The organism is Mesorhizobium sp. L103C119B0 (assembly GCF_000502235.1).
Taxonomy (GTDB): Bacteria; Pseudomonadota; Alphaproteobacteria; order Rhizobiales; family Rhizobiaceae; genus Mesorhizobium.
Genome location: NZ_AYXE01000009.1, coordinates 56,532 through 171,874 on the forward strand (window position 1 = coordinate 56,532; position 115,343 = coordinate 171,874).

Annotated in this window: 101 protein-coding genes, 1 tRNA gene, 2 pseudogenes and 1 riboswitch (2 of these 105 cut by a window edge); of the genes and pseudogenes, 58 read left to right on the plus strand and 46 right to left on the minus strand. The window is 63.1% G+C overall.

Features of this window, described 5'->3' with window-relative positions; all coding sequences use genetic code 11:
• The 4 genes from lnt to X728_RS149590 form a co-directional block, all read left to right on the plus strand.
• Positions 1 to 952, plus strand: the 3' portion of a protein-coding gene (lnt, locus tag X728_RS149605) for an apolipoprotein N-acyltransferase (protein WP_023831940.1). 641 nt of this gene lie to the left of the window's left edge; only the last 952 of its 1,593 coding nucleotides appear in the window; its start codon lies beyond the left edge, outside the window; the stop codon is at positions 950 to 952.
• Positions 953 to 1,089: 137 nt separating this feature from the next.
• Positions 1,090 to 1,509: a helix-turn-helix domain-containing protein gene (locus X728_RS149600; RefSeq protein WP_023669550.1), complete on the plus strand. Its 420-nt coding sequence runs from the start codon at positions 1,090 to 1,092 to the stop codon at positions 1,507 to 1,509.
• 222 nt (positions 1,510 to 1,731) lie between these two features.
• Positions 1,732 to 2,997 (plus strand): methionine adenosyltransferase, encoded by a 1,266-nt coding sequence (gene metK / locus X728_RS149595; RefSeq protein ID WP_023669551.1) that lies wholly within the window; start codon positions 1,732 to 1,734, stop codon positions 2,995 to 2,997.
• Positions 2,998 to 3,154: 157 nt separating this feature from the next.
• Positions 3,155 to 3,856, plus strand: a complete 702-nt coding sequence (locus tag X728_RS149590) for a tRNA (guanosine(46)-N(7))-methyltransferase TrmB (RefSeq protein WP_023831941.1) — start codon at positions 3,155 to 3,157, stop codon at positions 3,854 to 3,856.
• A gap of 42 nt (positions 3,857 to 3,898) precedes the next feature.
• On the opposite strand, the gene X728_RS1000000171040 is transcribed toward X728_RS149590, so the two are convergent.
• Positions 3,899 to 4,063: a hypothetical protein gene (locus X728_RS1000000171040; RefSeq protein ID WP_023831942.1), complete on the minus strand. Its 165-nt coding sequence runs from the start codon at positions 4,061 to 4,063 to the stop codon at positions 3,899 to 3,901.
• A 335-nt stretch (positions 4,064 to 4,398) separates the two neighbouring features.
• On the opposite strand from X728_RS1000000171040, the gene rimP reads away from it, so the two are divergent.
• From rimP to X728_RS149540, 10 genes are all read left to right on the plus strand, one after another.
• Complete coding sequence (rimP, locus tag X728_RS149585; protein WP_023669554.1) at positions 4,399 to 5,043, plus strand: ribosome maturation factor RimP; 645 nt, start codon at positions 4,399 to 4,401, stop codon at positions 5,041 to 5,043.
• A gap of 47 nt (positions 5,044 to 5,090) precedes the next feature.
• Positions 5,091 to 6,686, plus strand: coding sequence for a transcription termination factor NusA (nusA, locus tag X728_RS149580; RefSeq protein WP_023669555.1), 1,596 nt, complete (start codon positions 5,091 to 5,093; stop codon positions 6,684 to 6,686).
• Between the two features lie 38 nt (positions 6,687 to 6,724).
• Entirely contained in the window at positions 6,725 to 7,375 is a 651-nt protein-coding gene (locus X728_RS149575) for an RNA-binding protein (protein ID WP_023669556.1), read from the plus strand.
• Positions 7,372 to 9,936 (plus strand): translation initiation factor IF-2, encoded by a 2,565-nt coding sequence (infB, locus tag X728_RS149570; protein ID WP_023831943.1) that lies wholly within the window; start codon positions 7,372 to 7,374, stop codon positions 9,934 to 9,936. Before X728_RS149575 ends, infB begins: the two co-directional genes overlap by 4 nt.
• A 161-nt stretch (positions 9,937 to 10,097) precedes the next feature.
• On the plus strand, positions 10,098 to 10,517 hold the full coding sequence (gene rbfA, locus X728_RS149565) for a 30S ribosome-binding factor RbfA (protein ID WP_023692585.1): 420 nt from the start codon (positions 10,098 to 10,100) through the stop codon (positions 10,515 to 10,517).
• Complete coding sequence (gene truB / locus X728_RS149560) at positions 10,517 to 11,488, plus strand: tRNA pseudouridine(55) synthase TruB (RefSeq protein ID WP_023692584.1); 972 nt, start codon at positions 10,517 to 10,519, stop codon at positions 11,486 to 11,488. Before rbfA ends, truB begins: the two co-directional genes overlap by 1 nt.
• Before the next feature lie 44 nt (positions 11,489 to 11,532).
• Positions 11,533 to 12,627 carry a magnesium/cobalt transporter CorA gene (gene corA, locus X728_RS149555; protein WP_023692583.1) on the plus strand — a complete coding sequence of 365 codons (1,095 nt, stop codon included), beginning with the start codon at positions 11,533 to 11,535 and terminating at the stop codon, positions 12,625 to 12,627.
• A 198-nt stretch (positions 12,628 to 12,825) separates the two neighbouring features.
• The gene (gene rpsO, locus X728_RS149550) at positions 12,826 to 13,095 is read left to right on the plus strand and encodes a 30S ribosomal protein S15 (RefSeq protein ID WP_023831944.1); all 270 of its coding nucleotides are present in this window, start codon (positions 12,826 to 12,828) and stop codon (positions 13,093 to 13,095) included.
• A gap of 278 nt (positions 13,096 to 13,373) precedes the next feature.
• Entirely contained in the window at positions 13,374 to 15,521 is a 2,148-nt protein-coding gene (pnp, locus tag X728_RS149545; protein ID WP_023669561.1) for a polyribonucleotide nucleotidyltransferase, read from the plus strand.
• A gap of 85 nt (positions 15,522 to 15,606) precedes the next feature.
• A complete protein-coding gene (locus X728_RS149540; RefSeq protein WP_023715304.1) occupies positions 15,607 to 16,620 on the plus strand; it encodes a class I SAM-dependent methyltransferase in 1,014 nt (337 codons plus the stop codon).
• Positions 16,621 to 16,636: 16 nt separating this feature from the next.
• Here the strand turns inward: X728_RS149540 and X728_RS149535 are convergent, their stop codons facing one another.
• The 4 genes from X728_RS149535 to fabA form a co-directional block, all read right to left on the minus strand.
• Entirely contained in the window at positions 16,637 to 18,190 is a 1,554-nt protein-coding gene (locus tag X728_RS149535; RefSeq protein WP_023831945.1) for a bifunctional diguanylate cyclase/phosphodiesterase, read from the minus strand.
• Between the two features lie 184 nt (positions 18,191 to 18,374).
• Positions 18,375 to 19,187, minus strand: a complete 813-nt coding sequence (gene fabI / locus X728_RS149530; RefSeq protein ID WP_023669564.1) for an enoyl-ACP reductase FabI — start codon at positions 19,185 to 19,187, stop codon at positions 18,375 to 18,377.
• Between the two features lie 33 nt (positions 19,188 to 19,220).
• On the minus strand, positions 19,221 to 20,441 hold the full coding sequence (fabB, locus tag X728_RS149525) for a beta-ketoacyl-ACP synthase I (RefSeq protein ID WP_023738184.1): 1,221 nt from the start codon (positions 20,439 to 20,441) through the stop codon (positions 19,221 to 19,223).
• Between the two features lie 122 nt (positions 20,442 to 20,563).
• Entirely contained in the window at positions 20,564 to 21,076 is a 513-nt protein-coding gene (gene fabA, locus X728_RS149520) for a 3-hydroxyacyl-[acyl-carrier-protein] dehydratase FabA (protein WP_023696727.1), read from the minus strand.
• A 345-nt stretch (positions 21,077 to 21,421) separates the two neighbouring features.
• On the opposite strand from fabA, the gene irrA reads away from it, so the two are divergent.
• A complete protein-coding gene (gene irrA / locus X728_RS149515; RefSeq protein ID WP_031193300.1) occupies positions 21,422 to 21,853 on the plus strand; it encodes an iron response transcriptional regulator IrrA in 432 nt (143 codons plus the stop codon).
• Positions 21,854 to 21,863: 10 nt separating this feature from the next.
• A complete protein-coding gene (locus X728_RS149510) occupies positions 21,864 to 22,223 on the plus strand; it encodes a DUF4260 domain-containing protein (protein WP_023669568.1) in 360 nt (119 codons plus the stop codon).
• Between the two features lie 13 nt (positions 22,224 to 22,236).
• On the opposite strand, the gene X728_RS149505 is transcribed toward X728_RS149510, so the two are convergent.
• Positions 22,237 to 22,794 (minus strand): SH3 domain-containing protein, encoded by a 558-nt coding sequence (locus X728_RS149505; RefSeq protein ID WP_023703477.1) that lies wholly within the window; start codon positions 22,792 to 22,794, stop codon positions 22,237 to 22,239.
• 157 nt (positions 22,795 to 22,951) lie between these two features.
• Here X728_RS149505 and X728_RS149500 point away from each other — a divergent pair, with 157 nt between their 5' ends.
• Positions 22,952 to 23,953, plus strand: a complete 1,002-nt coding sequence (locus tag X728_RS149500) for a D-glycerate dehydrogenase (RefSeq protein ID WP_023738187.1) — start codon at positions 22,952 to 22,954, stop codon at positions 23,951 to 23,953.
• Between the two features lie 12 nt (positions 23,954 to 23,965).
• On the opposite strand, the gene X728_RS149495 is transcribed toward X728_RS149500, so the two are convergent.
• From X728_RS149495 to X728_RS149445, 11 genes are all read right to left on the minus strand, one after another.
• Complete coding sequence (locus tag X728_RS149495) at positions 23,966 to 24,379, minus strand: DUF126 domain-containing protein (protein ID WP_023732436.1); 414 nt, start codon at positions 24,377 to 24,379, stop codon at positions 23,966 to 23,968.
• A complete protein-coding gene (locus tag X728_RS149490; RefSeq protein WP_023818819.1) occupies positions 24,376 to 25,629 on the minus strand; it encodes an aconitase X catalytic domain-containing protein in 1,254 nt (417 codons plus the stop codon). The genes X728_RS149495 and X728_RS149490 overlap by 4 nt, the downstream gene beginning before the upstream one ends.
• On the minus strand, positions 25,626 to 26,114 hold the full coding sequence (locus X728_RS149485) for a GNAT family N-acetyltransferase (RefSeq protein WP_023696724.1): 489 nt from the start codon (positions 26,112 to 26,114) through the stop codon (positions 25,626 to 25,628). The genes X728_RS149490 and X728_RS149485 overlap by 4 nt, the downstream gene beginning before the upstream one ends.
• Positions 26,115 to 26,118: 4 nt before the next feature.
• Positions 26,119 to 26,883, minus strand: coding sequence for a molybdopterin-synthase adenylyltransferase MoeB (locus tag X728_RS149480; RefSeq protein ID WP_023831946.1), 765 nt, complete (start codon positions 26,881 to 26,883; stop codon positions 26,119 to 26,121).
• Between the two features lie 31 nt (positions 26,884 to 26,914).
• Entirely contained in the window at positions 26,915 to 28,060 is a 1,146-nt protein-coding gene (recF, locus tag X728_RS149475) for a DNA replication/repair protein RecF (protein WP_023726852.1), read from the minus strand.
• Positions 28,061 to 28,122: 62 nt separating this feature from the next.
• Positions 28,123 to 29,241 (minus strand): DNA polymerase III subunit beta, encoded by a 1,119-nt coding sequence (dnaN, locus tag X728_RS149470; RefSeq protein WP_023669575.1) that lies wholly within the window; start codon positions 29,239 to 29,241, stop codon positions 28,123 to 28,125.
• Between the two features lie 277 nt (positions 29,242 to 29,518).
• Positions 29,519 to 31,063 carry a chromosomal replication initiator protein DnaA gene (dnaA, locus tag X728_RS149465; RefSeq protein ID WP_031195619.1) on the minus strand — a complete coding sequence of 515 codons (1,545 nt, stop codon included), beginning with the start codon at positions 31,061 to 31,063 and terminating at the stop codon, positions 29,519 to 29,521.
• Between the two features lie 847 nt (positions 31,064 to 31,910).
• The gene (gene rpsT / locus X728_RS149460) at positions 31,911 to 32,177 is read right to left on the minus strand and encodes a 30S ribosomal protein S20 (RefSeq protein ID WP_023681995.1); all 267 of its coding nucleotides are present in this window, start codon (positions 32,175 to 32,177) and stop codon (positions 31,911 to 31,913) included.
• A 159-nt stretch (positions 32,178 to 32,336) separates the two neighbouring features.
• Positions 32,337 to 33,110, minus strand: coding sequence for an enoyl-CoA hydratase (locus tag X728_RS149455; RefSeq protein ID WP_023831947.1), 774 nt, complete (start codon positions 33,108 to 33,110; stop codon positions 32,337 to 32,339).
• A 40-nt stretch (positions 33,111 to 33,150) separates the two neighbouring features.
• Positions 33,151 to 34,041, minus strand: a complete 891-nt coding sequence (mutM, locus tag X728_RS149450; RefSeq protein WP_023831948.1) for a bifunctional DNA-formamidopyrimidine glycosylase/DNA-(apurinic or apyrimidinic site) lyase — start codon at positions 34,039 to 34,041, stop codon at positions 33,151 to 33,153.
• Positions 34,034 to 35,272 carry a phosphopentomutase gene (locus X728_RS149445; protein ID WP_023831949.1) on the minus strand — a complete coding sequence of 413 codons (1,239 nt, stop codon included), beginning with the start codon at positions 35,270 to 35,272 and terminating at the stop codon, positions 34,034 to 34,036. The genes mutM and X728_RS149445 overlap by 8 nt, the downstream gene beginning before the upstream one ends.
• 175 nt (positions 35,273 to 35,447) lie before the next feature.
• Between X728_RS149445 and X728_RS149440 the strand changes: the two genes are divergently transcribed.
• Positions 35,448 to 36,398, plus strand: coding sequence for a PhnD/SsuA/transferrin family substrate-binding protein (locus X728_RS149440; protein WP_023831950.1), 951 nt, complete (start codon positions 35,448 to 35,450; stop codon positions 36,396 to 36,398).
• Positions 36,399 to 36,428: 30 nt separating this feature from the next.
• Here the strand turns inward: X728_RS149440 and X728_RS149435 are convergent, their stop codons facing one another.
• From X728_RS149435 to X728_RS149425, 3 genes are all read right to left on the minus strand, one after another.
• Entirely contained in the window at positions 36,429 to 36,977 is a 549-nt protein-coding gene (locus X728_RS149435; protein WP_245266154.1) for a TadE/TadG family type IV pilus assembly protein, read from the minus strand.
• 89 nt (positions 36,978 to 37,066) lie between these two features.
• Positions 37,067 to 37,669, minus strand: a complete 603-nt coding sequence (locus tag X728_RS149430; protein ID WP_050589920.1) for a TadE/TadG family type IV pilus assembly protein — start codon at positions 37,667 to 37,669, stop codon at positions 37,067 to 37,069.
• Positions 37,670 to 37,824: 155 nt separating this feature from the next.
• Complete coding sequence (locus tag X728_RS149425; RefSeq protein ID WP_023681988.1) at positions 37,825 to 38,247, minus strand: pilus assembly protein N-terminal domain-containing protein; 423 nt, start codon at positions 38,245 to 38,247, stop codon at positions 37,825 to 37,827.
• Between the two features lie 347 nt (positions 38,248 to 38,594).
• On the opposite strand from X728_RS149425, the gene X728_RS149420 reads away from it, so the two are divergent.
• The 9 genes from X728_RS149420 (at position 38,595) to X728_RS149380 (ending at position 47,943) form a co-directional block, all read left to right on the plus strand.
• Positions 38,595 to 38,774, plus strand: a complete 180-nt coding sequence (locus X728_RS149420; RefSeq protein WP_023831953.1) for a Flp family type IVb pilin — start codon at positions 38,595 to 38,597, stop codon at positions 38,772 to 38,774.
• A gap of 191 nt (positions 38,775 to 38,965) precedes the next feature.
• The gene (locus tag X728_RS149415) at positions 38,966 to 39,484 is read left to right on the plus strand and encodes a prepilin peptidase (RefSeq protein ID WP_023831954.1); all 519 of its coding nucleotides are present in this window, start codon (positions 38,966 to 38,968) and stop codon (positions 39,482 to 39,484) included.
• 205 nt (positions 39,485 to 39,689) lie between these two features.
• The gene (gene cpaB, locus X728_RS149410) at positions 39,690 to 40,502 is read left to right on the plus strand and encodes a Flp pilus assembly protein CpaB (RefSeq protein ID WP_023681985.1); all 813 of its coding nucleotides are present in this window, start codon (positions 39,690 to 39,692) and stop codon (positions 40,500 to 40,502) included.
• Positions 40,499 to 42,031 (plus strand): type II and III secretion system protein family protein, encoded by a 1,533-nt coding sequence (locus X728_RS149405; protein ID WP_023831955.1) that lies wholly within the window; start codon positions 40,499 to 40,501, stop codon positions 42,029 to 42,031. The genes cpaB and X728_RS149405 overlap by 4 nt, the downstream gene beginning before the upstream one ends.
• Before the next feature lie 14 nt (positions 42,032 to 42,045).
• Positions 42,046 to 42,783, plus strand: coding sequence for a CpaD family pilus assembly protein (locus X728_RS149400; protein WP_023831956.1), 738 nt, complete (start codon positions 42,046 to 42,048; stop codon positions 42,781 to 42,783).
• Between the two features lie 55 nt (positions 42,784 to 42,838).
• A complete protein-coding gene (locus X728_RS149395) occupies positions 42,839 to 44,122 on the plus strand; it encodes a CpaE family protein (RefSeq protein WP_023726846.1) in 1,284 nt (427 codons plus the stop codon).
• An 86-nt stretch (positions 44,123 to 44,208) separates the two neighbouring features.
• Positions 44,209 to 45,717, plus strand: coding sequence for a CpaF family protein (locus X728_RS149390; RefSeq protein WP_023688717.1), 1,509 nt, complete (start codon positions 44,209 to 44,211; stop codon positions 45,715 to 45,717).
• 155 nt (positions 45,718 to 45,872) lie between these two features.
• Positions 45,873 to 46,886: a type II secretion system F family protein gene (locus tag X728_RS149385; protein WP_023831957.1), complete on the plus strand. Its 1,014-nt coding sequence runs from the start codon at positions 45,873 to 45,875 to the stop codon at positions 46,884 to 46,886.
• 40 nt (positions 46,887 to 46,926) lie between these two features.
• Complete coding sequence (locus X728_RS149380) at positions 46,927 to 47,943, plus strand: type II secretion system F family protein (RefSeq protein WP_023696714.1); 1,017 nt, start codon at positions 46,927 to 46,929, stop codon at positions 47,941 to 47,943.
• 113 nt (positions 47,944 to 48,056) lie between these two features.
• On the opposite strand, the gene X728_RS149375 is transcribed toward X728_RS149380, so the two are convergent.
• Positions 48,057 to 48,878, minus strand: coding sequence for a tetratricopeptide repeat protein (locus X728_RS149375; protein WP_023669594.1), 822 nt, complete (start codon positions 48,876 to 48,878; stop codon positions 48,057 to 48,059).
• A 237-nt stretch (positions 48,879 to 49,115) separates the two neighbouring features.
• Between X728_RS149375 and X728_RS01000000166845 the strand changes: the two are divergent.
• The 3 genes and pseudogenes from X728_RS01000000166845 to X728_RS149365 all read left to right on the plus strand — a co-directional run bounded on the left by X728_RS01000000166845 (position 49,116) and on the right by X728_RS149365 (position 51,786).
• Positions 49,116 to 50,476 (plus strand): annotated as a pseudogene (locus X728_RS01000000166845) (leucyl aminopeptidase family protein).
• A 69-nt stretch (positions 50,477 to 50,545) separates the two neighbouring features.
• Positions 50,546 to 50,896 (plus strand): MarR family winged helix-turn-helix transcriptional regulator, encoded by a 351-nt coding sequence (locus tag X728_RS149370; RefSeq protein ID WP_023669596.1) that lies wholly within the window; start codon positions 50,546 to 50,548, stop codon positions 50,894 to 50,896.
• A gap of 29 nt (positions 50,897 to 50,925) precedes the next feature.
• Positions 50,926 to 51,786, plus strand: a complete 861-nt coding sequence (locus X728_RS149365) for an NlpC/P60 family protein (protein WP_023831958.1) — start codon at positions 50,926 to 50,928, stop codon at positions 51,784 to 51,786.
• A gap of 141 nt (positions 51,787 to 51,927) precedes the next feature.
• On the opposite strand, the gene X728_RS1000000171620 is transcribed toward X728_RS149365, so the two are convergent.
• Positions 51,928 to 52,122 (minus strand): hypothetical protein, encoded by a 195-nt coding sequence (locus tag X728_RS1000000171620; RefSeq protein ID WP_245260071.1) that lies wholly within the window; start codon positions 52,120 to 52,122, stop codon positions 51,928 to 51,930.
• On the opposite strand from X728_RS1000000171620, the gene X728_RS149360 reads away from it, so the two are divergent.
• Entirely contained in the window at positions 52,030 to 54,534 is a 2,505-nt protein-coding gene (locus X728_RS149360) for a ligase-associated DNA damage response DEXH box helicase (protein WP_245263045.1), read from the plus strand. The genes X728_RS1000000171620 and X728_RS149360 overlap by 93 nt on opposite strands.
• On the plus strand, positions 54,531 to 55,247 hold the full coding sequence (gene pdeM, locus X728_RS149355) for a ligase-associated DNA damage response endonuclease PdeM (RefSeq protein ID WP_023692555.1): 717 nt from the start codon (positions 54,531 to 54,533) through the stop codon (positions 55,245 to 55,247). Before X728_RS149360 ends, pdeM begins: the two co-directional genes overlap by 4 nt.
• Positions 55,248 to 55,251: 4 nt before the next feature.
• Here the strand turns inward: pdeM and X728_RS149350 are convergent, their stop codons facing one another.
• Entirely contained in the window at positions 55,252 to 56,223 is a 972-nt protein-coding gene (locus X728_RS149350) for a quinone oxidoreductase (protein ID WP_023831959.1), read from the minus strand.
• Between the two features lie 95 nt (positions 56,224 to 56,318).
• On the opposite strand from X728_RS149350, the gene X728_RS149345 reads away from it, so the two are divergent.
• Complete coding sequence (locus X728_RS149345) at positions 56,319 to 57,197, plus strand: LysR substrate-binding domain-containing protein (protein WP_023831960.1); 879 nt, start codon at positions 56,319 to 56,321, stop codon at positions 57,195 to 57,197.
• 12 nt (positions 57,198 to 57,209) lie between these two features.
• On the opposite strand, the gene X728_RS149340 is transcribed toward X728_RS149345, so the two are convergent.
• From X728_RS149340 to X728_RS01000000166850, 3 genes and pseudogenes are all read right to left on the minus strand, one after another.
• Positions 57,210 to 58,148 (minus strand): DmsC/YnfH family molybdoenzyme membrane anchor subunit, encoded by a 939-nt coding sequence (locus tag X728_RS149340; RefSeq protein ID WP_023755145.1) that lies wholly within the window; start codon positions 58,146 to 58,148, stop codon positions 57,210 to 57,212.
• A 3-nt stretch (positions 58,149 to 58,151) separates the two neighbouring features.
• A complete protein-coding gene (locus X728_RS149335; RefSeq protein WP_023831961.1) occupies positions 58,152 to 58,880 on the minus strand; it encodes a 4Fe-4S dicluster domain-containing protein in 729 nt (242 codons plus the stop codon).
• A pseudogene (locus X728_RS01000000166850) lies at positions 58,877 to 61,880 on the minus strand (molybdopterin oxidoreductase family protein). Before X728_RS01000000166850 ends, X728_RS149335 begins: the two are co-directional and overlap by 4 nt.
• A 278-nt stretch (positions 61,881 to 62,158) precedes the next feature.
• On the opposite strand from X728_RS01000000166850, the gene X728_RS149330 reads away from it, so the two are divergent.
• Positions 62,159 to 63,067: a LysR family transcriptional regulator gene (locus X728_RS149330; protein ID WP_023831962.1), complete on the plus strand. Its 909-nt coding sequence runs from the start codon at positions 62,159 to 62,161 to the stop codon at positions 63,065 to 63,067.
• On the opposite strand, the gene X728_RS149325 is transcribed toward X728_RS149330, so the two are convergent.
• The 4 genes from X728_RS149325 to X728_RS149310 form a co-directional block, all read right to left on the minus strand.
• A complete protein-coding gene (locus X728_RS149325; RefSeq protein WP_023696706.1) occupies positions 63,060 to 64,316 on the minus strand; it encodes an Hsp70 family protein in 1,257 nt (418 codons plus the stop codon). The genes X728_RS149330 and X728_RS149325 overlap by 8 nt on opposite strands.
• 176 nt (positions 64,317 to 64,492) lie before the next feature.
• A complete protein-coding gene (locus X728_RS149320; RefSeq protein ID WP_023736135.1) occupies positions 64,493 to 65,284 on the minus strand; it encodes a TIGR02186 family protein in 792 nt (263 codons plus the stop codon).
• Positions 65,284 to 66,207: a sulfite exporter TauE/SafE family protein gene (locus X728_RS149315; protein WP_023669608.1), complete on the minus strand. Its 924-nt coding sequence runs from the start codon at positions 66,205 to 66,207 to the stop codon at positions 65,284 to 65,286. Before X728_RS149315 ends, X728_RS149320 begins: the two co-directional genes overlap by 1 nt.
• A gap of 193 nt (positions 66,208 to 66,400) precedes the next feature.
• Entirely contained in the window at positions 66,401 to 70,390 is a 3,990-nt protein-coding gene (locus tag X728_RS149310; RefSeq protein WP_023831963.1) for an SEL1-like repeat protein, read from the minus strand.
• Positions 70,391 to 70,869: 479 nt separating this feature from the next.
• Between X728_RS149310 and X728_RS149305 the strand changes: the two genes are divergently transcribed.
• The 7 genes from X728_RS149305 to X728_RS149275 all read left to right on the plus strand — a co-directional run bounded on the left by X728_RS149305 (position 70,870) and on the right by X728_RS149275 (position 80,305).
• Positions 70,870 to 71,328 carry a MerR family DNA-binding transcriptional regulator gene (locus X728_RS149305; protein ID WP_023831964.1) on the plus strand — a complete coding sequence of 153 codons (459 nt, stop codon included), beginning with the start codon at positions 70,870 to 70,872 and terminating at the stop codon, positions 71,326 to 71,328.
• Between the two features lie 275 nt (positions 71,329 to 71,603).
• Positions 71,604 to 73,412 carry an acyl-CoA dehydrogenase gene (locus X728_RS149300; protein WP_023726837.1) on the plus strand — a complete coding sequence of 603 codons (1,809 nt, stop codon included), beginning with the start codon at positions 71,604 to 71,606 and terminating at the stop codon, positions 73,410 to 73,412.
• Between the two features lie 232 nt (positions 73,413 to 73,644).
• On the plus strand, positions 73,645 to 74,814 hold the full coding sequence (locus X728_RS149295; protein WP_023831965.1) for an acyl-CoA dehydrogenase family protein: 1,170 nt from the start codon (positions 73,645 to 73,647) through the stop codon (positions 74,812 to 74,814).
• Positions 74,815 to 74,845: 31 nt separating this feature from the next.
• Complete coding sequence (locus tag X728_RS149290; protein WP_023831966.1) at positions 74,846 to 76,054, plus strand: acetyl-CoA C-acetyltransferase; 1,209 nt, start codon at positions 74,846 to 74,848, stop codon at positions 76,052 to 76,054.
• A 23-nt stretch (positions 76,055 to 76,077) separates the two neighbouring features.
• The gene (locus X728_RS149285; RefSeq protein ID WP_023681960.1) at positions 76,078 to 78,297 is read left to right on the plus strand and encodes a 3-hydroxyacyl-CoA dehydrogenase NAD-binding domain-containing protein; all 2,220 of its coding nucleotides are present in this window, start codon (positions 76,078 to 76,080) and stop codon (positions 78,295 to 78,297) included.
• Between the two features lie 476 nt (positions 78,298 to 78,773).
• Positions 78,774 to 79,424: a helix-turn-helix transcriptional regulator gene (locus X728_RS149280; RefSeq protein WP_023681959.1), complete on the plus strand. Its 651-nt coding sequence runs from the start codon at positions 78,774 to 78,776 to the stop codon at positions 79,422 to 79,424.
• A gap of 8 nt (positions 79,425 to 79,432) precedes the next feature.
• Positions 79,433 to 80,305, plus strand: a complete 873-nt coding sequence (locus X728_RS149275; RefSeq protein WP_023831967.1) for a thermonuclease family protein — start codon at positions 79,433 to 79,435, stop codon at positions 80,303 to 80,305.
• Here X728_RS149275 and X728_RS149270 read toward each other — a convergent pair.
• On the minus strand, positions 80,268 to 81,923 hold the full coding sequence (locus X728_RS149270; RefSeq protein WP_023831968.1) for a lysine--tRNA ligase: 1,656 nt from the start codon (positions 81,921 to 81,923) through the stop codon (positions 80,268 to 80,270). The two genes, X728_RS149275 and X728_RS149270, sit on opposite strands and share 38 nt — an antisense overlap.
• Before the next feature lie 156 nt (positions 81,924 to 82,079).
• Between X728_RS149270 and X728_RS149265 the strand changes: the two genes are divergently transcribed.
• Entirely contained in the window at positions 82,080 to 82,493 is a 414-nt protein-coding gene (locus X728_RS149265; RefSeq protein WP_023688697.1) for a tellurite resistance TerB family protein, read from the plus strand.
• 84 nt (positions 82,494 to 82,577) lie between these two features.
• Here the strand turns inward: X728_RS149265 and X728_RS149260 are convergent, their stop codons facing one another.
• Positions 82,578 to 83,429: a transporter substrate-binding domain-containing protein gene (locus X728_RS149260; protein WP_031195622.1), complete on the minus strand. Its 852-nt coding sequence runs from the start codon at positions 83,427 to 83,429 to the stop codon at positions 82,578 to 82,580.
• Positions 83,430 to 83,690: 261 nt separating this feature from the next.
• Between X728_RS149260 and X728_RS149255 the strand changes: the two genes are divergently transcribed.
• On the plus strand, positions 83,691 to 84,422 hold the full coding sequence (locus tag X728_RS149255) for a LuxR family transcriptional regulator (RefSeq protein WP_023669621.1): 732 nt from the start codon (positions 83,691 to 83,693) through the stop codon (positions 84,420 to 84,422).
• A gap of 275 nt (positions 84,423 to 84,697) precedes the next feature.
• A complete protein-coding gene (locus X728_RS149250; RefSeq protein ID WP_023692538.1) occupies positions 84,698 to 85,336 on the plus strand; it encodes a GNAT family N-acetyltransferase in 639 nt (212 codons plus the stop codon).
• A 199-nt stretch (positions 85,337 to 85,535) separates the two neighbouring features.
• Here the strand turns inward: X728_RS149250 and ppk2 are convergent, their stop codons facing one another.
• Positions 85,536 to 86,441 carry a polyphosphate kinase 2 gene (ppk2, locus tag X728_RS149245; RefSeq protein WP_023831970.1) on the minus strand — a complete coding sequence of 302 codons (906 nt, stop codon included), beginning with the start codon at positions 86,439 to 86,441 and terminating at the stop codon, positions 85,536 to 85,538.
• 101 nt (positions 86,442 to 86,542) lie between these two features.
• Between ppk2 and X728_RS149240 the strand changes: the two genes are divergently transcribed.
• The 3 genes from X728_RS149240 (at position 86,543) to X728_RS149230 (ending at position 89,747) form a co-directional block, all read left to right on the plus strand.
• Entirely contained in the window at positions 86,543 to 87,808 is a 1,266-nt protein-coding gene (locus X728_RS149240) for an ATP-binding protein (protein ID WP_023831971.1), read from the plus strand.
• Between the two features lie 115 nt (positions 87,809 to 87,923).
• Positions 87,924 to 88,646, plus strand: a complete 723-nt coding sequence (phoU, locus tag X728_RS149235; protein ID WP_023696693.1) for a phosphate signaling complex protein PhoU — start codon at positions 87,924 to 87,926, stop codon at positions 88,644 to 88,646.
• 93 nt (positions 88,647 to 88,739) lie between these two features.
• On the plus strand, positions 88,740 to 89,747 hold the full coding sequence (locus X728_RS149230; RefSeq protein ID WP_023692534.1) for a magnesium and cobalt transport protein CorA: 1,008 nt from the start codon (positions 88,740 to 88,742) through the stop codon (positions 89,745 to 89,747).
• Positions 89,748 to 89,851: 104 nt separating this feature from the next.
• Here X728_RS149230 and X728_RS149225 read toward each other — a convergent pair whose 3' ends face one another.
• Complete coding sequence (locus tag X728_RS149225; protein ID WP_023669627.1) at positions 89,852 to 90,370, minus strand: GcrA family cell cycle regulator; 519 nt, start codon at positions 90,368 to 90,370, stop codon at positions 89,852 to 89,854.
• 358 nt (positions 90,371 to 90,728) lie between these two features.
• Here X728_RS149225 and X728_RS149220 point away from each other — a divergent pair, with 358 nt between their 5' ends.
• The 3 genes from X728_RS149220 to X728_RS149210 all read left to right on the plus strand — a co-directional run bounded on the left by X728_RS149220 (position 90,729) and on the right by X728_RS149210 (position 93,998).
• Positions 90,729 to 91,928: an aspartate aminotransferase family protein gene (locus X728_RS149220; protein ID WP_023745297.1), complete on the plus strand. Its 1,200-nt coding sequence runs from the start codon at positions 90,729 to 90,731 to the stop codon at positions 91,926 to 91,928.
• Positions 91,929 to 91,946: 18 nt separating this feature from the next.
• Complete coding sequence (gene argF, locus X728_RS149215; protein ID WP_023831972.1) at positions 91,947 to 92,858, plus strand: ornithine carbamoyltransferase; 912 nt, start codon at positions 91,947 to 91,949, stop codon at positions 92,856 to 92,858.
• 108 nt (positions 92,859 to 92,966) lie between these two features.
• Positions 92,967 to 93,998, plus strand: a complete 1,032-nt coding sequence (locus X728_RS149210; protein WP_031195623.1) for an Hsp33 family molecular chaperone — start codon at positions 92,967 to 92,969, stop codon at positions 93,996 to 93,998.
• A gap of 186 nt (positions 93,999 to 94,184) precedes the next feature.
• Here the strand turns inward: X728_RS149210 and apaG are convergent, their stop codons facing one another.
• Positions 94,185 to 94,577 carry a Co2+/Mg2+ efflux protein ApaG gene (gene apaG, locus X728_RS149205; RefSeq protein ID WP_023681948.1) on the minus strand — a complete coding sequence of 131 codons (393 nt, stop codon included), beginning with the start codon at positions 94,575 to 94,577 and terminating at the stop codon, positions 94,185 to 94,187.
• 222 nt (positions 94,578 to 94,799) lie between these two features.
• Here apaG and X728_RS149200 point away from each other — a divergent pair, with 222 nt between their 5' ends.
• A complete protein-coding gene (locus X728_RS149200) occupies positions 94,800 to 95,951 on the plus strand; it encodes a ceramide glucosyltransferase (RefSeq protein ID WP_023831973.1) in 1,152 nt (383 codons plus the stop codon).
• Positions 95,952 to 95,962: 11 nt separating this feature from the next.
• On the opposite strand, the gene X728_RS149195 is transcribed toward X728_RS149200, so the two are convergent.
• Entirely contained in the window at positions 95,963 to 97,153 is a 1,191-nt protein-coding gene (locus X728_RS149195; RefSeq protein WP_023669633.1) for an O-succinylhomoserine sulfhydrylase, read from the minus strand.
• A 57-nt stretch (positions 97,154 to 97,210) separates the two neighbouring features.
• A riboswitch (SAM riboswitch) is annotated at positions 97,211 to 97,288 on the minus strand.
• Positions 97,289 to 97,428: 140 nt separating this feature from the next.
• Here X728_RS149195 and X728_RS149190 point away from each other — a divergent pair.
• Both X728_RS149190 and X728_RS149185 read left to right on the plus strand, forming a co-directional pair.
• A complete protein-coding gene (locus X728_RS149190; protein WP_023669634.1) occupies positions 97,429 to 98,523 on the plus strand; it encodes a 2'-deoxycytidine 5'-triphosphate deaminase in 1,095 nt (364 codons plus the stop codon).
• Positions 98,524 to 98,624: 101 nt separating this feature from the next.
• Entirely contained in the window at positions 98,625 to 99,395 is a 771-nt protein-coding gene (locus X728_RS149185; RefSeq protein WP_023669635.1) for an ABC transporter substrate-binding protein, read from the plus strand.
• A gap of 17 nt (positions 99,396 to 99,412) precedes the next feature.
• Here the strand turns inward: X728_RS149185 and X728_RS149180 are convergent, their stop codons facing one another.
• The 5 genes from X728_RS149180 to chvE all read right to left on the minus strand — a co-directional run bounded on the left by X728_RS149180 (position 99,413) and on the right by chvE (position 105,124).
• Positions 99,413 to 99,862 (minus strand): hypothetical protein, encoded by a 450-nt coding sequence (locus tag X728_RS149180; RefSeq protein WP_031195624.1) that lies wholly within the window; start codon positions 99,860 to 99,862, stop codon positions 99,413 to 99,415.
• 25 nt (positions 99,863 to 99,887) lie between these two features.
• On the minus strand, positions 99,888 to 100,883 hold the full coding sequence (araD1, locus tag X728_RS149175) for an AraD1 family protein (RefSeq protein ID WP_023669636.1): 996 nt from the start codon (positions 100,881 to 100,883) through the stop codon (positions 99,888 to 99,890).
• A gap of 202 nt (positions 100,884 to 101,085) precedes the next feature.
• A complete protein-coding gene (gene mmsB, locus X728_RS149170) occupies positions 101,086 to 102,372 on the minus strand; it encodes a multiple monosaccharide ABC transporter permease (RefSeq protein WP_023669637.1) in 1,287 nt (428 codons plus the stop codon).
• Positions 102,369 to 103,901, minus strand: a complete 1,533-nt coding sequence (gene mmsA / locus X728_RS149165) for a multiple monosaccharide ABC transporter ATP-binding protein (protein WP_031195625.1) — start codon at positions 103,899 to 103,901, stop codon at positions 102,369 to 102,371. Before mmsA ends, mmsB begins: the two co-directional genes overlap by 4 nt.
• A 152-nt stretch (positions 103,902 to 104,053) precedes the next feature.
• Complete coding sequence (gene chvE, locus X728_RS149160; RefSeq protein WP_023681943.1) at positions 104,054 to 105,124, minus strand: multiple monosaccharide ABC transporter substrate-binding protein; 1,071 nt, start codon at positions 105,122 to 105,124, stop codon at positions 104,054 to 104,056.
• 294 nt (positions 105,125 to 105,418) lie between these two features.
• On the opposite strand from chvE, the gene X728_RS149155 reads away from it, so the two are divergent.
• Positions 105,419 to 106,426 carry a LysR family transcriptional regulator gene (locus X728_RS149155; RefSeq protein ID WP_023681942.1) on the plus strand — a complete coding sequence of 336 codons (1,008 nt, stop codon included), beginning with the start codon at positions 105,419 to 105,421 and terminating at the stop codon, positions 106,424 to 106,426.
• Positions 106,427 to 106,430: 4 nt separating this feature from the next.
• On the opposite strand, the gene X728_RS149150 is transcribed toward X728_RS149155, so the two are convergent.
• A tRNA-Gly gene (locus tag X728_RS149150) sits at positions 106,431 to 106,504 on the minus strand.
• Between the two features lie 181 nt (positions 106,505 to 106,685).
• Between X728_RS149150 and X728_RS149145 the strand changes: the two genes are divergently transcribed.
• Positions 106,686 to 106,949: a DUF6460 domain-containing protein gene (locus X728_RS149145; RefSeq protein ID WP_023681941.1), complete on the plus strand. Its 264-nt coding sequence runs from the start codon at positions 106,686 to 106,688 to the stop codon at positions 106,947 to 106,949.
• Between the two features lie 68 nt (positions 106,950 to 107,017).
• Here X728_RS149145 and X728_RS149140 read toward each other — a convergent pair whose 3' ends face one another.
• On the minus strand, positions 107,018 to 107,920 hold the full coding sequence (locus X728_RS149140) for a histone deacetylase (protein WP_023831974.1): 903 nt from the start codon (positions 107,918 to 107,920) through the stop codon (positions 107,018 to 107,020).
• Positions 107,921 to 108,137: 217 nt separating this feature from the next.
• On the opposite strand from X728_RS149140, the gene X728_RS149135 reads away from it, so the two are divergent.
• Entirely contained in the window at positions 108,138 to 109,475 is a 1,338-nt protein-coding gene (locus X728_RS149135) for an MATE family efflux transporter (protein ID WP_023831975.1), read from the plus strand.
• Here the strand turns inward: X728_RS149135 and X728_RS149130 are convergent.
• Together X728_RS149130 and X728_RS149125 are read right to left on the minus strand one after the other, a co-directional pair.
• Entirely contained in the window at positions 109,472 to 110,548 is a 1,077-nt protein-coding gene (locus tag X728_RS149130; protein ID WP_023831976.1) for a quinone-dependent dihydroorotate dehydrogenase, read from the minus strand. The genes X728_RS149135 and X728_RS149130 overlap by 4 nt on opposite strands.
• The gene (locus tag X728_RS149125) at positions 110,545 to 110,895 is read right to left on the minus strand and encodes a DUF952 domain-containing protein (protein ID WP_023831977.1); all 351 of its coding nucleotides are present in this window, start codon (positions 110,893 to 110,895) and stop codon (positions 110,545 to 110,547) included. The genes X728_RS149130 and X728_RS149125 overlap by 4 nt, the downstream gene beginning before the upstream one ends.
• 200 nt (positions 110,896 to 111,095) lie before the next feature.
• On the opposite strand from X728_RS149125, the gene X728_RS149120 reads away from it, so the two are divergent.
• Positions 111,096 to 111,530 (plus strand): hypothetical protein, encoded by a 435-nt coding sequence (locus X728_RS149120; protein WP_023831978.1) that lies wholly within the window; start codon positions 111,096 to 111,098, stop codon positions 111,528 to 111,530.
• Positions 111,531 to 111,663: 133 nt separating this feature from the next.
• Complete coding sequence (locus X728_RS149115) at positions 111,664 to 112,323, plus strand: response regulator transcription factor (RefSeq protein ID WP_023831979.1); 660 nt, start codon at positions 111,664 to 111,666, stop codon at positions 112,321 to 112,323.
• A 106-nt stretch (positions 112,324 to 112,429) separates the two neighbouring features.
• Here the strand turns inward: X728_RS149115 and X728_RS149110 are convergent, their stop codons facing one another.
• Positions 112,430 to 115,343 carry the 3' portion of a PAS domain-containing hybrid sensor histidine kinase/response regulator gene (locus X728_RS149110; protein ID WP_023831980.1) on the minus strand. Its footprint extends 569 nt past the window's final position, so the window shows 2,914 of its 3,483 coding nt (coding positions 570-3,483); the start codon falls outside the window, past its right edge; the stop codon is at positions 112,430 to 112,432.

Genomic DNA, 115,343 nt, shown 5'->3' on the forward strand with positions numbered 1-115,343 from the left:
CGTCGCCGCTCATGCCGGCTTCGGCTATGTCAGGCTCGCGACCCCCGACAAGCCGGCAACCCGCACTCTCGATGTCCGCATCGTGCAACCGGATGTCGACCTCAGCGAAAAATGGGACGCCTCGGTGCGCGACCGCATCTTCGCCACCATGATGGGCCTGTCGGTCGCAGCGCCCGATCCCGGTCATGACAAACCGCAGTTGATCCTGTGGCCGGAGACCTCGGTACCCTTCCTGTTCACCGAGCGTCCGGACGCGCTGACCGCGCTCGGCGACATGCTGCAGCCTGGTCAGATGCTGATTGCCGGCGTCGTGCGCGAGGAGCGCGGATCGGGGGCGGATTCCGACAGCCGCTACTACAATTCGGTGGTGGCGATCGACGACAAGGGCGAAATCGCTGATGCCGTCGACAAGGTCCATCTGGTGCCGTTCGGCGAGTATCTGCCGTTTTCCGGTCTGCTCAGCCGCTTCGGCATCGGACAACTCGTCGCCGGGCCGATGAACTTCGCCGCCGGCAACGAGCGCCATCCGATCGCTCTGCCCGGCGGCATCAGCGCCTTGCCGTTTATTTGCTACGAGGTGATCTTTCCTGATCTGGTGGCTGTTGACGCCACGTCATCCCAGCTTATTGTGAACGTCACCAACGACGCATGGTTCGGCGACACGCCCGGGCCGTACCAGCATTTCAGGCAGGCTCAGATTCGCGCGGTGGAAAACGGATTGCCGTTGTTGCGCGCCGCCAACAACGGCATTTCCGCCGTTGTCGATACGCGGGGACGCATCGTCGACGCATTGGCGGTCGATGCACGTGGCGCCATCGACGTGCGGGTGCCGATCTCCGGCCAAGCCTTCATCTCCGCCGCGGGGCGGCGCATTAACGGAATGCTGATCATGTTGGTGTTTGCCGCAATCGCCCTCAGCTTGAACGTAAGGCAACGGCTACGGGTGAATTGACAGTCGACACATTAGAAACTCATACTGTTACCGCCTAATTTTCTCGAAGTCGGTTGGTGTTTCTGTTGGGGCAGTTGGCTCCGGCTTCGTTTGGGCGAGAAAAATAGAAAAGGCCGGAAAAATTCGGCGAGGAAAAAATGACAGAAGAAAACAAGAAGAAACCGAATCCGATCGACATCCATGTCGGAAGTCGCGTCCGCCTTCGGCGCAATATGCTTGGAATGAGCCAGGAAAAGCTTGGTGAAAATCTCGGTATTACGTTTCAGCAGATCCAAAAATATGAAAAAGGAACGAACCGCGTCGGCGCCAGCCGTCTGCAGGCAATAGCCTCGATACTCAGCGTGCCTGTCGCCTTCTTTTTCGAGGATGCGCCAGGGCAGGAGCCGGTGGGTAATAGAGGATTTGCCGAGGACACTTCGATGGCTTTCGCCGTCGAATTCTGCGGCAGTCCGGAAGGGCTTCAGCTCAACCGCGCGTTCGTCAAGATCGCGGATGTAAAGGTGCGCCGCCGGATTATCGACCTTGTGAAGTCCCTTTCTGCCGAAGATGCCGAGTGATTCGGTGGGTCGATTGACCCATTGGCCCCAGTAATCCCCTGGGCCCGAGTAGCCCAGAGGCTCGACTGCCGGCGGCGCCAAGCCGCCGGTGGTACAAGATATATTGCTGCGACACTCATGCCAGAACCGCGGCACCGCTTGACGAGCGGCGCCCGGCACCGTTAACACGTGGCGCGCCAAAATCGGCAGCCCTGCCGATCGTTTTTTCAAGAGGGGACACCCGTGACGCGGCAGAACTACTTCTTCACCTCGGAATCCGTGGCCGAGGGTCATCCCGATAAAGTCTGTGACCGCATCTCGGACGAGATCGTAGATCTGGTCTATCGCGAGGCCAAGAAGACCGGCATGGACCCATGGAAAGTCCGCGTCGCCTGCGAGACGCTCGCAACCACCAACCGCGTCGTCATCGCCGGCGAAGTAAGGGTTCCCGATACTCTGCTGAAGCGGGACAAAGCCGGCAACATCCTCAAGGACGCCGCCGGGCATTCGGTCGTCAACCCGGCCAAGTTCAAGTCGGTCGCCCGCAAGGCGATCCGCGAAATCGGCTACGAGCAGGCCGGCTTCCACTGGAAGACGGCAAAGATCGAGGTTCTGCTGCACGGCCAGTCGCCCGACATCGGCCAGGGCGTCGACAACGCCGCCGACCGCCAGGGCGAAGAGGGTGCCGGCGACCAGGGCATCATGTTCGGCTATGCCTGCCGCGAGACCCCGGACCTGATGCCGGCGCCGATCTATTACAGCCACAAGATTCTCGAACTGCTCGCCGCTGCCCGTCACGAAAACAACGGCGAAGCCGGCAAGCTCGGACCCGACGCCAAGAGCCAGGTCACCGTTCGCTATGTCGATGGCAAAGCCGCCGAAGCGACGCAGATCGTGCTGTCGACGCAGCATCTCGACGCGACCTGGGATTCCAAGAAGGTCCGCAAGGTCGTTGAGCCTTACATCCGTGAGGCGCTCGGCGACCTCAAGATCGCCGACGATTGCATGTGGTACATCAACCCGACGGGCAAGTTCGTCATCGGTGGACCGGACGGCGACGCCGGCCTGACCGGCCGCAAGATCATCGTCGACACCTACGGTGGTGCTGCCCCGCACGGCGGCGGCGCCTTCTCCGGCAAGGACACCACCAAGGTCGACCGCTCCGCCGCCTATGCGGCGCGCTATCTCGCCAAAAATGTAGTGGCGGCCAAGCTCGCCGACCGCTGCACCATCCAGCTGTCCTACGCCATCGGCGTTGCCCAGCCGCTGTCGGTCTATGTCGACCTGCACGGCACCGGCAAGGTCGACGAGGCCAAGCTCGAGGAAGCGCTGCGCACGGTGATGGATTTGTCGCCATCCGGCATCCGCAGGCATCTCGACCTCAACAAGCCGATCTACGCAAAGACCTCGTCCTACGGCCATTTCGGCCGCAAGGCCGGCCGAGACGGGTCCTTCTCCTGGGAAAAGACCGATCTGGCCAAGGCGCTCAAGGACGCGATCGCTGCTTAGGCATGATTCCAAAAAGTGGGTACCGGTTTTTTGGAAAAGATCATGCTCCAACAAAGGATTAGATTGAGATGAGATTTCAGCCAAATCTCATCTCAATCCCAAATCTCATCTCAATCCCAAATCTCATCTCAATCTAAGCGCGGCGCGCGACCAGGCCATGGATCCACAGGACAGGCGGAGCCGCGCGACCGAAGGGTTCTTCGGCCGCCGGCACGGCAAGACCATTCGCCCGCAGCAGGCCGCGGCGCTGGAAAGCGGTCTTGGGGCGTATGGCCTCGACCTCTCCGTCCAGGCACCGGCAGAATTGCGCGCGCTATTCTCAGCGGATGTTTCAACGGTTCGGCTGGAAATCGGCTTCGGCGGCGGTGAGCATCTGCTGTACCGTGCCACGGAGGCACCGGCGACCGGCTTCATCGGTGCCGAGCCGTTCGTCAACGGCATGGCCAAGCTGATGATGGCGGTGCGGGAAAAGCCGCTTGCCAATCTTCGCGTTTATGACGACGACGCCACGCGCCTGCTCGATTGGTTGCCGCAGGCGTCGCTCGACGGCATCGATCTGCTCTACCCCGATCCCTGGCCGAAGAAAAAGCACTGGAAGCGGCGTTTTGTCAGCCCGCTCAACCTCGATCGGTTCGCGCGCGTGCTGAAGCCGGGCGGAAGCTTCCGCTTCGCATCCGACATCGACACCTATGTGAACTGGACCTTGTTGCACTGCCGGGCGCATGGTGCGCTCCTATGGCAAGCGGAGGACGCGGCCGACTGGCACCGGCCCTATGAGAGCTGGCCGGGCACACGCTACGAGGCAAAAGCCTTTCGCGAGGGCCGACGGCCGGCCTATCTCACCTTCATCAGAAAATAGTTCGATGCGGGAAAGTGTCCCGCATCGACAGCCGGTCTGGCTTCAGAAACGGCCGATCTTGCCGAAAGCGGTCGGGTCCATGCCGAGCCGGCGCAGATCGTTGGCGCGCGGCTTGCGGCCGGCTTCGACGGCCCGCGAGGCGGCAACGGCGCTGCCGAACAGGGCAAAGGCCTCGCCTATGGCGGAAAACACGGTACGGTTGCTCATTGTCTTGACCTTTCGCGCGCCAACGCGCGCTCATCTTTGATTTGTGCAGTGCACCATAGATAGCGATGTGACATCCGGGATCACAGGGCCGTTACCGCATAGCCCGCATGCGCCCCGCGCAATCCTGCCAGCCGTCGCCGGCTGCACTCTGCCCGGCCCGTCAACAGACTTGAAACACTGGCCGGGATCGTTTATATCAGCCTCAAATTCTTGGTCGGTATGACGAAGAGTGGGTCCACCCGGTCCCGCTCTTTTTTATTACCTGCCGGTCAGCCATCAGCAAAGAGATGGTTCGGGACGACGATCATCCTGATCCAGAGAACGACAGGAACCGCATGACTGCAACGGCAAGCGAAGCCGACGACCGCATCATCCGCGAAAGCGGTATCGATGCGCGCATCGCGCTGATCGTTCAGCCGGTGTTGCGAGGCATTGGCTTCCGCCTCGTGCGGGTGCATCTGTCGGGCCAGAACGGCCTGACGCTGCAGATCATGGCCGAACGCGAAGACGGCACCATGACCGTCGAGGATTGCGAAGAGGTCAGCCGCGCTGTGTCGCCGGCGCTCGACGTCGATGACCCGATCGAGAAGGCCTATCATCTCGAAGTGTCGTCGCCGGGCATCGACCGGCCGCTGGTACGCAAGTCGGATTTCGTCACCTGGACCGGCCATCTGGTGAAGATGGAAACCTCGGTGCCGGTCGCCGACCGCAAGCGCTTCAAGGGCAAGATCGCCGAAGCCGGCGAAGACGACATGCTGCTCGAGCGCGACAAGGCCGCCTACGGCGAAGAGCCGACGGTTCGCATTCCTTATGACGCGATCGCCGATGTGCGGCTGATCCTCACCGACGACCTTATTCGCGATGCCCTTTCGAAGGACAACCGGGAACGCAAGGAAGCCAAGAAACGCCGCGGCGAAGCTGATGATGCACCCGAAGGTGCTGAAGGCGGCGCGGAAGACGAAATCGAACAGGAACTATGATGAGCGGCCGGGCCTAAAAGCTCGGCAACAAGCTCGGGAGAAATAAGATGGTTGTAAGCGCCAACAGACTTGAACTGCTGCAGATCGCCGACGCGGTGGCGCGTGAAAAGTCGATCGACAAGTCGATCGTCATTGCCGCCATGGCTGATGCGATCCAGAAGGCCGCGCGCTCGCGCTACGGCCAGGAAACCAACATCCGCGCCGACATCAACGCCAACACCGGCGAGATGAAGCTGCAGCGGCTGATGGAAGTGGTCGAGAAGGTCGACGACTACGCCACCCAGATCGCCATTTCCTCGGCCCGCGAGCGCAATCCGGACGCCCAGCTTGGCGACTTTATCGCCGAACAGCTGCCGCCAATGGATTTCGGCCGCATCGCCGCCCAGTCAGCCAAGCAGGTCATCGTGCAGAAAGTGCGCGAGGCCGAGCGCGACCGCCAGTATGACGAATACAAGGACCGCATCGGCGAGATCGTCAACGGCACCGTCAAGCGCGTCGAATATGGCAACGTCATCGTCGATCTCGGCCGTGGCGAGGCGATTATCCGCCGCGACGAGCTGATCCCGCGTGAAAACTACAAGTACGGCGACCGCGTCCGCGCCTATGTCTACGACGTGCGCCGCGAACAGCGCGGCCCGCAGATATTCCTGTCGCGCACCCATCCGCAGTTCATGGCCAAGCTCTTCACCATGGAAGTGCCGGAAATCTATGACGGCATCATCGAGATCAAGTCGGTCGCCCGCGACCCAGGCTCGCGCGCCAAGATCGCCGTCATTTCGCGTGACTCGTCGATCGATCCGGTCGGCGCCTGCGTCGGTATGCGCGGCAGCCGCGTCCAGGCCGTGGTCGGCGAATTGCAGGGCGAAAAGATCGACATCATTCCGTGGTCGCCTTCGGCCGCCTCCTTCATCGTCAACGCGCTGCAGCCGGCGGAAGTCGCCAAGGTCGTGCTCGACGAGGATGCCGAGCGCATCGAAGTGGTGGTTCCCGACGACCAGCTGTCGCTGGCCATCGGCCGTCGCGGCCAGAACGTGCGTCTTGCCTCGCAGCTCACCGGCTGGGACATCGACATCCTGACCGAGGCCGAGGAGTCCGAGCGCCGCCAGAAGGAATTCGTCGAACGCTCGTCGCTGTTCATGGAAGCCCTTGATGTCGACGAGATGGTCGGCCAGGTGTTGGCCTCCGAAGGCTTCACCAGCGTCGAGGAAGTTGCCTACGTCGATTCGGGCGAGATCGCCTCGATCGACGGTTTCGACGAAGACACCGCTTCGGAGATCCAGACCCGCGCCCGCGAATATCTGGAGAAGATCGAAGCCGAGCATGACGACAAGCGCAAGGCGCTGGGCGTCACCGACGAACTGCGCGAGATCCCTGGCGTCACCACCGCCATGATGGTGACGCTCGGCGAGGATGGCGTGAAGACGATCGAGGATTTCGCCGGCTATGCCGCCGACGACCTGACCGGCTGGAAGGAACGCAAGGACGGCGAGACCAAGGTATTCCCGGGTGTGCTCGCCAATCACGGCGTGTCGCGCGCCGACGCCGAGCAGATGGTTCTGGCAGCCCGCCTCAAGGCCGGCTGGATCACCGAAGACGAGCTTGCAGCCGAACAGGTCCCGGCTGACGAAGCCGTTGGTGCGTGAGGTGAAACCGCATCGCACACAACCCGCCCCAGGACGAGATGAACGATCGCACCTGCATCGTCACGCGCAAGCAAGCCGAGCCGGATGAGCTGATCCGTTTCGTCGTCGGCCCGGATTCGGCCGTCGTTCCTGACCTGAAGAGAAATCTGCCCGGCCGTGGTTGTTGGGTGAGCGCCGACCGCCTACATATCGACAAGGCGGCGGCGAAGAACCTGTTTGCCCGCGCCTTCAAGGCGCAGGTCGTCGTGCCGCCCGATCTCGGCGGCATGGTCGACGGACTGCTTGCACGATCCGCTTTGGGTATGCTTGGCCTTGCCCGCAAGGCTGGCTCGATCGCACTCGGCGCAACCAAGGTCGAGAGCGCGGTGCGCTCGGGGTTGGCGCTTTTCGTGCTCCACGCGACCGAGGCATCCGACGATGGCGTGCGCAAGATCAGTCAGGCGCGGCGGGCAACTGTCCACCTCGGCGGGCCGGCAGTCCTTGCCTACAAACTTTTCTCCGAGGCCGAGTTGAGCTTGGCATTGGGGGGTACAAATGTGATACATGCTGCCGTTCTCGCGGGAGACGCGGGCAAGGCGGTTGAGAGGCGCATGGTTGCGCTCGACCGATATCGGGGCGGAACCCCCGACGATCTGGCAATGCTTGCGGCCGTTGCTGACGAAGATGATGCTGCAGAGGATATGGAATGAGCGATACGAAATCGGGCGACGACAAGACGTTGAGTGTTACACCGAAGAAGACCTTGACGCTGAAGCGCCCCGGTACCGAGCAGAGCGTCGTGCGACAGAATTTCTCGCATGGCCGCACCAAGCAGGTCCAGGTCGAGATCAAGAAGCGCAAATTCTCCATGCCCGGCGACAAGCCGGAGCCGGTGGCTGCACCCGTATTTACGCCCAAGCCCGCGGTAGTGGCAGCCCCCGTCGTGCAGGAAGCGCCCAAGGCGCCGCCTCCGCCGCCGCCGGCCGAACGCGGCGGCATGGTGCTGAACGAACTGTCGCGCAATGAAATGGAAGCGCGCCGCAGGGCGCTCGAAGGCTCCAAGGTTCGCGACGTCGAGGACCGCCAACGCGCCATCGAAGAGGCCAAGCGCCGCAACGAGGATGAGGAACGCCGCAAGCGCGAGCGCGAGGAATCCGCGCGCCGTCAGGCCGAGGAAGAAGCCCGCCTGCAGACCGAGGCCGAGTCCCGCCGCCGCGCCGAGGAAGAAGCGCGCCGCCGCGCGCCGCAGGCTGCCGAGCTTGTGGCATCGGATGACGAGGAAGAGGTCAAGCCGAAGCGCACCGCCGCCGGCGCCCCGGTACGCCGTCCGGTTACGCCCGAAGTGGCGCGCCCGGCCAAGCCGACCAAGGCCGAGGAAGACCGTCGTCGCGGCAAGCTGACCCTCAACACGGCTCTTTCCGACGAGGACGCGCGCGCCCGCTCGCTGTCGTCGATGCGTCGCCGCCAGGAAAAATTCAAGCGCGCGATGCACAATGAGCCGCGCGAGAAGGTTATGCGCGAAGTGATCCTGCCTGAAACCATCACCATCCAGGAACTGGCGCAGCGCATGTCCGAGCGCGCTGTCGATGTGGTCAAGTACTTCATGAAGCAGGGCCAGATCCTGAAGCCGGGCGACATCATCGACGCCGACACGGCCGAGCTGGTCGCCACCGAATTCGGCCACACGGTCCGCCGCGTCGCCGAGTCCGACATCGAGGAAGGCCTGTTCAACATTGCCGACAATGCCGAGGACCTGGTGTCGCGGCCGCCTGTCGTGACCATCATGGGCCATGTCGACCACGGCAAGACCTCGCTGCTCGACGCCATCCGCAATGCCAATGTCGTCTCCGGCGAAGCCGGCGGCATCACCCAGCATATCGGCGCCTACCAGGTCGAGAAGAACGGTCAGAAGATCACCTTCATCGACACGCCCGGTCACGCCGCCTTCACGGCGATGCGCGCCCGCGGCGCTCAGGCGACCGACATCGCCATCCTGGTGGTGGCGGCCGACGACAGCGTCATGCCGCAGACCATCGAATCGATCAGCCATGCCAAGGCGGCCGGCGTTCCGATCATCGTGGCGATCAACAAGATCGACAAGCATGATGCCGATCCGCAGAAGGTGCGGTCGGAACTGCTGCGCCATGAGGTGTTCGTCGAATCGATGGGCGGTGAAGTGCTGGACGTCGAAGTGTCGGCGACCAAGGGCACCAACCTCGACAAGCTGCTCGAGGCGATCCTGCTGCAGGCCGAAATCCTCGACCTCAAGGCCAATCCGGACCGTACCGCCGAGGGCGTGGTCATCGAAGCCCAGCTCGACAAGGGCCGTGGCCCCGTCGCCACCGTACTGGTGCAGACCGGCACTTTGATGCCGGGCGACATCCTCGTCGCCGGCAATGAGTGGGGCCGGGTGCGCGCTCTGGTCAACGACCGTGGCGAGCAGATCAAGGAGGCGCCGCCGGCTATGCCGGTCGAGGTGCTCGGCCTGCAGGGCACGCCGCAAGCCGGCGACCGCTTCGCTGTCGTCAACAACGAGGCCCGCGCCCGCGAGATCACCGAATATCGCCAGCGTCTGGCGCGCGAGAAGGCAGTGGCTCGCCATGCCGGCCAGCGCGGCTCGCTCGAACAGATGATGTCGCAGCTGCAGACAAGCGGGTTGAAGGAATTCCCGCTGGTCATCAAGGGCGACGTGCAGGGTTCGATCGAGGCGATCAACGCCGCTCTCGACAAGCTTGGCACCGACGAGGTGCGTGCGCGCATCGTTCATGCCGGCGCCGGCGCCATCACCGAAAGCGACGTGTCGCTGGCGGAGACCTCGGGGGCCGCGATCATCGGCTTCAACGTCCGTGCCAACGTGCAGGCACGTGCGGCCGCGGCGGCCGCGGGCATCGAAATCCGCTACTACTCGATCATCTACAACCTCGTCGATGATGTGAAGGCAGCACTTTCCGGCCTGCTGTCGCCGGAACGCCGAGAGACCTTCATTGGCAATGCCGAGATCCTCGAGATCTTCGACATCACCAAGGTCGGCAAGATCGCCGGCTGCCGTGTCACCGAAGGCAAGGTCGAGCGTGGAGCGGGCGTGCGCCTGATCCGCGACAACGTCGTCATCCATGAAGGTACGCTGAAGACCCTCAAGCGCTTCAAGGATGAAGTCGTGGAAGTTCCGGGCGGCCAGGAGTGCGGCATGGCCTTCCAGAACTACGAGGACATGCGCGTCGGCGACATCATCGAGTGCTTCCGCGTCGAGATGGTGACCCGGACGCTCTGAGTTCGCATACTGTCGATACGACCGGGCGGTGGTCGAAAGACCGCCGCCCTAACATTAATGCCTGTCGCCCAAAAGTGCGGGATAAACGACATGCATAGAACAAATATGAGACATGGCGGCACGGTCCCATCCCGCGCCTCACGCTTTCCGGATTGAGAAAAATGCCCCGTCCAACCGCCTCCAGCCCATCCCAGCGCATGCTTCGCGTCGCCGAACAGGTGCGCCATGCGCTGTCGGAAACCTTGCAGCGCGGCGAGATTATCGACCCGCTGATCGAGAACACCGTGGTTTCGGTCTCGGAAGTGCGTATGTCCACTGATCTGAGGGTCGCAACGGCCTTCGTTTCGCCGCTCGGCGCCAAGGACACGGGTGCGGTCATCGACGCGCTCAACAAGCACGCGAAGTTCGTCCGTGGCCGCGTCTCCGGCGCGCTCCGCCAGATGAAGTTCATGCCGGAGTTCCGCTTCAAGCTCGATACGTCCTTCGACAATTTCGCCAGGATCAACGATTTGCTGAAATCGCCGGAAGTCGCGCGAGACTTGGGTACCGATGGCGAAGACAACGACAAGGACGAGAAATAGTGGGGCGCCGCGGCAAGAAGAAGGGCCGGCCGATCTCCGGCTGGGTGGTGCTGGACAAGCCGGTTGGCATGGGTTCGACCGAAGCCGTCTCCAAGATCAAATGGCTTTTCCAGGCCGAAAAGGCCGGCCATGCCGGCACGCTCGACCCGCTGGCCTCTGGCATGCTGCCGATCGCGCTGGGCGAGGCAACCAAGACCGTGCCTTATGTGCAGGACGGCGCCAAAATCTACCGGTTCACCGTCGCTTGGGGCGAGGAGCGTTCGACCGACGATCTCGAAGGCCCGGTGACGCAAAGTTCCGACCGCCGTCCGGCGGAAGAAGATGTCAGGGCGCTGCTGCCGAACTACACCGGCGTCATCATGCAGACACCGCCGCAATTCTCGGCCATCAAGATATCAGGCGAACGCGCCTACGATCTCGCCCGTGGGGGCGAGACAGTCGACATCCCCGCGCGCGAGATCGAGATCGGCCGTCTGGACATCGTCGAGCACGCTGCCGACCACACTTTGTTCGAGGTCGAATGCGGCAAAGGCACCTATGTGCGCTCGCTGGCCCGCGACATGGGCCGCGACCTCGGCTGCTTCGGCCACATCGCCGAATTGCGCAGGGTCGAGGTCGAGCCGTTCACCCAGGAGGATTTCGTCACCGTCGCCGAACTGGAAGCCGCCCGTTTCGGCGAACAGCGCGAAGCTGACAAAGAGGGCGACGCCGATGTTGCCGACGCGCCGATCGACTTTGGCGCAATCGATGCGCTGCTCGTCGACACGGCCGCCGCGCTCGACTGCCTGCCGCAGATTGCCATCAGCGACGAAGCGGCGACCAAGATCCGCCTTGGCAATCCCGTCATCATCCGCGGCCGCGACGCGCCCGTGGAAGCCGAGGAAGCCTGCGCCACCGCGCGCGGCAAGCTTGTCGCCATCGGCGCCATCGAGCAAGGCATGTTCAAGCCGAAGCGGGTCTTTGCCGGCTGACCACTCCCGTCTAGTTTTACGTCGACGTCACATCCGAGGGGCACATGGCAAAGGCTGAGGCGGTGAAGAAGCGGGCGCCGGTGACAACGCGCCGGCCGCCGGTTGGAGCCTCGCCCGGCACGCTGATCGCCGATCCGGCGGCGCGACGGTCCGAGCTGCGGCTGACGCTGATTTCGCCTGAAAAATTCAAGACCATCAACGATGCCAGCATCGACGATCTCAACACCCATTGCGACAACTGGCCGGTCGTCTGGTTGGACTGCACCGGTCTCGCCAACATCCAGCTGATCGAGGAGATCGGCCGGATCTTCAACCTGCATCCACTGGCTCTGGAAGATGTCGTCAACACCGGCCAGCGGCCGAAGGTCGACTTCTTCGAGGACCACGCCTTCGTCGTCATGCGCATGATCGACGACGTCAAGGTGCATCGCTATGAGCAGATCGCGGTGTTCTTCGGCAAGAAATTCGTCGTCACCTTCCAGGAGCGCGAAGGCGATCCGTTCGACCCCGTGCGCAAGCGCATCGCCGCAGCGTTGCCCAACCGCTTGCGGATGCGCGGCGCCGACTATCTGGCCTATGCGCTCATCGATTCCATCGTCGACAGCTATTTCCCGCCGATTGAGGCCGCTAGCGAGGAGGTCGATGGCATCGAGGACGAGATGCTCAACACGCCTCACAAGCATCAGATGCGCCAGCTGCACGAATTGCGGCGCGACGCCAATGTGCTCAAGGGCGTGCTGTGGCCGATGCGCGACACGCTGGCGACGCTGATCCGCAACGACGTGCCCTATGTGAAGCCGGAGACGAAAATCTTCTTCAACGACACGCTCGACCACGCATTGCGGCTGATCGAGCTGGTCGAGAACCAGCGTGATATGCTGACCGGCTTGATCGAAATGCATTTGTCGCTGAGCCAGGCGCGCACCAACGACGTCATCTCTTATCTCACCATCGTCTCGGTGATCTTCATGCCGCTAACCTTCCTGGTCGGTATCTGGGGGATGAATTTCGATCCCGATATCTCGCCGTGGAACATGCCGGAACTGAAAGCCTACTATGGCTACCCGGCTTCGCTGCTGTTCATGCTGGCCGTTGCTGTCGGGCTGATCGTCTTCTTCAAAAGCAAGAAGTGGCTGTAAGCTTCCGGTGTCAGGGGAATCCTGGATTCCCGAGCAAAGGCTGCGACAAGCCGGCTTTATGAATGGGCTGGTGTTTTCCGGGGAATTGCCCTATATGCGCCGCAGCATCGCGCCATGTCGCTTTGCTTGCACCGGCCCCTGCTGGACGACATCCCGGCTGAGGGCGACCCGTTTCCTCAAACAGATAAGGAAAACACGATGTCGATTACTGCCGAGCGCAAACAGGAATTGATCGGTGAATTCGCAACCGCCAAGGGCGATACCGGGTCTCCGGAAGTCCAGGTGGCCATCCTTTCCGAGCGCATCAAGAACCTGACCGACCACTTCAAGGACCACAAGAAGGATAACCATTCCCGCCGTGGTCTGCTCGCTCTCGTCTCCCAGCGCCGCAGCCTGCTTGATTATCTCAAGCGCAAGGATGACGCGCGCTATCAGACGTTGATCGAGAAGCTCGGTCTGCGCCGTTGACGAATTGACCGGCGGGCTTTCGAAGGAGAGCCCGCCGGTCGCGCATTCTGCCAGTCGCATCGATTGGCTAGACCCGGTTTCGAGCGCGCAGAGGCCACTCGAAACCGCCCATGGACGGTCATGGGGCAGGATTGCAGGACGCTCGTGCGCTAACCAGTGCCGAAATCTACCCGAGCTTCCCGTTGTCTTGCCCGTGGCTGCCCGAGAAAGGAAGCCAGGGAAAGGGCATCCGCGCACCGTGAAACGGCGCGGCCCTTTCCGCTTATTAAGGACAAGATATGTTCAACTACCACAAAGTGGAAATCGAATGGGGCGGCCGTCCGCTCATCCTGGAAACCGGCAAGATCGCACGTCAGGCTGACGGCGCGGTGCTTGCGACCTACGGCGAAACCAAGGTTCTCGCCACCGTCGTTTCGATGAAGGAGCCGAAGCCAGGCCTCGATTTCTTCCCGCTGACCGTCAACTACCAGGAAAAGACCTACGCCGCCGGCAAGATCCCCGGCGGCTACTTCAAGCGCGAGGGACGTCCGAGCGAAAAGGAAACGCTGGTTTCCCGCCTGATCGACCGCCCGATCCGCCCGCTCTTCGCCGACGGCTACAAGAACGACACCCAGATCGTCGTCACCGTCGTCCAGCATGACCTCGAGAACGATCCCGATATCGTGTCGATCGTCGCCACCTCGGCCGCTTTGACGCTGTCGGGCGTTCCCTTCATGGGCCCGATCGGCGGCGCCCGAGTCGGCTACATCAACGGCGAATACGTGCTCAACCCGCATGTCGATGAGATGCAGGAATCCAGGCTCGACCTCATTGTCGCCGGCACCGCCGACGCCGTGCTGATGGTCGAGTCCGAAGCCAAGGAACTCGGCGAAGAGCTGATGCTCGGCGCCGTCATGTTCGGCCACAGGGGCTTCCAGCCGGTGATCGACGCCATTATCAAGCTGGCCGAAGTTGCCGCCAAGGAGCCGCGCGATTTCACGGCGCCGGACTACTCCGCGCTTGGAGCCGAAATGCTGAAGATCGTCGGCGACGAGCTCAGCAATGCCTACAAGAACGTCGACAAGCAGAAGCGCTACGCTGCCGTCGACGCCGTCAAGGCGAAGGTCAAGGCTGCGTTTGCCCCGGCTGAAGGCGAAGACGCCAAGTACACCTCCGAGCAGATCGGTTCGGTGTTCAAGGAACTCCAGGCCAAGGTCGTGCGCTGGAACATCCTCGACACCGGTTCGCGCATCGATGGCCGTGACCTCAAGACTGTCCGCAAGATCGTCTCGGAAGTCGGCGTCCTGCCGCGCACGCACGGTTCGGCGCTGTTCACCCGCGGCGAGACCCAGGCGCTGGTCGTTGCCACGCTGGGCACCGGCGAGGACGAGCAGTATGTCGATTCGCTGACCGGTATGTACAAGGAGAAGTTCCTCCTTCACTACAACTTCCCTCCCTACTCCGTCGGCGAGACCGGCCGCATGGGTTCGCCGGGCCGCCGCGAAATCGGCCACGGCAAGCTCGCCTGGCGCGCCATCCGTCCGATGCTGCCGAGCGCGGACCAGTTCCCCTACACGCTGCGCGTCGTCTCGGAGATCACCGAGTCCAACGGTTCGTCGTCGATGGCCACCGTCTGCGGCACATCGCTGGCGCTGATGGATGCCGGCGTTCCGCTGGCCAAGCCGGTTGCTGGTATCGCGATGGGCCTGATCAAGGAAGGCGAGCGCTTCGCGGTTCTGTCCGACATCCTGGGTGACGAAGATCACCTCGGCGACATGGACTTCAAGGTTGCCGGTACCGAAGGCGGCATCACCTCGCTGCAGATGGACATCAAGATCGAGGGCATCACCGAGGAGATCATGAAGATCGCGCTGGACCAGGCCAAGGACGGCCGCCAGCATATCCTCAGCGAGATGGCGCATGCTCTGACCGGCGCCCGCCCCGAACTCGGTGAGTTCGCACCGCGCATCGAGGTTATGCACATCCCGACCGACAAGATCCGCGACGTGATCGGCTCCGGCGGCAAGGTTATCCGTGAGATCGTCGAGAAGACCGGCGCAAAGATCAACATCGAGGACGACGGCACGGTCAAGATCGCTTCGTCGAACGCCAAGGAGATCGAGGCGGCCAAGAAGTGGATCCATACCATCGTCGCCGAGCCGGAAGTCGGCGAAATCTACGAAGGCACGGTCGTCAAGACCGCCGACTTCGGCGCTTTCGTCAACTTCTTCGGTCCGCGTGACGGCCTCGTCCACATCTCGCAGCTTGCCAACGACCGGGTCGCCAAGACCTCGGACGTCGTCAAGGAAGGCGACAAGGTCTGGGTCAAGCTGATGGGCTTCGACGAGCGCGGCAAGGTCCGCCTGTCGATGAAGGTCGTCGACCAGGCCACCGGCAAGGAAATCGCCCGCGACAAGAAGGCCGAAGGCGAAGAAAACGCCGCCTGAGTGGTCTGACAATAGAGTTGAACGGGCGCGGCTTATGTCGCGCCCGTTTTCGTTTAATACCCGTCTACGACATGAGAATCGAAGAATGGCCGCTGAGCCGCTGAAGACACTGTTCCATCCCTTCGAGGCCGAGGGGCTCCCTCTGCCGCAAAAGGGCGAGCGTGTGTTGTTCCTGGGTGCGGAGCCCGGCTTCCGCTTGCCGGAAGGCTTCGAGGCAGAGCTCCATCTTGCACAGGGTTTCCGGCCGCATCTCCGAGCGCTGGAGCGTGCCGGTCACAAGGTAACGCCCCGCTCGGAAGGCGATGCATTCGATGCAGCGCTCGTGCTTGCCGGCCGCCATCGTGGGCTAAACGAGATGCGTATTGCCGAGGCGATCGAACGCGTCACGCCGGGCGGTCTGATCATTGTCGCCGGCGGTAAGGACGAAGGCATCGCCAGCCTGCGCAAGCGCATCGACGAGCTTGTCCCCATCGAAGGGCATCTGCCGAAATATCACGGCATCGCCTTCTGGCTTCGCCGTCCGGTCGATCTGGCGCCTGCGGAAAAACTGCGCGTCGCCAATCCTGCCTTGGTCGTAGAGGACCGCTTCCGCACTGCGCCGGGCATGTTCTCCTTCGACCGGATCGACGCCGGCTCGAAACTTCTGGTCGACAACCTGCCCAAAGACCTGCGCGGCAACATTGCTGATTTCTGCGCCGGCTGGGGTTATGTCGCCGCCGAGGTCGCGGCACGTTCATCCGGTATAACGGGGCTCGACCTTTACGAAGCGGATTTCGACGCGCTTGAGGCGGCCAAGGGCAATATCGGCCAGACAGGCTTCGAGCCCGGCTTCTTTTGGACCGATCTGCTGAGCGAGCCGGTCGAGCGGCGCTATGATGCCATCGTCATGAACCCGCCCTTCCATCGCAGCCGGGCGGCCGAGCCGGAAATCGGCGCCGGCATGATCCAGGCGGCGGGCAAGGCGCTGAAGCCGGGCGGGCGGCTGTTCATGGTGGCGAACCGTCAGCTGCCTTACGAACCGGTTCTGAAGGCCGTCTTCTCCAGCCATGCCGAGCTCGCCCGCGACGGCATGTTCAAGGTTTTCTCCGCGCGCCGATAGGACGGTGCCGGTCGCCTCAATGCATGCTGACGATGCGCGCCGGCTCGTGGACGGGAATGGTCGGTCTGATATCGCCAGGCTTGATCTTGAGCGGCGCCGGCCTGCCGAACAGATAGCCCTGCACCATCTCGCAACCAGCTGCTCGCAAAAGCGTCGCCTGGTTCTCGGTCTCGACGCCTTCGGCGATGATGCCGACGCCGAGCGCCCGCGACAGGCCGACGATGGTAGAGACGACGGCGCCCGAATTCGAATCGGTGTCGATGCGGCTGACGAAGGAGCGGTCGATCTTCAGCTTGCCGAAGGCGAAGTCGATCAGGTAGCTGAGATTGGAATAGCCGGTGCCGAAATCGTCGACGGCCACCGAAATGCCCATGTCGGCAAGCTGCTGCAGGATGGTGGCGGCGCGGTCGCGGTCCTGCATCATCGCCGTCTCGGTCACTTCGAGCTCCAGCCGCGACGGCTTGATGCCGGTGCTGGCCATCGTATCGCGCACGATGCCGACGAAATCCTTGGTCATGAACTGGACCGGCGAGATGTTGACGGCAACGAAGCAGTCCTCAGGCAAATGACGGGCATCGCTGCAGGCCTTGTTCAGCACCCAATTGCCGATCGGGTGGATCATGCCGGTCTCTTCGGCGATCGGAATGAATTCCATCGGCGGGATCATGCCGCGTTCCGGGTGCTTCCAGCGGATCAGCGCCTCGTAGCCGACGATACGGCCGGTCGGCAGGTCGAGCTGCGGCTGGTAGTGAAGGTCGAAATCGCCACGGACGAAGGCGATGTGCAGTTCGGATTCGATCCAGTGGCGGTAGTCGGCGACCTGGCCCATGTCGGAATGGAAGACCGACCAGTTGCCCACGCCGCCGGCGCGGGCATTCTGCAGCGCCAGGTTGGAGCGGCGCAGGATGAGGACCGGATCGACTCCATCCTTTGGCATCGCCACGATGCCGACCGACAGGCCGACCGACTGCAGGTGAGAATCGAGCTGGTACGGCTTCAGCATCTCCTCGATCATGGTTTCGACGGTGCTTTCCATGGACCTTTGGAGTTGGTGTTCCCAGACAAGGATAGCGAACTCGCCGGCGCCGATGCGCCCCATCACCGCGCCTTCGGGCATGCAGGCCTTCAACCGCTTGGTGAAGCCGCGGATCAGTTCGTCGCCATGGCTGTAGCCGATGGCGTCGTTGATCTGCTTGAAGCGGTCGATGTCGATGTCGATGAGGAACACCGGCTCACCGGTCCTGATCGTCGCGGACGCCGCGTCGGCAATCCTGCCGACCATCGCCGGCCGCGCAAAAAGCCCGGTCAGCTTGTCGAAATGGGTTTCGTTGAAAACGTAGTCCACCGATTCATCGACGCCGGCGAAGAAGGACAAGGCAGCACCGGCGGCGGCCAGCGCGCATAGCGCCGACGCGACGCCGATCATGGTTTCCGCCTGCATGCCGGCAAAGCCGTCCCCGAAACCATGCCGGAGGCCCCAAAGCCCAAGGATGAAACTGCCAAGGCCCGAACTGGCGACGGTGAGCAGCCGGAACACAGGTGTTCGCTTCGGGTTGCTGACAGCAGGCATTGCTCAGTCCCTGTCGCATGATCCCGAAATCAACTCGACTTTCGGGAAATATCAAGCGCAAATTCATAAAGGCTAAAGCATCCTTTGCGCCCAGCAAGAACGCGCAGAGCCCAAGCCCATAGGACTTCTAGCGGATATCTCCTTAAAATGAGTTTCCGCCGATGCATCTAATTTTACTGGTGAGTTAATCGCGTACGCTGTCGGTCTGCTTCAACTCATCCAGGGTTGGCATCGACACGATGTGATAGCCGGAATCCACATAATGGATTTCGCCGGTGACGCCTGACGAGAGGTCGGACAAAAGATAGAGCGCCGAGCCGCCGACCTCGTCGATGGTCACCGTGCGGCGCAGCGGCGAGTTGCGCTGCTGGTAGGAGTACATGTGGCGGGCGTCCGAGATTCCGGCGCCGGCCAAAGTACGCACCGGTCCCGCCGATATGCCGTTCACCCGGATGCCGCGCGGGCCATAATCGTTGGCGAGATAGCGCACGCTGGCTTCCAGCCCGGCCTTGGCGACGCCCATGACGTTGTAGTTCGGCATGACGCGGACAGAGCCGGCATAGGTCAGCGTGATCATCGCGCCGCCTTCGCTCATCAGCGGGGCGGCATGGCGGGCGACCTCGGTGAAGGAGTAGCAGGAGATGACCATGGTGCGGACGAAATTGTCGCGGCTGGTGTCGGCGTAGAGCCCTTTGAGCTCGTTCTTGTCGGAAAAGCCGATGGCGTGGACGACGAAGTCGAGCCCGCCCCATTCCTTGCCGAGCGTCTCGAAGGTGGCGGCGACCGATGCGCTGTCCTCGACGTCACAGGGCACCACCAGAGACGCGCCAAGCTTCTCGGCAAGCGGCTTGACGCGGCGCCCGAATGCGTCGCCCTGATAGGTGAAGGCAAGCTCCGCCCCGTGTTCGGACAATTTCCTGGCGATGCCCCAGGCGATCGAATGATCGTTGGCGACGCCCATGACAAGCCCGCGCTTGCCCTTCATCAGTCCGTCCATGGCCGGCAATCCCCCTACAATAAAACGCTGGCCTTATGCGGAATAGCGCTGGAAAATCAGCGTTGCGTTGGTGCCACCGAAGCCGAACGAGTTGGACAAAACCGTGTCGATCCTGGCGTCGTCGATGCGCTTGCGCACGATCGGCATGTCCTCGAATTCGGGATCGAGGTTTTCGATATGGGCGCTCTCGCCGATGAAGCCGCCTTGCATCATCAGGATCGAGTAGATCGATTCCTGTACGCCGGCGGCACCCAGCGAATGGCCGGTCAGCGACTTGGTCGAGGTGATGAACGGCATCGTGTCGCCGAACACCTCTCGGATGGCGCCCATTTCCCGGGAATCGCCGACCGGCGTCGAGGTGCCGTGGGTGTTGATGTAGTCGACCGGCGTGGACACCGTCGCCAGAGCCTGGCGCATGCAGCGCACCGCGCCTTCGCCCGACGGCGCCACCATGTCGTAACCGTCCGACGTCGCGCCATAGCCGACGATCTCAGCGTAGATCTTGGCGCCGCGCGCCTTGGCGTGTTCGAGCTCCTCCAGGATGAGGACGCCCGCGCCGCCCGCGATGACGAAGCCATCGCGATTGGCGTCATACGCGCGGGAAGCTGTCGGCGCACGATCGTTATACTTCGACGACATCGCCCCCATGGCATCGAACAGGTCCGACATCGTCCAGTCGAGGTCCTCATGGCCGCCGGCAAACATCACATCCTGCTTGCCCCACTGGATCAGTTCGTAGGCGTTGCCGATGCAATGCGCCGAGGTCGAGCAGGCCGACGAGATCGAATAGTTGACGCCGTGGATCTTGAACCAGGTGGCGAGCGTCGCCGACGCGGTCGACGACATCGCCTTCGGCACCGCGAACGGACCGATGCGCTTGGGGCTGTTGTTCTTGAGCGTGGTCTCGGCCGCCTCGACGATGGTGCGGGTCGAGGGGCCACCCGAGCCCATGACGATGCCGGTGCGCTCATTGGTGATGTCGCTTTCGCCAAGCCCGGCGTCGGCGATCGCCTGGTCCATCGCGACATGGTTCCAGGCCGCGCCCTGGCTCAGGAAGCGCATGGCACGCCGGTCGATCATAGGGGTCGGGTCGAGCGTCGGCGCGCCCCAGACCTGACAGCGGAAGCCGTGTTCGGCGAAGGAATCGGAGAAGCTGATGCCTGATTTGGCATCGTGGAGCGAGGATTGCACCTCGTTGGCGTTGTTGCCGATCGACGATACGATGCCGAGGCCTGTGACGACGACCCTTCTCATTCGCAACTCCTTCCAGCGGATGATCCCGAAACCCTAGTCGGTTTTCGCCGGCGATCATACGCAAAATCAAAATGCCGCAGCGTCGTTGCGCGTCCGGGAACGCCCTGCTGCAGTGGCGCCGGTCAGGCGGCCGATTGCTTGGACAGCCCCACCTTGAGGTCTGTCGCAGCGTATATGGGTTCGCCGTCGGCCTTAAGCCAGCCATCGGCGATACCGAGCACCAGGCGTCCACGCATGACGCGTTTGAAATCGATGCCGTATTCCACCTTCTTGACCGAAGGCGTCACCATGCCCTTGAACTTGACCTCGCCGGTCGACAGCGCCATGCCCTTGCCCGGCTCGCCGAGCCAGCCGAGGTAAAAACCCGTCAATTGCCACATGGCGTCAAGGCCCAGGCACCCCGGCATGATCGGATTGCCGATGAAATGGCAGGCGAAGAACCACAGGTCCGGCTTGATGTCGAATTCGGCACGGATGAAGCCCTTGTCGTGGGCGCCGCCGGTCTCGCTGATCTCGGTGATGCGGTCGAACATCAGCATGGGCGGGTAGGGCAACTGGGCGTTGCCGGGCCCGAACAGCTCGCCGCGGGCGCAGGCGAGCAATTCCTCATAACCGTAGCTGGATTTACCCGCCATATGTCTCGTCCCCATGATCGTCCTGGGCGGTGGGGCGCCCTTGTCGTTGGTTTCCTAACACAATCCCTTTCGGGCCGGAAACCGGCGTTTGCGCTTAACCCGCCCGTCTGCCCGGGTCAATGCGCGCTCTCGCATCGGCCTGGAAATCGATTCCGATTTCCAGAAAGCACGATGCTACGCCAAAAGTGATAGAGCGCATTTGGTGCGTCCAACTGGCCGCACGTCGCTCTATTGATCGTATTCGGCCAACAGAATATATGTCGGGAGGTGTCCAGTTTCGGCCGATGACGTTTTTTCGCCACTCTGGGCGTGTCTTGAGGCAGAACTGTGGGCTTGGACGGATAGATGGATCTGGGCGGCCGGAAGGAAAATGTCGCTGTGGACAAGCGGGTTCGCGAAGCCGGCCTCAGGCCGACACGCCAACGCATTGCGCTGGCCGATCTGCTGTTTGCCAAGGGCGACCGCCACCTTTCGGCCGAGGAACTGCATGAAGAGGCGGTCGCCGCCGGCGTGCCGGTCTCGCTCGCCACCGTCTACAACGCGCTTCACCAGTTCACCCAGGCCGGCCTGCTGCGCATCCTGGCGGTCGAGGGGTCCAAGACCTATTTCGACACCAACACCTCCGATCACCATCATTTTTACATCGAAGGCGAAAACAGGATCTTCGATATAGAAAGCGGTCCGGTGACCGTCTCCAACCTGCCGGAGCCACCCGCAGGCATGGAGATCGCCAATGTCGACATCGTGGTGAGGCTGCGCCCGAAGCGCAGCGTTTAAGCCCCAACCCGTGAAACCTGTCGATTTTGCAATCCGGCTCGAATGGGTTGCGGTCGCGGTCGTGGCTATAGTCGCCTATGCCGCGTCAGGCGTTTCCTGGTGGCTGTTCGCCCTGCTTATTCTGGCGCCCGACCTGTCGATGCTGGGCTATCTCGCCGGGGCACGGATCGGCGCTGTCGCTTACAACGCGTTGCACATCCTGATCGTCCCGCTGTTGCTGGCCCTCGCCGGATATGTTCTGGCCAATTCGACGGCGACCGCGATTGGTCTGATCTGGATCATCCACATCGCCGTCGACCGCGCGCTCGGCTACGGTCTCAAACTGTCGACCGGTTTTCAGGACACCCATCTCGGCCGTATCGGCCGTTAGGCCTCCAGCAATCTCAATTCTTGACGTGCTCGCCGGGATAGGCGCCCCACACCTGCGACTGGGCGATCCAGCCGGTGTGGCCGTCGAAGGTCATTTCGCACCACTGGCCATCGCAGGTTTTGATCGTGCCCGTAACGCCCGGCTCGATGATGGCGATGACGCTGGCGTCCTTGTCGGCATCGTCGAGCAGATTGATTCGGCCCCCCTTGGTGCGCTGCCAGGGGGCGACGATCGCGGTCCGGCGGCCCGACAGCAGCGACTGGTTGATCCAACCCTCCGAGCCATCGGCATCGCGCACGCGCCGCCAGGTATCGAATTCCTGGATGATCTCCATAGGCAGGCCGGCCTTTGTGTACATCCAGTCGACGGAATAGTTGGCGCCGGGCCCAACGCGCGAGTTGACGCGAGCCGATTTCAGGCTGACGAAACGCGGCAGCGGCAGGCCGCTCGGCCCGAGCGTGACCGTCTGCACAGGTGCGGCGGCACCTTGCGCCGCGGCTTGCGGGAAATGCAGGAGAGCGCCGAGAAGCGCTGCGCTGAGGATCAGGCGAAGCGACGCGAAACCAGACACTTTCATTCCTTTCGGCGCGTGCCCTTTGGCCCGGGCGCCCCTTTTTCTTTGTCTTCGGCGGCACCGCTTGTTACAGGAGTGGCAGGCACCGCGACCGGTATTCAGTTTCGCCTGTCTTGGTTAAAGAGGTCTCAACGAGATCGGGTTCGAGGAAACAATGGCAGGCAAAAAACGGCCTCTCGTCGTCATCACGCGCAAGCTGCCCGATCCGGTCGAGACCCGCATGCGCGAACTCTTCGACGCCAGGCTGAATGTCGAGGACCGCCCGATGACGCAGCCGGAGCTGGTCGCGGCGATCAAGGAAGCCGATGTGCTGGTGCCGACCATCACCGACCAGATCGATGCGGCGCTGATTGCCCAGGCCGGCGACAATCTCAAGCTGATCGCCAATTTCGGCAATGGCGTCGACAAGATCGATGTGGCGGCGGCGGCCAAGAAAGGCATTACCGTCACCAACACGCCGAACGTGCTGACCGAAGATACGGCCGACATGACCATGGCGCTGATGCTGGCCGGCCCGCGGCGGTTGGCCGAAGGCGCCAATGTGCTCACCAGCGACAAGAAATGGGCCGGTTGGTCGCCGACCTGGATGCTCGGCCGGCGCATCTGGGGCAAGCGCCTCGGCATTGTCGGCATGGGCCGCATCGGCACCGCTGTTGCCAGGCGCGCAAAGGCTTTCGGCCTGTCCATCCACTACCATAACCGCCATCGCGTGCTGCCGGCGGTCGAGGAAGGGCTGGAGGCGACCTATTGGGAAAGCCTCGACCAGATGCTTGCCCGCATGGACATCATCTCGGTCAATTGCCCGTCGACGCCGGCGACCTTTCATCTGCTTTCGGCGCGGCGCCTGGCTCTGCTTCAGCCCACCGCCTATGTGGTCAACACCGCGCGCGGCGACATCATCGACGAGGAAGCGCTGGTCAAGCTGATCCAGGACGGCAAGATCGCCGGCGCCGGCCTCGACGTCTATGAGCACGAACCGGCGCTGAACTCGAAACTGCTGAAGCTTGCCGCCAAGAACAAGGTCGTGCTTTTGCCGCATATGGGTTCGGCGACGATCGAGGGCCGCATCGACATGGGCGAGAAGGTGATCATCAACATCCGCGCCTTCTTCGACGGCCACCGGCCGCCGGACCGCGTGCTGCCGCTACGGACTTGAAGCGGGCCGCGTTCAGGCTGCGGTTGTGAGGGCGCCATCCGCAGCGACACTCACACGCTTGCCGCGATAGGCCTCAAAATCGTCGCGCCCGAGCCTGAGCGCTACCGGCGTCCGCCAGCCCATTTCCCTGGCCACGATCAAGCCAAGCAGCAGAATCGCGTCCGGCTCGTGCAGCACGAGTGCCGTCGGCGCATGGCCATTGTGGACGAGTTCCATCAGCACGGCTGACGCTGAGGACGAGCCGATCGTGCCGGGCAGGAACAGCACACGCCCGGAAATGGTCTCGCCATGCTGCGGGTGACGGACATCGGCGATGCGGCCGCTCTTCGGATCGACGCCACCCCAGAAGCTGATTGGCGCGGTCAGCACCAAGGCCAGTCCTTCGCCTCCGCTGCCCGGCACCAGTATGTCGGCTGCAGCATTCATGCGGCGATATCCGTAAACCTGGGCTTACCGGCAACCGCGCTTTCCACGCAGTCGGCCAGCGAGCCGTAAAGCACGGCGTAACCGGTATTGCCCGGCGCGTAGTGCGCGAATTTTCCCGAATTGGTCATCAGCATGCCGTCGGCCAGATCCGGCAGGATCGGCGTCACCACCACGCAGGTGTCGGCGACGATGATGACGCCGCTGGCTTCGAGCATCTTGCGGTTGCCGTTCTGCTCCAGCCTGGTGAGCACGTGGCGGCCGGTGCAGGCGTAAATCGGCACGCTGAGCCGCCGCCCGCCAATCAGCCGCTCAAGTGCATCGAATTCGGCCAAAGACAGATGCGGACTGCCGATCGCCACGGCATCGATGGCGGTCTGCGTGGCTGCGGTGGACAGGCCGGCGCGGGCCTTCATGGCCATCTCCGGCGTTACGCGGATCATCGTTTCCGGCCTGCCGCCCACCAGGATGGTCTCGGCGTCGGGCGCTTCTGGCGTTACCCCAGCGATATGGAACAGGCCGACGGCGCCCGACGATGCCGCCGCCGCGCCGAAGGCCTTCAGCGCATCCTCGCCGGGATGGCTGGATATGCCGGTGACGACGCCGACCGCGTTGCCGACCTCACGGCCGTAGAGGTTGCCCAGCACCGGCCAGGCGATCTCCGAACCAAGGAACGAGGCGGAGAGGCCGGACACATCGAACACCAGCCGTGCCTGCCGGTTCTCGGGGCGATGCAGGCCGTAATCCGGCGCGCGGCCCGATATGGCGCAGGCGATGTCGAGGAAGTCGCCATAGCGGTTGGTGCGTGCCCCCAGCACCGAATTGCAGAACACCACCGCGTTGGATTCACCCCAGGCGACATCGCTGCCAAGCGCTGGCCTGTGGCCGGCCTGATAGGGCGCGCAGGTCCAGCTCTGCTCGCAGCCCAGTTTGCGGTAGGCCTCCATCATTCGTCGCGCCATGCCGCGCGCCGGCTCTTCGAGGCGCACGCGCGAGCAGCCCATCAGGTCGAGCGCGCCGACATTGAGCGTCGAGCGCACCGCGACCCTGGCGCCGCCATCGACCAGCCTTTCGGCAAACAGCGTGCCGGAATCGCCGTGATAGAGCGCGCCGTCTATATGCGTCGAGGCGATCGGGATCAGTCGCGGCGCGCCGAGCAGCGCAGCGCTTTCGGCAACGATGCGCATCGCCATCGCCGCCCCGTCATGGCCGGAGGCGATTGTCTGCTCCTGTGCGCTGAGGGCGAGGCTCACGCGAACTCCTTGCGCATGGTGATCGAGGTCGGCCGGTCATAACCGTCATGCGCCGTGCGCGCGGTTTCGCGGAAGCCGAGACGCGCAAAGGTTGCGTGATTTGCCGTGAGCTCGACCCGCGTCTGCAGTTCGATGGCGGGTTTGTTGCGGTTGCGGGCAAGGTCCTCGACAGCCTGCATCAATCGTCTGCCGATGCCTTGGCCCTGAAGCCCGAGTTCGACGGCGAACTTGCCGACATAGAAATCATCGGGTCTCTCCAGCGCAAAAACGCAGCCTGCGATCTGGCCGCCCTGCAGAGCCACGAACACCGTTTCCCGCCCAGCCTTGTCCCTCAGGCTTTCGACGCACAGCAGATGCGCAGAGGAGGGCGGGTCGATGACGCCGTCCATCGGTGCAAAGGCGCGCATGATCAGGCTGAGCAGTTCGTCCCAGCGGTCGAAGCCGGGGGCGAACTGCGTGACCAAAACACTGGCAGGCTGATCCATGCGGTCAGCTTCTCTTGTAGCGGATCGTGTCGAAGCGCGCCGACAGCGCATCGTAGAGCAGCAGCCGGCCGACCAGTGGTTCGCCGATACCGGTGATCAGCTTGATGGCTTCCATTGCCTGCAGCGTGCCGACGACGCCGGTCAGCGCACCGACGACCCCGGCCACGGCGCAGGACGGCACCAGCCCCTCTGGCGGCGCTTCGGGAAAGAGGNGAAAGAGGTCGCGATATCCAGGGTTCGGTCTGCCGTCGGCGCCGGTGCCGAACGGCATCAACACCGTCACCGAGCCGTCGAAGCGGCCGACGGCGGCATGCACGAGCGGCCGCTTTTCCGCCGCGCAGGCATCAGCCACCACATAGCGCGTCTCGAAATTGTCGGAGCCGTCGACGACCACGTCGTATCGCGTGACGAGGACGGCAGCATTGTCGGCCGTCAGCCTGAAATCGTGCAATTCCACCGCGACATGGGGATTGATCCGGGCGATCGCTGCTTTGGCGCTCTCGGTCTTCGCCGTGCCGACCGTATGGGTGGCGTGGATCACTTGCCGCTGCAGATTGGACAGCGAGACAATATCGTCGTCGACGATTCCAAGCGTGCCGACGCCGGCGGCAGCGAGATATTCCAGCACCGGCGCGCCGAGGCCGCCGGCGCCGATCACCAGTACCCGCGCCCGCTTCAGCCTCTGCTGGCCAGCGCCGCCGATCTCGGGCAGCACGATGTGGCGGGCATAGCGTTCGAGCTCTTCGTCGGTGAGGGCGGCAGGGGTCATTGCCGGACCATATAGCGGAGCAAAAAGCTTGTCAGGTCTCTTCGGTTGGCCCAACCGTGCCGTGGTCGACGGTGAGGAACTGCGCGCGTCCCCTCAGGCTGGAAAACAGCGCGGCGTCGGTTCCGGTCATGAAGGCCTGGCAGCTCAGCTCTTCCAGGATCGAGAACAGCGCGGCGCGCCGGCCGGCATCGAGATGCGCGGCAATCTCGTCGAGCAACAGGATCGGCGTCATCCCCGACATCTCGCCGGTCAGCCTTGCGTGCGACAACACGATGCCGACCAGCAGCGCCTTCTGCTCTCCGGTCGAGCAGAGTTCGGCCGGCATCGCCTTGGGGCGGTGGCGCACCAGCAGATCCGAACGGTGCGGGCCATCGAACGTGCGTCCGGCGGCGCGGTCGCGCTCGCGGCCGTCGGCAAGGGCGGCGCGATAGCGTTCCTCGACGTCCACGGCGGGTGCTGTGGCGACGTCGCTTTCAAGGTCGCCGGAGAGGCTGATGTCGGCCTGCGGAAACGGCCCGCTGGAAGGCAGCCTGTCGATCATGGCGGTAAGCAGGCGTACCAGTTCGGCGCGCGCAGCCGCGATCGCCACGCCGGTTTCGGCCATCTGCATCTCGATGGCGTCGAACCAGGCGCCATCGCGCGAGCCTTCCGTAAGCAAGCGGTTACGTCCGCGCATCGCCTTCTCGTAATCGAGCGCACGCTGGCCGTGGCCGGGATCGACAGCCAAAACCAGCCGGTCGAGAAAGCGCCGCCGGTCGGCGGCAGGTCCGGGGAACAGGCCGTCCATGGCCGGCGTCAGCCAGACGACGCGCAGCCATTCCAGCATGGCGTCTGCCGACCGTGCCGGCGCGCCATTGATGCGCACCTTGCGACCGCCCTCGCCGGCCGCTTCACCCCCGGTGATGCCGGTGCCGATCTCGACCTGTCCCTCCGGCCCGTCGAGCCTTGCGTGGAGCGCAAAGCCGCCATCGCCGCCTTCGCGGGCAACGTCGACATAGGGCGCACGGCGCAGGCCGCGGCCCGGCGTCAGCAGGGAGATGGCTTCCAGAAGATTGGTCTTGCCGGCGCCGTTGTCGCCGGAAAACACCACAGGGCCGGGGGAAAAGCCGATCGACAGCGCCGCATAGTTGCGGAAATTCGTAAGTGTTAGCTTCCTTATGTGACTTTGTTCCGGCAACCGCTATCCGCCTGTAGAAGTCGCCGCAATCAATTATGCTGCAGTGTGCCGCAGTGCGGCTGCTACACCCGCATCGGCATCAGCACGTAGAGCGCGGTCTCATCGGCCATGTCGTGGATCAGCGTCGGCGAACCGGCATCGGCCAGCATGAACTTGGCTTCCGTGCCGGTGAGTTGAGCAGCGACGTCGAGCAGATATTTGGCGTTGAAGCCGATCTCGATCGGGTCTGAGGAGTAATCAGCGGCCAGTTCCTCGGTTGCGCTGCCCGAATCCGGATTGTTGACGGCAAGCGTCACCTGGCCTTCGGTGATCGAAAGCTTCACCGCGCGGCCGCGCTCGGAGGAAATGGTCGAGACGCGATCGACGGCGGCGGCGAAGCTCTGGCGGTCGATGATCAGCTTCTTGTCGTTGCCGGTCGGAATGACGCGCTGGTAGTCCGGGAAAGTGCCGTCGATCAGCTTCGAGGTCAGAACCACGCTGCCGATGGTGAAGCGGATCTTGGTGTCGGACAATTCGGTGGTCACCGCGACATCGGGATCGTCGACCAGCTTCTGCAACTCGCTGACCGTCTTGCGCGGAATGATGATGCCCGGCATGCCTTCGGACCCGGCCGGAGCGTCGATCTCGGCGCGCGCCAGGCGGTGGCCGTCGGTCGCCACCGAACGCAGCTTCAGCTTGCCGCCAGTTTCATGCGTGTGCAGGTAGATGCCGTTGAGATAGTAGCGCGTCTCTTCGGTGGAGATGGCGAACTGGGTCTTTTCGATAAGGCCTCTCAGGGCGACGGAATCGAGCCGGAAGATGTGTGAGAAGGATCCCGCCGAAAGCTCCGGGAAATCGGACTGCGGCAGGCATTGCAGGCGAAAGCTCGAGCGGCCCGACGTTACCGTCATGGCGTTGCCGTCCTCGTCGGTCTTCAGCATCACTTCGGCGCCGTCGGCCAGCTTGCGCACGATGTCGTAGAGCAGGTGCGCCGGAACCGTCGTCGCCCCGCCGCGCTCGACCTTTGCCGGCGTCGCTTCGGTCACTTCGAGGTCGAGGTCGGTGGCTTTCATTTCAAGGCTGGCGCCCTCGGCGCTGAGCAGCACGTTCGACAGGATCGGTATGGTATTGCGCCGCTCGACCACGCGATGAACGTGGTTGAGCGACTTCAGGAGATTGGACCGTTCCAGGATAACACGCATGACGAAACAGGCTCGCTTGAATGAATGGACGGGTCACCAGTGGGCGGCGCCCCGCGAAAGGTCTGAACAGGCTCAGAATCTATGCAAACTGACAGGAAAAAGCCAGCAAACGCAAGTCCGGGCCACCGGTTCGCGCCGGTTAAGCGGGCTTTCTGGGGATAAAGCGGACGTTGGCCGGCAACCGATGCATGTCGCCGGAAACTGCGCAGCGGTTTTGGGACAACGACATGCATCAAAACAAGAAAATTTAAAGCGCGACGACCGTTTGCCGCGCCGATCAGGCTTGGTCGTTGATCAGCCTGCGCAACAGTTCCAGTTCCTGCGCCAGCGTGTTGTCGACGCCGGAAAGGTCCTCGATCTTGCGCACCGCATGCAGCACCGTGGTGTGGTCGCGCCCGCCGAACCGCCGGCCGATCTCCGGCAGCGAGCGCGGCGTCAATACCTTCGACAGGTACATGGCGACCTGCCTGGGCTTCACGATGGTGCGCGTGCGCCGGTTGGACAGCAACTCGGTCTTCGACACATTGTAGTGGCGCGCCACGATGCGCTGGATGTCCTCGATGCGCACCCGCTTCGGCTCGCCAGAGCGATAGATGTGGCCGAGGATTTCGTCGATGCGGTCGATGGTGATCGCCGGCTCGAACGACTGACGAAACAGCAGCTGGTTGAACGCGCCCTCCAACTCACGACCGCTGCCGGTTACCGTGCGGGCGACATGGTTGAGGATCTCCTCCGAAATATTGAGCGATGCATCGTCGACCTTGGCGGTGGCAAGCCGAAGTTTGAGCATGCCGATGCGCATGGCGAAGTCCGGCGCCGACATTTCCAGCGCGACACCGCCATTGAGGCGCGAGCGCACCCGCGGTTCCAGCGATTCCAGTTCCGACGGCGGCCTGTCGGCGGCAACCACCACTTGCTTGGCGCTGTCGAGCAGCATGTTGATGAGATGGCAGAATTCGTGCTGGATCGACTTGCCCTGCAGGAACTGCATGTCGTCGATGATCAAGAGGTCGATGTCGCGCAGCTGTTCCTTCAGCGTCAGCGCATTGTTGTCGCGGATCGCGGTGGCGAAGCGCCACATGAAATATTCGGCCGTCAGATAGACGACGCGCGATTTCGGGTTCTGTTTCAGGGATTCGGCCGCAATCGCCTGCAAAAGGTGCGTCTTGCCGAGCCCGACGGTTGCATGAAGGAACAGCGGGTTGAAGCGCACCGCGCTCGACTGCGATTCCGCCACGGCTTTGGCTGCGGCGAAAGCCACCCGGTTCGACGGGCCTTCGATGAAGGAGCCGAACGTGTAGCGCGGGTCGAGCGGCGACCCCAGCACATTGTGCCGGAATTCGCTCTCGATCGGCGTGCCGGGACGAGGGGCGGGCGCCCGCTCCACCCTGCCGGGGCCGACCGTGCCGGCCGCCAATGCGGTCTGCGTATGCTTGGTCATCTTGCGCGCCGGCACGGCCTCGGGTTCGACGCCATTGCGGGCCGGACGGGTCGCGGTGCGCACGACCATCTCGATCTTGAGGATTTCGGGATCCTCGTGCTTCCACAGATCGGCGATGAGATCGAGATAATGGCCATTGATCCACGAGCGCAGGAAGGCCGTGGGCACCGAGATGCGTACAATGCCCCGGGAAGCCTCAGCCACCTTCATACGGCCGAACCAGCTCGAATAGACCTCGGTTCCCAGGCGCGCCTTCAACTGGGCCTTGACCCGGTCGAACTTCTGTTCCGCGTCGCTGGAAGCCGCCATATCGTGCGCTCCGACCAATGTTCCGGGAAATGGCAGGTCGCCCGTAAGCTCCCGCTCGATGCCGCTCTGCATGATTGTGCGTCCCTTTTCCTTTGTACCTTTTTTCCGCCGGGAGTGCGCCTCCTGCACCCATGTTTCCAGCGACCGTATCTTCGCTACAACACCACCGCCGCCGCCGGCGGATGACGTTGCCTCGTCAGAATGGGATCGGTCCCGGCTGCTTAAGGCCAGTCCGTCTGACATGTTCGGGCAAAGCGGTGCTACCCGGCGAAAACGCCGGTGCGCCATCAAGCTGCCATGTACAATTACGCCAGTCCCCTATCGTATCGAAAAGGCAAGCCATACCCGTTCGCGGAATTGATCCACGTCATGAATTCTGCCACTGTTAGCTGGCCGATTCAGGCTGGGTTAAGGGCTAATGGCCCGTCCCTTTCGATAGATCGACATTACCGAAATCGCTGTGGATAGGGCAAGGCCACCTCTAACGGATTTTTAAGGAATCTGGTTAGTGAACAACGGTTCGGGCTCCGTGCTGGAAGCGCATATTTTGACAAAGCCATTGGGATTCAAACCCTTTTGCCGCGAATATGAAAATGGCTGTGCGGTTTGAAATTTTCTGAAATAATTCGCTTGACACCAACTTGCTGCCTATCGCCCACAGGCTATGTGAACAAGCTGTGGATCACTTCCAGCAAGCCACTGAAAAATATCAGCAATTTGTGACAGCCAAATTTATTGGCGTGGGCCGTTTCGGCGGATTGGAATATCAGTGGGAGTGTATGTGCCGGCAAAGGATTCCGGACTCTGGAATGCGGCTCGGGCGTGCTTTGCGGCCCTTCTTTTTAAGTGCTTGCCGGCAAACGAAAAAACCCGGCGCGATTGGCCGGGTTTGAAAGAACGACAGTTCAGGAACGGTCGATCAGGCCGACAGCACCTTGAGGCGGTGAGCCAGACGCGACACCTTGCGCGATGCCGTATTCTTATGGATCACGCCCTTGGTCGCGGCGCGCATCAATTCCGGCTCTGCGGTCTTGAAGGCTTCCAGCGCGGCTGCCTTGTCGCCGGCAGCCAGTGCCTCTTCGACCTGGCGGACATATGTACGCACGCGCGAGCGGCGGTTCTTGTTGATCGCTGCGCGGCGGGCGATCTTGCGCGTTGCCTTTTTGGCCGAGGAGGTATTGGCCATGATGCCTCTCTTCTGATCTGGTGGGCGCATGCGGGATGCCGCAGGGCGCAAAAAACAAACGGGCAGCCAACGGCCGCCTCGGTTGGAGCGGCTTATAGTTCAGCTTTTCCGGCGCGTCAACGCCGCTTTGGCTTCTTTTTGGTCCTCGCCGCCGCCACTCTAGCGATTGGTGAAATTCGGCTTCCGCTTCTCGGCAAAGGCTGCCATCCCTTCCTTCTGGTCGTCGAGCGCAAACAGCGAGTGGAACAGCCGGCGTTCGAAGCGCAGTCCCTCCGCCAGCGTCGTCTCGTAGGCGCGGTTGACTGCCTCCTTGGCCATCATCACCGATGGCAGTGAAAACTCTGATATCCTGGCCGCGGCCTTCATCGCCTCCTCGATCAACTCGCCGGCCGGCACGACGCGCGAGGCCAGGCCGCTGCGCTCGGCTTCGGCGGCATCCATCATCCGACCGGTCAGGCACATGTCCATGGCCTTCGACTTGCCGACAAAGCGGGTCAGCCGTTGCGACCCGCCCATGCCGGGAATGACGCCGAGCGTGATTTCGGGCTGGCCGAATTTCGCCGTGTCGGCGGCAATGATGAAATCGCACATCATCGCCAGTTCGCAGCCGCCGCCCAGTGCATAGCCGGCGACCGCCGCGATCATCGGCTTGCGCGCACGGGTAAACTCTTCCCAGCCGACGAAGAAATCCTGCACATAGGCCTCGGCGTAGGTGACGGCCTGCATTTCCTTGATGTCGGCGCCCGCCGCAAAAGCCTTCTCGGAACCGGTGATGACCATGGCGCCGATGCCGGGATCGGCGTCGAACCCCTTTGCCGCCGTCAGCAAATCCTCCAGCACCTGCGCGTTCAGCGCGTTGAGCGCCTTGGGCCGGTTCAGCGTGATCAGGCCGACCTTGCCGCGCGTCTCGACGATGATGGTTTCATAGCTCATGGGCTGGCCTCCTGGTTGCGGCACTGAAGGACCGTGCAGCTTACCGCTGGCAGGTCCGGCAATAAAAGGTCGAGCGGCCGCTTTGCACGATGCGCGCGATGTGGCCGCGACAGCCGGGCGTCGGACAGGGCTCGCCTTCGCGATCGTAGACTGCGAAGGAATGCTGGAAATAGCCCAACGATCCGTCTGTGTGCACATAGTCGCGCAGCGAAGACCCGCCGGCGGCGATCGCATCGGCGATCACCGAACGGATTGCCTCGGCCAGTCGTTCGCTTTGTTCCTTGGCCTTCTTGCCGGTCCCGGCGATGGTGCCTGCCTCGCGCAATGGCGAAAGGCCAGCGCGCCACAGCGCTTCCGACACATAGATATTGCCGAGCCCGGCAATCAGCTTCTGGTCGAGCAGCGCCGCCTTCAACGGCGATCTGCGGCCCTTCAGCAGAGAGGCGAGCAGGGCGCCTTCCAGCGCATTGCCGGTCGGCTCGACGCCCAGTCCCGCCAGCATCGGATGCGCCTCGGCCAGGCCTTCCGCAAACAGCATGAAGCCGAAGCGACGCGGGTCGTTGAAGACCACGCGAGACTGGACGCCGACAGGCGACACGACATGGAACACCACATGGTCGTGCTTGGCATTCTTCGAGCGCTCTTGATGGAACGTGCCGGGCGTCTCTTTGTCATCAGCGATCTCAATGCGGAACGAGCCCGACATGCCGAGATGGCAGATCAGCACCGGGCCATCGTCCAGGTGTATGGTGAGATATTTGGCGCGGCGGCCAAGCGCGATGACGGTCTTGCCGGTCAGCCGCTGCGCAAATTTCGCCGGAAACGGAAATCTGAGATCGGGCCGGCGCGCCTCGACGCGTACGATCCGAGCGCTTTCCAGAACCGGCTGCAGGCCGCGCCGGACGGTTTCGACCTCGGGCAGTTCAGGCATGGCCGCCTATCGCCGCATGGAAGGAAGCGCCGTGGCGGCCGCGCGCCAGCTTGAGGTGTTCGGCGACCGTCTCGCCGATATCGGCGAAGGTGGTCCTGAGCCCGATGTCGCCGCCCGTGAGACCCGGTGCGATGCCGATGACCGGGATGCGTTCGCGCGTGTGGTCGGTGCCACGCCATGTCGGATCGTTGCCATGGTCGGCGGTGAGGATGAGCAGATCGCCCGGCTTCAGCTTTGCCAGTGCCTCGGGCAGCCGGCGGTCGAAGGCTTCGAGCGCCGCAGCATAGCCGGCGACGTCGCGGCGATGGCCGAACTCGGTGTCGAAGTCGACGAAATTGGCGAACACCAGGTCGCCGTCGCCGGCATCGTCCATCGCGCCCAGCGCCTTGTCGAACATTGCCATGTTGCCGGGCGCCTTGCGTACTTCCGAGATACCGCGGTGGGCGAAGATGTCGCCGATCTTGCCGACCGCGATCACCCGGCTGCCGCGCCCGGTCAAGCGGGCGAGCAGCGTCGGCTCAGGCGGCGGCACGGCGTAGTCATGGCGGTTGTAGGTGCGCTCGAACGTGGCTGATGTTTCGCCCAGGAAAGGCCGTGCGATCACCCGTCCGATCTTCAGCGGGTCGACCAGCCGGCGTACCGTCTTGCAGAACTCGTAGAGCCGCTCCAGGCCGAAATGAACTTCGTGCGCTGCTATCTGCAGGACGGAATCGACCGAGGTGTAGCAGATCGGCTGGCCGGTGCGGATATGCTCCTCGCCGAAGCGCTCGATGATCTCGGTGCCGGGTGCATGGCAGTTGCCGAGAATGCCCGGGACCTTGCCCTCGCGGATCATCGCTTCGGTCAGTTCGGCAGGGAAGGCGGGCACCTTATCGGGGAAATAGCCCCAGTCGAACCGCACGGGCAGCCCGGCGATTTCCCAGTGACCCGACGGCGTATCCTTGCCGCTCGAAATCTCCTGCGCGGCGCCGTGGAAGGCGGAGGCTGAAACGGCGGCTTTGCTGTCGAATTGGAAGCCGGTTGCGGTTTCTGCTGCGCGGCCGAGACCGAGCGAAACCATGGTGGGCACCTTCAGCGGTCCCTCGCGCAGGCCCTCGCGATCGGCGCGGGCTTCCGCGCAGGCCAGCGCGATATGTCCCAATGTGTTCGAGCCGGCGTCGCCATAGCGTTCGGCATCGGCGGCGCCGCCAATGCCGAAAGAATCGAGAACGAAGAGGAAAGCGCGTGACATCGGTGCCGTCATTGCCAGTCTGGTTGACCAGACATAAGGTCCCGTCGCGGCATTGGCAAATCGTAAACCAGGCGGCAACGGCCTGACGCGATGGTCGCGAAGTCGGGCAGGCGTGGTGTACGCATCCTTGAGACATGCAATGCGCTTCAAGGAACGGTGTGCGGGGCATGGATCGATGAGACGGGCTGACCTCGGTTGGAGTGCACTGGCGACCACTGTAGCACTGCTGGGCTCGCAGCTCGCCGCGCACGCCGACTGGCGCGACCAGATCGGCACGTTTCGGATCGGCATCGTTGCCGAGCCGGGCGCCGGCAACACGGTTCCGGGTCTGGCCATGCTGACTGACGCCTACGGCAGGGCGCTCGGCATGAAGGTGGAATTCGTCGTCGCGCATGACTATGCGGCGCTGATCGAGGCGCAGGCCAATGGCCGGGTTCAATACGCGGTCTATTCGGCGACCGCCTACGCCACCGCCTCGGAGCGCTGCGGCTGCGTCGAACCTCTTGTGGCGCCGGTCGACGCCGACGGTCCCACGGGCATCCGCTCCGTGCTTTTGACGCGCGACGGCAGGCTTTCCGATCTCGCGGCCCTGGAAACGCACCGCATCGCCATGGCGCCTTCCGACTATGTCGGCGGTTCGCTTCTACCGCTCGCCGGGCTGGCGGCCGACGGCATCAAGATCAGCCAGGATGCGCCATTCCTCGCTCATGCCGGCTCGGCTGCCGCCGCAGAAGCGATGCTGGCCGATGGCCAGGCCGATGCCGTATTCGGCTGGGAGCGGGCCACGGCGGAAAAGACGGCGATTGCTGGCGATCAGCCGGCTGATCCGGACGGCACGGCGGCGCGGCTGGAGGCGGCGGGGATTCCAGAAGCCGCGCTCCAGATCATCTGGACTTCCGGCGTGCTCAGATACGGCCCTCACGCCGTCCGCAGCGATCTCGACCCCGAAGCCAAACGCCGACTGACCGTCTTCCTCACCAATCTCAGATCGCAGTCGCCGGAAGTCTACGATTTCGTGGAATCGAGACATTCGGGAGGGTTCACGCTCGCCGCTGCGAGTGACTATGCGATGGCCGCTTCCATCGTGCGCCTGGTGTCAGCCAGCACCGACAGCAGCGGGCAGTAAATCCGACGGCGGATGCGGGTTAGGGCCGCTTCAGCAGCCGCTGCAGGGGATCGTCGTGCTCCGGCGCGGCCTGAGATAGTAGGTCTCTTTCATTACTATGGTGCTGAAGGCGGAGGTCAATCCGAGCTGCTGCGAATTGTCGGCACTCCATGCGATGACCGGCACGTATCCGAGAATGCTCTGGACGCGGATAAGGAAAGTGTTCCTGATCCTGAGCGCCGGGGGAACCGTGATTGGACCGCCCGCGGAGCTACCGACCTTGCGCGACCACACAACCTCTACGTTCAGCGCGGCGCTGTCTGATATATGTATTGCCGTGACGATGATGGTCGGGGTCGAGCGACGATAGGGTTGCAGCGTCGACGTGCCGATCTTCATGATCGCATCGATATCGGTGGCCACGATTGTCTGCTGCTGCGTGATCAGATCCGCAACCATGGAACTGACGCGGCTGACATTCTTGCTGGTCTCGATGGCCTGTGAGGCCTCCATGGTCACGAAATACATGATCAGCAGGACCGGCACGACAAAAGCAAACTCGATGGCCGCAACGCCGCGGCGATCCGAGCAGAACCGCATCGCTCTCGCCCAGATGGTCGAAAATCCTTGATGTGCCCCCGCACGATACATGCATGCTTCCTTTTTAAGCCATCACACCGGTACGTTTTTCAGTCGTCGAACGGTTCGTTCTGCCAGACGGCCGATGCGTAGTGCAGCGTTTTTTTGCCGTTTGCCATGTTGGACATATACTTGGCCATGAAATCGGTCATGACCGGCCAAGGGTAAAAAACCCGCAGCATGTTTCTTGATTCCGACGGGCCTACCTTGTTCTGAAAACTCGTGTTGGCCACACCGGTCAGCTCAACGTGATCGCCCGATATCTTGAAGCCGGCGGTGGACGCCGCCTCGAAGGTCGTGAATTCGCGAAGGTCCACCTGCAATCCGGGGCAACCCTTGGCCACCATGATCTCCAGCCTACCGCAGATCTTATCCCGCAACTGGGTTCCGGATATGTTGGCCTGCCTGAGCTGGCCAGTACGCAACTGACGGGCTATATCATCGGTGATGTTGGCCATCACCTCCTGTCCGGCAAATGAAACGCAGCTCTCGAGGATGGCGAAGACGAGAGCCGCAAACGGTAACGCAAGCATCGCAAATTCTATCGCCGTGCTGCCGCGCCGATCACCAAGGAAAAGACGGGCAAACGTCACGCGCCCTGCCTTGGCCTTGCAGATCTCGCGTTCTGAATCCTCGTCCAAAACGTCGCCCATATCCCGTTCCTGCCGATCCTGATGCGGTACCGTCAGCACCACTATCAAGAACCCATTTAGCTCCGGTTTGAATGACCGTTAAAATTCGACCAGGCGACATTAACCGGCCGCTAACCGAAGCGGCTTTCCCGAGACAATCAAGCCAACTGAGGCGCTTACTGCCCAGCGCTCATCTCGGCTTCGGACGACTTTTCCGAGTCGCTCTTGTACGAGCTTTCGCAATAGGGCGTGCAGGACATGGTCTGTACCGAGGCGCGCCTGTAGATACGCACGGACGACGCGTCCTGGCGCACCACGGTCACCTGCTCGTCGACGATCGGGCTGCCATCGTGGTCGAGGACAACCAGATTGGTGACGCCGAACCCCTTGCCCGTCAGTACGATCGTCGATGCATCCTGGACGGAGGCGTCGGCAATCGCCGGATTGCCGACGACTATGGTGTCGGCGGGACGTGTCAGTTTGACGATCTTGGCCTGATTCATCGTCACTTCGATGCCGGCTCCGGCCTTGGCCGGCAGCACAAAAGCCGGGACGGCGAGAAGCGCGACAAGCAGGAATGACGATTTCATGGCAGTCATCAAGGCGCTCCACAGCGGCAAAACTTGTTCAAAGAAACATGAAGGAGATTGGTGAACCAACGGTTAAACCCTTGACCGGCGCCGGGGTATTCGCACCAATCTTGCTGCCAGCTAATATAACAATGCATCCTGCCGATAGCCGTGAGATTACAGCTTTTCACGGGCAGGCGAGCTACTTTCCAGCGTTTAGTTTACGGTTAACCACGCAAGCTGTTCGAAGCGGGAAAGGAATCGGTAAGGCTGTTTATTAAGCCGATTGAAAGAGCTTCTCCGTAGATTGGCAGCATCCGATCAACCACCACAGAAGTTGACGGAAGTGCTGTAACACGTGGAGTAGGAGCTCTCGAATGTCTAATCTCATCGCACGTTTCGCGAAGGACGAATCCGGCGCGACCGCTATCGAATACGGTCTGATCGCCGCTCTCATCGCGCTTGCCATCATGGTTGGCGCTGGTCAGCTCGGCAATGCCCTGAACAACAAGTTCAGCGCCATCGCCACTGCCGTCTCGACCGGCAAGGCTCCGTAATACATTACGGATCTGCGATCGTTTTCAGAACAAGGGCCGCCTTGGCGGCCCTTGTTTCATTTGTGCGATGCGCAGGATCTCGATCCGCAATTTGCCGGCGACACCAGGCAAATTGAGATCGTTGCCTCATCAATCGTTAATCGAACCGGCCTAGGCTCAAGCCTGATGCATCTGACCAAGGCGCCGCACCGATGCTTGAAGCCCTGATCTTCGTCGTCTTTCCCTTCTGCATGCTCTTCGCCGCGATCTCCGACATGCTGTCGATGACGATCGCCAACCGCGTACCGGTGCTGCTGCTGGCGGTGTTTGCGCTGGTTGCGCCGCTGACGGCCATGGACTTGGCAACCTATGGCTGGCATTTCGCCGCCGGCGGCCTGGTGCTGGCCGTGACGTTCGGTCTGTTTGCACTCGGCGGCATGGGTGGCGGCGACGCCAAGCTGCTCGCCGGCACCGCCGTCTGGATGGGGTTCAACATTCACCTTGTCGAGTATCTCGTGATATCGACGTTCATCGGCGGACTGCTGACGCTCGCCATCCTTCTCTACCGGAAATCGCCGCTGGCGATTTACACCAGCCACAATCTATTCCTGCGCCATTTCGCCGACGACACGACTGGCGTTCCCTACGGCATTGCACTCGGCATTGGCGGGCTGCTGACCTATCCGGATTCACCCCTGATGGTTTGGGCACTGGCAAAGCTGGCGAACTGAAACAGCAAGCAACCTTTGCCGCTCCGACATCGGTCTGAAAAGAGGCCGCTGGTCGCCCTTTCTGTCGTCGGAGCACGGGTCCGTCCAATTTATGTAAACCTTAAATTAATCACGATCGTAAGCATTGCATTAACCTTGTTTTGACGATTGCCGCTGCAAAGTCCGGCCTGGCTAGGTGGTTGCCTAAAGGCGAGGGTTCGGACAGATGCCAGCATCCCGACTGATTATTCTGGGCGTGGCGGTGGCTGCGGCGGGTGGTGCAGGTTATGTTGCGAAGAATATGGTGGCGGTCCCGCCCCAGCAGGTCGTCGCCGATGCCCCGCAGGCGCCGGCCATTGCCTTGCAGGATGTGCTCGTGCTCTCCGGCGACGTGCCGATGGGCAGCCCACTTGAGAACAATCTCAGCTGGGAGTCCTGGCCGTCCGACGGGATCAATGCGAATTTCATCACCCGTGCCGCCGAACCCGAAGCGCGGGAGAAACTGAAGGGCTCCGTCGCCCGCATGGCGATGTACACCGGTGAGCCGCTGCGGCGCTCCAAGCTGATCGGCGAGGGGCAAAGCTTCATGTCTTCGATCCTGCCCACCGGCATGCGTGCCGTCGCCACCGCGATCTCGGCTGACACGTCGGCAGGCGGGTTCATCCTGCCCAACGATTTTGTCGACGTCATCATGACCCGCAGATCCGACACCGGCAACGGCGGCAGCGGATTCACCACCGAGACCATCCTCAAGAACATCCGCGTCCTGGCGATCGATCAGACCATCCAGGAGGACGAGGAAGGCAAGAAGACCAGGGTCGGACAGACGGCGACGCTGGAACTGACGCCGCAGCAGGCCGAGATCATAACCGTCGCCCAGCAGATGGCCGATCGCCTGACGCTGGCGCTGCGCTCGATCACCGACAACAAGGAAAAGGGTACCGATGAAGCCGACTACCTCGTTTCCGGCAGTGGGCGGCGCGGAACGGTGCGGTTGATCAAATCGGGCGAAGTTTCCGAAGTAGGGGCAAGGAAATGAGGTTAATCGCTAAACTGCCGGTCACCATGGCTGCAGCCGTCGGCCTGCTTTTCCTCGGAGCCCATGCAAGTGGCCTCGGCGACGCCAAGGCCGCCGGAAAGAGCGTCGGGGTCACGGGCTCGACCGCCACGCAACGTGTCAAGCTCGGCCTCAACAAATCTGTCGTCATCGATCTGCCGAGCGACGCCTACGACATCCTTGTCGCCAATCCCGCGGTCGCCGATGCGGTGACCCGCACTGCAAGGCGCATCTATCTGTTCGGCAAGTCGGTGGGCGAAACCAACATCTTCGTCTTCGGTCCCAATGGCGAGCAGATTGCCAGCCTGGATCTGGCCGTCGAACGCGACGTCGCCGGATTGGAAGACTACCTCAAGCGCTTCCTTCCGAATGCCGAGATCAAGGTCGAATTGCTGAACGACAACGTCGTCCTGACCGGGACGGTGGATACGCCGCTCGATGCCAAGCGCGCCGTCGATCTGGCAACCATCTTCGTGTCCGGCGGTGAAGCGACGACGGGCCAGTATTCGCAGACCGCGGCCGGCGGTAATGCCAATGGCGGCGTCGACATCAACAACCCGGATGCCGAACGCCGGGTCTCGAAGATCGTCAACCTGCTACAGATCATCGGCGACGACCAGGTGACGCTGAAGGTGACCGTGGCCGAAGTCAGCCGCTCGGTGATGAAGCAGCTCGGCGTCAACATGGTTGGCAGCGGCAGCATGGACGGCATCGCCTACGGTGCGCTGAGTTCGCCCAACTACGGTTTGGGAAAGCCGCTTTCGCAGAATTCAGGCTTTAACTTGGGCGGCAGTGGCCTCAAAGCCTACATCAATGCCATGGAGCAAAGCGGCGTCATGAAGACGCTTGCAGAACCGACCCTCACCGCGGTTTCGGGCGAGAAGGCAACGTTCAGGGTCGGCGGCGAATTCAATCTCATCACGGCACGTACGAACAACGTTTCGACCGACAACCAGACCGGCCAGGTCACCTACACCAACGAAAAGCTTGAATACGGCATAGGCCTCGAGTTCCAGCCCGTTGTGCTGTCGGCGGGTCGGATCAGCCTCAAGGTCAGAACATCGGTTTCGGAGCCGACCTCGGAAGGTGCTACCACCCTGGAAGGCGGCGGCAGCTTGCCCGGCCTGACGCTTCTGTCGATCCGCAAGAGACTTGCCGACACCACCGTCGAATTGCCGTCGGGCGGTTCGATGATGATTGCCGGCCTCGTTCGCGACGACGTCCGCCAGGCTGTATCGGGCTTGCCCGGCCTGACCAAGATCCCGGTGCTCGGCACGCTATTCCGCAGCCGCGATTTCGTCCGCAATGAAACTGAACTGGTCATCATCATCACGCCTTATCTGGCTCGGCCGGTGGCGCGCAACGACCTGGCTAAGCCGGACGACAATTTCAATGCCGCCGGCGATGGTCCGGCCATGTTCCTTGGCCGCGTCAACCGCGTCTACGGCACCATGCAGACCGACAAGCCCAACGGCCGCTACCACGGCGTTGTCGGCTTCATCTACAAGTAAGCGGGGAAGCGGACATGTCTCAGTCAGCATCAAAGGTACTGGCGATTGCCGCTACGGCATGGTCTGGCCGTGGCCGGATCCGCCGATCGGCAATGCCGATCATGGCGGTCGCGATCGCCGCCTCGCTTGCCGGTTGCGCTAAGCGCGACAGCATCACGGTTGGGGCGATTCCCGATGATTATCGCACCACGCATCCGATCGTGATTGCCGAGAAGAACCAGAAGCTGGACCTCCCGGTCGGCGCCGGCGATCGCGGCATGACCGGCTCGCAGCGCGACACGCTTCTAGGCTTCCTTGACGGCTACGACAGGAGCGCTGCCCCGGCGCTGACGATCGCAACCCCGATCGGCTCGGCCAATGAGGTGGCGGCGACTGCCGCGGCGCGCGATTTCGCCAGGCTGGCGGTTGCCAGCGGCATCAAGCGAAACCGGATCGTGGTGACCTCCTACCAGTCGGTTTCCCCGGAAGCCTCGGCGCCTATCCGCGTTTCCTATATTTCGGTGAGAGCCCAGACCGACAAATGCGGGCGCTGGCCCGAAGACATCCTCGCAACCTCCGAAAACAAGCACTACGCCGATTACGGCTGCTCCTCTCAAAACAACCTCGCCGCGCAACTCGCCAATCCGGCCGATCTGCTCGGGCCAAGAAAGTCGTCCGATATCGACGCCGAGAACCGCGGCGCGGTGATCGACGTCTATCGCGGCAGAGGTATTTCGGACGAGTTCCTCGGCAATTCGGAAGTGACGTATTAGGAGCGCCGGCCCCGCGTAGAGACCGGAAAGAGAAGTCACGGAAAAGAGCATGACGATGAGCAATCTTGCCTACGACACGCCCGGAGACGGCGGCGACAGCTCGCAATCGGATATTGCCGCGATGCAGGCGCTGCGGCCGGTGCCGCGTATTTCGATCCAGGCATTTTGCGAGACGGAAGGTGTCGCGCATCCGGTGGAGCGGGCCGGCGAGGATCGCCGCATGGCCAAGGCGCATCTGAAAGTGCATATGGGCGGCATCGCCACGGCGATCGAATTCTACCAGTCGGCGCCGACGCCGAACCTGATCCTGCTGGAATCGCGCAGCGAACCGAAGCAGTTGCTGGAGCAGCTTGCCCAGCTTTCCGAATATTGCGATCCCTCCTCGAAAGTCGTGGTGATCGGCCACTACAACGATGTCGGTCTTTACCGCGAACTCATCCGCTTCGGTATTTCCGAATATGTCATCGCGCCGGTGTCGATGGCCGATATCGTCTCCGTGGTTTCATCGATCTTCGTCGATCCGGAAGCCGAGCCGATCGGCCGCTCGATCGCCTTCATCGGCGCCAAGGGCGGCGTCGGCTCCTCGACCATCGCCCACAATGTAGCGTGGGCGATGTCATCGCTGTTCAAGTCGGAAGTGGTCGTCGCCGATCTCGACCTGGCTTTCGGGACGGCCAACATAAATTTCGACCAGGACCCTGCGCAAGGCATCGCCGAAGCCGTATTTTCGCCCGAACGAGTTGACGAGGTCTATCTCGACCGTCTGCTTGCCCAGTGCGCCGAACATCTGTCGCTGCTCGCCGCGCCCTCCACCCTCGAACGTGTCTATGATTTCGATCCCGATGCCTTCACGCAACTCATCGACACCGCGCAGCGCAGTGTGCCGCTGCTGGTGCTCGACGTTCCTCATGTCTGGACTGGCTGGACCAAGAACACACTGATCAAGGCTGACGAGATCGTCATCACGGCGACGCCGGAACTGGCCAATCTGCGCAACACCAAGAACCTGGTCGATATGCTGACGCGGCTTCGCCCGAACGATCCGCCGCCGAAACTGATCATCAACCAGGCCGGCGTACCGAAGCGACCCGAGATATCCGCTTCCGACTTCGCCGAGCCGCTCAGCCTCACGCCGATGTCGGTCATCGCCTTCGACCCGTTGTTGTTTGGAAATGCCGCCAACAACGGCCGCATGCTGGGCGAGATGGATGCCAGGAGCCCGGTCGTCGGCATGATCAACGAAATCGCGCATGTCCTGACCGGTCGCAGCGAAATCAAGGCCAGGAAGAAGGCAGGCCTTGGCGGCCTGCTCGGCAAGCTCTCGCGTAACAAGAAATGACGCTCCCCTCCAAATCAAGAAGTAGAGCATGATGTCGTCCGAAAACCGCTTCGGCATCATGTTCTGGACGGAATTGGTAGTCGATCATGTTTGGTAAAAGAGGCTCCGACGACGGCGGCCGGTTCACCCCGGAGTTCCGTCAGCCAGCACCGGCGCCAGCGGCGCCGGCCACTGCAACGCCTGCGGACATGGCGGTACTTGCCCGGCCCGCGGCAGCGCCGCCTGGAGCGCCGGGAACCCCGCCAACTCGCCGTGCCGTTGAGGCGCCATCGATGGCGCCGGAGCCGCCAAAAAAGATCCAGCGCGAAAAAAGTGAAACCTACTACGACACCAAGAGCCAGGTCTTCTCCGCGCTCATCGACACCATTGACCTGTCGCAACTCGCCAAGCTCGATCCCGAGAGCGCGCGCGAGGAAATCCGCGACATCGTCAACGACATCATCGCCATCAAAAATTTCGCAATGTCGATCGCCGAGCAGGAAGAGTTGCTCGAGGACATCTGCAACGATGTGCTGGGCTACGGCCCGCTGGAGCCGCTGCTCGCCCGCGACGATATCGCCGACATCATGGTCAACGGCTCCAAGAACGTCTACATCGAAGTCAATGGCAAGGTCGAACAGACCGGCATCCGCTTCCGCGACAATCAGCAGCTGCTCAACATCTGCCAGCGCATCGTCAGCCAGGTTGGCCGCCGCGTCGACGAATCGAGTCCGATCTGCGACGCCCGCCTACCCGACGGCTCCCGCGTCAACGTCATCGCCCCGCCGCTCTCCATCGACGGCACCGCGCTCACCATCCGCAAGTTCAAGAAGGACAAGCTGACGCTCGATCAGCTGGTCAAGTTCGGCGCCATCTCGCCGCAGGGCGCCGAGATCCTCAAGATCATCGGCCGCGTCCGCTGCAACATCGTCATCTCCGGCGGTACCGGCTCTGGCAAGACGACGCTGCTCAACTGCCTGACCAACTATATCGACCGCGAGGAACGCGTCATCACCTGCGAGGACTCGGCCGAGCTGCAACTGCAGCAGCCGCACGTGGTGCGTCTCGAAACCCGCCCGCCCAATCTCGAGGGCGAAGGCGAGGTGACCATGCGCGACCTGGTCAAGAACTGCCTGCGCATGCGGCCCGAACGCATCATCGTCGGCGAAGTGCGCGGACCGGAGGTTTTCGACCTGCTGCAGGCGATGAACACCGGCCATGACGGGTCGATGGGAACGATCCACTCCAACAGCCCGCGCGAATGCCTGAACCGTATCGAATCGATGATCGCCATGGGCGGCTATTCGCTGCCGCAGAAGACCGTGCGTGAAATCGTCGTCGGCTCCATCGATGTCATCATCCAGGCAGCACGCCTTCGCGACGGCTCGCGCCGCATCACCCACATCACCGAGGTGATCGGCATGGAAGGCGACGTCATCATCACGCAGGATATCGTGCTCTACAACATCAAGGGCGAGGACTCGAATGGAAGGCTGCTTGGCGAGCACGTGTCGACCGGCATCGGCCGTCCGCATTTCTGGGATCGCGCCCGCTACTATGGCGAGGAACAGCGCCTCGCCAATGCGCTGGAATCGATGGAGAAACGCGCTGACTGACGCATATCGAGGTTGGAAGCAATTCCAGGAAAAGTGTGAAGCGGTTTTCCCGGGAAAAGCGCGTAGCGCTTTCCCTTGGGGATTGCGTCAAAACAAAGCGATAGCGCATATCGCCGTTTCCTTGAAACGGCGATATGCGCTGGGGACCGAGGTCGATGTTCGGAATTGACACCACCGTAATGGCGTTCATCGTGCTCGCCGGCTTCAGCGCTGGTGCGGTCGCCTATGCCTTCCTGTTCACCAAGATGAGCAACGAGAAGCAGGCCGGCAAGCGGCTCGAGACGATCAAGGCCGCCGAGACCGATCGTTCGGTCGTCAAGGCTTCGCGCGACCGTGTCGCGGAGGCGGTCAAGCGGCGTAAATCTGTCCAGGACACGCTGAAACTGCTCGACGAAAAGCAGAAAACCAACGAACTCGCCGTCAAGAAGCCACCGTTAAAGGCCCAGATTCGTCAGGCCGGCATGCAGGTCTCGATCGAGCGTTTCTATATCTACTCCGTCATTTGCGGCATCGCGCTGACGGTGCTTGCCTATCTCGCCGGCGCGCCGCTTCTGGTCCTGCCGGGCGCGCTGCTGGCGGGGGCGCTCGGCCTGCCGCGCTGGTTCGTCTCGTTTCGCCGCGCGCGCCGGGTCAAGGCGTTCCTCAACGAATTTCCCAACGCCCTCGACATCATCGTGCGCGCCGTCAAATCCGGCCTGCCGCTCAACGACGCCATTCGCCTGATCGCCAGTGAATCGCCGGAGCCGGTCAAGACCGAGTTCCGCCGGATCGTCGATTCACAGCAGATTGGCATGTCCATCCCCGATGCCACCTTGCGCATGGCTGAAACCATGCCGTGCAGCGAGGCAAGCTTCTTCGGCATCGTTATCCAGATCCAGTCACAGGCCGGCGGTAATCTCTCCGAGGCGCTTGGCAACCTGTCGCGCGTGCTTCGCGATCGCAAGAAGATGAAGGCCAAGGTCCAGGCGCTTTCCATGGAAGCCAAGGCGTCGGCCGTCATCATCGGCGCGCTGCCTTTTGTCGTCGCCCTTCTCGTCTATCTGTCGAGCCCGAACTACATCATGCCGCTGTTCACCACCAGCACCGGCAATCTGATCCTCGGCTGTTCCGGCGTCTGGATGTCGATCGGCATTCTGGTGATGCGCAAGATGATGAACTTTGAAGTTTAGGCCGACCTTGGAAAGCTCGAAACGAAAAGACTGAAAACGAATGACCGACCAAGTCGTAAAATCGCTGACCGATCCTGCCTTCCTGATAGCGTTGCTGGTTGGCATTGCGGTGTTCGCGACCGTCTTCACGGTGCTGCCGGCCCTTGGTGGCAATCAGCTCAAGACTCGCATGAGATCGGTGGCGCTGGAGCGTGACGAATTGCGCGCCAAGCAGCGCGCGCGGCTTGCCAATGAAGCCGATCGTCGCCGCAAGGGGCTGCGCGAAGAGCAGTCGATCGGCATGCGCAACATCGTCGACAGGCTGGACCTGCGGCGTGCGTTGGCCGATGAAGGCACGTTGCAGAAGCTCAAGGTGGCGGGCTTTCGTGGCCAGAACCCGCTGACCCGCTTCCTGTTCTTCCGCCTGATCCTGCCTTTTGTCGGTTTCGCGCTGGCAGCGATCTATCTGTTCGTGCTCGGCGGACTGCCTGACCGGCCGGCCTTCGTGAAACTGTTCGTCTGCATCCTTGTCGCCTACGCCGGTTTCTACGCGCCGATCCTTTACGTCAACAATCGTGCCGCCAAGCGCAAGCAGTCGATCCAGGCGGCGTGGCCGGATGCGCTCGACCTGATGCTGATCTGCGTCGAATCGGGCATGTCGGTCGAGGCCGCCTTGCGCAAGGTCTCCGAGGAGATCGGTTCGCAGTCGGTGGCGCTGGCGGAGGAATTCGTGCTGACCAACGCCGAACTCTCTTATCTGCAGGAGCGCAAGCAGGCTTATGAAAACCTCTCGGCTCGTACCGGCCTGGAGTCGGTGAAGTCAGTGTCCCAGGCGCTGGTCCAGGCCGAACGCTACGGCACACCCGTGGCGCACGCATTGCGCGTGCTGGCCTCGGAAAGCCGTGACATGCGCATGAATGCCGCCGAGAAGAAGGCCGCCGCCCTGCCGCCGAAGCTTACCGTGCCGATGATCCTGTTCTTCCTGCCGGTTTTGTTCGCTATCATTCTGGGCCCAGCCGGCATTCAGGTCAGTCAGCGCGGCATCTTCGGCGACCAGCACAATTCCTCAAGCCAGTAGGCCTCGTTGCAGCCATACAAAAGAGCCGCACTGCCAATGCAGTGCGGCTCTTGTTTTCAGCTTTGAGATGTGGACGGATTTTGCGCTGTGCGGAGCCGGCGCCCATGCGGCGCTCAGTTGGTCGCCGGCTTTGCCTTGTCCTGATCCTTGAGCTGACTCCAGGCGTTCTGCTGGGCAAGCATCTGGCGAAGATAGGCTACATTGGCTTGCGCCTGTTCGGGTGAAAGCTCCTGCGACGCGATCTTCTCGGCCTCGTCGAAGCGGCCCTGCAGTCCCACGACCAGCGCAAGGTTCTGGCGCACCCGGCTGTCGGCATTCGGTTGCTGGGCTGCCGAGCGCATATAGGTCTCGGCGGTGCGCAGATCGCCTTCCAGCACATAGGACATACCGAGATTGGAAAGGATCGAGGGTTCGTTCGGCTTTAGGTCCAGCGCCTTGCGGTAGTTCTGGCGCGCTTCATCCTTCTGGCCAAGCTGGTCGAGAATGGCGGCCTCGGCCGACATCAGCCGCCAGTCCGGATATTCCGGCGTCTGCGCCCGGCGCACGGCGTCGAGCGCCGGCTCGAACTGGCCGTTGGCGGCCAGCGCCTTGCCGTAGGCGGCAAGCACGTCGCGATCCTTGGGGTAGGCGATCGCCAGCTTGCGCATCACGGCAAGCGACTGGTCGGCATCGCCGTCCATCTGGAGCGCCGCCGCAAAATTTGTCGCCAGCCGCTTGTCGTTGGGGTTCTTTGCGTAGGATTCGCCCAGCCGCCCGGTCGCCCCGTGCAACTCGCTGGCCGACATGGTTTCCAGCGGTTTGCCGCTGGTGCGCCCGATCGAGCCGGTCGTGAGCTTGCTGGTTCCGCACCCGGCAACACCGGCCGCCAGCGCCATCAGCAGTGCCGTGGTGACCAACCGTTTGCCCGTGACGTTCATCCTGCGGTTGGTGGGCATCGGCACGGGGCTCTCCATTCCTGCGCGTGGCCATTCACGTGGCCATCTTCATCCCCGCAGAAATATTCTGTTAACCCTAACGGACAGTTAAAAAGTGAGCCGTCGGATCGGTGAACGGCCCGCCGGAAGCCTTTGGCCTGGCAGTCCCATGCCGGCCCCTGTGCATAGATGTTGAAATCATCCGACGTCCCTGTCACTTGACTGAGGACGACCTGCAAGCCTCCCGGAGACCATCGAATGCCCGTCGAACTCATCGAGACACTAAACACTGCCCTGCCGGTCCATCTGGTCGCGAGCGATGGACTGGAGGCCTTGGGGCTTTCGCCTTCCATGACCGCATGGGCGGCCGCCAACGGCTTTTCCGGCGAAGCCGGTAGGACGCTCGCCGTCCCCGGCGACAACGGTTCCCTTGCCGGCGCCTTGTTCGGCGTCGGTGATGGCGAGGGCGCGCTGGCGGTCGGCATGCTGGCGAGAGCCTTGCCGGAAGGCGACTGGCATTTTGCCGCCGCTCCAGCCGAGCCGGAACTCGCGGCCATAGCCTTGGTGCTCGGCGGTTACGTCTTCACTCGCTACGGAAAGAAATCAGGCAAGACGCTGCGTTTTGCGCTGCCGCTCGGCGTAGATGCAGGACGCGTCCGGCGCATCGCCGACGGCGTCTTCCTGGCGCGCGACCTCGTCAACACGCCGACCAGCGACATGGGACCGGACGAGTTGGAGAAGGCCGTGCGGACCCTGGCGGCCACTCACAAGGCCGAGGTGTCGGTGATCAAGGGGGATGATCTCCTGAAGCAGAATTTCCCGATGATCCATGCGGTCGGCCGGGCCTCGGTCGGAGCGCCGCGACTGATCGACATGGTTTGGGGACCGGAAGGCGCGCCGAAGGTGACGCTGGTCGGCAAGGGTGTCTGTTTCGACACTGGCGGCCTCGACATCAAACCGTCGTCGGGCATGCTCTTGATGAAGAAGGATATGGGCGGCGCCGCCAATGTGCTGGGCCTGGCCTCGATGATCATGGCTGCCGGGCTGAAGATCCGGCTGCGCGTCCTGATCCCGGCGGTCGAGAATTCGATTGCCGGCAACGCTTTCCGGCCTGGAGATGTACTGACCAGCCGCAAGGGCATTACCGTCGAGATCGGCAACACCGACGCCGAAGGGCGGCTGGTGCTGGCCGATGCGCTGGCGCTGGCCGATGACGAGGAGCCGGAACTGCTGATCGACATGGCGACGCTGACCGGGCAGCGCGTGTCGCGCTCGGTCCCGATCTGCCGCCTTTCTACACTGGCGACGAAGCGCTGGCGTCCGAACTGGCTGCGGCCTCGGTGGCCGTCGAGGATCCGTTGTGGCGCATGCCGTTGTGGCGGCCCTATGACGCCAGGCTGGCGTCGAAGATCGCCGACATCAACAACGTCACCACGGACGGTTTCGCCGGCTCGGTCACCGCGGCGCTGTTCCTCAAGCGCTTTGTCGAACGGACAACGGGCTGGGCGCATTTCGACATCTTCGCCTGGAACCCGTCCGATCGCCCCTACGGACCCGCCGGCGGCGAGGCGCAAGGCATCCGTGCACTGGAGCGGGTCATTTCGAGGCGCTATGCCTAGGGTCGTGAGCAAAGCACACTGCCTCTAAACTGAAACGGAACCGAAACAATTTTCCGTCATGCTCGCGCGATGTCGATTTCGATGCGTCCGAGCCAGGCGATGCGACTATGGCAGCAGGTGATGTTGTCGCAGGTGCGCGCCGGCGCGCCAGATCTCACCATGCGCCAGACGGCGATCCTGTTCACCATCTATCTCGACCCGCCGCCGCACACGGTGCGCGGCCTGGCAGCCCGCCTCAATGTCACCAAGCCGGTCATCACCCGCGCCCTCGACACTATGGGTGCGCTGAAACTGGTGTCACGCCATCGCGACGAGCTCGACAAGCGCAATGTGCTGATCCGGCGCACGGTCGAAGGCGCGCTCTTTGTCGAGCGCTTCGGGGATGGTATCGTTGCCAGGGCCCACGAACTGCCCATCTGATCAATCGCTGAATTAGAACGAGTACCGATTTGACTGCCAGGGATGCCCGCCTCCACGCCTTCCGTTCCGACCTCGCCGATGCAAGGCTGAAAGGGAAGGTTTCGGCCGATCGCTTCGTCACCGGCCGTCCGGCTCGGATCACAGCCTCCGTGGCTGACCTGCGCAAGGCACCGCGCCCGGATGCCGGCGTCAACACGCAGGTACTGTTCGGCGACGATGTGCTTGTCTTCGAGGAAGCCGAGGGATGGGCCTGGGTCCAGGCCGAACGCGACGGCTATGTCGGCTACGTCGGCGCCACCATGCTGGGCGCACGCGAGCATGCGCCAACCCACATCGTCACGGCGCCGCGCACCTTCCTCTATCCTGGCCCGGATCTGCGCTTCCCGATCAGCGGCCAATTGTCAATGGGCTCGACGGTGACGGTAACCGGCGCTGCCGAAACGCGCGGCACGCACTATGCGCTGTTGCCTTCCGGCGAGGCGCTGATCGCCGGCCATGTGCGCCCCGTCAGCGATATCGCCGCCGACTATGTCTCGGTCGCCGAGATGTTTATCGGCACGCCCTATCTCTGGGGCGGCACCTCCGGCTTCGGCATCGACTGTTCTGGCCTCGTGCAACTGGCCATGCGCATGGCCGGCCGCAATGTGCTTCGAGATTCCGACATGCAGGCGGCAGGCCTCGGCGAGCCGCTCGATCCGGGATCCGATTATGCCGGGCTAAAACGCGGTGACCTCGTGTTCTGGAAGGGGCATGTCGCCGTTATGACCGACGCCGAGACCATGATCCACGCCAACGGCCACACCATGCTGGTCTCGCGCGAAGGGCTGAAGGATGCGGTTGATCGGATTGGGTATCTCTATGGCGGGCCGACTGGGTTTCGGCGGCCTTAGCGCCTCTTCCTTCGCCCCGTTCACGGGGAGAAGGTGCCCGAAGGGCGGATGAGGGGCGGCGCCAGCGATTGAAAGCTCGCGCTGTCCCTCACGTGCCTGCCGGCATCCTCTCCCCGTACGGGGTGAGGGCAACTCACCCGATCACCTTTTGTTCCGATTTTCCTTGGCGATCGCGCGCCGTCGCGCTACCTCTTTCGCGTGACCGAGCAGCCGCGCCTTGCCAAACAAAATGCCGCCGTCCTTCTGCCCGAGCCATTCATCAGATGGTTTGGCGAAAAAGGCTGGTCGCCGCGCGCTCACCAGATCGAGCTGCTGGCGAAGGCTCAAGCCGGGCAATCGGTGCTCTTGATCGCACCGACCGGCGCCGGCAAGACACTGGCCGGCTTCTTGCCATCGTTGACCGAACTGGCCAACCGCCCCAGACGCAAAGCCGGTATGGCACGGCGCGGCATCCATACGCTCTACATCTCGCCGCTGAAGGCGCTGGCCGTCGACATCGAGCGCAACCTCGGCAAGCCGGTGGAGGAGATCGGCCTGCCCGTCACCATCGAGACGCGCACCGGCGACACGCCTTCCCACAAGCGGCAGCGCCAGAAGCTGGCGCCGCCCGATATCCTGCTCACCACGCCCGAGCAATTGGCGCTGCTGATTGCGGCCGGCGATGCCGGGCGCTTCTTCGAGGATCTGCGCTATGTCGTGCTCGACGAGTTGCATTCGCTGGTGACATCGAAACGCGGCCATCTGCTGGCGCTCGGGCTGGCGCGGCTGCGCAGCATCGTGCCCGGCCTGCAGACGATCGGTCTGTCGGCAACGGTGGCCGAGCCCGACGAGTTGCGGCGCTGGCTGGTGAGCCAGAATCCGCCCAAAGGCCTGGCAAGTCCCGATATGTCTGAGCTCATCGTCGTAACCGGCGGCGCGAAGCCCGAAATCTCGATCCTCGATTCGGAAGAGCGCGTGCCATGGGCCGGCCATTCGGCGCGCTATGCGACGCCGGAAATCTACCGCGAGATCAAGCGCCACAAGACCACCCTGCTGTTCGTCAACACCCGCAGCCAGGCCGAGCTGCTGTTTCAGGAATTGTGGCGGGTCAACGAGGATACCTTGCCGATCGCGCTGCATCACGGCTCGCTCGATGTCACCCAGCGCCGCCGCGTCGAGAAGGCGATGGGAGACAATGCCTTACGTGCCATCGTTGCCACCTCGACGCTCGATCTCGGCATCGATTGGGGCGACGTCGATCTGGTCGTGCATGTCGGGGCGCCCAAGGGCGCCAGCCGGCTGGCGCAGCGCATCGGCCGTGCCAACCACCGCATGGACGAGCCGTCGAAGGCGATCCTCATCCCGGCCAATCGTTTCGAGGTGCTGGAGTGCCGGGCAGCGCTGGACGCCAACTATCTGGGCGCCCAGGATACGCCGCCGCTGGTCAATGGCGGGCTCGATGTGCTGGCCCAGCATGTGCTGGGCTGCGCCTGCGGAGCGCCGTTTCGCGCCGACGATCTCTACGAGGAAGTGCTGACAGCAGCGCCCTATGCCAGCCTCGACCGGCCGACATTCGACCGCGTCATCGATTTCGTCGCCACCGGCGGCTACGCACTGAAGAACTACGAGCGCTACGCCCGCATCCGCCTCAACAAGGACGGCATGTGGCGGGTCTCCAATCCCCGCGTCGCGCAGCAATATCGGCTGAACGTCGGCACCATCATCGAGGTGCCGGCGCTCAATGTGCGTTACGTCAAGGCCGGCAGCAAAGGCTCGGCTTCGCACGGCGGCCGGGCTCTGGGCAAGATCGAGGAGGCCTTCCTCGAAACGCTGACGCATGGGGACACCTTCATGTTTGCCGGCAAAGTGCTGCGCTTCGAAGGCATCCGCGAGAACGAATGCTTCGTCTCGAATGCGCCGGGAAGCGACGCCAAGGTTCCTTATTATGGCGGCGGCAAATTTCCGCTTTCGACTTACCTCGCCGAGCAGGTGCGCGCCATGCTGGACGACCCGCAGCGCTGGAAGAAGCTGCCCGAGCAGGTATCGGACTGGCTGCGGTTCCAGGCTGACAAATCGGTATTGCCCAAACGCGACGACCTCTTGATCGAGACCTTTCCGCGCGGCAACCGTCACTATCTCGTCGCTTATCCTTTCGAGGGCAGGCTGGCGCACCAGACGCTCGGCATGCTGCTCACCCGCCGGCTGGACAGGGCCGGCGCCAGGCCGCTTGGCTTCGTCGCCACCGACTACGCATTGGCCATCTGGTCGCTGGGCGATATGGGCGCGATGTTCAAATCGCGGAAACCTTCGCTTGGCGCTCTGTTCGACCAGGACATGCTGGGCGACGACCTCGAGGCTTGGCTGGCCGACAGCTGGCTGCTCAAGCGCACCTTCCGCAACTGCGCGCTGATTTCAGGCCTGATCGAGAAACGTCACCCCGGCCAGGAGAAAAGCGGCCGCCAGGTCACCGTCTCGACCGATCTGATCTATGACGTGCTGCGCAGCCATGAGCCCGACCACATCCTGCTGCAGGCGACGCGCGCCGACGCGGCGACCGGTCTGCTCGATGTCAGCAGACTTGCCGACATGCTCTCGCGTATCCAGGGTCGAATCGTGCATAAGGCACTCGAACAGATATCGCCGCTGGCCGTGCCGATCATGCTCGAAATCGGCAAGATGCCGGTGAACGGCGAGGCCGACGAAACGCTGCTGATGGATGCCGCGACTTTGGTCGAGGAAGCCATGGGTCCTGGGATGGTTGAGGAATGAATTTTTCGCTGGCGCGGGCATCGCTGATCGCCGAGGCCGACTTTGTCGGCATCGCGGGCGAGCGCGCGATCTGTGATTCGCGCGGCGTGCTCTATTTCCCCGATCTGAGGCTGCTCGCGGTCTCCGACCTGCATCTGGAAAAGGGCTCGTCCTTCGCCAGGCGCGGCGCACTGATCCCGCCCTACGATACCGGCGCCACTCTGCTCCGGCTGCAGGCGGTAATCGCGGACTACCAGCCGGCCATCGTCATCAGCCTGGGCGACTCCTTCCACGACGGCGGCGGCGCCGAGCGCATGCATCAAACCTTCCGCGATCGGCTGGAAGCATTGATGGCCGGCCGCGACTGGTTCTGGGTCGCCGGCAACCATGACCCGGAAGCGCCGGCGGATTTGCCCGGCGAGACGGTGCGCGAACTCGCCATCGGCTCGCTGCTGTTCCGCCACGAGCCGTCGAAGATAAGAACCGAGGGCGAAGTTGCCGGCCATCTTCACCCTTGCGCCCGCATCGTCCAGCAGGGCCGCTCGGTGCGGCGGCGCTGCTTTGCCGGCGATGGCGGCCGCATGATCATGCCGGCCTTCGGCGCTTATACCGGCTCGCTCAACGTGCTCGACCGCGCCTATGCCGGCCTGTTCCGCCGCGAGACGTTGATGGCCTATATGATGGGCGCCGCGCGCATCTTCGCCATTTCCGGTTCGATGCTGCGGCCGGGCTGAGTTTCTACGGTATAAGCACGGTTGCGCCTGTCGTCTGCCGTGCCTCGAGCCGGCGATGCGCCTCCGCCACTTCGGCAAGCGGCATGCTTGTGTGCACCGGGATTTTCACTGCGCCGCTGAGGACGACGCTGAACAGATCCTCGCTCATGGCGACGACGTCCTCACGCCTGGCGAGATGATGGAACAGCAACTGCCAGGTGGCGAACAGCGAACCCTTTTGCATCAAAAGCATGATGTCGAATGGCGGGATCGACCCCGACGCTGTGCCGTAGCTGACGAAGGTGCCGAACGGCCGCAGGCAGTCGAGTGAGGCGGGGAAGGTCGCGTTGCCGACGCCGTCATAGACGACGTGGCAGCCTTCGCCGTTGGTGACCTCTTTCACCCGTGCGGCGAAATTCTCTTTGATGTAGTCGATGACATGGTCGCAGCCATTGGCGCGCGCAAGTTCGGCCTTTTCGGGTGAACCGACCGTGCCGATGACGGTCGCGCCGAGATGTTTGGCCCATTGCGTCAGGATGAGGCCGACGCCGCCCGCCGCGGCATGCACCAGGATGGTATGGCCCGCCTCGACGCGAAACGTGCGGCGCAGCAGATATTGCGCCGTCAGCCCTTTCAGCATCATCGCCGCACCTGTCTCGAAATCGATGGCGTCGGGCAGATGCACGACGAAATGCGCGGGCACGATGCGTTCTTCGGCATAGGCGCCGAGCGTCTCGACATAGGCGACTCGGTCGCCAGGCGCGAAGCCGCTGACGCCTTCACCGACGGCGACGATTTCGCCGGCGCCTTCATTGCCGGGAATGAATGGCAGAGCGGGCGGCGCGTATTCGCCGGTGCGAAAATAGATGTCGACGAAGTTGAGGCCGACCGCCCGGTTGCGCACGCGCACGTCGCCCGGTCCGGGCTGGCCGATGTCGACATCTTCGTAGGCGAGCATATCTGGCCCGCCATGGCGGTGAACACGGATCGCTTTCATGGTTTTCTTCCCTGCGCTGTTTCTCTTGAGTGTGAGATAGCGCGTGGCGAGATATCATTGTAGACTGATACCTATGACATCAGAGTTCAAACAAAATGATATCTGAGCAGATCGGCCTCGACCTTCTCCGCACCTATGTCGCGGTCTGCCTGCAAGGTAGCCTGAGCAGGGTCGCCGCGCAGACCGGCAAGACCCAATCGGCGATGAGCATGCAGATGCGCCGGCTGGAGGGCCTGCTCCAACGGCACTTGTTCCAGCGCACCGGCCGCGGTGTCGTACCGACTGCGGCGGGAGAGCTCTTTCTGGGATACGCGACCCGCATCCTCGCTCTCGGCGACGAAGCGGTGGCGCGTCTGCAGCAGGCTAGCATTGGCGGCGGCGTGCGTATTGGTCTTGCCGAAGAGGTCACCACGGCCGCGCTTTCGGCCGCGCTTGGGCGGCTGCATCGCACCTATCCCGACATCAGCCTCGACGCGATGGTCGAGCACAGCGTCGCGCTGGGACGGCTGTGGAGCGAGGATGCGCTGGATGTCATGATTGCCCCGACATCCGTCGTCGCGGCCGATGCCGTGACGACATGGAACGTCGAACTGCAGTGGGTCTGCGCCCAGGACTATGTGCTGGACCATGACCGGCCACTCGATCTCGCCGCCTTCGGCGCAACCTGCCCTTGGCGCAGGCGGATGATCGAGGCGCTGGTCGCCGCCGGCCGGGAGCACCGGATCGTCCTGTCGTGCCAGAGCGTCACCGGCCTTCAGGCCGCGATCGAGAACGGACTGGGCGTTGGACTGCTTCCGCCCGAATCCGTGCGCACTGCTTCGATGCGGGTGCTGAAGACGTCAGCCGGCCTGCCCGAGCCGCTCACGGTCCAATACGGCCTTTACGCGCACGACCGCAGGACAGCTGTAATCGATGCCGCGATCGAAATCCTGCTTAAGGATTTGCCGGCGGCGCCACGAGCACGGGCCGCCTGACGGCGGGACGCTCTACCGGCCGTAATAGAGGGTGACGGTGTGCTTGGCCTCGGCGAAGAACAGCCAGCGCTCGACCAGCATGCCGGCGAACTGGACGGTTGCCGCAAGCACCGACAGCACCGCTGCGAATGGCCAGGGCAAAGCGAATAAGACAGAAAGCAGCAGCAGGGCAGGCAAGGCGAAAGCCAGCAACTGCGTGATCAGCCGCAGCTTTGCACCGTGCTTGCGGGCGATGCGAAAGCCCATTTCCTTGAGCAGGTAGTTCTCCTCGGTGTGCGGCCATTCCAGCGAGCGCACCGTCCCTCCGGCGAGGCCTGTCGCCGTGTTGGCGGTGGTCGCGATCTCCAGCGCGTCATTGTATCGCCACGTCGCCAGCTTCCAGCCCCAGCCGAGCAAGGTCAGCAGCAGGGCGGCTACCGCAACGGCGGTCGCGCTGATGGCGAAAGCCTGCAGCAGCGCGTTCAACAGCACGCTGCCGGTCATCGCCGAAAAGATGAGATAGCCCGGCAGCGTATACGGGCTATGCCACTGCGCGATCGGCTTCAGCGAGGCATAGATCATGCCGGTGGTGCAGACGGTGACGATTGCGCCGATAGTTGCGAGAAACCCGGCGATGGCCATCCAGCCTCCGGTGCGGCCAAAAAACACCCAGCCGATGCCGAACAGCCCGGCGGGAATGAAGGTCGCGACCGAGGCCACGCCTTCGCGCGACAGCCAGGAACTGCGCCATTGCGAGAAGGCGCGCCATGCACGTTCGGGGCGGCCGAGATGGCCGGTCGAGGACAATAGGCCGGCGGCGATCAGGCCGAGCGACAGCCCCATGCCGATAAGGCCGAGCCAGAAATGGGCCGGGATAAAACCCAGTCCGCCAAGCACGCCAAGCAGCGCCAGCAGGCCATAGCCCGCTCCTGTGGCAGTTGTGAAGAAGACGACGGAAAAGGCTGGATGCATTGGTCAGTTCGAAAGCATGCGGTCGATCCAGCTGAGAAAACCGCCTTCGGCCGTGACTGGCTCGAGCCTTGGCGCCGGCACCCATGCGGCGCGCTGGGCGCGCGGCGGCAGATATTTGTTGGTCGGTTTGTAGCCCATCTCCGGCATCAGGTCGACGCCGCCACGCTCCGCCACCAGTTGCGAGACAGCCGACGAGGGATCGCCGAGATCGCCGAAATGCCGGGCGCTGGTCGGGCAGGCGGCAACGCAGGCCGGCACGCGGTCTTCCTCGGCCAGATTGTCATTGTAGATGCGATCGACGCAAAGCGTGCATTTCTTCATCACGCCGACATCGGTGTCGAATTCGCGCGCGCCATAGGGGCACGCCCAGCTGCACAGTTTGCAGCCGATGCATTTGCTTTCGTCGATCAGCACGATGCCGTCCGACGCCCGCTTGTAGGACGCGCCGGTCGGGCAGACAGTGACGCAGGCAGGCGTCTCGCAATGCAGGCAGGAGCGCGGAAAGTTGACCGTGCGCCCGCCCGCCTCGGTCGTGTGCTCGTAGCTGTGCACGCGGTTGAACCAGACGCCGTCGACATGGCCGCCATAGGGGTCGATGTCGGTCAGTGGCGCCATGTGGCCGCCGGTGTTCCACTCCTTGCAGGCGGTGACGCAGGCCTGGCAGCCGACGCAGGTGTCGAGGTCGATGACCAGGCCAAGCTTCTTGTCTGTATGGGCGGGAAGGCAGGTCATTCCACGGCTTCCCTATTGACGCGGAACTCGGCGCCGAAGCGAAGGATGTCGGGCGAAGGCTCGACATTTGGCGGCTGGCTGAAACGCTCGAATTGCGGTTCGGTGAAGCCGGCTTCCTCATCAGAGCATTTGACGATGCGTACCCTGAGGTCGAACCACGCCGCCTGGCCGGTCACCGGATCGGAATTCGAATAGCGTTTGCCTTTCGCGTCAGCCGATGTCTGGTCGCCGATAATGTGGTTGAGCAGGAAGCCGCGATTGCTCTCGGCGGCGTTGTCCTTAAGCCCCCAGCTGCCGCGNGCCGATAATGTGGTTGAGCAGGAAGCCGCGATTGCTCTCGGCGGCGTTGTCCTTAAGCCCCCAGCTGCCGCGCCTTTTGCCGATGGCGTTCCATGTCCAGACCGTATCCGCATTGACCCCGTCGACCAGCTTGATCTGCCCCTTCACCCGGCCATTGATGCTTTCGATCCACACCCAGTCGTCGTCGAAAAGGCCGAGGCCCGCCGCGGTCTTGCGGTGCACGAACAGGCGGTTCTGACTGGTGATTTGCCGCAGCCACGCGTTCTGCGAACCCCAGGAATGATACATGTGCATCGGCCGCTGCGTCAGCGCATGCAGCGGATATTTCTGCGGATCGACGGCGGCCTCTTCGAACGGGGTAAACCAGAACGGCAGCGGATCCATATAGGTCTCGATGCGCCGGCGTTCGCTCTCGGGCGGCTGGACGCGACCATGACCGCGCGCGGCGAGGCGAAAGCGCTGCATCGGTTCGCAATAGAGCTGGAACACGATCGGCTCGGCCTTGGGGATGAACCCCATCTGCTCTGCGAAGTCGAGATAGGAGCGGTTGGCCATCTTGTAATAGCGCTGGTCCTCAGCAAAATCCTGGTGCCAGAAGCCGCCATTGCCGATGTAGCGCTGCAACTGGTCGGGATTGACTTCGCCCTTGCCGACGGAAGTGCCGTCCTTGCCGCGCCAGCCGGCCAGCGGGCCGATGCCCGGCGTGCGTTCGTGATTGACGATGTAGTCGGCATAGTCGGCATATCTGGCCGAGCCATCGTCCTCGACGAAGCCGGGCAGGCCAAGCCGAGCGCCAAGTTCGATCAGCACCGATTGGAACGGCCTGACATCTCGGTCCGGTTCGACCACCGGATGGCGGATCGCGTCGCCCGGCCCGTCGGCATGGCTGATCGGCCGGTCGAGCAGACTGATGCAGTCGTGACGTTCGAGATAGGTGGTGTCGGGCAACACCAGGTCGGCGAACGGCACCGTCTCGGAATAATAGGCGTCGGAATAGATGATGAAGGGGATCTTGTAGTTACCCGCTTCGTCATGGTCGGTGAGCATGGCAATGGTCTCGACGGTGTTCATCGAGGAATTCCACGCCATGTTCGACATGTACATCATCAGCGTGTCGATTGGGTACGGGTCACCGGCCCACGCATTGCGGATGACCGTATGCATCAGCCCATGCGCGGCGAGCGGCGCATCCCAGGAATAAGCCTTGTCGATGCGCAAAGGCGTGCCGGCCTCGTCGACCAGGAGATCGTCCGGCCCGCAGACGAAGCCGAGCGGCATGCCGTCGAGCGGCGTCATCGGCCTGACCACCTTGCCGGCCGGCTTCGGTCCCGGCGGCGCCGAGCGCGGGTAGGGGGGCTTGAAACGGAAGCCGCCGGGCACGTCCACCGTGCCGAGCAGCACCTGCAGCAGGTGGATGGCACGGCAGGAGTGAAAGCCGTTGGAGTGGGCCGAGATGCCGCGCATGGCATGCATCGACACCGGCCGTCCCTTGATCGTCTCGTGCCGCCGTCCGGCCCAGTCGGTCCACGCAACCGGCAGTTCGATCGTCTGTTCGAAGGCGACGTGGGCGAGTTCGGCAGCGATCCGGCGGATGGTGTCGGCCGGAATGCCGCATCGTGCCGCGACCGCATCGGGTGCGTAGCTGTCGTCCATGTAGCGGTCGGCGATAAGCCGGAACACCGGCACGCAACGGCGGCCGGCGAATGCGAAGCTGCCGGTCAGCGCCGGTTTCGCATCCGCATCGGCTGCGTTGACGGTTGTCTTCGCCACTCTGTCCCAGGCGAGAAGATTGTTGTCGCTGTCGCGCAGGAACAGCCCGTCGTCCGCCGCACCCGGCTCCTGGACGACCAGCACATGGGCGTTGGTGTAGCGCAACAAATAATCGAGATCGACGCGGCCTGCCTTCAGCAGTTCATGGATTAGGGCGAAGACGAAGAGGCCGTCGGTGCCGGGCCGGATCCCGATCCAGTCGTCGGCAATGGCGTTGTAGCCGGTGCGACAGGGGTTGATCGACACCACCTTGGCGCCGCGCGCCTTGAGTTTACCCAAGCCGATCTTGATCGGGTTGGAATCATGGTCCTCGGCGACGCCGAACAGCATGAAGTATTTCGTATTGTCCCAGTCCGGCTCGCCGAACTCCCAGAACGAGCCGCCGATCGTGTAGAGCCCGCCGGCCGCCATGTTGACCGAGCAGAAGCCGCCATGGGCGGCGAAGTTCGGCGTGCCGAACTGGCTCGCCCACCAGCCGGTCAGCGACTGCGACTGGTCGCGCCCGGTGAAGAAGGCGAGCTTTTTCGGATCGGCCCGGCGGATATTCGATAGCCGCCCGGTCGCAATCGAAAACGCTTCCTCCCACTCGATCTCGCGGAATTCGCCCGAGCCGCGCAGGCCGCTGCGCAACAGCGGCTTCTTCAGCCGCGCCGGGCTGTAGTGCTGCATGATGCCGGAGCTGCCCTTGCCGCAGATTACGCCGCGGTTAACCGGATGGTCCTTGTTGCCGTTGATGTAGCGCACCTTGCCGTCCTTGATGTGGACGTCGATGCCGCACCGGCAGGCGCACATATAACAGGTGGTCTTGGCGATGCTGTCGGAGATAGCGGGCGAGGTGTCGACGCCGTCGCCTTCATCAGGCGCGCGCGTGTCGCCAAGCGGCCGTTGCGACGGTGCGGAATTGGCTCCGCGCGGCGCAGCTGGGTTCATGATGCCGGCGTGCTTTTGCTACCTGCGAATTTGGCCCGCGTCTTCGGTCCGGGGCCACGCATATAGTGTTCTTCAGGATGATATCGATCGCCGGCCAGCCGCCGCCTGAGGCCACGGGTCCAATGCGCAAACAGGGATCTGAACCGCCCGATCATTTTGTTGGCCGCGACTTGTTGGCGAATTTTTTCTAACTTCGACTGAAAAAGTAGAATAAAGCTATCGATCCGTCTAATCAGTTGTTCTTGTAAATTCGATCGGAATTGGTTCTTAATGCACACATGACGCTGGACCAGTTGCGCATTTTCGTTGCCGTTGCCGAACGCGGCCATATGACCAAGGCGGCGGAGCTTTTGGGCATCTCCCAGTCGGCGGCGTCGGCGGCCATCCGCGCTTTGGAAGAGCAGCATGGCGTTCATCTGTTCAACCGTGTCGGCCGCAACATCGAGCTGGCTCAGACCGGCCACCGTTTCCTGCCCGAGGCCAAGGCGGTGCTGGAACGCGCCGCCGCCGCCCGAAATGTGCTGGAGCATGTCTCGGAGACGGTCGCCGGCAGCCTGTCGATCGCCGCCAGCCTGACCATCGCCAGCTACTGGCTGCCGCGCAGGCTGGCCTCTTTCCATGAAGCCTACCCGGCGGTGCGCTTAAGCGTCAGCATCGGCAACACCAGGCAGGTCGAGGCCAATGTGCTCGACGGCACCGCCGATCTCGGTCTGGTCGAGGGGCGCACCGAGTCAGACATCCTCCGCCGCACCAAGGTCGACGTCGACAGGTTGATGCTGGTCGTCGCCGCCTCGCATCCCGAAATCGCCGAGATCGCGCCGGGCCGCCCGGATATCAGAGGGCTGCGCTGGATCATCCGTGAGGGTGGTTCGGGCACGCGCGAGGTGCTGGAGGACCTGGCCCGCCGCGAGGGGATATCGCTTGGCGACCTGCAGATATTTCTGGTGCTGCCGAGCAACGAGGCGGTTCGCCAGGCGGTCGAGGCCGGCGCCGGCGCCACCATCATCTCGGACCTCGTCGTCGGACGCGCCGTCGCCGAGGGCAGTCTCCGGTCGGTGCCGCTCGAACTGCCGAAGCGCGACTTCGCCATGATCACCCATCGTGACCGCCAGGCAAGCCTGGCCCAGATGGCGCTCAAGGCGCATCTCGGCGCTGAGGGCGGGAACCGCATCGTGAGCTCTAGCTAAACTTCCGCTGTGCATCCAGCGCCAGGCCAAGGCCGACCGAACCGAACATGTCGCCCTCGATAACGGCGGCTTGCGGCACCAGCGACAGGATTTCGCGCCGTGCCAGCGGGATGGCGGTCGAGCCGCCGGTGAGGAACACGGCGGTGATGTCGGACGCTTTCACGCCAGCATCGGCGATCGTCTGCCGCACCGTCGCGGACACCCGCTCGATGTCGGCGGCAATCGTCTCTTCCAGGCCGTCTCGCGTGATCTCGGCGGCAAAACGCGCGCCGGGCAGTGCCACCGTCACATCAGCCGAAGCCTGATCTGTCAGCGCGATCTTGGCTCGTTCGACGAGGCCGGCCAGCGCATGGCCGTAACGGTGCTCGACAATATGGATGAAGCGGTCGACAAGGTCGGCGCGGACGGCCTCGAAGCGGATTTGCCTCAGATGCGTCATCGCCTTGGCAGTGTAGACGAGGTTTATGCGCTGCCACGTCGCGAGATCGATGAAATAGCTCGCCGGCAGGTTGCGCTTGCCGTCTTTTGTCGGCGTCAGGTAGCCGAGCTTGGGCATGACATGGTCAATGCTGAGCAGCCGGTCGAAATCGGTGCCGCCAATATGGATGCCGCGGTTGGCCAGGATATCGTCCTTGCGGTCGCGTGAGCGGGCGCGTTGCGGCGAAACCCGCACGATCGAGAAGTCGGACGTGCCGCCGCCCATGTCGACGATCAACGCCAGTTCCTCGCGCTTCACGTCCTGCTCATAGTCGAGCGCTGCCGCGATCGGTTCGAACTGGAAGGCGATGTGCTTGAAGCCTTGCGCGCGCGCCGCCTTTTCAAGCTCGCTTTGCGCCTTGGCATCGGCTTCCACATCGTCGTCGACAAATTGCACCGGCCGGCCGAGCACAACGTTCTCCACCGGAGCGCCGGCATCTTCCTCAAGCCGCTTCTTCAAATGGCCGACGAACATGCCGACAATGTCGATGAAACCGATCTGCCGGGCCTTGATCCGCGTCTTCTCATGCGCCAGCGAACTGCCGAGCACGCTCTTCAGCGACCGCATCAGCCGGCCTTCGATGGCATCGGTGTAGTCGGCAATGGCGCGGCGGCCGAAATAGGTGTGACCGTCCTCGAAGTTGAAGAAAACCGCGCTTGGCAATGTCGGCTGTTCACCTTCCAGCGCCACCAGCCGTGCCTGGCCGTTGCGGATCACGCCCACCGTAGAATTGGACGTGCCGAAATCGATGCCGCCAAATGCCTGGTGCATTGCAGCCTCCTGTCATTGGGTCGTCGCTGTGGCAGGCGTCCGCAAGGCGCGCGCCGTCCAGAGGCCTGACCGTTCTGCCGAATGATTGTGCGTGTAACCCGAGGGTTGGGAGGCGGCGGTCTATCGCAAGACTGAGAAAAGGGGAACCCCCTTTCCCCGGAAATGGGTCGTGCGCGTCAATCCCTGCGGAAGATCAGCCTGCCCAGCCAGCCGGTGATCATGGCCAGCGACACGGAGAAGACGCCGTAGAGGAAGGAGTAATCATGCGCGACGCGGAAGATCGACTGTTCGAAACCCGATTTGCGGATTTCGAGCTGGGCCGAGCTTTCCTTGAGGAACAGGCCGCTCTTGAACAGGAACGCGCGGGCTTTATGCGTTCCAACCGGGACATTGGGCGCCAGCCGCACCGTGGCGCGAAACAGGTTCTGCGACAGGAACTGCACGCCGCCGACATTCTCGCTATAGAGGCCGGTCGCCGCCTTGCGCTCGCGCAGCGCCACGGTGAATTCCTCGATCGTCGCCGGACTGTCGGTTACGTCGGCCGGTTGCATGTAAAGGTTGGAGGCGCCGAGCGACAGCTGCTTGTAGCTGTTGGGTTCGGTGATGTCCTGCAGCGGCCGTGTCGTGGCGACGGAGTAGGAGACCGGCACGTTCTCGAAGGTCTCGGATTCCAGGTTGACCCAGACGCCGAGCACCCGGTCCTTGCGGCGCACCACAACCGGCCGCGGCGGCCCTTCGAGCACGACGATGACGTCATAGCGCCCCTGCCGCGCGACCAGCGGGTCGGGGTTTTCCAGCGAACCGAAAATGGTCAGGTCGGCGCCGGAAAAGCCGGCGGTGATCGACACCGCGTCGGTGGAGAGACCGATCTGGATGCCTTCCGGCAAGGGGTTCGGCGATTGCGCTGCGGCCGGCAGAGCGACGGCGATAAGCAAAGCGGCGGCCGAAAAAATCCCCCACCGCGGCATCAGTTCAGGCCCGCGGCGGTCAGCGAATAGAGGTTTGGCGGCGTGACGAAGAGATCGATGGCAAGCCGGATGGCAACCGCCAGCACCAGCAGCGCCAGCAGTGCCCTGAGCTGTTCGCCGCGCAGCTTCTGTCCTGCCTTGGCGCCATATTGCGCGCCGGCGACGCCGCCCGCCATCAGCAGGAAGGCAAGCATGACGTCGACTGTCTGGTTGGTGGTGGCGTGGACCAGCGTGGTGTAGGCCGAGGTGAAAATGATCTGGAACAGCGAGGTGCCGATGACGACGTTGGTCGGCACTTTCAGGAGGTAGATCAGCGCCGGCACCATGATGAAGCCACCGCCGACACCCATGATCGACGACAGGAAGCCGATGCCGGCGCCGAGCCCCAGCACCGGAATGACGCTGACGAACAGCTTCGAGGCCCTGAAGCGCATCTTCAGCGGCAGCCGGTGGATCCAGTTGTGCTGGCCGGATTTCTTCAAGACCGGCGCCGCACCGCTGCGCGTCGCGCGCAGCGCATTGACGCTCTCGACCAGCATCAGCCCGCCGACGGTGCCAAGCAGCACGACGTAAAGCAGTGAGATAAACAAATCGAGCTGGCCGAGCCGACGCAGGAAGGCAAAGACGAAGATACCGCCGGTCGAGCCGACGATGCCGCCGGCCAGCAGCACCCCGCCGAGCTTGAAGTCGAGCGTGCCGCGCTTCATGTGCGACAGCGCGCCGGAGAAGGAGGAGGCGATAACCTGGTTGGCGCCAGTGGCAACGGCGATTGCCGGCGGGATGTTGTAGAAGATCAAGAGCGGCGTGATCAGAAAGCCGCCACCGACCCCGAACATGCCCGACAGGAAACCCACCGCCGCGCCCATTGCCAGCAGCACGAAGACGTTGACGGAAATTTCCGCGATCGGGAGATAGATGCCCACCCGTCAGTCTCGATCAGTTTGCCTGTCGGCGATTGCAGCCATTCCAGGGCATTGTCGCACCGAAAAGCCAATTCTTTCTTGCACCGCCGGGGCAGTGGGATCAAACCCCGCCGCCCTACCGAAACAAAAAACATCTCAAGCAGTTAACAGGCAAATGTATGGCAAGGGCGTCGCGTTAGCGACGCATCTGCCGTTATTTGTGCGCCAGCAGCGCCTTCACCAGCTTTTCGTCGATTTCGCCGGTCGCCTGCATCTTGTTGTCGGTCTGGAAAGCCATGATTGCGGTCTTGGTCTTGCCGCCCATCACGCCATCGGCGCCGCCGGCATCGTAGCCGTTCTTGTTGAGGATGAGCTGGATGTTCTTGACCGCCTTCTTCATGTCAACGCTGGCGGTGGTCTGCGGCGTGCCTTCCTGCCAGGATTCAGGAATGTCGGCCGAGTTGGACGCAGGGTCGAGCGGCTTCGGCTTCCACAGTTCCGTGGCGGCGCGCGCCCGCTCCAGCTGTTCGGGGCGCAGCGCAGTGGCGACTTCGTCGCGCTTTGCAGCCGCATCCTTGTCGCCGGTCTTGGCGACGAGCGCGAACCATTTGTAGGATTCCTCCAGGCTCTGCTTCATGCCGACGCCCTTTGCCGCCAGGATGCCGAGATTGAACTGGCTGTCCTTGACGCCGACATCGGCCGCCGCCTGAAACCAGTGCGCGGCCGATTCATTGTCGGTCACGCCGTCGGCGGCCATGGCAAACAGAACGGCCAGATTGTGCATGGCGCTGGCATTACCCTGCGCGGCGGCGAGCTGGTAGAAGGTCTTTGCCTTCTTGACGTCGCGCGTGACGCCGATGCCCTTCTCGTAGAAATTGCCGATGCGGTATTCCGCCGGTGCGAAGCCGAGCTCGGCCGACTTTTCGTACCATTTGGCCGCTGCCGCCATGTCTTCCTTGACGCCGCGCGATTCAGCATAGCGCGAACCGAGCTCGAACAGCGCCTTGGCGTCACCGCCGGCAGCCGCGTCGCGCAAGGCTTGCGGGCCGGCATCGGCCGGAACGTCTATCTTGGCCACGATAGGTGCTACCGCGGCATCAGCCGGCGGAACGGCGCCGGTAGTATCCGAGGCCGTCGTATCCGAGGCCGAGGGCGCTACGACGGCGGCCGCAGGCTGCGCGTCGGCAGCGCCCGGTTCCGCAGTGGCGGTGGTCGGCAGCATTGCATTTGGCGCGGGGGCCGGATCGGCCAAAGCCATCGGCGCTGGCGCGGGCTCCACCGCCGGCATTTCGGGCCCAGCGACCGAGGCCGCATTCATTGGCGCATCGTTGCCAGCTGCCGGTTCCGTGGGCTCCGCCTGCCTGACGATCCGGGCCGGCACGTCCTGAACGGCCACCTGCTGTTCTGCCTTGGGTTGGCTGGCAGCGTTGACCGAGGCAGTCTCGACCGGCTGCGAGGCGATGATCGGCGCTGTATCGTTGCTTGCGACCTCGACCGGGTCGGCGAAGAAGGCCTTGCCCAACTGGAGGCCGGCAAGCGCCAGCATGATCGCGACCGCTCCCATGAGTATCGGCTTGCGCCGCGCCTTGAGCAGGTCGCCGATGCGAAGCGCCTTGACCGGGCCCTTCATGGTGGACTGGCGTTTCAACGCGTCGGCCTCGGCGGCCGCAGCCTGCGCCGCGCGCCTGGCAGCGGCAATGAAGTCGGATTTCGATGCATCGCCGGAGTTTTGGCGCACCGGTGGGCCACGTTCGTCGCGTACGCGCTTCATGATGGCGTTGAGGTCGGGCGCGCCGGAGCCCGGCTCCAACGGTCGGTTGGCGAGCTTCGGATCGAGCGGCTCGTCGAGATCGACGCTCGGCATGTCGACATTGGGCCCCGAGCCGGCAAGCGGCGGCATGTCAGCCGGCTTCTTGCCCCTGAAGGCGCGCGCCAATCCACCGAACAGCGACGTCTTGGCCGTGGCTTCGCCTTTCTCGGCAATCCTGTCGGAACCGAGCGCTGCCTGGGCAGCGGCCGCGGCAGCCTCGGCTGGCGAGCGCCGCACGGGTTCGCTGCCCATGACCGGGTCGCTACGCGTACCCGGGTCGGCGCGCATATCCGGCTCGCTGCGCATGATGGCGGCGGCGCGGCCGTCGAGATCGGCCATGTCTCCGGTCAGCGGCAGCGGCTGGTCGATATCCATCGACGGCGCGTCCTGCACCGAAATCTTGGAGGCGCGTGCATCGCGGGCCCGCCGCGCCGGCTCGGCCTGGGCATCCAGAAGCTCGCTCACCGCCTCGGCCGGTTCGCTGGTCTCCAGCGAGCCCAGACGATCGACGATCTTGAGCAACGTGTCGTGGATAGCCTCGAATGTCCGTGAATTGCGCTCGTCCGAACGACGCGTCAGCGCTTCCAGCGTCTTCAGATCCTGGGCAAGGCCGGTAACGGCCGCGGTGTTGGCGTTGGAATCTGCCAGCGAGCGCACGGCGCTCTCGGCCGCTTCGCGTGCCGCGCCCATGATGGATTCGCGGGTTCCAGCCAGCGACTTCTCGATTTCGTTGAGACGCGGGCTGATGTCCTCGAATTCCGGCAGCGGCGTGCCGGGCTTCGACAGGTGAGCCGACAGGCCGGAGACCTGCGCCTCGAGGCTGCGGATCAGTGCCGGATCGATGCCGGCGACCTGCGCGGCCGACGATTCCAGCCGGCTTGAAATGTCTTCGAGCCGGCTTTCCAGGCCGCGGATCGCCGCCTCGTTGGCAGGATCGGGAATGCGCGTCTCCATGCGTTGGGCGAGTGCGGTGAAGCGTGCGTCGATGGCGTCCATGATGCCGGCGCTGTCAGCCTGCGGCTGACGCTGGTCCAGCCGGTCGGCAACCTCGTCCAGCCGCCGCTCGAGATCGCGAAACAGCATGTTGCCCTGTTCGATGGCGTCGCCCTGCCGACGTTCCATCATGCCCGACAGCACGTCGAAGCGCTGTTCCAGACCCTGGAAGATATAGTCGGCGTCGGGCATGGCCGGGGCGCGGTCGATCTTGTCGGCGATCATCACGATCTGCTTGCCGAGGCGCTCCATCGCCTGTTCCGGCAGATTGGCGCGGCCGGCAAGCTCGTCGACCCTGTTCGACAGCGTGCTGAGACGGTCGAGAACCTCGCCGCTCGGACGAACCTGCACGACTTCCTCGATCTGCTGCGCCAGCGAGGCGATCCGCTTCTCGATGCGCTCGAACGGTTCGGGGTCGAAGGAATTGGCCTGTGCGGCGACGGTCGAGGCGACGATGGCGCGCGAAATCTCATCGAGCCGTTCGTCGATCAGGCCAAGCGTGTCGCCGCCGCGGTTGCTCTGCTGGCTGACGAAATGATCGACGGCGCCGGCAAGCGTGCGGACCTTTTCTTCCATCGAGCGCAGCGACAGCGATTCCGGCAGATTGTGGACCGCATTGCTGATCTGTTCGAGCCGGTCGGTCAGGGCCGAAAATCCGGGGCCGTCGGCGCGGTTGCGCTGGTCGGCGTCGACACGGTCCTCGAACGCGCTCCAGCGGCGGTCGAAATCGTCCCAGCGGCGGTCGACCTTCAGCACGCTTTCCTCGCGCGCCAATGTGTCGAGCGCCGTCTTTACCTGCTCGAGCTCGAGCCGCAGCATGTTGACGCTTCGGTCGTCGCTCTTCTCGGCCAGCGTCTGGATGGCGCCGGACAGCCGCTCGAATTCGACGCCGAGTTCGGCGCTGCCCTTGCCGGGCAAGCCGCCTGCCTGACCACCCGATTGGTTGCTCGCCTGGAAGGCCCGTTCGATGTCCTTGCGCAACGCGGCGAATTCGCGCTGCAGGCCGGCCGTCATCTGATGGCGCAGTTCCTCGCGCAGGCCACGCAATTCGCCGGCGATCTTGCCGACCACGGCGACGCTGTCTTCCTGGCCGCGCACGCGGTCGATGTCGCGCGCGATCGCCTGATAGTTCTGGTCGAAACCGGCCGGCCCGGCGCCTTTCGGCCGCGGCGTGGGCTGCGGGTCCTCGTACCAGCGCGGCGGGGCGTAGGGCTGGACGCTTGCGTAGCGCGGCTCTGCCGGCGGCCGGCGCGGATCGAAGCGCTCGGCGGCGTCCTCGCGCTTGCGCTCCAGCCGCTGCTCCAGCGTTTCCAGCGAGCGGTTCAATTCATCAAGTGTGGTGTTCGGCCTGCGCGGCCTGCCGGCGTTGAGTGTATCGAGATAGGACCGCTTGCTGTTCATCGATGCGTCCGTTTTTCAGAATGGCCGGCTTGCTGCCAGTTTCCCAAGTCCTTGTCGGGAACGAAGGCGGCCGCGCGGCACTGCTGCGGCGGAAGACGAGCTTCCCGGGCCAGGCCCGCTCTCCGAAAAACCGTGAAAAATTCGCTACAGGATAAACACGGGTGACCGACATCCGTACATTTCACTCATCGTGGTAAACAAGGTGTTAACCAAGCTTAAGAAGTTACGGCATTGCTGAAATACAGGCGGTGCCCGTTCGGACCCGGCGCCGGGGGTGCGGCATAAGGTTTCGCAATCCCAGAACGCCCTTGCGTCATGCGGCGGCTATCGATATAGAATTGACGTAAACGTAAGAGGGGCGCCGTTCGTGCCTTTTGCGATGAATTAGTTGAAACCACGACTGGAAGCATGCCCCCGCTTCCACTCAGGCGTTGCAAGGTCCGAGACCGCGATGCCACGACAGGGGAAAGCCAGTGACTATGAAACTTGTTTCGCCCGGCGAAGCCGCGGCCAACACCAACAATATGTCTGCCGAAGCCAGTGAGGAGCTCGTGCGCATCGGCGAGATGGCCAGGAAATACGGCGTGACGCTGCGCACGCTGCGTTTCTATGAAGACAAGGGCCTGCTCAATCCAAAGCGCGATGGGGCGACGCGGCTATACACGCGTCGCGACAAGGCGCGGCTGAAGCTGATCCTGCTCGGCCGCAAGGTCGGGTTCTCGCTACGCGACGTCAAGCAGATGATGGATCTCTACGATCCGACGGGATCCAACACCAAGCAGCTGCGGCTGGCTCTCGACAAGTCGGAGAAGCAGCTTGCCCGCCTGCAGAAGCAGCGCGCGCTGATCGACGACGCCATCAACGAGTTGAGCGGCTCGATGTCGGCCGTGCGCCAGATGCTGTCCGAGCGTTCGGCCCCGGCCAGCGCCGCCAGCTGATTTCGCTCCGCAGCTCCCGGCGAAAGCTTTGAACGGAAGAGCCGCGCGGCCGCCCACGCGGCTCTTTTTGTTTGACCCCCCTCGCTTTGCGCAAAGCCATGCACCGCTCGTGCCGACAGGCTGGCATAGGTAAATTTTGTCGCGGCGACAAAATTGACGTTTACGCAAACGTCAATTTTTGCTATCCCGCTTTCAAGATTGGCCCGCATGCCGCCCCCAACCTCATGTTTCGGGGCCCGATCTCGCGGCCAAGACCCGCATGGTGGAGGAAACACATGCCGATCTACAGGGCGCCGGTCCAGGACACGCTGTTCGTGCTCAACGAGGTGCTGGGTTATCAGCGCTACTCCAACCTTCCCGGATTTGCCGACGCGACGCCCGACGTTGTCGAGGCGATCCTCGCCGAAGGCGCCAAGCTCGCCGAAAACGTTATGCATCCTCTGAACCGCGTCGGTGACATGGAAGGCTGCGTGCGCCATGAGGACGGCTCGGTGACGACGCCGAAGGGCTTCAAGGAAGCCTACGACCAGTATCGCGAAGGCGGCTGGATGGGACTGGCGGCGCCCATCGAGTTCGGCGGCCAGGGGCTGCCCTATGCCGTGCACACCGCGGTTGCCGAATACATGGTTTCGGCCAACATGGCGCTGATGATGTATCCCGGCCTGACGCAAGGCGCGATCGCGGCGATCATCACACACGGCACCGACGAGCAGAAGGCGACATGGCTGCCGAAGCTGGTCGAGGGGTCCTGGACCGGTACCATGAACCTGACCGAGCCGCATTGCGGCACCGATCTCGGCCTGCTGCGCACCAAGGCGGTGCCGAACGGCAACGGCACCTACAAGGTATCCGGCCAGAAGATCTTCATCTCGGCCGGCGAGCACGACATGTCGGAAAACATCGTTCATCTCGTGTTGGCCCGCATCGAAGGCGCGCCGGCAGGCGTGAAGGGCATCTCGCTGTTCATCGTGCCAAAGCTGAAGCTCGATGCCTCGGGCAATCCGGGCGAGAAGAACACGCTCTCCTGCGGGTCGATCGAGGAGAAGATGGGCATCCACGGCAATTCGACTTGCGTCATGAATTATGACGAGGCCGAAGGCACGCTGCTCGGCGAGGCCAATGGCGGCCTGAAGGCGATGTTCACGATGATGAACGAAGCCCGGCTCGGCGTCGGCCTGCAGGGCCTGTCGCTGTCCGAGATCGCCTACCAGAACGCGGTCTCCTACGCCAAGGACCGGCTGCAGGGCCGCTCGCTGTCTGGCGCCAAGGCGCCGGACAGACAAGCCGATCCGATCATCGTGCATCCCGACATCCGCCGCTCGCTGATGACCATGAAGGCCTTCAACGAGGCCGGCCGCGCGCTGGCGCTGTGGACGGCGATCAAGTCCGACATCGCCCACCGCTCCGCCGACGACAAGGATCGCCAGGCGGCCGACGACTATACGGGCCTGCTGACGCCGGTGATCAAGGGCGTGCTCACCGACAAGGGCTTCGACCATGCCGTCATGGCGCAGCAGGTGTTCGGCGGCCACGGCTACATCGAAGAACACGGCATGAGCCAGTTCGTGCGCGATGCCCGCATTGCCATGATCTATGAAGGCGCCAACGGCATCCAGGCGCTCGACCTCGTCGGCCGCAAGCTTGGCCTGAATGGCGGCCGCGCAGTGCAGGCTTTCTTCAAGGACGTCGGCGAGTTCTGCGAGGAGAACCGTGCCGACGAGAAGCTGGCGCCGTTCACCAAGGCGTTGAAGAAGGGCCTCAACGATCTGCAGGCGGCGACGATGTGGCTGGTGCAGAACGGCATGGCCAAGCCCGACAATGCCGGCGCCGCATCCACCGACTACATGCATCTCTTTGGCCTTGTGGCGCTCGGCTACATGTGGGCGCAGATGGCCAAGGCCGCGCTCGGCAAGACCGGCGCCAATGGCTCCCAATCTGTCCACGAAAATGGGGCTTTCTACGACAACAAGGTGGTGACGGCGCGCTTCTTCATGGAGCGGATCATGCCCGAGACATCGGCACATCTCGCCCGCATTTCCAGTGGTGCGGACACGCTAATGGCGCTGCCTGCGGAAGCGTTCTAGAAATGGCTGGCGTCCCCCTCCCCCTTGAGGGGAGGGTGGCCCGAAGGGCCGGGAGGGGTCCTTGCGTGCAGTGCGCCGGCTGGTTGGCGCTTTGGTAGGAGATGATCGCAATGCCCCAAACCCGCGTCAATTCCGAAGATAAGGTCGAGCACGTCATCGGCGACCCCACCCGACCGCTTCGCGGCCACCCTCCCCTCGAGGGGGAGGGGGACGTTGGCGCGGGAGAAACGGCATGACAAATCCAGCCGAAGTGCTCTCCTTGCCGAAGCCCGCCTGGGCGGCGGACGAAGTCGGCATGCTCTACGACATGGCGCATCGCTTCATGTCGGAAGAGATCGCGCCGCGCTACGACGAGTTCGAGAAGAACGAGATGGTCGACCGCGAGAGCTGGCGCAAGGCAGGTTCCGCCGGCCTGCTCTGCGCCTCGATGCCGGAGGAATATGGCGGCTCCGGCGGCACCTTCGCGCATGAGAGCGCCATCATCGAGGCGATCGGCCATGTCGGCGTCGACGGTTTCGGCATCGGCCTGCACAATGCGATCGTTGCCCCTTACATCCTTCATTACGGCTCCGAGGAGCAGAAGAAGAAATGGCTGCCGAAGCTGGCAACCGGCGAACTGATCGGCGCCATCGCCATGACCGAGCCGGGCGCCGGCTCCGACCTGCAAGGCGTCAAGACGCGCGCCGAGAAGGACGGCAACCAGTACAAGATCAACGGCTCGAAAACCTTCATCACCAATGGCCAACTGGCCAATTTCATCATCGTCGTCACCAAGACCGATCCGGCCAAAGGCGCCAAGGGCACCTCGCTGATCGTCGTCGAGGCCGACGAGGCCGAAGGCTTCGAACGCGGCCGCAACCTCGACAAGATCGGCCTGAAGGCCAACGACACGTCGGAGCTGTTCCTCAATGATCTGCGCGTGCCGACCTCGAACCTGCTTGGCCACGAAGAGGGACAGGGCTTCATCCAGCTGATGCAGCAATTGCCGCAGGAGCGCCTGCAGATCGGCACCGGCGCGATCGCCATGATCGAGCGCGCGCTTGCTCTGACCATCGACTACGTCAAGGACCGCAAGGCCTTCGGCAAAGCGATCATCGAGTTCCAGAACACCCAGTTCAAGCTCGCCGAACTGAAGACCGAGGCCACCATCGGCCGCGTCTTCTACAATGATTGCGTCACCCGCCACATCAATGGCGGGCTGGATCCGGTGACGGCGTCGATGGCGAAATACTGGCTCTCGGACCTGCAGGGAAAAGTCGTCGACGAATGCCTTCAATTGCATGGCGGCTATGGCTACATGAATGAATATCCGATCGCCCGCATGTTCCGCGACGCCCGCGTCCAGCGCATCTACGGCGGCACCAACGAGATCATGAAATTGCTGATCGGCCGCTCTCTCTGAGAGCGACGTCGGCAAAGCAAGGAGCAAGCAAATGGCTGAAGCTTATGTCTATGACGCCGTGCGCACACCGCGCGGCAAGGGCAAGAAGGATGGCTCGCTGCACGAGGTGCCGGCGGTGCGGCTTGCGGCCAGGACGCTTGAAGCGTTGCGCGACCGCAACGGCCTCGACACTGCAAACGTCGACGACATCATCTTCGGCTGCGTCGATCCGGTCGGCGAAGCCGGCTCCGTCATTCCGCGTGCCGCCGCCTTCGAGGCCGGCTACGATAACAAGGCGCCGGGCATGCAGATCTCGCGCTTCTGCGCCTCAGGCCTCGACGCCATCAATTTCGGCGCCGCCAAGATCGCTCAAGGCGCCGACGAGATCGTCATTGCAGGCGGCGTGGAATCGATGTCGCGCGTCGGCATGGGCGCCTCGGGCGGCGCGTGGTTCATGGACCCGTCCGTCGGCCTGCCCGGCTGGTTCGTGCCGCAAGGCATTTCGGCCGACCTGATCGCCACCAAATACGGTTTTTCGCGCGACGACGTCGATGCCTATGCGGTCGAGAGCCAGAAGCGTGCGGGCAAGGCCTGGGCCGATGGCCGTTTCAAGAACTCCGTCATACCGATCAAGGACCAGAACGGCCTCACCATCCTCGATCATGACGAGCATATGCGGCCGTCGACCGACATGCAGTCGCTGGCCTCGCTCAACCCGTCCTTCGTCATGCCTGGCGAAATGGGCGGCTTCGACGCGGTCGCCGTGCAGAAGCATCCGGAAGTCGAAGAGGTCAACCACGTCCACCATGCCGGCAACTCGTCCGGCATCGTCGATGGTGCGGCCGCCGTACTGCTCGGCTCGAAGAAGGCCGGCAAGACGATGGGCCTGAAGCCACGCGCCCGCATCCGCGCCTTTGCCAACATCGGCTCCGAGCCGGTGCTGATGCTTACCGGTCCGGTCGACGTCACCGAGAAGCTTCTGAAGCGCGCCAAGATGAAGCTGTCGGATATCGACCTGTTCGAGCTCAACGAGGCCTTCGCCTCAGTGGTGCTGCGCTACATGCAGGCATTCGAAATCCCGCACGACAAGATCAACGTCAATGGCGGCGCCATCGCCATGGGCCATCCGCTCGGCGCCACCGGCGCGATGATCCTGGGCACGGTGCTGGACGAGCTCGAGCGCCGCGATTTGAACACCGCTCTGGTGACGCTCTGCATCGGCGCCGGCATGGGCACCGCAACGATTATCGAACGCATCTGATTTTCGGCCGGAAGGAGAGAGACATGACTTATACAAACTTCACGGTCGACACCGACGCAGACGGCATCGCGCTGGTCACCTGGAACATGCCGGACCGCTCGATGAACGTCTTCACCGAAGAGGTGATGAACGAGCTCGAGAAGATCATCGACCATGTGGTGGCCGACGCCGCCATCAAGGGCGCGGTGATCACCTCGGGAAAGGACAGCTTCTCCGGCGGCGCCGACCTGACCATGCTGCAGAAGATGCTGGCCGTATTTGCCAAGGAGAAGACCAAGGACCCGGAGAAGGCGGCACAGCTTTTGTTCGACAATGCCGGCCGCATGGGTGGCTTGTGGCGCAAGCTCGAAACGTCGGGCAAGCCTTGGGTCTCGGCGATCAACGGCACCTGCATGGGTGGCGCGTTCGAGCTGTCGCTGGCCTGTCATGGCCGCGTTGCCGCTGACTCCGAAAAGGTCAAGATGGCCTTGCCGGAAGTCAAGGTCGGCATCTTCCCCGGCGCCGGTGGCACCCAACGCGTGCCGCGCCTGACCGACCAGCAGCAGGCGTTGCAGATGCTGACCACCGGCCAGACGCTGTCGCCGCAGAAAGCCAAGGCGATGGGGCTGATCCACGAGATCGCCGAACCCGGCAAGCTGATCGAGACCGCCAAGGCGATGATCAGGAACGGCCTGAAAGCCGTCCAGCCCTGGGACGAGAAGGGCTTCAAGCTGCCTGGCGGCCAAATCTATACGCCGGCCGGCTTCAATCTGTGGCCGCCGGCCATCGCCATCCTGCGCCGCGAGACCTACGGCAATTATCCGGCCGCCGCGGCGATCCTGAAATGCGTCTATGAAGGCCTGCTGGTGCCGTTCGACACCGGTCTGCGGATCGAACAGCGCTATTTCACCGAAATCATGCAGTCGAAGGAAGCAGCAGCGATGATCCGCTCGCTGTTCGTCTCGCTGCAGGAGCTCAACAAGGGCGCCCGCCGCCCGGCCGGCGTGCCGGAGACCAAGTTCAAGAAGATCGGTATTCTCGGCGCCGGCTTCATGGGCGCCGGCATCGCCTTTGTCACCGCCAAGGCTGGCATCCCGGTCGTCCTGCTCGACCGCGACATGGCGTCGGCCGAAAAGGGCAAGACGCATTCCGACAGCCTGATCTCCGATCAGGTCAAGAAGGGCCGCGTCAAGCCCGAGGAGAAGGACAGACTTCTGTCGCTGATCACGCCGTCGGCCGACTATGCCGATCTCGCCGGCTGCGATCTGGTGGTCGAGGCGGTGTTCGAGGATTCGGCCGTCAAGAAGGCTGCCACCGAGCAGGCCGAAGCCGTGCTGAAATCGTCGGCGATCTTCGCCTCCAACACCTCGACCATCCCGATCACCGCACTGGCCAAGAATTCGGCGCGGCCGAAGAATTTCGTCGGCATCCACTTCTTCTCGCCGGTCGACAAGATGATGCTGGTCGAGATCATTTTGGGCAAGAAGACCGGCGACAAGGCGCTGGCCACCGCGATCGATTTCGTGCGCGCCATCAAGAAGACGCCGATCGTCGTCAACGACACGCGCGGCTTCTACGTCAACCGCTGCGTGCTGCGCTACATGTCGGAAGCCTACAAGATGCTGATCGAAGGCGTTCCGGCGCCGATGATCGAGAACGCCGCCAAGGCCGCCGGCATGCCGGTCGGCCCCCTGGCCCTGACCGACGAGACGGCGATCGACCTTGCCCAGAAGATCATGAAGCAGACCATCAGGGACCTCGGCGACAAGGCCGTCGACCCCAGGCAGATGGCGTTGATCAACACGCTGGTCGACACCCATGGCCGCTTCGGCCGCAAAAACGGCAAGGGTTTTTACGACTATCCCGCCAAGCCCGCCAGGAAGAAGCTGTGGCCGGGCCTGAAGGATCTCTATCCGCAGCTGGAGGCCGAGAAGGTCGATTATGAGGAACTGCAGCAGCGCCTGCTGGTCACCATTGCGCTGGAAGCGGCCCGGGTGATGGAGGAAGGCATCGTCACCGATCCGCGCGAGGCCGATCTCGGGTCGATCCTCGCCTTTGGTTTCGCGCCATTCACCGGCGGCGCGCTGTCCTATATTGACGGCATCGGCGCCAGGGAGTTCGTCAGAATAGCCAAAGGCCTGCAGAAGAAATACGGCGCCGAGTTCAAGGCGCCAAAGCTGCTGCTCGACCTGGCCGAGAAGGGCGAGACCTTCTACCAGCGCTTCGATCCCTATGCGAAAGGCGAGGTGAAGAAGGCCGCTTGAGCTAGCGCCCCATGTACGTCTGGGGGCGCCTTGCGCGCATGATGGCCACGGCAAGGCGCCGTGGCCTTATGCGGTCGGTAGCGAAAGCCGACTGGCTTTTCGCTGCCTGCCGACCGAGATCGACTTCAACCTCCATCTCAACAACGCCCGCTACATGATGCTCGCCGACCTCGCGCATGACCCCGAAAATCGGAATCGATTTTCGGGGTCATGCGCCAAATCAAAATGCTACAGCGTCCTTGGCGCGTCCAACAGTACGCTTGCCCGCTCCGTTCAACCGCGACCGCCGACCTAGGCCGAGCGGGGTTTCATGAGCTCCGACCAGGGATTGCGCAGCCTTGCCAAGGCAGTTTGAGGCATCCATGACGACTTCGCCGCACACAGCTTTTTAGGGGATCGGGCCGCGCGCCGGTGGACAATCGGATGACCGCGCGTTAGAAGGAAAAGGTATTTTTTCCTGTTTTGAGGAGAGCGAATTGCTCTCGCATGACCGAGTTTGGGCAGCCATCGACGCTCTCGCTGAGCGCTATTCGTTGTCGGCCTCCGGCCTGGCCCGGCGAGCCGGTCTGGACTCCACCGCTTTCAACAAATCGAAGCGGCTGTCCTCGGATGGACGGCCGCGCTGGCCGTCGACCGAATCGCTGGCGAAGATCATCGAGGCGACCGGCGCCTCGCTCGACGAATTCACCGGGCTGGTCGAAGGCCGTGCCAAGGCCGCTTCGGGCTCGGTAGCCGCGCAGCGTTCGGCGGTGCCGCTGCTCGGCTTTGCCCAGGCCGGCGCCGGCGGCTTCTTCGATGATGCCGGCTATCCCTCAGGCCAGGGCTGGGACCTTGTCGAGCTTCCGGCACGGGCGACCGAAACCTCTTATGCGTTGAAGGTGCAGGGCGATTCCATGCTGCCGCTGTACCGCAATGGCGATGTGCTGATCGTCGAGCCGGGCGCCGCTACCCGCAAGGGCGACCGCGTCGTCGTCAAGACCAATGCCGGCGAAGTCATGGCCAAGGTGCTCGACCGCCAGACGACGAAATCGATCGTGCTGATTTCGCTCAACCCCGACCACCCGGACCGCGACATCGCGATGCGCGATGTCGAATGGGTGGCGCGGATCGTCTGGGCAAGCCAGTAGGTCTCGCGGTGCGTCTGCTTCAAATCCTCATAGCCCTCCTGGCGATCCCGGTGATGGTCGCCATTGTCGTCGCCGGCGGTCGCGCGCTGCATCGCGAAAGCACGGCCATCACCGTCGACCAGATCGACCCGGACACCGAGGCCGTGCCCGAGGAGCCGGCGACGTCGGCGATCCCCGAGGTCCGGCCCGTCAAGCCTCCGATGCACTCGCCTCAGGTGCATTCGAGGGCGATCGATCCCGAGGCCATCGCTCCGCCGCCGCTGCCGGTAGAAGAACTTGAACGGGTTGAGCCACGCGCGCCGCTGAGCGACCTGGCGCTGGCCGGGCCGCCCAAGCCGCGTGGGCGCAGAGCGGTCGACGACTGGGGAGGAACAAAACTGTTCCAGCCGGTCGCGGCCGCCGCCGGCCTGATCGAAGCCAATGGTTATTCCGTGACGGTCTCCGGCATCGACATCGTCAGGCAAGACGAGACCTGCACCGAGGGCGGCAAGTCCTGGGCTTGCGGTATCAGGGCGCGCACCGCGTTCCGGTCTTTCCTGCGCGGCCGGGCCGTTGCCTGCAAGGTGCCGCCGGAGGCCGACCGTGCGCTGATCGCCGCCGAATGCCGCATCGGCAAGCTGGATGTCGGCCAGTGGCTGGTCGAAAACGGCTGGGCGCGCGCCACGGCAGGCGGCCCCTATGTCGAAGCGGGCGACAAGGCGCGCGCCGCCAAGAAGGGCGTCTTCGGTGCCGCGCCCGATCTTGGCGGCCTGCCACCGGCGCCAACGCCGGTTGCGGCACCGACGGCGTCGCAACCGATCCTCGATGCCCCGGCGATGGACACGCCGCCGGCCGGGACGGAAATTACGCCGCCAGCTGACCAGCCAGCGCCCGCTCAATGAGCGCGCGGGTTTCGGCGATGCCGTAGAGGGCTGCGAACGAACCGAAGCGCGGTCCGCGTTCCTGGCCGATCAGCACCTGGTAGATCATCTGGAAGAAAGCGCCCGAGACACCAGGGCCGCCGTCCGGGCTCTTCTTCGAATGGTCCTGATAGCGTTCGATCTTGCGCGCCACGTTGAGCGAAGCGTTCTGGATCGCTTCGCCGTCGGCGCCGGCCGGCAGGCCAGCAAGCGCGTTGCCAAGCGCTTCCAGCGCCACGCGTTCGACATCGTCGGCCGGCCGGAAGGTCTTCGTCGGCTTCACGAAATCGTCGAAGTAGCGGATGGCGAAACCGACCAGCTGGTCGAGTTCGGGATGCGTCGCCGGCGTCACGCCAGATGCATGGCGCGAGATGAAGCCCCACAGCACATCCTTGTTTTGCGCGTTGGAGGCGCTGACCAGGTTGAGCAGCAGCGAGAACGGCACCGGCATGTCGATGGAAGGCGGCTTGCCGTCATGCATGTGCCAGACCGGATTGCCCAGCNCCAGCCGCTCCTTCCAGTCCTGGCGCGGATAGGCGTTGAGGAAGGTGTAGTACTCGTCGACGGCGCGTGGGATGACGTCGAAATAGAGCTTTTTCGCCTGCCTTGGCCGCTGGTACATATAGAGGCCGAGGCTTTCGGTCGGCGCGTAGCGCAGCCATTCGTCGATGGTCAGCCCGTTGCCCTTCGACTTCGAGATCTTCTGGCCGTTCTCGTCGAGGAACAATTCGTAGACGAAATGCTCCGGCGCGCGTCCGCCGAGAATGTTGCAGATGCGGTCGTAGATCACCGCATTGGTCTGGTGGTCCTTGCCGAACATTTCGAAATCGACGGCGAGCGCTGCCCAGCGCATGCCGAAATCCGGCTTCCACTGCAGCTTGACCTTGCCGCCGGTCACCGAAAGCGTGGTCTCGGTGCCTTCATCGTCGAAGGTGATGGTGCCGGCCTTGGCGTCGACATGCTTCATCGGCACGTAGAGCACGCGCCCGCTCTTCGGCGAGATAGGCAGGAACGGGCTGTAGGTCGCCTGGCGCTCGGGTCCCAGTGTCGGCAGCATCACCGCCATGATCTGGTCGTAGCGCTCGGCTGCGCGCACAAGCATCGCATCGAAGCGGCCGGCCTTGTAGTACTGCGTCGCGCTGGCGAATTCGTAGTCGAAGCCGAACGTGTCGAGGAAGCGGCACAACATCGCGTTGTTGTGGTCGCCAAAGCTCGGATAGTCGCCGCCGAACGGATTGGGCACCGCCGACAGCGGCATATGCAGATAGGGCTCGAGGGCTGCGCGATCCGGCACATTGTCGGGGATTTTGCGCATGCCGTCCATATCGTCGGAGAAGCAGAGCAGCTTGGTCTTGACCTTGTTCCCGGTCAGCACGTGAAAGGCATGGCGCACCATCGAGGTGCGCGCGACCTCGCCGAACGTCCCGATATGCGGCAGGCCCGACGGGCCGTAGCCGGTCTCGAACAGGATGATCTCCGGGAAGTCGCCGCCCTTGTAGCGCTCGATGATCTTTTTGGCTTCCTCGAACGGCCAAGCCTTGCTTTCGGCGGCTGCCGCAAGCATTTCGGGGTTGAGATCGGCGATGTTTGATCCCGTCATGTCAAAGTTCCAGTCATGGCCGGCTTTCGCGGCTGGTAAGATTTTTCAACCGGGTCTCTAGGCGCGACAGGGCGGAGCGTCAACGATATCAGGCGTTTTCGTTGCGACGGCGCCGTAGCGTCCCTACCTTCGACCCTCACTATCAAGGAGTCTTGAATGCCGTTGCCGTCCACCCATGAAGCCCTGATCTACCTGATGGTCATCACCTCGGCTTCCGATCGCGACATGACCGATATCGAACTGGCGCGCATCGGCGACGTCGTCCGCAGCTGGCCGGTGTTCGAGGATTTCAAGCAGGACAGGCTGATCGCCATTGCGCAGGACTGCCAGAAGATGCTGCATGAAAAGGATGGGTTGGAAGGCGTGCTCGAGCGTGTCGCCGAGACTTTGCCCGAACGGCTGCACGACACCGCCTATGCCGCGGCCTTCGAGGTTGCCGCGGTCGATCTCGAAATGCGCATGGAGGAATTGCGGGTGCTGCAGTTGATCCGGCGTGAACTCGATCTCGACACGCTGACTGCCGCGGCCATCGCGCGCGGGGCGAAGGCCCGCCTGCGCACGCTGACCTGATCCAGCCCCTAGAGGAAGCTGACCGGGACCGGATCAGAAAAAGCTGACCGGGAACCGGATCAGAAGAAACGACCTGGAACCGGATCAGAAGAAACTGACCGGGAAATAGCGGAGGTAGAATTCGGCGAAGGTGCCTTTCACCGATATCTCCTGCAGCGCGTAGTCCATGGCTGCGGCCAGCGCTGGGTCGCTGGCCCGGGTGGCAATGGTCATGCCGGAGCCCAGATATTCCGGCGCCAGGTAAGGGCCACCGGCGAAGCGGCAGCAACCGGCGGCGTCCGTGCCGCCCAGCCAGAAGGAAAAGCGCATGCCGTCGCCGAAGGCGGCATCGATCTTGGCGCTCTTCAAGTCGCTGTAGAGGTCTTCCGGCCGGTCGAATCGGATGATCTGCACGGTGCCGAAATAGTCGCGCAGCATCTTTTCATGCGCCGAGCCGGCCAGCACGCCGACCCGCTTCGAGCGCAATTTGTCGAGGATCGGCTCGGCGAAGGCCTTGGTCTTCGGCATGATGAAGCGCGCCGGAAACTGTAGATAGGAGCGCGAAAAGCTGTACTTCGCCCGCGTCTCCGGCGTAGCGGCGATGCCGGCGATGATCGCCTCGCCTTCGCCCTTCTGCAACGCGTCGTCGAGTTCGGCCCAGGGCAGCGCCTGGATCTGGCATTTGTCGGCGATGTCGAGTTCGGCGCAAATCGCCCGCGCCAGGTCGATGTGGAAGCCGGACAATCGGCCCGTGCCGTCGAGAAAGTTGAAGGGCGGGAAATCGGTTGTGGTGAGGAACCTGAGCCTTGGCAGCGCCGAAAGGTCCGGTTTCGGCAGCCGCTCCTTGGCATCCCAAAGCACCGGTACCTGCGGTTCCGCGGCTCGCGCAGCGCCGGCAAACGGCTGCACTCCCATCAGCATCGACAGTAAGGCGATGGCTATCCAGCGAGGTGTCACGAAAAAACTCCGCCCGTCTTGGCCGTTGGCTTGTGATACGAAAACGGCGCAGGCACAATTGTTTTTGATTTCAACGGGCAAATTTCGGGTTATGCTTTGGTGAGGTTGCAAATAGCCGCACAGAGTCGGCCCGAGGTTGGCGGTCGCTGGCGTTAGAAAAGCTAAGGATGTGGCTATGCAATCCGGGGTTGATGGCGAAGTGCGGGTCAGGCACGTAGCATCGGTCTCAAGAGCGGTAGGCAACATGGGGTAGATGTTGCGATGGGTTATTTTGACCGGACACTTGAATATATTGACCGGGTGCAGCGTGCCGACACGTCGGCTGCGGTGTGCGAGCAGCTACTTAGTGTCACCTCGAATTTCGGATTGACGGCCCTGATAGCCGCAACGGTGCCGCAGCCCGGTACACCAAGCAGCCAGACGAAGGACCATGTGCTGCTCTGCGATTGGCCTAGCGAATGGCTGGAGCGTTACTTATCGCGCAACTACGTCGACCACGATCCGGTCGTCAGCCATTTGAAGCAGTTTCGGGCGCCATTCCAATGGCGCGATGCCGTTCAAAGCATGCCCGCCGACAAGAGCAGCGCCGAGGTAATGCGCGACGCCCGCCAGTTCAAGCTGCGTGACGGCCTCGCCTTCCCGCTGATCACGCTCGAAGGCCAGATCGCGCTGGTCTCGCTGGGCGGTGAGGCGGTCGAACTGTCCGAAGCCGAATTCGCAATGGTCTCGCTGGCCTCCACCTATGCCATCGGCCGCGCCATGCAGCTTCAAACGACGGCCGGCAAATCTATCGATCACATTGAATTGACGCCGCGCGAGCGCGAATGCCTGCAATGGGCGGCGGTCGGAAAATCCGAGTGGGAGATTTCGCAGATCCTCGGCATCTCGGAGCATACCTCTGAGAAACACCTTCTCAACGCCAAGAGCAAACTAGGCGCCGCCAACCGTGTGCAGGCAGTCGCCGAAGCAGTCAGGCACGGCTATATCAGCTAGGCCGGTTCTGGCGGCCCGAAATTTATGGCCGCATTGTTGGCGTCATATCTTCAGAAAAGACCGGCCCCTGTCGTCCTCTTGAGACGGCTAATGCTTTCTTAACGCCAAAAGCAGACTCGGCGTCGCCAACAGGGTGCACGCCATCGCGGAGGCGTTTAGACGCAGCTATATTAGCCATGTCGGCTGTGGCAGCCTGGAAATCCTTGCCAACACCTTCGCGCAATTTTTTCGGGAAAGCCCGGCCGTATCTTCCTCTTAAGCCCAGGAGACGGCTAATGCTATTTTCCCTTACCACTCAACAACTGATGGAACGTCCCGACCTATGGGAGGCCGTCCATCGCCTGCGTTACAAGGTCTTCGTCGATGAGATGCGGTGGACCGATCTCGATCGCCCGGACGGCCTCGAAATCGATCAATTCGACCATGATGAGGCCGAACACCACCTGGTCATCCGCAATGGCGAGCTTGCAGGCTATCATCGGATGCTGCCGACCACACGGCCGCATCTCCTTAGCGATGTGATGCCGGAACTCTGCGAGGGAAAGCGCCCTTCGGGACCGAATGTCTGGGAGCTAACCCGTTACGCGGTGGCGCCAGGCTTTCGCGATGGCAAGCGCGGCGTGTCTACGGTCGGCACCGAACTGATCGCCGGCTTCGTCGAATGGGGCCTTGCTCGCAATGTCGATCAGGTCATTATCGAGGTCGAGCCGGTGTGGGTGCTGCGGACGCTGCAGTTGCACTTCCTGGCGACGCCGCTCGGTTACCAGCGCACCTATGGCAACCAGCAGGTCGTCGCCACACTGCTGACCTTCAACGAGCATACGCTGGATGTCGTGCGTTCGCGCCGCAACCATCACGCCCCGGTGTTGGTCAGGGGCACCCCCCACATGCTCGGCATGCGGCAGGCGTCGTGAGACTGTCTTCACCCGACGCGCTTTAATGCATGTCGCTCAAAGTGGCCCCGGTTTTGAGAGAACGACATGCATGAAACAAAGACCTAAAGCGCGTCGCGTGAATCCGTTCAAATGCGACGCGCTTTAGACAATGGCCACAGAGCCCACCTCCGTGTGGGGGTGGGCTCTGTAATTTCAGCCTCTGCATCGAGGCCAGTCTCTACTTCTCGAGAAACGACGGCCCGTCGCCGACGATCTTCTTATCTTCCTTGCCGATGGCGTCGAGATCGCGCCCATCATAGGGCAGTGACAACAGGATGCGCCGCATGACGGCCAGCCGCGAGCGTCGCTTGTCATTGGCCCGCACGATGATCCAGGGCGCGAACTGTTTGTGCGTGCGCTCGACCATCTGGTCGCGCGCCTTGGTGTAGTCGTCCCATTTGGTAATGCCGGCAATATCGATCGGCGAGAACTTCCAGTTCTTCAGCGGAGACCAGCGGCGGTCGTGAAACCGTTCGAGCTGGGTTTCGCGGCCGATGTTGAGCCAGAATTTGAAGAAATAGATGCCGTCGTTGGAGATCATCCGCTCGAAATGCGGCGTCTCGTCGAGGAATTTTGCATGCTGTTCCGGTGTGCAGAAGCCCATCACCGGCTCGACGCCGCCGCGGTTGTACCAGGACCGGTCGAAGGTGACGAATTCGCCCGATGTCGGGAAATGGGCGACGTAGCGCTGGTAGTACCATTGCCCGACTTCGGTTGGGGTCGGCTTGGTCAGCGCCACATTGCGCGCGGTTCGAGGATTGAGATACTGGCGCAGCACCGAGATGGTGCCGCCCTTGCCGGCGGCATCGCGCCCCTCGAACAGCGACATCACTCTGCTGCCGGTCGCCCGGAGCCAGGCCTGCGCCTTGACCAGTTCGATCTGCAGCCGCTCCAGCGTCTCGTCATACTCCTCGCTCTTCATTTTCTTGTCGTAGGGGTAGTCGCCTGCGGTCAGTTTGTGGTCCTCGATCCAGCTGGGAAGCTCAGGGTTTTCGATGTCGAACTCCCGCTCCTTGCCGTCCACCTTGATCTTCAGCGGCCCCTTTGCCGGCTCTGCGGCGGGACTTTCCTTGGCTTTTTTCATCGAGACGAACCTTTCCAGCTTGCGGACTCATGCTATGGGGGGCCTCAAACTCGGTCCAGCGGAAGTTTCGGAGGGACCGGCGCAGAAGCACGGAAAGCACGATGGCTGACACCGGGGCAGAGCGGACAACCACGGGGCAGGCCGTCGCCGGCCGGCTGTGGAACAGCCGATGGCTGCTGGCCGCCGGTGCGATCGCTATCCTGGCCGTTTATGGGTTTGCCGGTATCTCCGCCTATGTCGTCCTGGCTGCGTTGACGGTGCTGCTGGCCGCCGCGCTTCTGCCAACCGGTGGCGCCAGCCGGTCTGCTGAGACCATTACCACGGTCGAGGCGAGCGGGCTGCAGCGGCTTTCCGGCGAATATCTTGCGGCTGCCGTTGCCGATCCGCTGATCATCTTCGACCGCACCGCCACCATCGTCCACGCCAATGCCGCCGCCTTTGCCGCCTTTGTCGGTATCGCGCCCGGCCTGTCGCTGTCGCTAAAATTCCGCGCGCCGGAAATGCAGGCCTTGCTGGACGGCGTGCTGTCGGGAACCGTCGCCTCCGATGCCGTCGACTACACCGAGAAGCTGCCGGTGGAACGGGCCTACCGGGTCAGCGCGTCCTCGGTCGGCCACGCCACCGATCTCTATGTGCTGGTATTCAAGGACCAGAGTGAGACGCGCCGCATCGACCGCATGCGCGCTGACTTCATAGCCAATGCCAGCCACGAGTTGCGCACCCCGCTTGCTTCAATCTCGGGCTTCATCGAGACGTTGCGCGGCCCGGCCCGCAACGATCCGGCGGCGCGCGAGCAGTTCCTGCAGATCATGCAGAACCAGACCGGCCGCATGGCGCGCCTCATCGACGATCTCCTGTCGCTGTCGAGGCTTGAAATGAAGCCTTACCTGAGGCCGGGAACCGAGGTCGATCTGCGCCAGACCATCGACAGCGTCATCGATTCACTAGGCCCGCTCGCCAGCGAGAACGGCGTCGTCATCGAACGCGACTACGCCGAAGGGCCGCTCGACGTGCCCGGAGACCGCGACGAGCTGTTCCAGGTGTTCGAGAATCTCTTGGAAAACGCCTGCAAATACGGCCAGCCTGGCGGACGCGTCACGGTGTCGATCGCGCGGGGCGAGGCCGGCCCGGAACCGGGCATCGATGTAACCATCAGGGACTACGGCCCGGGCATCCCGGAAGAGCACATACCGCGCATTACCGAGCGCTTCTATCGCGTCGACGTGGAGAGCAGCCGCACGCAGAAAGGCACCGGTCTTGGCCTGTCCATCGTCAAGCATATTCTGACGCGCCACAACGCCCGGCTTTCGATCAAGTCGGAGGTTGGCAAGGGCGCGGCGTTCACGGTCCATTTGCCGGCAGGCTGAGGCGGTACTATCTGCTAACTGCCTGTTTCTTCTTTCTGTCATCCGGCTAGCGTATCAGCACAGGGGTCGAGGAAACGACTCAAAAGGCCAAAGATTTAAGGAAGGCATTTCGCCCATGCAGTCCGTACACATTGTCAGCGCCTATGACGAAGAGCTGAAATACCTGGCGAAGCGCATCGCTGCGATGGGCGGCCATGCCGAGCGCATGGTCGAGCAGGCGATCCAGGCGCTGGTCAATGCCGATCCCGGCCTCGCCCAGAAGGTCATTCGTGACGACATCGTGCTTGACGATGGCCAGCGCGAAATCGACGACAAAGCCATCGTCATCATCGCCAAGCGCCAGCCCATGGCGACGGATCTGCGCGAGATCGTCGGCGCCATCCGCATTTCGGCCGACCTCGAACGGGTCGGTGACCTCGCCAAGAACGTCGCCAAGCGTGTGGTCAGCGTCATTGACGGCCGCCAGCCGACCAGCCTGTTTCGCGGCCTCGAGGCGCTTGCCGAACTCGCTTTGACCCAGCTCAAGGAAGTGCTCGACGTCTATGCCTCGCGCTCGGTCGAGAAAATAGGCTTCGTTCGCGACCGCGACGACCAGATCGACGCCATGTACACCTCGCTGTTTCGCGAGCTTTTGACCTACATGATGGAAGATCCGCGCAACATCACGCCGTGCACGCATCTGCTGTTTTGCGCCAAGAACATCGAGCGCATCGGCGACCACGCCACCAACATTGCCGAGACGATCTACTACATCGTCACCGGCGAGCAGTTGCCGGCCGAGCGTCCCAAGGGCGACAAGACCGACAAGGTTGCCCTGCCGGTGCTGCCGGTGAAGTGATCGCGCCCCTCGAACGCTTAATCATATTGCGCTAAACTGCCCGGATGTTAGCGTCTCGGTTCCTGGCCAAGGCCAGGCGCTCAGGAGGCTGCGATGGAATATGTCCGAGAGTTCAAGCCGGCGCCGGCATCGTCCGGCATCATCGCGTCGAGCGTCTACACCGCCGGCAAGCGCATCGCCGACATACCGATCGAGGAAGCCGGCGAATGGGCCAAGAAGTCGGGCCATGTCGTCTGGATCGGGCTGCTCGAACCCGACCGCGAGCTTCTGCTGCGCGTCAAGGCGCAATTTCATCTGCACGAACTGGCGATCGAAGACGCCGAACATCCGCACCAGCGGCCGAAGATCGAGCAATATGGCGATGCACTGTTCATCGTTGCCCGCACTGCACAGCTGATCGACGGACGCGTCACCTTCGGCGAGACGCATCTGTTCGTCGGCTCAGGCTATATCGTCAGCGTCAGGCATGGTCCCTCGACCTCATACGCCGCCGTGCGCCAGCACTGGGAAAGCTGTCCGCACTCACTGGCCAAGGGCGAGGATTTCGTCCTCTACGCCATCCTCGACTTCATCGTCGACAACTACATGCCGGTGCTAGAGCAGATCGAGGACGAGGTCGAGGCGATCGAGGACAGGGTGCTGCTGAAGCCGATGACCGGTCCCGACATCGAGCGGCTCTATATGCTGCGCCGCGATCTGTTGCGCCTGCGCAATGCGGCGCTGCCGCTGGTCGAGGTCTGCCGCCGGCTGACCAGCGCCGAACTGCCGCAGATCCATACCGCAATGCATCCGCTGTTTCGCGATGTCACCGACCATATCCGGACCGTGCAGGAAAAGATCGACAGCCTGCGCGAGGTTCTGGCGTTCGCTTTCGAAGCCAGCCTGCTGGTCGGCCAGAGCCAGGAAACCGCGAACACCAAGAAGCTGGCCTCATGGGCGGCGATCCTGGCGGTGCCGACGGCGCTCGCCGGCATTTACGGCATGAATTTCGACGACATGCCGGAACTGAAGATGCAATACGGCTATCCCGTCGTATTGGTCTCGATCGCGCTGATCTGCTCGTTTTTGTATTGGCGATTTCGGAAGAGTGGGTGGCTGTGATGGTAGGCAGTAGGCAGTAGGCAGTAGGCAGTAGGCAGAATAAGGTAGCGCCTCACGAGCGCTACCCCATTCCCTACTGCCCAGTCCCCAATCCCTATTCCTAACTACCGGCTCCTGCGCCGCTCTGAAGCCGGCTGGAACGCCACCCTTGCGTGGTACTTGCAGTAAGGTCCGGTTTCAGCCGCCTCGTTGCCGCAGAAGTTGAAGTCTTCCGATAGCGGATCGCCATTCGGCCATTTGCAGGTGCGCTCGGTGAGATCGGTGAGCTGCAGATGCCGCGAGATCGGCACGACGACGTTTTCGACCGGGCGGATGTAGTGGCGCGCCACCGGCTCGGCGTCGAACTGCGCCTGCAGTGCGTTCGCCCCGATCGAAGTCGTGACATGGCGCTGCGTGGTTGCGGCGCGAGGCACCGATTTCTGGATCGAAGATCCCTGCGTTGTCTTCTTCTGACGCGCCGGCGTCGCGGTCGAGCGTCCGCGGCCCGACAGCTTCAGCCGGTGCACCTTGCCGATGACCGCGTTGCGGCTGACCCCGCCGAGTTGTGCGGCGATCTGGCTTGCGCTCAAGCCCTCCGACCACAGTTTCCTGAGAAGTTCGACCCGCTCGTCAGTCCAGTTCATGAGACCGCGCTCCTGCTATGTGTGCGGCAGCCGGAATCCGTTCCCGACCCGGCAATCTTTGCCGGGGCAGACACCACATATATTAGGTGATTAGGTCCGCCGCACGAAATCTAGTTATTTCCCGACTACAATTACCTCATGTGTTGACTCGGTGACAAGAGTCCCAGGTGCAACACGAATCGGTTTTTTAGGTTTTCCCCAACTTGCCCGGTCGCTTATGAGCCGGCGTCTCGTCGGGAGCTGGCCACGCGCCTCTGCACGACGTTTTCGTTGACTTCATGGCCGAAAAACACGATAAGCCGCAAAGGCCGCCGCTTTGGCGGCTTTTTTGATTTTTCCGGTACCGGAGACGCATATAATGAGCGGTTCGGCGCTTTACGAGACCTTTGCCCGCGCCCCTTTGGCCTTCGATCATGGCGAAGGCACCTGGCTGGTTACCGACAAGGGCGAGCGATATCTCGATTTCGCTGGCGGCATCGCGGTCAATTCGTTGGGCCACAGCCATCCGCATCTGGTCTCGGCGCTGACCGAACAGGCGGCCAAGCTCTGGCACGTCTCCAATCTCTACGAGATCCCGGGGCAGGCCCGGCTCGGCGAGCGGCTGGCTGACGCCACCTTCGCCGACAAGGTGTTCTTCACCAATTCCGGCGCCGAGGCGCTCGAATGCGCGATCAAGACGGCGCGGCGCTACCAGTTCGTCAAGGGCCATCCCGAGCGCTTCCGGGTCATTACCTTCGAAGGCGCCTTCCACGGCCGCACGCTGGCGACCATCGCCGCCGGCGGCCAGTACAAATATCTCGAAGGCTTCGGCCCCAAGGTCGAAGGCTTCGACCAGGTCGGCTTCGACGACATCGACGCCGCCGAGAAGGCGATCACACCAGAGACCGCCGCGATCCTGATCGAACCGGTACAGGGCGAGGGCGGCATCCGCCCGGTGCCGACGCAATCCTTGAAGCGGCTGCGGCAGCTCTGCGACCAGCATGGCCTGCTGCTGATCTTCGATGAGGTCCAGTGCGGTATCGGTCGCACCGGAAAGCTGTTCGCGCATGAATGGACCGGCGTGACGCCCGACATCATGGCGATTGCCAAGGGCATTGGCGGCGGCTTCCCGATGGGCGCGTGCCTCGCCACCGACGACGCTGTCGTCGGCATGACGGCAGGCGTGCATGGCACCACTTTCGGCGGCAATCCGCTGGCCATGGCGGTCGGCAACGCTGTGCTCGACGTCGTGCTGGAAGACGGCTTCCTCGAAGACGTCCAGCGCAAGGCATTGCTGATGAAGCAGGGCCTGGCGGCGGTCGCCGACGAATTTCCTGATGTCATCGAAGGCATCAGGGGCAGCGGCCTGATGCTTGGCCTGAAATGCGCCATGCCCAACACCAAGGTCAACATGGCGCTGCGCGACCAGCATCTGCTGGCGGTGCCGGCAGGCGACAACGTCATTCGTCTGCTGCCGCCGCTGACCGTCACCGACGCCGAGATCGGCGAAGCGCTCGATCGCATCCGCGCCGGCGCCAAGGGCCTGACCGACGCCATCGCCGCGGCCGCCTCGAAGTAATCCCGAGAGCCATTCCCGATGAGCCTTCGCCATTTCACCGATCTTTCCGCCGTTTCCGAAGGCGATCTGCGCCTGATGCTGGACGATGCGGTGGTGCGCAAGGCGCGCCTCAAGGCCGGCGAACGGACCAAACCGCTCGAAGGCAAGGTGCTGGCCATGATCTTCGACAAGCCGTCGACGCGCACGCGCGTGTCCTTCGACGTCGGCATGCGACAGCTCGGCGGCGAGACCATCATGCTGACCGGGACCGAAATGCAGCTCGGCCGCTCCGAGACCATTGCCGACACCGCCAAGGTGCTGTCGCGCTATGTCGACGCCATCATGATCCGCACCACGTCGCATGAGCGGCTGCTCGAGCTGACCGAGAATGCCACGATTCCGGTCATCAACGGGCTGACCGACGACACCCATCCCTGTCAGCTGATGGCCGACATCATGACCTTCGAGGAGCATCGCGGTCCGGTTGCCGGCAAGACCATCGCCTGGACCGGCGACGGCAACAACGTGCTGCATTCGCTGCTCGAGGCCTCGGCGCGGTTCCGCTTCAACCTGAACGTCGCAGTGCCGGAAGGCAGCGAGCCGGCGCAGAAGCACATCGACTGGTCGAAGACCAATGGCGGCAAGCTGCACTTCACCCGCTCGCCCGAAGAGGCCGTCGACCAGGCCGACTGCATCGTCACCGACTGCTGGGTGTCGATGGGCCAGGAACACCGCGCCCGCGGCCATAATGTCTTCTCGCCCTATCAGGTCAATGCGGCGCTGATGGCCAGGGCCAAGCCCGACACCCTGTTCATGCACTGCCTGCCGGCGCATCGTGGCGAGGAAGTGACCGACGAGGTCATCGACGGTCCGCATTCGGTGGTCTTCGACGAAGCCGAGAACCGGCTCCACGCCCAGAAGGCGGTTTTGGCCTGGTGTCTGGGCGCTTGATCTCCAGGCGCTTGATCTCCAAGCGCTTGATCCGGGGCGGCGCGATGCCTATTTGCGCCCCATCACGCAAATCAAGCGCGTTTGGACGCATGCACCCCTCCGGGCCGCATGGCCGCGCCCTGGAGCTTTGTCATGTTGGAAACGCATCAAGTGACTGAACATCACCCCAAACTCGGCGAGTTCGGCTATGCCGGCGACGATCATGTCGTACCCTTCGAGGTCGGCCCGCTCGACGTGCGCGGCCGCACCGTGCAACTCGGGCCGATGCTCGACGCCATCCTCAACCGTCACGACTATCCCGAGCCGGTCGCCCGCCTGCTCGCGGAAGCCTGTGTGCTGACGGTGCTGCTCGGCACCTCGCTCAAATTCGAAGGCAAGTTCATCTTGCAGACCCGCACCGACGGCCCGGTCGACATGCTGGTCGCGGATTTCTCCACGCCTTCGGCATTGCGCGCCTATGCGCGTTTCGACGCCGACCGGCTGGAGGCCCTGGTGGCCGCAGGCCAGACCTCGCAGCAGACGCTGCTGGGCAGCGGCGTTTTGGCGCTGACCATCGACCAGGGCGCGCACACGCAGCGCTATCAGGGCATCGTCCAGCTCGACGGCGAGACGCTGGAGGACGCCGCGCGCACCTATTTCCGCCAGTCGGAGCAGATCCCGACCGACCTCAGGCTGTCGGTGGCCAAGCTTCTGACGCCAGGTCCCGGCGGCGCTCGTGAGCAGTGGCGCGCCGGCGGCATCCTGGCGCAGTTCCTGCCGCAGTCACCCGAGCGCATGCGCGTGCCCGACATTTCGGGCGGCGACGGCGATCCGCGTGACGTGACGCAGGAGCCGGCCGACAATTCGTGGCGCGAGCTGGTGGCGCTGCTCGGCACCATCGAGCCGACCGAGCTGATCGACCCGACCATCGGCGCCGAGCGGCTGCTCTACAGGCTGTTCCACGAACATGGCGTGCGCGTCTTCGGCGGCGTGCCGGTCGCCGACCAATGTTCCTGCTCAAGGGACAAGATACGCGGCATCCTCGAGGGGTTTTCCGCGCAGGAGATCAAGGACAGCACCGAAGATGGCGGCATCCACGTCGCCTGCGAGTTCTGCTCGAAGCAGTACGACTTCGACCCGGCGGAGTTTGCAACTCAGTAGCATCTCTTCCTTCTCCCCGTTCACGGGGAGAAGGTGCCCGAAGGGCGGATGAGGGGCAGCGCGAACTTTGGTGAATGGCCGCGCATAGCCTACGTCATGTGCGTGGAAGATAACCTCATGAGTCCGGCGGCGCCCCTCGTTGCACTGCCGGGCATTCCTCCCCGTATAGAGATGGGGAGAAAACCCCTAATTCACCGTCCGCCGCGTCCCCGGCAGATCCAGCGAAAACGCGGGAATAGCGACGTCGAACGTCTCGCCCTTTTTGTTGCGCATGGTGTAGTGGCCGACCATGAAGCCGGAGGGCGTCGAGAGCGGGCAGCCTGACGTGTATTGATAGCTGTCGCCGGGATTGAGCTCAGGCTGGTCGCCGACCACGCCGGCGCCGCGCACTTCCTCGATCCGGCCGCTGCCGTCGGTGATGTGCCAGTAACGCGACATAAGCTGCACGAAATCGTCCGACTGGTTGTCGATCGTCACCTGGTAGCCCCAGACATAACGGTTCTCCGCCGGGTCCGAGCGGTCCTCCAGGTAGAACGGTCTGACCTGCACTTCGATGTTGCGCGTGACGGCGCGATACATGGGCTGCTCCGGTTGCGCGGCAAGGAACATTTGTCGCGCTATGCGGTTTGATACGCGCACAACGGCATGTCCTGCCAGCCTCAAAGCGGAGGTGCCGACAAACAATGTCATTTAAGTGACACATGACAATGTTGGTGTGCGCAAACCTTGCCGGCGACTCAAGGCCCATCTGTCGACTGACAAAGCAGCCGCGAGCGGCCTTTCCGGAGTGACCAGATCTCGATGGAACCAGCTCTCACAGCCGCCTTCGCCTCCTCCGCTTTGCTTCTTTCCAATCTCGCCAGCATCCTGCTTGCTTCGTCGAAACTGCAAGCGCGCCGTCTCATCCCCCCGCCGTCCAACGAGCAGCCACCGGTCTCGATCGTCGTGCCGTCGCGCGGCGTGGAGCCGTTCACACAAGAGACGCTGCAGCGAGCCTTCTCGCTCGACTGGCCGCGCTACGAACTGATCTTCTGCGTCGCTCACGCCGACGATCCCGTCGTCAAACTGATAAACAGGGCGATCGTCCTGTTTCCCAACGTGCCGGCCCGGCTGCTGATCGGCGACGACCGCGTCAGCAGCAACCCGAAGCTCAACAACTGCGTCAAGGGCTGGGAAGCGGCGCGCAATCATTGGGTTATTCTGGCGGATTCCAACGTGCTGATGCCTAGGGATTACGTCCAGCACCTGATGGCGGCCTGGCGGACCAATACCGGGCTTATCTGCTCGACGCCGATCGGCTCGCGGCCGGAAGGCTTCTGGGCCGAGGTCGAATGCGCGTTCCTCAACACGCTGCAGGCGCGCTGGCAATATGCCGGCGAGGCGCTTGGCCTCGGCTTTGCCCAGGGCAAGAGCATGCTGTGGAACAAGCCGATGCTCGATACCAATGGCGGTATCCGCGCGCTGGCCGCCGAGATCGCCGAGGATGCTGCTGCAACCAAGCTGGTCAACGGACTGGGCCTGCGCGTCAATCTCGTTGCCTCGCCTTTCGAGCAACCACTGGGGCAGCGCCGACTTGCCGACATCTGGTCGCGTCAGGCGCGCTGGGCGCGGTTGCGCCGCGTCACTTTCCCGCTGTTTTTCGCACCCGAGATCCTGACCGGCGTCGCCGTGCCGTTGGCGTTGGCGCTGGTGGCGGCAGCAAGTGCCGGCATCAGCCTGCCGGCCACGGTGTTGGCCGTGCTGGCGGCGGCCTACATTCCCGAATGCGCGCTGGCCGCGGCCAAGGGCTGGCATCTGTCGCTGCGCATGGTCCCGGCGATGATGGTCCGCGACATGATGCTTCCCGCCATCTGGGCGCGCGGCTGGCTGAGCGGCGCCGTCGATTGGCGCGGCAACACCATGATCATCGGCACCAAGACGGCCGAGCTGGAAGAGGCTTCGTCGGGAGCGTGACGCCTCGCGGCCTACCCGGCTGCCTTCAGCGCCTGCGCAACGTCCTCCAGCAGATCGTCCGTATCCTCAAGACCGACCGACAGCCTGAGCGTTCCCGGCCCGATGCCAAGCTCGGCGCGAGCTTCGTCGCTGAGGTTCTTGTGCGTGGTGGTCGCCGGATGGGTGATCAGGCTCTTGGCGTCGCCGAGATTGTTGGAGATCAGCACGATGTCGAGCGCGTTCTGCAAGGCGAAGGCCGCCTGCTTGCCGCCCTTCACGTCGAGGCAGATCAGCGTCGATCCGCCCGTCATCTGCTTCTTGACGATGTCGGCCTGCGGGTGGTCGGCGCGGCCGGGATAGATGACGCGGGCGATTTCCGGCCGTCCTGCCAGGAAATCCGCGATCTTGGCCGCGCTTTCCGTCTGCTGGCGCACCCGAACCGGCAGCGTCTCCAGGCCCTTGAGCAGCGTCCAGGCGTTGAACGGCGACAGGCTCGGGCCGGTGTGGCGGAAATAGTCGTGCAAATTCTCGTCGATCCATTTCTTGTCCGACAGGATGATGCCGCCGAGACAGCGTCCCTGGCCGTCAATGTGCTTGGTCGCGGAGTAGACGACGATATGGGCGCCGAGCTGCAAGGGCTTCTGCTGCAAGGGCGTGGCAAAGACATTGTCGACGATCAGCCTGGCGCCGATCGAGGTGGCGAGCGCCGCCACCGCTGCGATGTCGACCACTTCCAGCGTCGGATTGGTCGGGCTTTCCAGGAAGAACAGTTTCGTGTTCGGCCGCACCGCCTTTTCCCAGTTGGCGATGTCGGTGCCGTCGACCAGCGTTGCCTCGATGCCGTATTTCGGCGCCAGCGTCTCCACCACCCAGCGGCAGGAGCCGAACAGCGCGCGCGCCGCAACGATATGGTCGCCGGCCTTGGCGCTGCACAGGAGCGCTGCCGTCACCGCAGCCATGCCGGACGCCGTGGCGCGCGCATCTTCGGCACCCTCCAGCGCGCACATGCGCTTTTCGAACATGTCGACGGTAGGGTTGGCATAGCGCGAATAGATGAAGCCCGGCTCCTCGCCCTTGAAACGGGCCTCGGCAGCCTGCGCCGTCTCGTAGACATAGCCTTGGGTGAGGTACATCGCTTCGGACGTCTCGCCGAACTGGGAACGCAGCGTTCCCCCGTGCACGAGTGCGGTCTGAGGTTTCCAGTTACGCTTCTTGGTGCTCATCGCTTTTGTTCCAGACACAAAAAAACCGGCCGCGAAAGTCGCAACCGGTCCATATGGCCTTGCGGCCCGACGGTCCTTTAGCGACTTGTTTAACGTGGCTGCAAGCCGACCGGCCAAATCACCACGGGATAACGACCCTTTAGACCTCACCTGCGCTTGCGTCAATTGCCGGCTTCATTAAGAGGTTTGTACCAGGCAGGTTCCGCAATAATATCCAGCGGTTTTGCGGCAAGAACCTGCCACAAAGAGACCGACCTTGGAGCGGAGCCAGCCTTTTGCGGCAGACAGGCATTCTTCCCGATCAGGACATTTCCGCGCTGTTTCAGTCCGGCGCGCTGAAGTCGCCGCGCGCGCTCGATGTCGACCAGGTGCAGCCGGCGAGCCTCGATCTCAGGCTCGGCGACAAGGCTTTTCGCGTGCGCGCCTCCTTCCTGCCGGGTCCCGATCATCTGGTGGCCGACAAGCTTCACCGGCTGAAATTGCATGAGTTCAGTCTCGCCGAGGGCGCGGTGCTGGAAACCGGCTGCGTCTACATCGTGCCGCTGCTCGAACGCCTGGCGCTGCCCGCAAACGTGTCGGCCTCGGCCAACCCGAAGAGCTCGACCGGCCGGCTCGACATCTTCACCCGGGTGATGACCGATCGCGGCCATGAGTTCGACAAGATCGCCCCCGGCTATCACGGGCCGCTTTATCTCGAAGTCAGTCCGCGCACCTTCCCGATCGTCGTACGCGCCGGATCGAGGCTGTCGCAGATCCGCTTTCGCACCGGCAACGCGCTGTTGTCGGAGGCAGAACTGAACGAATTGCACCGCGCCGAGATGCTGGTGGCGACCGAGCCGCCCAACATTTCCGGCGGCGGCATTGCGCTGTCGATCGATCTTGACGGCGACCAGAACGGCCTGGTCGGCTATCGCGGCAAGCATCACACCGGCTTGGTCGATGTCGACAAGCGCGCCGCCCAGGATGCCGTCGATTTCTGGGAGCCGCTCTATAAGAGCGGCGCCGGCGAACTGGTGCTCGACCCGGACGAGTTCTACATCCTGGTCAGCCGCGAAGCCGTGCACGTGCCGCCGCTCTACGCCGCCGAGATGACGCCCTTCGATCCGCTGGTTGGCGAATTCCGTGTTCACTATGCCGGCTTCTTCGATCCGGGCTTCGGCCATTCGGCCTCAGGCGGCACCGGCAGCCGGGCGGTGCTCGAAGTGCGCAGCCACGAAGTGCCGTTCATCCTCGACCACGGCCAGATCGTCGGCCGGCTGGTCTACGAACACATGCTGAAGCGGCCGCAGGCGCTTTACGGCACCGATCTCGGCTCGAATTACCAGGCGCAAGGCCTCAAGCTCTCCAAGCATTTCCGCCCCGCCGGCTGAACCTTCGATCACCGTCAGGCAAAATACTTGCCTGCGCTGCCTCACCATGCTTGGCTGCCTTTCGGTGGCCGGCAAGAGAACGGCGCGCAAGGGGAACCAAAATGCAGATTTCAAGATGGATCATATCGGCAGCGGGCGCTGCCATGCTGGTGATATCGGCCGGCTCGCTGGCTGAGGCGCAGGAGAAATTGAAGATCGGCACCGAGGGCGCTTATCCGCCCTTCAACACCATCACCGCGGACGGCAAGATCGAGGGCTTCGACATCGACATTGCCAATGCGCTGTGTGCGCAGATGAAGGTCGAGTGCGAGATCGTCACCCAGGACTGGGACGGCATCATCCCGGCGCTGCAGGCGAAAAAGTTCGACGCCATCATCGCCTCGATGAGCATCACCGAGGAGCGCAAGAAACAGGTCGCCTTCACCAACAAATACTACACGACGCCGCTGGCGCTGGTGGCGCCCAAGGACAGCGACCTCACTTCCACCGAACCGGCAGCCCTTGCCGGCAAGACGGTGGGCGCGCAGGCCTCGACCACCCAGGCCGACTATGCGCAGGACGCCTATGGCAAGGCCGGCGCCGAGGCGAAACTCTACCCCACCCAGGAAGAGGCGATCACCGACTTGCAGAACGGCCGTCTCGACGCCGTCATCTCCGACAAGTTCGTGCTGATGGACTGGCTGAAGAAGGCGAGCGAAGGCTGCTGCAAGCTTGTCGGCGACGTCAAGGGCACCGAGACGCAAGCCGGCATCGCTGTCCGCCTGGAAGACACGGCGCTACGCGACAAGCTGAATGCGGCGATAGACGCCATCGTCGCCGACGGCACTTACAAGAAGATCCAGGCCAAGTATTTCGATTTCGATATTTATTGACTTCCGGCCCGCCGGAGTCAGCCGCGAAAGAGATACTCTTTCGCGGCGCCAAGGCAGGCATGAAAATGGCCGATAAACAGCAGTTCGCGTGCGGCCAAACGTTTCCTGCCCCAAAAGCCTTCGGTCAGTTTGACCTCGTCGAGCGAAGCGTTTGAGCCGCGCTTCAACGGGAACAACTGCTTGTCGAGGCAACCGAGGACATGGGCCTTGGCGGAGTCGATGCCGCAGACCTTGCCATTGTTGTTCAGCCTGTCGGTGCGAAGCGCTGATGTCATGTGATCCGTGTTGCGCATCAGAAAGCTCACCTGGGCTTTCGAATAGCCGGTTGCCAGAAGACGGCTCGTCATCGCCAAACGGGCTTCACGATAGGACTTCGGGCTGCACTGGCCGGCGCTAAAGGCCACCGACGGTTGGGTCAGGAACAGGGCCACGCCCGTGAACACAATGACAAGCCGCATTCCGTTCATTCCGGCTCCCAAATGTGATGCTGCCTCAAAGCGCCTTCACCGCCACCTTCACCGGCTGCTCGATCTCCAGCGGGTTGCGCAGCGGCAGGCCGAAATCCCCGGCCTCGATCTCGAACACGTCGCCGGCCTGAGTCTTGATGCCGTCGGCAAAGGACAGCGTCGCCGTGCCGAACATGTGCACATGCACGTCGCCCGGCTGGCGGAAGGCCGAATATTTGAAGTGATGATGTTCGAGATTGGCGATTGTGTGCGACATGTTCGCTTCGCCCGACAGGAACGGCTTTTCCCACAGCAAATTGCTGTCGCGATAGATTCGCGATGAGCCCCTGACGTCGGCCGGCAGGTCGCCGATCAGGATTTCCGGCCCGAACGAGGCGTTGCGCAGTTTGGAATGTGCCAGGAACAGATAGTTCACCCGCTCGGTAACATGATCGGAAAACTCGTTCGACAGCGTGAAGCCGACGCGGAACGGCGCGCCGTCGTCGCCGATGACATAGATGCCGGCGATTTCCGGCTCCTCGCCGGCGTCCTGCGCAAAGGCCGGCGACATCAGTGCGGCGCCCGGCGCCACCGCCATGGTGCCGTTGCCCTTGTAGAACCATTCCGGCTGCACGCCGGTCTGGCCCTTGGCCGGCTTGCCGCCTTCGAGCCCCATGCGGAACATCTTCATGGAATCGGTAAGCTGCTCCTCGCCGCCATCGCTGAGCTTCTTGTGCATGGAATCGCGCGTCGCCGCCGAGCCGAGATGGGTCAGGCCGGTGCCGGTCAGATGCAGATGCGCAGGATCGGGATGGTTGATCGGCGACACCAGCCGGCCCTTCTTGTAGACGGCGTCGAGGTCTATCGCTTCACCGAACCCCTTGCGCTCGATCAGCGCGGCGAGGCCCGTTCCGGTGCGCGCGGCTTCCATGGCCAGCGAATAGACGCTGCGGGCGCCGTTGATGATCCTGGTCTTGCCGCCGCCATTGCGGGCGACGACGCGGATGGTCTCGGCGTCGTCGAGGATCTGGGAGATCAGCATGATGAAATCCTCTCTCATGTGCCTTGGCCGGGTTGCCCCTTGGCAAACCTTGACCTGCGCGGCTCGGACCTCGCCGCGCCACGGGTTGAACTCTTCGTCCGGATTGCGCTCGCGAGCTCCATCCCTCGGGGGACTTCTTATGCCGACAACTTGCCGGCTGCGCCGCGACCGTATGCCTCCTGCTTGCCTCGCCTGAAGCTTGTCAGGCCTTGTTCTTGTTGTAGACGTCGAAGATCACGGCGCCGAGCAGCACCAGGCCTTTGACCACCTGCTGCCAGTCGACATTGACGCCCATGATCGACATGCCGTTGTTCATCACGCCCATGATGAAGCCGCCGACGACCGCCCCGATGACCTGGCCGACGCCGCCCATCGCCGAGGCGCCGCCGATGAACACGGCGGCGATGACGTCGAGCTCCGAGCCGAGACCCGCCGCCGGGACCGCCTGGCCCAGACGAGCCGCGATGATCAGGCCGCCAAGCGCCGACAGCACGCCCATATTGATGAACACCATCAGCGTCAGCCGCTCGGTGTTGATGCCCGACAGCTGCGCCGCCTTGGGATTGCCGCCCATGGCGTAGATGCGCCTCCCGATGGTCATGCGCTTGGTGACGAAGACGAACAGCGTGATCAGCACGCCCATGACCAGCAGCACCACGGGCAGGCCGCGGTAGCTGGCAAACTCATAGACCAGGAACAGCGCCAGCGCGCTGGCGACCAGCGTCTTGACGACGAACAGGGTGAAGGGCTCGGCCTCATAACCATGGCGTTCTCGTTTGCGCCGGGTGCGGACCCCGAAATAGGCATAGGCGAGCACGGCGATCAGCCCCAGCACGACCGTCGTCATGTGCAGGGTCACGCCGCTGCCCATGATGGTCTTGCCGGCTGCGTTCACGACCGGCGGGACGAGCGTCAGTGGGCCGATCACATCCGGGATGAAGCCGGAACTGAGCATCTTGAAGTCGTCGGGAAGCGGACCCACCGACGAGCCGCCGCCAAGCAACGCCTGGCAAATGCCGCGGAAGATCAGCATTCCGGCCAGCGTGACAATGAAGCTCGGTATCCGGTGATAGGCGATCCAATACCCTTGCGCGGCGCCGATCAGGCCACCCGCGACCAGGCAGACGATCGAAACCACCAGGGGATTGCTCAGCGGTCCGAGTTGCCAGATGACCATCATGTTTGCCGCCAGCGCGCCAATGAAACCGGCGACCGATCCGACGCTGAGGTCGATATAGCCCGATACGATCACCAGCAGCATGCCCAGCGCCATCACGATGATGAAGGAGTTCTGCTGCACCAGATTGCTGAGGTTGACCGGCTTGAACAACGTCCCCGACGTGGTGAACTGGAAGAACAGCATGATGACGATCAGGGCTATGATCAGTCCGTATTCGCGTAAATTCGTCGCCAGCGCCGAGACGGCGATGCGCGGGCGCTGTTCGTCGGCGACGTTGCCCTGCGGGGCGGGGGCGCTTTCGGTGCTCATGCTGCTTTTCCTTCTCCCCGGACGATGGCGCGCATTATCTTTTCCTGGCTTGCTTCCGCCGCCGGCATTTCGCCCACCATGCGCCCTTCGTTCATGACGTAGATGCGGTCGGTAATCCCCAGCAATTCCGGCATTTCCGACGAGATGACCACGATCGCCTTACCCTCCGAGGCAAGGCGCGCGATGATCGTGTAGATTTCATACTTGGCGCCGACATCGATGCCGCGTGTCGGCTCGTCGAGGATCAGCACGTCAGGGTCGGCAAACAACCATTTCGACAGCACCACCTTCTGCTGGTTGCCGCCGGAAAGATTGCCGGTCATCTGATAGACGCTGGACGCTCGGATATTGGTCTTCTTGCGATAGTCGTTGGCGACCGCAAGTTCGCGCATGTCGTCGATCACGCTGTGGCGCGATACGCCGTCGAGATTGGCCAGCGTAATGTTATGCTTGATATGGTCGATGAGGTTGAGGCCGTAGGTCTTGCGGTCCTCGGTGACATAGGCGATGCCGTGTTGGACCGCCTTGCTTACCGACGAGACATCGACCGGCTTGCCCTTGAGCAGCACTTCGCCGGTGATGCGGCGGCCATAGGAGCGGCCGAACAGGCTCATGGCGAATTCGGTGCGGCCGGCGCCCATCAGCCCGGCGATGCCGACCACCTCGCCCTTGCGCACATTGATGTCGATGCCCTTGATCACCTGCCGCTCGGCATGGAGCGGGTGATAGACCGACCAGTTCTTCACCTCGAACACGACTTCGCCGATCTTGGGCTCGCGCGGCGGATAGCGGTCGTCTAGCGAACGGCCGACCATCGAGGTGATGATGCGGTCTTCGGAGATATCCTTCTTGGCCAGCGTCTCGATGGTGCGCCCGTCACGGATGACGGTTACCTTGTCGGCGACCCGGTTGATCTCGTTGAGCTTGTGCGAGATCAGGATCGAGGTCATGCCTTGCCGCTTGAATTCGAGCAGAAGATCGAGCAGCGCCTGGCTGTCTCTCTCGCTGAGCGACGCGGTCGGCTCATCGAGGATTAAAAGCTTGACGTCCTTGCTCAGCGCCTTGGCGATCTCGACCAGCTGCTGCTTGCCGACGCCGATATTGGTGATCAGTGTCTTGGGGTCCTCCTTGAGGCCCACCTTCTTCAACAGGGCAGCGGTGCGCGCCTCGTTGGCATCCCAGTCGATGACGCCGTATCGGGCGTTTTCGTTGCCGAGGAAGATATTTTCGGTGATCGACAGCATCGGCACCAGCGCTAGCTCCTGGTGGATGATGACGATGCCCTTGTGTTCGCTGTCATGGATACCTTTGAACTGGCATTCCTGACCCTGAAAAATGATCTGGCCGTCATAGGTGCCGGCGGGATAGACGCCCGACAGAACCTTCATCAGCGTCGACTTGCCGGCGCCGTTCTCGCCAACCACGGCGTGGATCTCGCCTTCTTCGACGCTGAGGTTGACGTTCGACAGCGCCTTCACGCCGGGGAACGTCTTGGTGATGTCGCGCATCTCCAAAATCGTCGTCATCAGGGCAAGCTCCTCCTGTTGCATGTCGCTCCAAAGTGCTTGCGGTTTGAGGCAACGACATGCACGCAAACTAAGTCCGGTAGAAACAATACCGGGGTCGCTTGTGAACGGAAAGGGGTCCTGCGTCGCGCAGGACCCCTGTCATTATAAACGGATTACTTCAGTTCGTCGGCCTTGATGTAGCCGGAGTCGACGACCAGTGCCTGGTAGTTCGACTTGTCGACCTCATGCGGCGTCAAAAGGATCGAGGGGACGACCTTGACGTCGTTATTGTAGGTCTTTTCATCGAGGCCGTCCGGCTTGCCGCCCGAGAGCACCTTGTCGACGAGTTCGACGGTGGCCTTGGCCAGTTCGCGGGTGTCCTTGAACACGGTCGAGTATTGCTCGCCCGTGATGATCAGCTTGACCGAAGCGGTCTCGGCGTCCTGGCCGGTCACGATCGGCCACGGCTGGGCGTCGGTGCCGTAACCGACGGCGCGCAGCGAAGCGGTGATGCCGCGCGACAGGCCGTCATAGGGCGAAAGAACGCCATCGACGCGGCTGCCGTCCGAGTAGTTGGCCGACAGCAGGTTGTCCATGCGCGCCTGGGCGGTGGCGGCGAGCCAGCGCAGCGTGCCGACCTTGTCCATGCCGGTCTGGCCGGACTTGATCTTGATCGAGCCGTCATCGATCAGCGGCTGCAGCACCGAGATTGCGCCGTTGTAGAAGAAGAAGGCGTTGTTGTCGTCCGGCGAGCCGCCGAACAGTTCGACGTTCCACGGCTTGGTGTTCGGGAAGCGCTCCTTGAGGCCCTTGACCAGCGAGTTCGCCTGGATCACGCCGACGCCGAAATTGTCGAAGGTGGTGTAGTAATCGACATTGGCGGTCTTCTTGATCAGGCGGTCATAGGCGACGACGACGACGCCGGCGTCAGCGGCCTTCTGCAGCGCGTCCGACAGGGTCGTGCCGTCGATCGAAGCGATGATCAGCGCCTTCGGGCCCTTGGTGATTTCGTTTTCCAGCTGGCTGAGCTGGTTGGGGATGTCGTCCTGCGCGTACTGCAGGTCGACCGTGTAGCCGAGAGCTTCGAGCTGGGACTTGACGGCATCGCCGTCATTGATCCAGCGCTGCGAGGTCTTGGTCGGCATCAGCACGCCGACAAGACCCTTGTCGGCTGCGTGCGCCGAGTAGGTCATGGCAGCGATGCCAAGGGCCGCGACGGCGGCCAGTGTCTTGATGATTTTCACGTAAAACTCTCCCTGGTTGATGGACGCGACACCTCGGGGCTTCGCGGGCCGCGCAGTCGGGCGGATGCGCCAAAGCGCCGCCGCCGTCATAATCGATCTCCGGTATCCTCCCAATCGGCCCTCAGTCTTGATTTAAATCGATATGATTTTGCTCGTCATCGACCGTCAAGTCTTGAGGACGCGCGAAAGTGTGACCCTTTGCCATAACTGTCAAATGCGATCTTCGGTGGTTGCTATACCAAAACCGGTATATGACTAGACCGGGCTGGAACAGTGGCGGAAGCGGGAAAAGGCATGGCGGCTTTACGAGGTCCTCAGGGAATTTCAAGCGGTTACGATGAATTGCCGGGCGATGGCGAGACACTTCTGCGCAGTGGCTTGAGCCTGCGTCACATGCGCATGATCGCAGCACTCGACGATCACGGTCGGGTGAGCGCGGCGGCCCAGGTGATGAACATCTCGCAGCCGGCGGCCTCGCGCATGATTTCCGAGATGGAAGCGGTGCTTGAGGTCAAGCTGTGCGAAAGGCTGCCGCGCGGCATCACGCTCACCCCTTACGGCAAGGCGCTGGCCCGGCGCGCGCGCTCGATCCTGCTCGAAATGCGCGAGGCCGACCGCGAAATATCGGAGCTCAAGGCCGGCAAGGGCGGCTCGGTGTTCCTTGGCGCGGTGACGGCGCCGGCGATCGAACTGGCGGTCCCGGCGATCCGCGAGATACGCCGCCTCTATCCGCGCATCGAGATTACCATGCAGGTCGAGACGTCGAATGTGCTGGCGCGCGAACTGATCGCCACGCGCCATGATTTCATCATCGCCCGTGTTCCCGAAGACCTCAATCCGCGGCTGTTCGAATCGCGTGTCATCGGCGTCGAGAAGGCCTGCCTGATCGTGCGCCGAGGCCACCCGCTGAGCAACGGCCATCCTCTCAACAATGGGAAGGCGGTGCGGCTGGAGGACACCGCCGCCTTTGACTGGGTGTTCCAGTCGGGCGGGTCGCCGCTGCGCCAAGCGATGGAGAGCAATTTCCTGAACCGCAACATCGCCCTGCCTGACCGCATCCTCAACACCTCTTCGCTGCTGCTGACTTTGGTCATGGTGGCGCAGTCCGACGCCATCGCCCCGGTGTCGATTCAGGTGGCAAAATTCATCCAGAACCCCGACGGTCTCGCCGGCGCCATCGATGTCGTCCAGACCGAGTTCGACATCGAGGTCCGCCCCTACAGCCTGATCACGGTGAAGAACCGCGTGTTGTCGCCGGCAGCCAAGATGCTGCACGATTTTATCTTGCGGGAAGTGGGATAGGAACTGGAGCGGGTAGAGGGAATCGAACCCTCGCGTTCAGCTTGGGAAGCTGACAAGCTACCATTACATCATACCCGCATTTGCCTCTCGATATCATGAGGGGCGTGCTTCGGGCAATCGCCCTTGGACAGCTCTTCGGAAACGGCTGTTGGAAACCCCGACCGATTGCACCAGTCCGCCTGCCTTGATGCGGGCGCAGCAAGTGCGTATTCGTGGGTTTGTACCCCGAATCCGGGCATACCAATCTGGAGGCAGCCCCTTGTCCACAGTGACGCGCTTTCTCGGTGACTCGCCCGTCAGGGTGATCGTCAAGCTGCTGGTCGTGTCGTTCCTCGTCGGCCTGGTCATGAATGCGTTCGGCTGGACGCCGATGGACGTCTTCTACCGCATCCAGGGTTTCTTCATCGATTTGTGGAACCTCGGCTTCAACGCGGTCTATCGCTTCTTGGGCTATATCCTGCTCGGCGCCGCGATCGTCGTGCCGGTGTTCATCCTGCTCAGGGTCGCGAACTACCGGAAGTGAAGCGGAGGCATGATCCCTAAAAGTGGCAACCGGTTTTCGGAAAAGATTGTGCTCAAACCGAAGGCCACTCAGGCAAAGTCCGACGCCACCTCGAACAGGATGGCGTGGCGCGCGGCCAGCGCTGCGACATCGGTCGAATAGCCGCCGCCGATGACACCGCAGACCGGGATGCCCAGCGCGCGGAAATGACCGATCACCATGGCGTCGCGGGCACGCACGCCGTCATCGCTGAGCGATAGCCGGCCGAGCCGGTCCTCGGCATGCACGTCGACGCCGGCATTGTAGAAGACGATGTCCCAGTGCGCCTTGGCCGAGAGCTCCGGCAGGAGGGCGCCCAGCCGCTCGAGATAGGCGCCATCGCCGGTGCCGTCCGGCAGCGCAACGTCGAGATCGGAGGCAATCTTGCGCACCGGATAATTGCGCTCGCCATGCATGGAGAAGGTGAAGGCGCGTGGTTCGTCTCTCAGTATATCCGCCGTGCCGTCGCCCTGATGCACATCGAGATCGACGATCAGGATTTTTTGGGCGGAACCTTCGGCTAGCAGCACCAGCGAAGCGACGGCGACATCGTTGAAAGTGCAGAAGCCCGCGCCTTGCGCACGCCGCGCATGGTGGCTGCCGCCGGCAGTGTTACAGGCAATGCCGTTGATAAGCGCCAGCCGTGCGGCCAGCACCGTACCACCGGCGGCGAGTTGCGCCCTGAGCGAAACGCGCGGACCCACGGGAAAGCCGATCTCGCGCTCGATCTTCTCAGGCACCGAACAAGCGATGACCTGGTCGACATAATCAGCCGCATGGGCAAGCTTCAGCCAGGAGGCCGGCGCCGGCTCGGGCATCGCAAGCGCCTCGGCGTGGATCAGACCCCTGATATGCAAGGCCTGCATCAGCAGCGGATATTTGCTCATCGGAAAGCGATGATTGACCGCGAAGCCGGCATCGTAGTCGGGGTGATGGACGATCTGCAAAGGCATGGCTAAAGCAATTCCAGGAAAAGTGGGCAGCGGTTTTCCCGGGAGAAGCGCGTAGCGCTTCCCCTTGGGAATTGCTTAAAACCAGTACTCGGATCCGGCGGGCTCGCGCCAGAAGAACATTTCGGTTGGCCGTCACGGCAAGAGTGATTGCGCGGTGGCCGGAAAATGGGGCACATCGGCTGTTCGATCAAGCCGCAATCAGCAAGGCAGCAGTCCCCTGGACACGGGTGCAATCCCAGCCGACGCGAGACCCTTCGCCGTCACTAACCGTTCGGTGCTCGCCATCGCCGTGCCGATGACGCTCGCCTATCTGACGACGCCGCTGCTCGGCATCGTCGACACGGCGGTGGTCGGGCAGTTCGGCGATGCCGCCCTGCTCGGCGGCCTGGCGGCCGGGGCGCTGGTCTTCGACGTGGTCTTCAGCACCTTCAATTTCCTGCGCTCCGGCACCACCGGCCTCGTCGCCCAGGCGTTTGGGCGCGGCGACGAACTGGAGGAGCAGGCGGTGTTCTGGCGCGCCGTGCTGATCGCGGTCGCCGCCGGCATCGTGCTTGTCGTCCTTGCGCCGCTGATTGCCATCGCCGGCCAGAAATTCATCGGCGGCGAAGCGCGCGTCGGCGAGGCGATGGGCGTCTATATCCACATCAGAATGCTCGCCGCCCCCTTCACGCTTATCAACTACGCCATCCTCGGCTATGTCCTTGGACGCGGCGAGGGCGGGCTTGGGCTGATGCTGCAGGCGGTGCTCAACGGCATCAACATCGTGCTTTGCATCCTGCTCGGCCTGAAGCTTGGCTGGGGCGTCGCCGGCGTGGCCTGGGCGACCGTCACCGGCGAATGTCTGGCCATGCTGCTGGGTCTCGCCATCGTTGTCTGGCGCTTCCGGGCCGCACCCCGCCTGCCGCGGCATCGCCTGCTCGACATGCCCGCTTTCCTGCGCATGCTGTCGCTCAACCGCGATATCATGATCCGCTCGTTCTCGCTGCTCGCCGCCTTCGCGCTGTTCACCCGCCAAGGCGCGCAGTTCGGCACGCTGACGCTGGCCGCCAATGCCGTGCTGATGAACTTCTTTCTCGTCGCCGGCTATTTCCTCGACGGTTTTGCCACAGCCGCCGAGCAGTTGGCGGGACGCGCGATCGGCGCACGCGCCGAGACGGCGTTCCGCCGGGCGGTGCGTCTGACCTTGTTCTGGGGGTTCGGCCTCGCCGGAACCGCGACGCTGATCTTCTGGCTCGGCGGCGCCGGCCTGATTTCTTTGATCACCACGTCGCAGGACGTTCGTGCTGTTGCCGACATCTATCTGCCGTGGGCGGCACTGACACCGCTGAGCGGCGTGCTGGCCTTCCAGATGGACGGCGTCTTCATCGGCGCCACGTGGTCGCGCGATATGCGCAACATGATGCTGGTGTCGTTCCTGGCCTTCAGCGCCGCATTATTCAGCTTGGCGCCGTCTCTCGGCAATCACGGCCTGTGGGCGGCGCTGCACGTTTTCCTGCTGGTGCGCGGCTTCAGCCTGCTGGCCATCCTGCGGCTCCGGTTGCGCACGGCGTTTTAGAGCGGCCTGGCAGCCCACTGATCGAGCCGGCTGTCGCGCAGTTCGCGCAATGATTTCAGCCGCTCCTTGTCGGCAAATCGCACCATCCCGGCAAGGATGCGCCCCGGCAGCGCCGGCCCGGCATAGATCATACCGGTGTAGAGCTGCACCAGATCGGCGCCGGCGCGGATCTTTTCCAGCGCGGCATCAGTGGAATCGAGGCCGCCGACCCCGATGATGGCGCGATCCGGCCCGAGCAGCCGACGCATCTTGGCGAGCACGATGGTCGAGCGCTCGAACAGCGGTTTTCCCGAGAGACCGCCGGTCTCGCCGGCGCCGCTTGGGCTACGCAATCCGGATCGCGAGAGCGTCGTGTTGGAGACGATGACGCCGTCGATCTGCTTCTCGCTGACTTCGGCGGCGATGTCTTCAAGCTCGGCCTCGACCAGATCGGGCGCGATCTTGAGGAAGAGGGGCGGCTGCGCCGAAGCTGCTGCACGCACCGACATGACCCGAGACAACAGTTCGCCGAGCTGTTCGCGCGCCTGCATGGTGCGCAGGCCGGGCGTGTTGGGCGACGAGATGTTGACGGTGAGATAGCTGGCGTATTTTGCAAAGCGGGAAACGCCCAACTCATAGTCACGGACACGATCGGCGCTGTCCTTGTTGGCGCCGATGTTGACGCCGACAATGCCGCCGCGTCCCTGGCGCGCGGCAAGGCGTTTTTCCGCCGCCTCGTGGCCCTCATTGTTGAAGCCCAGGCGGTTGATCACCGCATCATCCTCAGTCAGCCGGAAAATGCGCGGCTTCGGATTGCCGGCCTGCGGCAGCGGCGTCACGGTGCCGACTTCGGCAAAGCCGAAGCCGAGGCCAAGCAGCGCGTCGGGCACCTCGGCGTTCTTGTCGTAGCCTGCGGCCATGCCGAGCGGATTGGGGAAGGCGATGCCACAGAGGCTGAGCTTCAACCTATCGTCGCGCACCGTCCGCGCGCCGACCGGCAGACCGCATCGCAGCGCCGCGATCGACATGCCATGCGCCGTTTCCGGATCGAAGGTGAACAGCAGTTTCTGGCCGATGCGATCGAACACGATCATTCGGCCTCCAGCGCCGGGAATTGATGGGCGCCGTCGGCCCCGAGCGGCAGTGGCCGCACCCACAGCACGGCGTTCATGTCGAGCACGCCATAGAGATGCGGAAACAGCGCGCCGCCGCGCGAGACCTCGTATTTCAGCGCGTCACCGAGCAGCGCCCCGTCGATGGCGATCAGCAGCAAATCCGTCTGGCCGGCGAAATGCTTCGCCGCCGTCTCCCTGGCCTGATCAGCAGTGGAGAAATGGATGAAGCCGTCGGCGACGTCGATCGGAGCGCCGGTGAAGCGGCCGTTTTTCTCGGCCTCGCGCCAAAGGGCTTCGGGCGCGATCTTGTAGATGATCTGAGACATTGTTGCGCTATAAAGCAATTCCAGGAAAAGTGTGAAGCGGTTTTCCGCCGGAATTGCGTTAAAACAAGGAGATAGAGCGGAGCGCCGTGGAACGGCGACCCGCTCTGGTCCAGATGGCTCATGCACGGAAGGGCAACTCGTCCGCATTTACGGCGCAAAGCTGTGATAGGTTGCGCACACTGGCTCGTGGAGGATGGAACATGCGTCTGCAGCACATACTGATCCCCGCCGCACTGGTCTCGCTGGTCGCGGCATCGGCCTGGTCGGAGGAGACCGACCACTACCGGCTGGAAAAATCGGCCAACGGCTATGTCCGCATGGACACCCAGACCGGCGCCATGTCGATCTGCGAGGAGCGCTCCGGCCAGCTCGTCTGCAAGATAGCGGCCGACGAACGCGCCGCCTTCCAGGATGAGATCGATCGTTTGCAGGCCTCGATGAAGGCCATGAACGAACGCGTCACCAGGTTGGAGAATTCGCTGTCGGCCCGTCTCGAGTCGAAATTGCCGAGCGAAGAGGATTTCGACAAGACGATGAGCTATATGGAGCGCATGCTGCGCGGCTTCATGGGCATCGTCAAGGAGATGGACAAGGACAATGGCGACGGCGCCAAGCTCAACTCGCAAAAGACCTGAGCTGCCCGGCGCAAAGTGCCGTCCGGCCATTGCCGCTTGAAAACAAAGCGCTTCGCCGCATAATCGTCCGATCCCGTAAAAGCCGTCAATCGATAACGAAGTTTGGGCAACAACGGGATTTGGGGAGGAACATTTGCCGTCGGGCTACACCTTCGTCATTGCCGACGACCATCCGCTGTTCCGCGGCGCCTTGAAAGAGGCGCTTGCCGGCGTCGGCGATGTCGCCGCCATTCACGAGGCCGGCGATTTCGAAAGCGCCAAGGCGCTGGTCGTGGCCCATGAGGATGTCGACCTCGTGCTGCTCGATCTGTCGATGCCGGGCGCCAGCGGCCTGTCCGGCTTGATCGCGCTGCGCGGCATCCACCCGGCGGTGCCGCTGGTGGTGGTGTCGGCCCACGACGACCCGGTGACCATCCGGCGCGCGCTCGAGCTTGGCGCGTCCGGCTTCATCTCCAAATCGGCCAGTATGGAAGAGATCCGCGGCGCCGTGCAGACGGTGCTGGCCGGCGACATCGCCGCGCCCGTCGGCATCGACCTCGGCATCGAGCGCGACCCCGAAATATCCGACCTGATCAAGCGGCTGCAGGCGCTGACGCCGCAGCAGACGCGTGTCCTCGGCATGCTGGCCGAAGGCCTGCTCAACAAGCAGATCGCCTACGAGCTCAGCGTCTCCGAAGCGACTGTCAAGGCGCATGTCTCGGCCATCCTGCAAAAGCTCGGCGTCGACAGCCGCACCCAGGCGGTGATCCAGTTGTCCAAGATCGGCAGCGATCCGTTGCAGCCAGCAGGCTAAAGCGCGTCGCGCTGAAACGGATTCATGCGACCCGCTTTAGCTCTTTGTTTGATTCATGTCGTGGTCCCAGAACCGCGGCACACTTCTGGGCGACATGCATTGAACCCTACTCGGCCGCCGAGGCCAGCGGCCTGACCCTGGCCATCATCGAGCGCAGCACGGCCGGCTTCAGCGGCTTGTTGATCACAGGCACGTCCAGCGCAGCGGCGGCAGTGCGGACCTCGGTGGAACGGTCGGCGGTGACCAGCACGGCTGGCAGGTCACGGCCGTGGACGTCACGCAGCCGCGCGATCATGTCGAGGCCTGTTCTGCCATCGAGATGATAGTCGGCCAGCACGATGTCGGGACGATCGGCTCTGTCAAAATCCTCCAAGCCCGAAAACGTGCCGACGCTGCAGCCCCAGCCTTCGAGCAGAAGCCGCATGCCATCGAGAATGCGCGCGTCGTTGTCGATGCACATGACGCGCAGGCCGGCCAGCGAATTCGCGGTGCGGGCAGGCGCCTTCGGCTCGACCTCGCGCCGCGGCGCCTCAACCGCCGCAACCGGCAGGATAACGGAAAAGCGCGTACCCTTGCCCGGGTTGGAAAAGATCTGGATCTCGAGCCGCAGCACCCGCGCGATGCGGTCGACGATGGACAGGCCAAGGCCGAGACCTTCGGCCTCGCGCACGCCTTCGTCCAGCCGGGTGAACTCGTTGAAGACCGTGTTCAGCTTGTCGCCGGCAATGCCGATACCAGTGTCGATCACCTGGATCTCGGCGAGTTCGCCGTGCCGTCGCACGCCGACCAGGATGCGGCCATGGGGGGTGTATTTGATGGCGTTGGAGACCAGATTCTGGATCAGCCGGCGCAGCAAGTTGCGGTCCGTCATCACGCTGAGCGACGAGGCCATGATCGTCAGATCGAGTTTCTTTTCGGCGGCGAGCGGCTGGAAGTCGTTGCCGATCTGGCGCAGCAGCCCGTCCAGGCGGAAGGCGCTGTCGTCCGGCTTCATTGCACCGGCGTCGAGGCGCGAAATGTCGAGCACGGCGCCCAGGATCGTCTCGACCGATTCCAGCGAGGATTCGATGTTGACGGCAGCCTTGCCCGCCGGCCCCTTGCCGGCTTTTTCGATCAGCGACGAGCAGTAGAGCCGGGCGGCGTTCAAAGGCTGCAGGATGTCGTGGCCGGCGGCGGCGAGGAAGCGCGTCTTGCCCAGATTAGCCTCCTCGGCCAGCATCTGCGCCTGCGCCAGCTCCTCGTTGACCCTAGTCAGTTCGATGGTCCGCGTCTTGACCCGCTGCTCCAGCGATTCATTGGCCCGCTTCAGCGCCAAATCCTGTTCGACGCGTCCTGATATGTCGGCATAGGTGGCGACGATTCCGCCGTCCGGCATCGGGTTGGAGCGCAGTTCGAGGATACGGCCACTGGTCTTCAACTCCATCTGCCATGGGCTGACGAAGCTGGTCAGCCGGTTGAGCATCGCCACGCGCTGGTCGGCCGGAATATCGCCGCGCTCGGCGAGGTGGCGCAGGATGCGGTCGAGCGAGACGCCGACCTGGCCCATCTCGTCGGGCAGGTCGAACAGCGCGCGATATTGTCTGTTCCAGCATATCAGACGAAAATCGCGGTCGAATACGGTGATGCCCTGCTCCATCTGGTCGAGCGCGATCTGCAGCAGGTCGCGATTGTGCTGCAGCGCTTCGGTGGCGTCGTCGAGCAGGCGAAAGGCGTCCTTGGACTCGCGGTCGTTGCGGCGAAACAGCAGCGACAGGATCAGCCGCGCCGAAGACGAGCCGACCGCGCTCGCCAGCAGCTGCTCGGAAAAGCGGATGACATCCATGCTGGCCTGCTCATTGCCGTGCAGCGAGACGCCATTGCTTTTCTCGAAGGATTGGAAGGAGCGCTCGGTGCGCTCGACGCCGAGGTAGCGCGAGATGGTGTCCTTCAGCACGTTGACGGTGATGGCGGTGCGGAAGCGGCGCAGGCTGGGCATCGGGCCGGATTCGCGCGGCACGAAGATCGACGCCTGGATCCGCTCCAGCGGCACTGACGCGCGCGACAGCGAGCCGAGCACGAAGAACAGCGTGTTGACCGACAGGCTCCAGAGCACGCCGTGGTTCAACGGCTCGGCGACGGTGCCGAACAGAGCCTGCGGCCGCAGCGCCTCGAAACCGAACAACCCCTGCACGACGATGTCCGCGTCGGCTGCCGAGAGCGACGGCAAAAGCAGCGTATAGCCCCAGACGAGGATGCCGGCGACCATGCCAAGGGCCGCGCCGCGGCCATTGGCGCCCCGCCAGATCAGCCCGCCGATCAGCGCCGGCGCGAATTGGGCGATTGCCGCGAACGACATCAGGCCGATCGACGACAGCCGCGCCGAGTTGGTGCTTTCGCGGTAGTAGAGGAAGGCAATGAACAACAGGATGAAGATGGCGCCGCGCCGCACGTTGAGGATCAGCGTCGACCAATCCTCATTCTCCGAGGTCGTGGTCTTGAGCAGGCGGCGCACGAACAGCGGGATGACGAGGTCGTTGGAGATCATGATCGACAGCGCCACGCTTTCGACGATCACCATGGCGGTCGCCGCCGACAGCCCACCGATGAAGGCGGCCATGGCGAGGAAGTCATGGCCGCCGAACAAGGGCAGCGCCAGCACATAGAGGTCACTGGTGGTTTTGGTGCCGACCAGCGCCAGGCCGGCGAAGGCGATCGGCAGCACGAACAGGTTTATCGCTACGAGATAGAGCGGGAACACCCAGGTCGCGGTGCGCAGTTCGGCCTCGCCGCGGTTCTCGACGATGGTGACGTAGAACTGGCGCGGCAGCATGATGATGGCAAAGCCGCTCAGGCAAGTCAGCACCAGCCAGGTGGCGAGCGAGGTGTCGTAGCCCATGGCCTGCCGCACCTGGCTGTTTTCGGCCAGCTTGTCGATCATGTCGCCCGGGCCGCCGAAGATCAGGAAGGTGACCATAAGGCCGATCGCCAGGAAGGCGGCGAGCTTGACCACGGTTTCGACCGCCACCGCCAGCACCAGCCCG

Bases quoted from the DNA above. Each gene is read 5' to 3' on its own strand.
- X728_RS149600 (WP_023669550.1), top strand. From the start codon at position 1,090: ATGACAGAAGAAAACAAGAAGAAACCGAATCCGATCGACATCCATGTC.
- X728_RS149590 (WP_023831941.1), top strand. From the start codon at position 3,155: ATGGATCCACAGGACAGGCGGAGCCGCGCGACCGAAGGGTTCTTCGGC.
- X728_RS1000000171040 (WP_023831942.1), bottom strand. From the start codon at position 4,063: ATGAGCAACCGTACCGTGTTTTCCGCCATAGGCGAGGCCTTTGCCCTG.
- rimP (WP_023669554.1), top strand. From the start codon at position 4,399: ATGACTGCAACGGCAAGCGAAGCCGACGACCGCATCATCCGCGAAAGC.
- nusA (WP_023669555.1), top strand. From the start codon at position 5,091: ATGGTTGTAAGCGCCAACAGACTTGAACTGCTGCAGATCGCCGACGCG.
- X728_RS149575 (WP_023669556.1), top strand. From the start codon at position 6,725: ATGAACGATCGCACCTGCATCGTCACGCGCAAGCAAGCCGAGCCGGAT.
- infB (WP_023831943.1), top strand. From the start codon at position 7,372: ATGAGCGATACGAAATCGGGCGACGACAAGACGTTGAGTGTTACACCG.
- rbfA (WP_023692585.1), top strand. From the start codon at position 10,098: ATGCCCCGTCCAACCGCCTCCAGCCCATCCCAGCGCATGCTTCGCGTC.
- corA (WP_023692583.1), top strand. From the start codon at position 11,533: ATGGCAAAGGCTGAGGCGGTGAAGAAGCGGGCGCCGGTGACAACGCGC.
- rpsO (WP_023831944.1), top strand. From the start codon at position 12,826: ATGTCGATTACTGCCGAGCGCAAACAGGAATTGATCGGTGAATTCGCA.
- pnp (WP_023669561.1), top strand. From the start codon at position 13,374: ATGTTCAACTACCACAAAGTGGAAATCGAATGGGGCGGCCGTCCGCTC.
- X728_RS149540 (WP_023715304.1), top strand. From the start codon at position 15,607: ATGGCCGCTGAGCCGCTGAAGACACTGTTCCATCCCTTCGAGGCCGAG.
- X728_RS149535 (WP_023831945.1), bottom strand. From the start codon at position 18,190: ATGCCTGCTGTCAGCAACCCGAAGCGAACACCTGTGTTCCGGCTGCTC.
- fabI (WP_023669564.1), bottom strand. From the start codon at position 19,187: ATGGACGGACTGATGAAGGGCAAGCGCGGGCTTGTCATGGGCGTCGCC.
- fabB (WP_023738184.1), bottom strand. From the start codon at position 20,441: ATGAGAAGGGTCGTCGTCACAGGCCTCGGCATCGTATCGTCGATCGGC.
- fabA (WP_023696727.1), bottom strand. From the start codon at position 21,076: ATGGCGGGTAAATCCAGCTACGGTTATGAGGAATTGCTCGCCTGCGCC.
- irrA (WP_031193300.1), top strand. From the start codon at position 21,422: ATGGATCTGGGCGGCCGGAAGGAAAATGTCGCTGTGGACAAGCGGGTT.
- X728_RS149500 (WP_023738187.1), top strand. From the start codon at position 22,952: ATGGCAGGCAAAAAACGGCCTCTCGTCGTCATCACGCGCAAGCTGCCC.
- X728_RS149495 (WP_023732436.1), bottom strand. From the start codon at position 24,379: ATGAATGCTGCAGCCGACATACTGGTGCCGGGCAGCGGAGGCGAAGGA.
- X728_RS149485 (WP_023696724.1), bottom strand. From the start codon at position 26,114: ATGGATCAGCCTGCCAGTGTTTTGGTCACGCAGTTCGCCCCCGGCTTC.
- dnaN (WP_023669575.1), bottom strand. From the start codon at position 29,241: ATGCGTGTTATCCTGGAACGGTCCAATCTCCTGAAGTCGCTCAACCAC.
- dnaA (WP_031195619.1), bottom strand. From the start codon at position 31,063: ATGCAGAGCGGCATCGAGCGGGAGCTTACGGGCGACCTGCCATTTCCC.
- rpsT (WP_023681995.1), bottom strand. From the start codon at position 32,177: ATGGCCAATACCTCCTCGGCCAAAAAGGCAACGCGCAAGATCGCCCGC.
- X728_RS149455 (WP_023831947.1), bottom strand. From the start codon at position 33,110: ATGAGCTATGAAACCATCATCGTCGAGACGCGCGGCAAGGTCGGCCTG.
- mutM (WP_023831948.1), bottom strand. From the start codon at position 34,041: ATGCCTGAACTGCCCGAGGTCGAAACCGTCCGGCGCGGCCTGCAGCCG.
- X728_RS149445 (WP_023831949.1), bottom strand. From the start codon at position 35,272: ATGTCACGCGCTTTCCTCTTCGTTCTCGATTCTTTCGGCATTGGCGGC.
- X728_RS149440 (WP_023831950.1), top strand. From the start codon at position 35,448: ATGAGACGGGCTGACCTCGGTTGGAGTGCACTGGCGACCACTGTAGCA.
- X728_RS149435 (WP_245266154.1), bottom strand. From the start codon at position 36,977: ATGCGGTTCTGCTCGGATCGCCGCGGCGTTGCGGCCATCGAGTTTGCT.
- X728_RS149430 (WP_050589920.1), bottom strand. From the start codon at position 37,669: ATGGGCGACGTTTTGGACGAGGATTCAGAACGCGAGATCTGCAAGGCC.
- X728_RS149425 (WP_023681988.1), bottom strand. From the start codon at position 38,247: ATGACTGCCATGAAATCGTCATTCCTGCTTGTCGCGCTTCTCGCCGTC.
- X728_RS149420 (WP_023831953.1), top strand. From the start codon at position 38,595: ATGTCTAATCTCATCGCACGTTTCGCGAAGGACGAATCCGGCGCGACC.
- X728_RS149415 (WP_023831954.1), top strand. From the start codon at position 38,966: ATGCTTGAAGCCCTGATCTTCGTCGTCTTTCCCTTCTGCATGCTCTTC.
- cpaB (WP_023681985.1), top strand. From the start codon at position 39,690: ATGCCAGCATCCCGACTGATTATTCTGGGCGTGGCGGTGGCTGCGGCG.
- X728_RS149405 (WP_023831955.1), top strand. From the start codon at position 40,499: ATGAGGTTAATCGCTAAACTGCCGGTCACCATGGCTGCAGCCGTCGGC.
- X728_RS149400 (WP_023831956.1), top strand. From the start codon at position 42,046: ATGTCTCAGTCAGCATCAAAGGTACTGGCGATTGCCGCTACGGCATGG.
- X728_RS149395 (WP_023726846.1), top strand. From the start codon at position 42,839: ATGAGCAATCTTGCCTACGACACGCCCGGAGACGGCGGCGACAGCTCG.
- X728_RS149390 (WP_023688717.1), top strand. From the start codon at position 44,209: ATGTTTGGTAAAAGAGGCTCCGACGACGGCGGCCGGTTCACCCCGGAG.
- X728_RS149385 (WP_023831957.1), top strand. From the start codon at position 45,873: ATGTTCGGAATTGACACCACCGTAATGGCGTTCATCGTGCTCGCCGGC.
- X728_RS149380 (WP_023696714.1), top strand. From the start codon at position 46,927: ATGACCGACCAAGTCGTAAAATCGCTGACCGATCCTGCCTTCCTGATA.
- X728_RS149375 (WP_023669594.1), bottom strand. From the start codon at position 48,878: ATGCCCACCAACCGCAGGATGAACGTCACGGGCAAACGGTTGGTCACC.
- X728_RS149370 (WP_023669596.1), top strand. From the start codon at position 50,546: ATGTCGATTTCGATGCGTCCGAGCCAGGCGATGCGACTATGGCAGCAG.
- pdeM (WP_023692555.1), top strand. From the start codon at position 54,531: ATGAATTTTTCGCTGGCGCGGGCATCGCTGATCGCCGAGGCCGACTTT.
- X728_RS149350 (WP_023831959.1), bottom strand. From the start codon at position 56,223: ATGAAAGCGATCCGTGTTCACCGCCATGGCGGGCCAGATATGCTCGCC.
- X728_RS149345 (WP_023831960.1), top strand. From the start codon at position 56,319: ATGATATCTGAGCAGATCGGCCTCGACCTTCTCCGCACCTATGTCGCG.
- X728_RS149340 (WP_023755145.1), bottom strand. From the start codon at position 58,148: ATGCATCCAGCCTTTTCCGTCGTCTTCTTCACAACTGCCACAGGAGCG.
- X728_RS149335 (WP_023831961.1), bottom strand. From the start codon at position 58,880: ATGACCTGCCTTCCCGCCCATACAGACAAGAAGCTTGGCCTGGTCATC.
- X728_RS149330 (WP_023831962.1), top strand. From the start codon at position 62,159: ATGACGCTGGACCAGTTGCGCATTTTCGTTGCCGTTGCCGAACGCGGC.
- X728_RS149325 (WP_023696706.1), bottom strand. From the start codon at position 64,316: ATGCACCAGGCATTTGGCGGCATCGATTTCGGCACGTCCAATTCTACG.
- X728_RS149320 (WP_023736135.1), bottom strand. From the start codon at position 65,284: ATGCCGCGGTGGGGGATTTTTTCGGCCGCCGCTTTGCTTATCGCCGTC.
- X728_RS149310 (WP_023831963.1), bottom strand. From the start codon at position 70,390: ATGAACAGCAAGCGGTCCTATCTCGATACACTCAACGCCGGCAGGCCG.
- X728_RS149305 (WP_023831964.1), top strand. From the start codon at position 70,870: ATGAAACTTGTTTCGCCCGGCGAAGCCGCGGCCAACACCAACAATATG.
- X728_RS149300 (WP_023726837.1), top strand. From the start codon at position 71,604: ATGCCGATCTACAGGGCGCCGGTCCAGGACACGCTGTTCGTGCTCAAC.
- X728_RS149295 (WP_023831965.1), top strand. From the start codon at position 73,645: ATGACAAATCCAGCCGAAGTGCTCTCCTTGCCGAAGCCCGCCTGGGCG.
- X728_RS149290 (WP_023831966.1), top strand. From the start codon at position 74,846: ATGGCTGAAGCTTATGTCTATGACGCCGTGCGCACACCGCGCGGCAAG.
- X728_RS149285 (WP_023681960.1), top strand. From the start codon at position 76,078: ATGACTTATACAAACTTCACGGTCGACACCGACGCAGACGGCATCGCG.
- X728_RS149265 (WP_023688697.1), top strand. From the start codon at position 82,080: ATGCCGTTGCCGTCCACCCATGAAGCCCTGATCTACCTGATGGTCATC.
- X728_RS149255 (WP_023669621.1), top strand. From the start codon at position 83,691: ATGGGTTATTTTGACCGGACACTTGAATATATTGACCGGGTGCAGCGT.
- X728_RS149250 (WP_023692538.1), top strand. From the start codon at position 84,698: ATGCTATTTTCCCTTACCACTCAACAACTGATGGAACGTCCCGACCTA.
- ppk2 (WP_023831970.1), bottom strand. From the start codon at position 86,441: ATGAAAAAAGCCAAGGAAAGTCCCGCCGCAGAGCCGGCAAAGGGGCCG.
- X728_RS149240 (WP_023831971.1), top strand. From the start codon at position 86,543: ATGGCTGACACCGGGGCAGAGCGGACAACCACGGGGCAGGCCGTCGCC.
- phoU (WP_023696693.1), top strand. From the start codon at position 87,924: ATGCAGTCCGTACACATTGTCAGCGCCTATGACGAAGAGCTGAAATAC.
- X728_RS149230 (WP_023692534.1), top strand. From the start codon at position 88,740: ATGGAATATGTCCGAGAGTTCAAGCCGGCGCCGGCATCGTCCGGCATC.
- X728_RS149225 (WP_023669627.1), bottom strand. From the start codon at position 90,370: ATGAACTGGACTGACGAGCGGGTCGAACTTCTCAGGAAACTGTGGTCG.
- X728_RS149220 (WP_023745297.1), top strand. From the start codon at position 90,729: ATGAGCGGTTCGGCGCTTTACGAGACCTTTGCCCGCGCCCCTTTGGCC.
- argF (WP_023831972.1), top strand. From the start codon at position 91,947: ATGAGCCTTCGCCATTTCACCGATCTTTCCGCCGTTTCCGAAGGCGAT.
- X728_RS149210 (WP_031195623.1), top strand. From the start codon at position 92,967: ATGGCCGCGCCCTGGAGCTTTGTCATGTTGGAAACGCATCAAGTGACT.
- apaG (WP_023681948.1), bottom strand. From the start codon at position 94,577: ATGTATCGCGCCGTCACGCGCAACATCGAAGTGCAGGTCAGACCGTTC.
- X728_RS149200 (WP_023831973.1), top strand. From the start codon at position 94,800: ATGGAACCAGCTCTCACAGCCGCCTTCGCCTCCTCCGCTTTGCTTCTT.
- X728_RS149195 (WP_023669633.1), bottom strand. From the start codon at position 97,153: ATGAGCACCAAGAAGCGTAACTGGAAACCTCAGACCGCACTCGTGCAC.
- X728_RS149185 (WP_023669635.1), top strand. From the start codon at position 98,625: ATGCAGATTTCAAGATGGATCATATCGGCAGCGGGCGCTGCCATGCTG.
- X728_RS149180 (WP_031195624.1), bottom strand. From the start codon at position 99,862: ATGAACGGAATGCGGCTTGTCATTGTGTTCACGGGCGTGGCCCTGTTC.
- araD1 (WP_023669636.1), bottom strand. From the start codon at position 100,883: ATGCTGATCTCCCAGATCCTCGACGACGCCGAGACCATCCGCGTCGTC.
- mmsB (WP_023669637.1), bottom strand. From the start codon at position 102,372: ATGAGCACCGAAAGCGCCCCCGCCCCGCAGGGCAACGTCGCCGACGAA.
- X728_RS149155 (WP_023681942.1), top strand. From the start codon at position 105,419: ATGGCGGCTTTACGAGGTCCTCAGGGAATTTCAAGCGGTTACGATGAA.
- X728_RS149140 (WP_023831974.1), bottom strand. From the start codon at position 107,920: ATGCCTTTGCAGATCGTCCATCACCCCGACTACGATGCCGGCTTCGCG.
- X728_RS149130 (WP_023831976.1), bottom strand. From the start codon at position 110,548: ATGATCGTGTTCGATCGCATCGGCCAGAAACTGCTGTTCACCTTCGAT.
- X728_RS149125 (WP_023831977.1), bottom strand. From the start codon at position 110,895: ATGTCTCAGATCATCTACAAGATCGCGCCCGAAGCCCTTTGGCGCGAG.
- X728_RS149120 (WP_023831978.1), top strand. From the start codon at position 111,096: ATGCGTCTGCAGCACATACTGATCCCCGCCGCACTGGTCTCGCTGGTC.